Annotated in this window: 92 protein-coding genes, 1 other RNA gene and 2 pseudogenes (1 of these 95 running past the window's edge); 49 read left to right on the top strand and 46 right to left on the bottom strand. The window is 58.5% G+C overall.

Annotated elements, in window-relative coordinates; all coding sequences use genetic code 11:
- The 3 genes from AC1ROI_RS12400 to AC1ROI_RS12390 form a co-directional block, all read right to left on the bottom strand.
- On the bottom strand, positions 1 to 1,042 hold the 5' portion of the coding sequence (locus tag AC1ROI_RS12400) for a lipoprotein-releasing ABC transporter permease subunit (RefSeq protein ID WP_010456313.1). Its footprint begins 203 nt before the window's first position; only the first 1,042 of its 1,245 coding nucleotides appear in the window; it begins with the start codon at positions 1,040 to 1,042; the stop codon falls past the left edge of the window.
- Between the two features lie 64 nt (positions 1,043 to 1,106).
- Positions 1,107 to 1,790: a lipoprotein-releasing ABC transporter ATP-binding protein LolD gene (gene lolD, locus AC1ROI_RS12395; protein ID WP_167362278.1), complete on the bottom strand. Its 684-nt coding sequence runs from the start codon at positions 1,788 to 1,790 to the stop codon at positions 1,107 to 1,109.
- A 7-nt stretch (positions 1,791 to 1,797) separates the two neighbouring features.
- Positions 1,798 to 3,048, bottom strand: coding sequence for a lipoprotein-releasing ABC transporter permease subunit (locus tag AC1ROI_RS12390; protein WP_010456317.1), 1,251 nt, complete (start codon positions 3,046 to 3,048; stop codon positions 1,798 to 1,800).
- A gap of 94 nt (positions 3,049 to 3,142) precedes the next feature.
- Between AC1ROI_RS12390 and AC1ROI_RS12385 the strand changes: the two genes are divergently transcribed.
- Entirely contained in the window at positions 3,143 to 3,721 is a 579-nt protein-coding gene (locus AC1ROI_RS12385) for a PilZ domain-containing protein (protein ID WP_010456319.1), read from the top strand.
- Between the two features lie 14 nt (positions 3,722 to 3,735).
- The gene (locus AC1ROI_RS12380; RefSeq protein WP_010456321.1) at positions 3,736 to 4,458 is read left to right on the top strand and encodes a glycerophosphodiester phosphodiesterase; all 723 of its coding nucleotides are present in this window, start codon (positions 3,736 to 3,738) and stop codon (positions 4,456 to 4,458) included.
- A gap of 42 nt (positions 4,459 to 4,500) precedes the next feature.
- Here AC1ROI_RS12380 and sthA read toward each other — a convergent pair whose 3' ends face one another.
- Complete coding sequence (sthA, locus tag AC1ROI_RS12375; RefSeq protein WP_010456323.1) at positions 4,501 to 5,895, bottom strand: Si-specific NAD(P)(+) transhydrogenase; 1,395 nt, start codon at positions 5,893 to 5,895, stop codon at positions 4,501 to 4,503.
- 207 nt (positions 5,896 to 6,102) lie between these two features.
- Positions 6,103 to 7,089: an FAD:protein FMN transferase gene (locus AC1ROI_RS12370; RefSeq protein WP_077748230.1), complete on the bottom strand. Its 987-nt coding sequence runs from the start codon at positions 7,087 to 7,089 to the stop codon at positions 6,103 to 6,105.
- Between the two features lie 203 nt (positions 7,090 to 7,292).
- On the opposite strand from AC1ROI_RS12370, the gene AC1ROI_RS12365 reads away from it, so the two are divergent.
- Positions 7,293 to 8,591: an MFS transporter gene (locus AC1ROI_RS12365; protein ID WP_102594814.1), complete on the top strand. Its 1,299-nt coding sequence runs from the start codon at positions 7,293 to 7,295 to the stop codon at positions 8,589 to 8,591.
- Positions 8,592 to 8,756: 165 nt separating this feature from the next.
- On the opposite strand, the gene AC1ROI_RS12360 is transcribed toward AC1ROI_RS12365, so the two are convergent.
- Positions 8,757 to 10,220, bottom strand: coding sequence for a glyceraldehyde-3-phosphate dehydrogenase (locus tag AC1ROI_RS12360; RefSeq protein ID WP_042932690.1), 1,464 nt, complete (start codon positions 10,218 to 10,220; stop codon positions 8,757 to 8,759).
- A 363-nt stretch (positions 10,221 to 10,583) separates the two neighbouring features.
- On the opposite strand from AC1ROI_RS12360, the gene mfd reads away from it, so the two are divergent.
- Genes mfd through AC1ROI_RS12345 form a run of 3 tightly spaced genes read left to right on the top strand, consistent with a single transcriptional unit; the run spans position 10,584 to position 17,323 of the window.
- A complete protein-coding gene (mfd, locus tag AC1ROI_RS12355; RefSeq protein WP_010456331.1) occupies positions 10,584 to 14,033 on the top strand; it encodes a transcription-repair coupling factor in 3,450 nt (1,149 codons plus the stop codon).
- Between the two features lie 10 nt (positions 14,034 to 14,043).
- Complete coding sequence (locus tag AC1ROI_RS12350; RefSeq protein WP_102594815.1) at positions 14,044 to 14,619, top strand: CsiV family protein; 576 nt, start codon at positions 14,044 to 14,046, stop codon at positions 14,617 to 14,619.
- A 10-nt stretch (positions 14,620 to 14,629) separates the two neighbouring features.
- The gene (locus tag AC1ROI_RS12345; protein ID WP_010456335.1) at positions 14,630 to 17,323 is read left to right on the top strand and encodes a DEAD/DEAH box helicase; all 2,694 of its coding nucleotides are present in this window, start codon (positions 14,630 to 14,632) and stop codon (positions 17,321 to 17,323) included.
- A gap of 125 nt (positions 17,324 to 17,448) precedes the next feature.
- Here AC1ROI_RS12345 and AC1ROI_RS12340 read toward each other — a convergent pair whose 3' ends face one another.
- Positions 17,449 to 20,505, bottom strand: coding sequence for a DEAD/DEAH box helicase (locus AC1ROI_RS12340; protein ID WP_256580111.1), 3,057 nt, complete (start codon positions 20,503 to 20,505; stop codon positions 17,449 to 17,451).
- A gap of 21 nt (positions 20,506 to 20,526) precedes the next feature.
- Between AC1ROI_RS12340 and AC1ROI_RS12335 the strand changes: the two genes are divergently transcribed.
- Positions 20,527 to 20,715: a hypothetical protein gene (locus AC1ROI_RS12335; protein ID WP_256580110.1), complete on the top strand. Its 189-nt coding sequence runs from the start codon at positions 20,527 to 20,529 to the stop codon at positions 20,713 to 20,715.
- 97 nt (positions 20,716 to 20,812) lie between these two features.
- On the opposite strand, the gene AC1ROI_RS12330 is transcribed toward AC1ROI_RS12335, so the two are convergent.
- From AC1ROI_RS12330 to AC1ROI_RS12320, 3 genes are all read right to left on the bottom strand, one after another.
- Positions 20,813 to 21,550 carry an S-methyl-5'-thioinosine phosphorylase gene (locus tag AC1ROI_RS12330; protein WP_077748226.1) on the bottom strand — a complete coding sequence of 246 codons (738 nt, stop codon included), beginning with the start codon at positions 21,548 to 21,550 and terminating at the stop codon, positions 20,813 to 20,815.
- Between the two features lie 12 nt (positions 21,551 to 21,562).
- The gene (gene nagZ / locus AC1ROI_RS12325; protein WP_172962160.1) at positions 21,563 to 22,561 is read right to left on the bottom strand and encodes a beta-N-acetylhexosaminidase; all 999 of its coding nucleotides are present in this window, start codon (positions 22,559 to 22,561) and stop codon (positions 21,563 to 21,565) included.
- 170 nt (positions 22,562 to 22,731) lie between these two features.
- Complete coding sequence (locus tag AC1ROI_RS12320) at positions 22,732 to 23,439, bottom strand: TetR/AcrR family transcriptional regulator (RefSeq protein ID WP_010456345.1); 708 nt, start codon at positions 23,437 to 23,439, stop codon at positions 22,732 to 22,734.
- A 229-nt stretch (positions 23,440 to 23,668) separates the two neighbouring features.
- On the opposite strand from AC1ROI_RS12320, the gene lexA reads away from it, so the two are divergent.
- Complete coding sequence (lexA, locus tag AC1ROI_RS12315) at positions 23,669 to 24,277, top strand: transcriptional repressor LexA (protein ID WP_046026989.1); 609 nt, start codon at positions 23,669 to 23,671, stop codon at positions 24,275 to 24,277.
- Positions 24,278 to 24,287: 10 nt separating this feature from the next.
- On the top strand, positions 24,288 to 24,761 hold the full coding sequence (gene sulA / locus AC1ROI_RS12310; RefSeq protein WP_010456350.1) for an SOS-induced cell division inhibitor SulA: 474 nt from the start codon (positions 24,288 to 24,290) through the stop codon (positions 24,759 to 24,761).
- Positions 24,762 to 24,854: 93 nt separating this feature from the next.
- Here sulA and AC1ROI_RS12305 read toward each other — a convergent pair whose 3' ends face one another.
- The 7 genes from AC1ROI_RS12305 to AC1ROI_RS12275 all read right to left on the bottom strand — a co-directional run bounded on the left by AC1ROI_RS12305 (position 24,855) and on the right by AC1ROI_RS12275 (position 33,280).
- The gene (locus AC1ROI_RS12305) at positions 24,855 to 25,088 is read right to left on the bottom strand and encodes a hypothetical protein (protein WP_010456352.1); all 234 of its coding nucleotides are present in this window, start codon (positions 25,086 to 25,088) and stop codon (positions 24,855 to 24,857) included.
- A 106-nt stretch (positions 25,089 to 25,194) separates the two neighbouring features.
- Positions 25,195 to 25,719: a DUF6586 family protein gene (locus AC1ROI_RS12300; protein ID WP_102594818.1), complete on the bottom strand. Its 525-nt coding sequence runs from the start codon at positions 25,717 to 25,719 to the stop codon at positions 25,195 to 25,197.
- A gap of 141 nt (positions 25,720 to 25,860) precedes the next feature.
- Positions 25,861 to 28,494, bottom strand: coding sequence for a type I DNA topoisomerase (gene topA, locus AC1ROI_RS12295; RefSeq protein WP_010456356.1), 2,634 nt, complete (start codon positions 28,492 to 28,494; stop codon positions 25,861 to 25,863).
- Between the two features lie 114 nt (positions 28,495 to 28,608).
- Positions 28,609 to 28,845: a DUF1653 domain-containing protein gene (locus AC1ROI_RS12290; protein WP_010456358.1), complete on the bottom strand. Its 237-nt coding sequence runs from the start codon at positions 28,843 to 28,845 to the stop codon at positions 28,609 to 28,611.
- A 101-nt stretch (positions 28,846 to 28,946) separates the two neighbouring features.
- Positions 28,947 to 30,122, bottom strand: coding sequence for an acetyl-CoA C-acyltransferase FadA (gene fadA, locus AC1ROI_RS12285; protein WP_010456360.1), 1,176 nt, complete (start codon positions 30,120 to 30,122; stop codon positions 28,947 to 28,949).
- Between the two features lie 32 nt (positions 30,123 to 30,154).
- Complete coding sequence (gene fadB / locus AC1ROI_RS12280; protein ID WP_083376184.1) at positions 30,155 to 32,302, bottom strand: fatty acid oxidation complex subunit alpha FadB; 2,148 nt, start codon at positions 32,300 to 32,302, stop codon at positions 30,155 to 30,157.
- Between the two features lie 540 nt (positions 32,303 to 32,842).
- On the bottom strand, positions 32,843 to 33,280 hold the full coding sequence (locus AC1ROI_RS12275; protein WP_102594819.1) for a hypothetical protein: 438 nt from the start codon (positions 33,278 to 33,280) through the stop codon (positions 32,843 to 32,845).
- A 104-nt stretch (positions 33,281 to 33,384) separates the two neighbouring features.
- Between AC1ROI_RS12275 and AC1ROI_RS12270 the strand changes: the two genes are divergently transcribed.
- Positions 33,385 to 33,822, top strand: a complete 438-nt coding sequence (locus tag AC1ROI_RS12270; RefSeq protein ID WP_010456367.1) for a universal stress protein — start codon at positions 33,385 to 33,387, stop codon at positions 33,820 to 33,822.
- A gap of 128 nt (positions 33,823 to 33,950) precedes the next feature.
- Here AC1ROI_RS12270 and AC1ROI_RS12265 read toward each other — a convergent pair whose 3' ends face one another.
- The gene (locus AC1ROI_RS12265; protein ID WP_010456369.1) at positions 33,951 to 35,870 is read right to left on the bottom strand and encodes an ATP-binding cassette domain-containing protein; all 1,920 of its coding nucleotides are present in this window, start codon (positions 35,868 to 35,870) and stop codon (positions 33,951 to 33,953) included.
- 213 nt (positions 35,871 to 36,083) lie between these two features.
- Between AC1ROI_RS12265 and AC1ROI_RS12260 the strand changes: the two genes are divergently transcribed.
- Entirely contained in the window at positions 36,084 to 38,012 is a 1,929-nt protein-coding gene (locus tag AC1ROI_RS12260) for a transglycosylase SLT domain-containing protein (RefSeq protein WP_102594820.1), read from the top strand.
- 74 nt (positions 38,013 to 38,086) lie between these two features.
- Here AC1ROI_RS12260 and AC1ROI_RS12255 read toward each other — a convergent pair whose 3' ends face one another.
- A complete protein-coding gene (locus tag AC1ROI_RS12255) occupies positions 38,087 to 39,109 on the bottom strand; it encodes a Fic family protein (RefSeq protein WP_102594824.1) in 1,023 nt (340 codons plus the stop codon).
- Between the two features lie 68 nt (positions 39,110 to 39,177).
- A complete protein-coding gene (locus AC1ROI_RS12250) occupies positions 39,178 to 40,944 on the bottom strand; it encodes an ABC transporter transmembrane domain-containing protein (RefSeq protein WP_102594821.1) in 1,767 nt (588 codons plus the stop codon).
- A gap of 256 nt (positions 40,945 to 41,200) precedes the next feature.
- On the opposite strand from AC1ROI_RS12250, the gene AC1ROI_RS12245 reads away from it, so the two are divergent.
- Positions 41,201 to 41,380 (top strand): PA1571 family protein, encoded by a 180-nt coding sequence (locus tag AC1ROI_RS12245; protein WP_102594822.1) that lies wholly within the window; start codon positions 41,201 to 41,203, stop codon positions 41,378 to 41,380.
- Between the two features lie 184 nt (positions 41,381 to 41,564).
- Here AC1ROI_RS12245 and pdxB read toward each other — a convergent pair whose 3' ends face one another.
- Positions 41,565 to 42,707: a 4-phosphoerythronate dehydrogenase PdxB gene (pdxB, locus tag AC1ROI_RS12240; protein WP_102594823.1), complete on the bottom strand. Its 1,143-nt coding sequence runs from the start codon at positions 42,705 to 42,707 to the stop codon at positions 41,565 to 41,567.
- A 333-nt stretch (positions 42,708 to 43,040) separates the two neighbouring features.
- Between pdxB and AC1ROI_RS12235 the strand changes: the two genes are divergently transcribed.
- The gene (locus AC1ROI_RS12235; protein ID WP_077748218.1) at positions 43,041 to 44,450 is read left to right on the top strand and encodes an MATE family efflux transporter; all 1,410 of its coding nucleotides are present in this window, start codon (positions 43,041 to 43,043) and stop codon (positions 44,448 to 44,450) included.
- Here the strand turns inward: AC1ROI_RS12235 and tusA are convergent.
- Entirely contained in the window at positions 44,447 to 44,698 is a 252-nt protein-coding gene (gene tusA, locus AC1ROI_RS12230) for a sulfurtransferase TusA (RefSeq protein WP_007907805.1), read from the bottom strand. The genes AC1ROI_RS12235 and tusA overlap by 4 nt on opposite strands.
- Before the next feature lie 165 nt (positions 44,699 to 44,863).
- Positions 44,864 to 45,937, bottom strand: coding sequence for a 23S rRNA (cytidine(2498)-2'-O)-methyltransferase RlmM (rlmM, locus tag AC1ROI_RS12225; RefSeq protein ID WP_010456393.1), 1,074 nt, complete (start codon positions 45,935 to 45,937; stop codon positions 44,864 to 44,866).
- A 222-nt stretch (positions 45,938 to 46,159) separates the two neighbouring features.
- Here rlmM and acnA point away from each other — a divergent pair, with 222 nt between their 5' ends.
- The 4 genes from acnA (at position 46,160) to AC1ROI_RS12205 (ending at position 52,306) form a co-directional block, all read left to right on the top strand.
- Positions 46,160 to 48,901 carry an aconitate hydratase AcnA gene (acnA, locus tag AC1ROI_RS12220; protein ID WP_077748217.1) on the top strand — a complete coding sequence of 914 codons (2,742 nt, stop codon included), beginning with the start codon at positions 46,160 to 46,162 and terminating at the stop codon, positions 48,899 to 48,901.
- Between the two features lie 244 nt (positions 48,902 to 49,145).
- Positions 49,146 to 49,937: a CPBP family intramembrane glutamic endopeptidase gene (locus AC1ROI_RS12215; RefSeq protein WP_102594702.1), complete on the top strand. Its 792-nt coding sequence runs from the start codon at positions 49,146 to 49,148 to the stop codon at positions 49,935 to 49,937.
- A 103-nt stretch (positions 49,938 to 50,040) separates the two neighbouring features.
- Positions 50,041 to 51,606: a methyl-accepting chemotaxis protein gene (locus tag AC1ROI_RS12210; protein ID WP_010456398.1), complete on the top strand. Its 1,566-nt coding sequence runs from the start codon at positions 50,041 to 50,043 to the stop codon at positions 51,604 to 51,606.
- Positions 51,607 to 51,802: 196 nt separating this feature from the next.
- Positions 51,803 to 52,306: a hypothetical protein gene (locus AC1ROI_RS12205; protein WP_256580109.1), complete on the top strand. Its 504-nt coding sequence runs from the start codon at positions 51,803 to 51,805 to the stop codon at positions 52,304 to 52,306.
- A 134-nt stretch (positions 52,307 to 52,440) separates the two neighbouring features.
- Here AC1ROI_RS12205 and AC1ROI_RS12200 read toward each other — a convergent pair whose 3' ends face one another.
- Positions 52,441 to 53,127: an alpha/beta family hydrolase gene (locus AC1ROI_RS12200; RefSeq protein WP_010456401.1), complete on the bottom strand. Its 687-nt coding sequence runs from the start codon at positions 53,125 to 53,127 to the stop codon at positions 52,441 to 52,443.
- A gap of 95 nt (positions 53,128 to 53,222) precedes the next feature.
- On the opposite strand from AC1ROI_RS12200, the gene ccoN (AC1ROI_RS12195) reads away from it, so the two are divergent.
- The 8 genes from ccoN (AC1ROI_RS12195) to ccoP (AC1ROI_RS12160) all read left to right on the top strand — a co-directional run bounded on the left by ccoN (AC1ROI_RS12195) (position 53,223) and on the right by ccoP (AC1ROI_RS12160) (position 60,143).
- Entirely contained in the window at positions 53,223 to 54,647 is a 1,425-nt protein-coding gene (gene ccoN / locus AC1ROI_RS12195) for a cytochrome-c oxidase, cbb3-type subunit I (protein WP_010456403.1), read from the top strand.
- Between the two features lie 10 nt (positions 54,648 to 54,657).
- Positions 54,658 to 55,266, top strand: a complete 609-nt coding sequence (gene ccoO, locus AC1ROI_RS12190) for a cytochrome-c oxidase, cbb3-type subunit II (RefSeq protein ID WP_010456405.1) — start codon at positions 54,658 to 54,660, stop codon at positions 55,264 to 55,266.
- Between the two features lie 21 nt (positions 55,267 to 55,287).
- Positions 55,288 to 55,488 (top strand): cbb3-type cytochrome oxidase subunit 3, encoded by a 201-nt coding sequence (locus AC1ROI_RS12185; RefSeq protein ID WP_102594714.1) that lies wholly within the window; start codon positions 55,288 to 55,290, stop codon positions 55,486 to 55,488.
- Positions 55,485 to 56,438: a cytochrome-c oxidase, cbb3-type subunit III gene (gene ccoP / locus AC1ROI_RS12180; protein WP_102594704.1), complete on the top strand. Its 954-nt coding sequence runs from the start codon at positions 55,485 to 55,487 to the stop codon at positions 56,436 to 56,438. The genes AC1ROI_RS12185 and ccoP (AC1ROI_RS12180) overlap by 4 nt, the downstream gene beginning before the upstream one ends.
- A gap of 483 nt (positions 56,439 to 56,921) precedes the next feature.
- Positions 56,922 to 58,364 (top strand): cytochrome-c oxidase, cbb3-type subunit I, encoded by a 1,443-nt coding sequence (ccoN, locus tag AC1ROI_RS12175; RefSeq protein ID WP_010456410.1) that lies wholly within the window; start codon positions 56,922 to 56,924, stop codon positions 58,362 to 58,364.
- The gene (gene ccoO / locus AC1ROI_RS12170) at positions 58,364 to 58,972 is read left to right on the top strand and encodes a cytochrome-c oxidase, cbb3-type subunit II (RefSeq protein ID WP_010456412.1); all 609 of its coding nucleotides are present in this window, start codon (positions 58,364 to 58,366) and stop codon (positions 58,970 to 58,972) included. The genes ccoN (AC1ROI_RS12175) and ccoO (AC1ROI_RS12170) overlap by 1 nt, the downstream gene beginning before the upstream one ends.
- Before the next feature lie 5 nt (positions 58,973 to 58,977).
- Positions 58,978 to 59,163 carry a CcoQ/FixQ family Cbb3-type cytochrome c oxidase assembly chaperone gene (locus AC1ROI_RS12165; RefSeq protein ID WP_003175465.1) on the top strand — a complete coding sequence of 62 codons (186 nt, stop codon included), beginning with the start codon at positions 58,978 to 58,980 and terminating at the stop codon, positions 59,161 to 59,163.
- On the top strand, positions 59,160 to 60,143 hold the full coding sequence (gene ccoP / locus AC1ROI_RS12160; protein ID WP_010456414.1) for a cytochrome-c oxidase, cbb3-type subunit III: 984 nt from the start codon (positions 59,160 to 59,162) through the stop codon (positions 60,141 to 60,143). Before AC1ROI_RS12165 ends, ccoP (AC1ROI_RS12160) begins: the two co-directional genes overlap by 4 nt.
- A 55-nt stretch (positions 60,144 to 60,198) precedes the next feature.
- Here ccoP (AC1ROI_RS12160) and AC1ROI_RS12155 read toward each other — a convergent pair whose 3' ends face one another.
- Positions 60,199 to 61,200, bottom strand: a complete 1,002-nt coding sequence (locus AC1ROI_RS12155; protein ID WP_077748214.1) for a metallophosphoesterase family protein — start codon at positions 61,198 to 61,200, stop codon at positions 60,199 to 60,201.
- Positions 61,201 to 61,717: 517 nt separating this feature from the next.
- On the opposite strand from AC1ROI_RS12155, the gene ccoG reads away from it, so the two are divergent.
- The 8 genes from ccoG to AC1ROI_RS12115 all read left to right on the top strand — a co-directional run bounded on the left by ccoG (position 61,718) and on the right by AC1ROI_RS12115 (position 70,280).
- Entirely contained in the window at positions 61,718 to 63,133 is a 1,416-nt protein-coding gene (gene ccoG / locus AC1ROI_RS12150; protein WP_010456417.1) for a cytochrome c oxidase accessory protein CcoG, read from the top strand.
- An 11-nt stretch (positions 63,134 to 63,144) separates the two neighbouring features.
- On the top strand, positions 63,145 to 63,684 hold the full coding sequence (locus AC1ROI_RS12145; protein ID WP_010456420.1) for a FixH family protein: 540 nt from the start codon (positions 63,145 to 63,147) through the stop codon (positions 63,682 to 63,684).
- 174 nt (positions 63,685 to 63,858) lie between these two features.
- Entirely contained in the window at positions 63,859 to 66,309 is a 2,451-nt protein-coding gene (locus AC1ROI_RS12140; protein WP_102594705.1) for a heavy metal translocating P-type ATPase, read from the top strand.
- A gap of 22 nt (positions 66,310 to 66,331) precedes the next feature.
- Positions 66,332 to 66,550, top strand: coding sequence for a cbb3-type cytochrome oxidase assembly protein CcoS (gene ccoS / locus AC1ROI_RS12135; RefSeq protein WP_042932684.1), 219 nt, complete (start codon positions 66,332 to 66,334; stop codon positions 66,548 to 66,550).
- A complete protein-coding gene (locus tag AC1ROI_RS12130) occupies positions 66,543 to 67,226 on the top strand; it encodes a sulfite exporter TauE/SafE family protein (protein WP_042932683.1) in 684 nt (227 codons plus the stop codon). Before ccoS ends, AC1ROI_RS12130 begins: the two co-directional genes overlap by 8 nt.
- Positions 67,227 to 67,405: 179 nt before the next feature.
- Complete coding sequence (gene hemN / locus AC1ROI_RS12125; protein ID WP_010456429.1) at positions 67,406 to 68,788, top strand: oxygen-independent coproporphyrinogen III oxidase; 1,383 nt, start codon at positions 67,406 to 67,408, stop codon at positions 68,786 to 68,788.
- 129 nt (positions 68,789 to 68,917) lie between these two features.
- A complete protein-coding gene (gene fnr, locus AC1ROI_RS12120) occupies positions 68,918 to 69,652 on the top strand; it encodes a fumarate/nitrate reduction transcriptional regulator Fnr (RefSeq protein WP_010456431.1) in 735 nt (244 codons plus the stop codon).
- 79 nt (positions 69,653 to 69,731) lie between these two features.
- On the top strand, positions 69,732 to 70,280 hold the full coding sequence (locus AC1ROI_RS12115) for an adenine phosphoribosyltransferase (protein ID WP_102594706.1): 549 nt from the start codon (positions 69,732 to 69,734) through the stop codon (positions 70,278 to 70,280).
- Between the two features lie 120 nt (positions 70,281 to 70,400).
- On the opposite strand, the gene AC1ROI_RS12110 is transcribed toward AC1ROI_RS12115, so the two are convergent.
- The 5 genes from AC1ROI_RS12110 to dnaX form a co-directional block, all read right to left on the bottom strand.
- A complete protein-coding gene (locus AC1ROI_RS12110; RefSeq protein ID WP_102594707.1) occupies positions 70,401 to 71,549 on the bottom strand; it encodes an acyl-CoA dehydrogenase family protein in 1,149 nt (382 codons plus the stop codon).
- Between the two features lie 121 nt (positions 71,550 to 71,670).
- A complete protein-coding gene (recR, locus tag AC1ROI_RS12105; RefSeq protein WP_010456436.1) occupies positions 71,671 to 72,273 on the bottom strand; it encodes a recombination mediator RecR in 603 nt (200 codons plus the stop codon).
- 65 nt (positions 72,274 to 72,338) lie between these two features.
- Entirely contained in the window at positions 72,339 to 73,373 is a 1,035-nt protein-coding gene (gene curA, locus AC1ROI_RS12100) for an NADPH-dependent curcumin/dihydrocurcumin reductase (protein ID WP_102594708.1), read from the bottom strand.
- Positions 73,374 to 73,628: 255 nt separating this feature from the next.
- A complete protein-coding gene (locus tag AC1ROI_RS12095; protein ID WP_007933349.1) occupies positions 73,629 to 73,967 on the bottom strand; it encodes a YbaB/EbfC family nucleoid-associated protein in 339 nt (112 codons plus the stop codon).
- Between the two features lie 67 nt (positions 73,968 to 74,034).
- On the bottom strand, positions 74,035 to 76,116 hold the full coding sequence (gene dnaX, locus AC1ROI_RS12090; protein WP_077748209.1) for a DNA polymerase III subunit gamma/tau: 2,082 nt from the start codon (positions 76,114 to 76,116) through the stop codon (positions 74,035 to 74,037).
- A gap of 144 nt (positions 76,117 to 76,260) precedes the next feature.
- On the opposite strand from dnaX, the gene AC1ROI_RS12085 reads away from it, so the two are divergent.
- Entirely contained in the window at positions 76,261 to 77,010 is a 750-nt protein-coding gene (locus tag AC1ROI_RS12085; protein ID WP_102594709.1) for a substrate-binding periplasmic protein, read from the top strand.
- A gap of 141 nt (positions 77,011 to 77,151) precedes the next feature.
- On the opposite strand, the gene AC1ROI_RS12080 is transcribed toward AC1ROI_RS12085, so the two are convergent.
- Positions 77,152 to 78,852: a putative bifunctional diguanylate cyclase/phosphodiesterase gene (locus tag AC1ROI_RS12080; RefSeq protein ID WP_083376170.1), complete on the bottom strand. Its 1,701-nt coding sequence runs from the start codon at positions 78,850 to 78,852 to the stop codon at positions 77,152 to 77,154.
- Positions 78,853 to 79,155: 303 nt separating this feature from the next.
- On the opposite strand from AC1ROI_RS12080, the gene AC1ROI_RS12075 reads away from it, so the two are divergent.
- A complete protein-coding gene (locus AC1ROI_RS12075; RefSeq protein ID WP_010456454.1) occupies positions 79,156 to 79,470 on the top strand; it encodes a helix-turn-helix domain-containing protein in 315 nt (104 codons plus the stop codon).
- A 182-nt stretch (positions 79,471 to 79,652) separates the two neighbouring features.
- Here the strand turns inward: AC1ROI_RS12075 and ffs are convergent.
- The 6 genes from ffs to AC1ROI_RS12045 all read right to left on the bottom strand — a co-directional run bounded on the left by ffs (position 79,653) and on the right by AC1ROI_RS12045 (position 88,981).
- Positions 79,653 to 79,749: signal recognition particle sRNA small type (gene ffs, locus AC1ROI_RS12070), an RNA gene on the bottom strand.
- Between the two features lie 184 nt (positions 79,750 to 79,933).
- Entirely contained in the window at positions 79,934 to 81,100 is a 1,167-nt protein-coding gene (locus tag AC1ROI_RS12065) for a zinc-binding metallopeptidase family protein (protein ID WP_077748206.1), read from the bottom strand.
- 168 nt (positions 81,101 to 81,268) lie between these two features.
- Positions 81,269 to 83,626, bottom strand: coding sequence for an NAD-dependent DNA ligase LigA (ligA, locus tag AC1ROI_RS12060; RefSeq protein ID WP_102594710.1), 2,358 nt, complete (start codon positions 83,624 to 83,626; stop codon positions 81,269 to 81,271).
- A gap of 91 nt (positions 83,627 to 83,717) precedes the next feature.
- Entirely contained in the window at positions 83,718 to 84,572 is an 855-nt protein-coding gene (zipA, locus tag AC1ROI_RS12055; protein ID WP_102594711.1) for a cell division protein ZipA, read from the bottom strand.
- A gap of 258 nt (positions 84,573 to 84,830) precedes the next feature.
- The gene (smc, locus tag AC1ROI_RS12050) at positions 84,831 to 88,319 is read right to left on the bottom strand and encodes a chromosome segregation protein SMC (protein WP_102594712.1); all 3,489 of its coding nucleotides are present in this window, start codon (positions 88,317 to 88,319) and stop codon (positions 84,831 to 84,833) included.
- A gap of 2 nt (positions 88,320 to 88,321) precedes the next feature.
- A complete protein-coding gene (locus tag AC1ROI_RS12045; RefSeq protein WP_010456464.1) occupies positions 88,322 to 88,981 on the bottom strand; it encodes a GntR family transcriptional regulator in 660 nt (219 codons plus the stop codon).
- Between the two features lie 266 nt (positions 88,982 to 89,247).
- On the opposite strand from AC1ROI_RS12045, the gene xdhA reads away from it, so the two are divergent.
- The 4 genes from xdhA to guaD all read left to right on the top strand — a co-directional run bounded on the left by xdhA (position 89,248) and on the right by guaD (position 95,368).
- Positions 89,248 to 90,702, top strand: a complete 1,455-nt coding sequence (xdhA, locus tag AC1ROI_RS12040; protein WP_010456467.1) for a xanthine dehydrogenase small subunit — start codon at positions 89,248 to 89,250, stop codon at positions 90,700 to 90,702.
- On the top strand, positions 90,695 to 93,094 hold the full coding sequence (gene xdhB / locus AC1ROI_RS12035) for a xanthine dehydrogenase molybdopterin binding subunit (RefSeq protein WP_102594713.1): 2,400 nt from the start codon (positions 90,695 to 90,697) through the stop codon (positions 93,092 to 93,094). Before xdhA ends, xdhB begins: the two co-directional genes overlap by 8 nt.
- A gap of 115 nt (positions 93,095 to 93,209) precedes the next feature.
- Positions 93,210 to 94,055 (top strand): xanthine dehydrogenase accessory protein XdhC, encoded by an 846-nt coding sequence (gene xdhC, locus AC1ROI_RS12030; RefSeq protein WP_077748203.1) that lies wholly within the window; start codon positions 93,210 to 93,212, stop codon positions 94,053 to 94,055.
- A gap of 8 nt (positions 94,056 to 94,063) precedes the next feature.
- The gene (gene guaD, locus AC1ROI_RS12025) at positions 94,064 to 95,368 is read left to right on the top strand and encodes a guanine deaminase (protein WP_010456473.1); all 1,305 of its coding nucleotides are present in this window, start codon (positions 94,064 to 94,066) and stop codon (positions 95,366 to 95,368) included.
- A gap of 157 nt (positions 95,369 to 95,525) precedes the next feature.
- Here the strand turns inward: guaD and AC1ROI_RS12020 are convergent, their stop codons facing one another.
- Positions 95,526 to 96,290, bottom strand: coding sequence for a GntR family transcriptional regulator (locus AC1ROI_RS12020; RefSeq protein WP_010456474.1), 765 nt, complete (start codon positions 96,288 to 96,290; stop codon positions 95,526 to 95,528).
- A 392-nt stretch (positions 96,291 to 96,682) separates the two neighbouring features.
- On the opposite strand from AC1ROI_RS12020, the gene AC1ROI_RS12015 reads away from it, so the two are divergent.
- On the top strand, positions 96,683 to 97,873 hold the full coding sequence (locus AC1ROI_RS12015) for a benzoate/H(+) symporter BenE family transporter (protein WP_077748202.1): 1,191 nt from the start codon (positions 96,683 to 96,685) through the stop codon (positions 97,871 to 97,873).
- Between the two features lie 94 nt (positions 97,874 to 97,967).
- Here AC1ROI_RS12015 and AC1ROI_RS12010 read toward each other — a convergent pair whose 3' ends face one another.
- Positions 97,968 to 98,270, bottom strand: coding sequence for a 50S ribosome-binding protein YggL (locus AC1ROI_RS12010; RefSeq protein ID WP_083376165.1), 303 nt, complete (start codon positions 98,268 to 98,270; stop codon positions 97,968 to 97,970).
- A 74-nt stretch (positions 98,271 to 98,344) separates the two neighbouring features.
- Here AC1ROI_RS12010 and AC1ROI_RS12005 point away from each other — a divergent pair, with 74 nt between their 5' ends.
- The 5 genes from AC1ROI_RS12005 (at position 98,345) to AC1ROI_RS11985 (ending at position 105,286) form a co-directional block, all read left to right on the top strand.
- The gene (locus tag AC1ROI_RS12005) at positions 98,345 to 100,669 is read left to right on the top strand and encodes a hypothetical protein (protein ID WP_083376164.1); all 2,325 of its coding nucleotides are present in this window, start codon (positions 98,345 to 98,347) and stop codon (positions 100,667 to 100,669) included.
- Positions 100,635 to 102,713, top strand: a complete 2,079-nt coding sequence (locus AC1ROI_RS12000) for an integrase (protein WP_102595701.1) — start codon at positions 100,635 to 100,637, stop codon at positions 102,711 to 102,713. The genes AC1ROI_RS12005 and AC1ROI_RS12000 overlap by 35 nt, the downstream gene beginning before the upstream one ends.
- 8 nt (positions 102,714 to 102,721) lie before the next feature.
- Positions 102,722 to 103,336, top strand: a complete 615-nt coding sequence (locus AC1ROI_RS11995; RefSeq protein ID WP_083377289.1) for a hypothetical protein — start codon at positions 102,722 to 102,724, stop codon at positions 103,334 to 103,336.
- A 151-nt stretch (positions 103,337 to 103,487) separates the two neighbouring features.
- Entirely contained in the window at positions 103,488 to 104,750 is a 1,263-nt protein-coding gene (locus tag AC1ROI_RS11990) for a tyrosine-type recombinase/integrase (protein WP_256581639.1), read from the top strand.
- A 293-nt stretch (positions 104,751 to 105,043) separates the two neighbouring features.
- Positions 105,044 to 105,286 carry a hypothetical protein gene (locus AC1ROI_RS11985; protein ID WP_083376162.1) on the top strand — a complete coding sequence of 81 codons (243 nt, stop codon included), beginning with the start codon at positions 105,044 to 105,046 and terminating at the stop codon, positions 105,284 to 105,286.
- Positions 105,287 to 105,376: 90 nt separating this feature from the next.
- Here the strand turns inward: AC1ROI_RS11985 and AC1ROI_RS11980 are convergent, their stop codons facing one another.
- Complete coding sequence (locus tag AC1ROI_RS11980; RefSeq protein WP_083376161.1) at positions 105,377 to 105,967, bottom strand: TetR/AcrR family transcriptional regulator; 591 nt, start codon at positions 105,965 to 105,967, stop codon at positions 105,377 to 105,379.
- 194 nt (positions 105,968 to 106,161) lie between these two features.
- On the opposite strand from AC1ROI_RS11980, the gene AC1ROI_RS11975 reads away from it, so the two are divergent.
- From AC1ROI_RS11975 to AC1ROI_RS11965, 3 genes are all read left to right on the top strand, one after another.
- Complete coding sequence (locus tag AC1ROI_RS11975) at positions 106,162 to 106,875, top strand: SDR family oxidoreductase (RefSeq protein ID WP_083376160.1); 714 nt, start codon at positions 106,162 to 106,164, stop codon at positions 106,873 to 106,875.
- Between the two features lie 10 nt (positions 106,876 to 106,885).
- A complete protein-coding gene (locus AC1ROI_RS11970) occupies positions 106,886 to 107,791 on the top strand; it encodes an alpha/beta fold hydrolase (RefSeq protein ID WP_172962176.1) in 906 nt (301 codons plus the stop codon).
- A gap of 104 nt (positions 107,792 to 107,895) precedes the next feature.
- Positions 107,896 to 109,221: an epoxide hydrolase family protein gene (locus AC1ROI_RS11965; RefSeq protein ID WP_083376159.1), complete on the top strand. Its 1,326-nt coding sequence runs from the start codon at positions 107,896 to 107,898 to the stop codon at positions 109,219 to 109,221.
- A 268-nt stretch (positions 109,222 to 109,489) separates the two neighbouring features.
- Here AC1ROI_RS11965 and AC1ROI_RS11960 read toward each other — a convergent pair whose 3' ends face one another.
- The 4 genes and pseudogenes from AC1ROI_RS11960 to AC1ROI_RS11945 form a co-directional block, all read right to left on the bottom strand.
- Positions 109,490 to 110,926 (bottom strand): IS1182 family transposase, encoded by a 1,437-nt coding sequence (locus AC1ROI_RS11960; RefSeq protein ID WP_083376154.1) that lies wholly within the window; start codon positions 110,924 to 110,926, stop codon positions 109,490 to 109,492.
- Between the two features lie 153 nt (positions 110,927 to 111,079).
- Positions 111,080 to 111,220, bottom strand: a pseudogene (locus tag AC1ROI_RS11955) (integrase); the annotation flags it as partial.
- A 349-nt stretch (positions 111,221 to 111,569) separates the two neighbouring features.
- Positions 111,570 to 112,370: a hypothetical protein gene (locus tag AC1ROI_RS11950; RefSeq protein WP_102595700.1), complete on the bottom strand. Its 801-nt coding sequence runs from the start codon at positions 112,368 to 112,370 to the stop codon at positions 111,570 to 111,572.
- Positions 112,324 to 113,088: a hypothetical protein gene (locus AC1ROI_RS11945; protein ID WP_146012996.1), complete on the bottom strand. Its 765-nt coding sequence runs from the start codon at positions 113,086 to 113,088 to the stop codon at positions 112,324 to 112,326. The genes AC1ROI_RS11950 and AC1ROI_RS11945 overlap by 47 nt, the downstream gene beginning before the upstream one ends.
- A 211-nt stretch (positions 113,089 to 113,299) precedes the next feature.
- Between AC1ROI_RS11945 and AC1ROI_RS11940 the strand changes: the two are divergent.
- Positions 113,300 to 113,482 (top strand): annotated as a pseudogene (locus AC1ROI_RS11940) (transposase); the annotation flags it as partial.
- Positions 113,483 to 113,602: 120 nt separating this feature from the next.
- Here the strand turns inward: AC1ROI_RS11940 and AC1ROI_RS11935 are convergent.
- Together AC1ROI_RS11935 and AC1ROI_RS11930 are read right to left on the bottom strand one after the other, a co-directional pair.
- A complete protein-coding gene (locus AC1ROI_RS11935) occupies positions 113,603 to 114,187 on the bottom strand; it encodes a hypothetical protein (protein ID WP_144443500.1) in 585 nt (194 codons plus the stop codon).
- 123 nt (positions 114,188 to 114,310) lie between these two features.
- Positions 114,311 to 114,844 (bottom strand): hypothetical protein, encoded by a 534-nt coding sequence (locus AC1ROI_RS11930; protein WP_197678973.1) that lies wholly within the window; start codon positions 114,842 to 114,844, stop codon positions 114,311 to 114,313.
- Between the last annotated feature and the right edge of the window lie 499 nt (positions 114,845 to 115,343).

Raw genomic sequence — 115,343 nt, 5'->3', positions numbered from 1 at the left:
GCTCGCTGACGTTCAGCGCCGCTATCACGCCCAGAACGCCACCGATCAAGGTGCCGACAACCCCGATCACCGTGCCCTGCACCATGAAGATCGCCATGATCTGCCGCGGCGTGGCGCCAATGGTGCGCAGGATCGCGATGTCCGCGCCCTTGTCGTTCACCACCATGATCAACGTTGCGATGATGTTGAACGCCGCCACGGCGACGATCATCAGCAACAGCAGGCCGATCATGGTTTTTTCCATCTTCATCGCACTGAACAGACTGCCCTGGGTGTGGGTCCAGTCATCAGCCTTGTAAGCGGTGCCCAGCCCGCCAGCGATATCGCTGGAGACCTTCGGCGCCGCGTACAAATCCTTCACCGCCAATCGCACGCTCTGCACCTGGTTCGGTTCCCAGTGCTGCATCTGCGCGGCATCGGCGACGTGGATCAGCGCCATCGAGCCATCCAGCTCGGCACCGACCTTGAACACGCCCACTACGTTCAGCCGCTGCATGCGCGGGGTAATGCCGCCCGGTGCGTTGCTGACTTCCGGCACGATCAGGGTGATCTTGTCGCCGACATTCAAGCGGAAACGCCGCGCGGTGATTTCGCCGATCACCACGCCGAACTCGCCCGGTTTCAACGCATCGAGACGGCCCTGAACGATGTGCTGGGCAACGATCGACACCTTGCCTTCCAGCGCGGGATCTACACCGCTGACCTGAATTGGCTGCATCGTGCCTTTATAGGAGAGCATGCCTTCCATCTCGGTGAACGGCACGGCGGCAGTGACTTCCGGGTTTTTCATCGCGGCGGCGGCCACGGGCTGCCAATCGTCGATCGGCTTCACGCCGACGATGGTCGCGTGCGGCACCATACCGAGGATGCGCGAGCTCATTTCGCGCTGGAAGCCGTTCATCACCGACAGCACCACGATCATCGCCAGCACGCCTAGGGCGAGGCCGATCATCGAGGTCATCGAGATGAAGGAAACAAAGCGATTGCGGCGCTTGGCGCGGGTATAGCGCGTGCCGATAAAGATCGATAACGGTCTGAACATTCGCTGGGACACCGTATAAAAACAAAAAGACCCGACGTCTTTTCAGACATCGGGTTTCGACCAATCAGATGGGCGTCAGGCAACCTTCCTGCAAATGCAGGACGCGATCCATCTGGCGAGCCAGGTTCATGTCGTGAGTCACCACCAGGAACGCCGTGCGCATCGAGGTGCTGAGTTCCAGCATCAAATCCTGAATGCCCTGGGCGGTGTGGGAGTCGAGGTTGCCGGTCGGCTCGTCGAGCATCACCAGGCCTGGCTTGTTCACCAGGGCGCGGGCGATGGCAACGCGCTGACGTTCGCCGCCGGACAGTTCAGACGGTTTGTGCTCCAGACGATGGCCAAGCCCTACCCGCTCCAGCAACGCAGTCGCACGCTGGCGCGCTTCCGGAATCGCAGTCTTGCCGATCAGCAGCGGCATGCAGACGTTTTCCAGCGCGGTGAACTCAGGCAGCAAATGGTGGAACTGGTAGACGAAACCCAGCGACCGGTTGCGCAGCAGGCCGCGTTTCTTCTCGCTCAGGGCCGACAGCTCTTCGCCATCGAGCCAGACGCTGCCCTTGGTCGGCGTGTCGAGACCGCCCAACAGGTTGAGCAAGGTACTTTTGCCCGAACCCGAGGTGCCGACAATCGCCACGCGCTCACCCGGATGCAACTCCAGTTGCAGACCGGCCAGCACTTCTACCGACTCCGGGCCTTCCTCGTAGGACTTGCCCAGGTTGCGGCAGCTCAAGATTGCTTTATCACTCATACCCAACTCACTCATAACGTAGCGCCTCCGCAGGCTGGGTGCGCGCGGCACGCCAGGCTGGATACAGGGTGGCGAGGAAACTCAGGACCAACGCGGCGGCGCAGACCATCAACACGTCCTGGCTCTGCACTTGCGACGGCAGGTAATCGATGAAATACACGTCGGCGTTCAGGAATTTGTGGCCGATCAACCCTTCGAGGGCCGAGATCGCAGCGCTGACGTTCAACGCGGCGAAGATCCCGACCACGGCGCCGATCAGCGTGCCGATCACGCCAATGACCGTGCCCTGGACCATGAAGATCGCCATGATCTGCCCCGGCGTGGAGCCCAGGGTTCGCAGAATCGCGATGTCACCCTTCTTGTCGTTCACCACCATCACCAGCGTGGAAATGATGTTGAAGGCCGCAACGGCGACGATCAGCAGCAACAGCAGGCCGATCATGGCTTTTTCCATGCGGATCGCCTGATACAGATTGCCGTGGGTACGGGTCCAGTCGCGGGCGTAGAAATGGTCCTCACCGAGTTGCTGGGCGATATTCCACGCCGTGCGCGGGGCCTGGAACAGGTCATCGAACTTCAGGCGGATGCCCTGGACCTGATCCGGCTTCCAGCGATGCATTTTCGCCAGATCCTGCAGGTTGGTGACACCCAGGTACCCGTCGATCTCACCGGCGCCGACATGGAAAATGCCGACCACGGTAAAGCGTTTCATGCGCGGGAACATCCCGGCCGGGGTCACCGTGACTTCCGGTGCCACGAATGTCAGCTTGTCGCCAACCGCGGCGCCAAGCTTGGCGGCCGCCTTGTCACCGATGACAATGCCGAAGCTGCCCGGCGTGAGGTCGTCGAGTTTGCCCTGCTGCATGAAGTTATCAATGATCGAGACCTGGCGTTCCAGCGCAGGGTCGATGGCATTGAGCAGGACTTTGGAGACCTTGCCGTTGTTGGTCAGCAAACCCTGCATCTGGGTGAACGGCGCAACGGCCGTCACCTGCGGGTTCTGCTTGACCTTGGCGGCCAGGCTTTGCCAGTCGCTGATCGGTTCACCGGACTCGATGGTCGCGTGGGGCACCATGCCCAGCACGCGGGTGCGCATCTCATGATCGAAGCCGTTCATGACCGAAAGCACGACGATCATCACGACCACGCCGAGGGCGAGTCCGATCATCGAGGTCAGGGAAATGAATGACACAAAATGATTGCGGCGCTTTGCACGGGTATAACGCGTGCCAATAAATACGAAGAGAGGTCTGAACATGTCGGGGCTTGTTCGGAGGGAAAAGGAACGTCCTTGTGGCGGGGGTCGATAACCAGCTTTACACTCAGACCACCGCCGCTACCATGGGTTCGCCATGTCGACATTAGATGAAGAAGATCGCCGCGAATACTACCGTATCGAGGACACGATCGCACTGGAAATTCGGCCCCTGTCCGCTCCCGAAGCCGCAGGCCAGGAAGTGTTGCAGGATGCTTCCCCACTGTTCAACTTGCTCAGCGAACTGCACCTGAGCGAATTCGAGTCGCAACACCTGCTGCGCCAGATCAGTGAGCGCGACCGCAACCTCGCTGCCTTCCTGAAATCCCAGAACAAACGCATCGATCTGCTGAGCCAGGTGATCGCCATCACCGTACTCGGGCAGATCGGCGAGCCGCAGCCGGTGATCATTTCCGAAGGCGGTATCGACTTCCAGCACCCGACGCCCATCGCCGTGGGCGCGCACCTGTCGGTCAAACTGGTGCTGATGCCGCAAGCCCTCGGCCTGTTGCTGCGGGCCAAGGTCACGCATTGCGATCGCAAGGCTGGCGCCTACGACGTTGGCACCGAGTTCGAATACCCGACCGACGCCCAGCGCCAATTGCTGGCCCGCTACATTTTGCAGAAGCAGGCCCAGGAACGACGTCTGGCCCGCGAAAACGAATCAGGCATTTAATTTAAGGAAGAACCGTGACCCTCATCTACGGCCATCGCGGCGCCAAGGGCGAAGCACCGGAAAACACGCTGACCAGTTTCCAGCAATGCCTCAAGCATGGCGTGCGCCGCTGTGAACTGGACCTGCACCTGTCCATGGACAACGAGTTGATGGTCATCCACGACCCGACACTCAAGCGCACCACCGACCGACGCGGCAAGGTCGTCGAGCACACGGCGGCCGAGCTGGTGACCTACGACGCACGCAAGGGCGGGCCGGGCTGGATCAAGCCTTGCCCGATCCCCACGCTGGAAGAGTTGTTCGAGAAATGCGATTTCGAGCATTGGCAGCTGGAAGTCAAAAGCGCATCTCGCACCCGTGCCGCGACGACCGTGCTGGCGATACGCGAAATGGCTCAGCGTTTCGGCCTGCTCGACAAGGTCACGATCACATCGAGTTCACGCGAAGTGCTGAAAGCCGCGCTGGACCTGGTGCCGGACGTGTCTCGTGGATTGGTGGCTGAATATGCATGGCTCGACCCGTTGAAAGTCGCCCAGAGTTACGGCTGTGAGATTCTGGCGCTGAACTGGACCCTGTGTACGCCGGAACGCCTGCAGAAGGCGCAGCGTCAGGGGCTGCATGTGTCGGTATGGACAGTCAACGAGCCCGCGCTGATGCGCAGACTCGCCGACTTCGGCGTTGACAGCCTGATTACAGACTTTCCCGGTTTGGCCAGCGCCACCCTCGAGAATTGCTGAAATCGGTCTCCCCGGCCGGCTCAGGCCACCGGCCGGAGCCACTCAAAAAAGCCGGTTGAGGCCATCGTAAGCCGCTACCCGATAGGCTTCGGCCATGGTCGGGTAGTTGAACGTCGTGTTGACGAAGTACTTCAGGGTGTTCAGTTCGCCCGGCTGGCTCATGATCGCCTGACCGATGTGAACGATCTCCGACGCCTGATAACCGAAGCAGTGAACGCCCAGCACTTCCAGGGTCTCGCGGTGGAACAGGATTTTCAGCATGCCCTGGGGCTCGCCGGCAATCTGTGCACGCGCCATGCCCTTGAAGAACGCCTTGCCCACTTCGTAGGGCACCTTGGCCTGAGTCAGCTCCTGCTCGTTCTTGCCGATCGAGCTGATCTCCGGAATGGTGTAGATACCGGTCGGCACGTCGTTGACGAAGCGCCAGCTGTTGTTATCGACGATGCTGCCAGCGGCCGAACGACCCTGGTCGTGGGCGGCACTGGCCAGGCTCGGCCAGCCGATCACGTCACCGGCACCGTAAATGTTCGGTACGCAGGTGCGATAGGCTTCGTCGACTTCGATCTGGCCACGGCTGTTGACCTTCACGCCGATGTTTTCCAGACCCAGCTGGTCGGTGTTGCCGGTACGACCGTTGCACCAGAGCAAGGCATCGGCCTTGATCTTCTTGCCGGACTTGAGGTGCAGGATCACGCCGCTGTCCACGCCTTCGACGCGGTCGTAGTCTTCGTTGTGGCGAACCGTGATGTTGTTGTTGCTGAAGTGGTAGCTCAGGGCCTGGGAAATTTCCGAGTCCAGGAAACTCAGCAACTGACCGCGGTTGTCCACCAGTTCAACCAGCACACCCAGGCCACTGAAGATCGACGCGTATTCGCAACCGATCACGCCAGCGCCGTAAACGATGAGTTTGCGCGGGGTGTGGCCGAGGCTGAGGATGGTGTCGCTATCGTAGATGCGCGGGTGATGGAAATCGATGTCCGCCGGGCGATAGGGACGCGAGCCGGTGGCGATGATGATGTGCTTGGCCACCAGTTTTTCGACCACACCGTTGGCGCAGACCACTTCGATGGTTTGCTCGTCGGCGAAGCTGCCGGTGCCAAAGAACACGTCGACGCGATTACGGGCGTAGTAGCCAGTGCGCGAGGCGACTTGTTTGGAAATGACTTTTTCGGCGCTTTTCAGCACGTCCGGAAACGAGAACCAGCGCGGCTCACCAATGGCCCGGAACATCGGGTTGGTGTTGAACTGCATGATCTGCCGGACCGAGTGACGCAGTGCCTTGGACGGGATGGTACCCAGGTGGGTGCAGTTGCCGCCGACCTGGCGACGGCTATCGACCATCGCCACCTTGCGCCCTGCTTTGGCGGCGTTCATTGCCGCGCCTTCTCCCGCCGGGCCGGAACCCAGTACCACCACGTCGTAGTTGTAGACAGCCATGCGTACTCCTCAGAACAGGCCGCAGTGCCCTCGGCACCTGCGGCTAAATCACGCCGATCTGTGGCGTGAAGGAACAATTTGGGGCCAATGCAGAACCCGGACACAGTCTATAGAAGCGTCAACGCCGGGCACATTAACCCTTGGTCGCGTCGTAGGCTAGTTTTGCCTGCACTACAACGCCAGTCTTCGATGCGCGAACCGTCGCAATCATTCAGTTTTGCCGCCACTGAGGCGCTCAAAAGCCTGATTGGTTCGTGTGACGAAACCTGTATCGGCACGGATCACAAAAAATGCGCCGATATCGTGTTTTTCTGCGTAGTCCCACCCGCGCTCCGGTCCGAGAATCAGCAACAGCGTCGATAAACCATCGGCCATTAACGCTGAAGGATTAATCACTGTGACCGACGCCAGGGTGTGTGAGACCGGCGCACCGGTGCGGGCATCGAAGGTGTGGGAATAGCGCCGACCGTCCTGCTCAAAATAGTTACGGTAGTCGCCGGAAGTGGACACTCCGTAGCCGTCGACAACAATCACACGTTCGGCCACTTGCCGATCATCCCGAGGCTCTTCCAGAGCGATGCGCCATGGCGAGCCATCGTGTTTCTTGCCGGCCGCCTTGAGTTCGCCGGTGACCTCGACCAGGTAGCTGCGGATGCCCATCGCTTCGAGTTTTTCGGCAATGGTATCGACGGCGTAACCGGCGGCGATGCTGTTGAAGTCGACTTCGACGGCTGCGTCCTTGCACAGCTGATCGCGATCGATGCGCAGGTGTTGGTAGCCAACCCTCTGCCTTACTTCGGCGAGCGACTGGGCGGTGGGGACTTTTTCCTCACGGGCTTGCGGGCCGAACCCCCAGAGATTGAGCAGCGGTTCCACAGTCAGGTCGTAGGAGCCTTCGCTTTGTTCCGACAGCAGCTGAGCAACGCGGATCAGTTTGAGGATCGGCGCGGGCATTTTCTGACAGCGATTGGCGGGGAGATCGTTGAAGCGCTCGATGTCCGAATCGCTGCGGTAGGTCGAGAATTGTCGATCCACTTCAGCAAGGATATTTTCTACTTCAGCCTGCACCGCTTTCGGCCCGAGCGTGTAGGAATGCCTCACGTATTGAATGGAATAACGACTGCCCATGGCTGGGCCGTCGAAGCGTTCCAGACTGTCGCCGTTGCCACAACCGGACAAAACACCGACCAGCATCACAATCCCAGTCCACCGTCCAGTTAACAAATCTTCATCTCCCCCCAAAACCGCGCCCGCCATTATGGGCTTCAGAGCGCATGGGAGCCAGACCTGCCTCATCTGCCTGTCAGACGCAAAACCTGTGGGAGCCTCACTTCGCCACACAGGCTCGTGCAGGTGCAGCGCGTTCAAACAAGACTTACCAGAGTGAGTATCTACAAATGTCCTCCAACACGAGCAAAGGCAAGGCGATTTTTCGCGTTGTCAGCGGTAACTTTCTCGAAATGTTCGACTTTATGGTCTACGGCTTTTACGCCACGGCCATCGCAAAAACTTTCTTTCCTGCCGACAGCGCTTTCGCCTCCCTGATGTTGTCGCTGGCCACTTTCGGTGCTGGATTCCTGATGCGCCCTCTGGGCGCGATTTTCCTCGGCGCCTACATCGACCGTCATGGCCGCCGCAAAGGCTTGATCATCACCCTGGCGATGATGGCTGCCGGCACGGTGCTGATTGCCTGCGTGCCGGGTTACGCCACCCTCGGCGTGGCCGCGCCGCTGCTCGTGCTGTTCGGCCGCCTGCTGCAAGGCTTCTCGGCCGGCGTGGAACTGGGCGGCGTGTCGGTGTACCTGGCAGAGATTTCCACGCCGGGTCGCAAGGGCTTCTTTGTCAGTTGGCAATCCGCCAGTCAGCAAGCCGCGGTAGTGTTCGCCGGTCTGCTGGGAGTCGGTTTGAACCATTGGCTCAGCCCCGAAGAAATGGGTGACTGGGGCTGGCGTGTTCCATTCCTGATCGGCTGCATGATTGTGCCGGTGATTTTCGTGATTCGTCGTTCGCTTGAAGAAACCCCGGAATTCCAGGCGCGCAAACACCGCCCTACCCTGCGGGACGTCGTCCGCTCGATCAGTCAGAACTTTGGCATCGTCATCGCCGGCATGGCATTGGTGGTGATGACCACCGTGTCGTTCTACCTGATCACCGCCTACACCCCGACCTTCGGCAAAGCCGAATTGCATCTGTCGGATCTGGATGCGTTGCTGGTGACGGTCTGTATCGGTCTGTCGAATTTTTTCTGGCTGCCTGTCATGGGTGCCGTGTCCGACAAGATCGGGCGCAAACCCCTACTCCTGGCGGCGACCGTTCTGGCGATCCTTACGGCCTACCCTGCCCTGTCATGGCTGGTGGCGAATCCGAGCTTCAGCCATTTGCTGATCGTCGAGTTGTGGCTGTCGTTCCTGTACGGCTCGTACAACGGCGCCATGGTAGTGGCGCTGACCGAGATTATGCCGGTGGAAGTTCGTACCACCGGCTTCTCCCTGGCCTACAGCCTGGCGACTGCAACGTTCGGCGGGTTTACACCCGCGGCGTGTACGTACTTGATCCATGTGCTGGACAACAAGGCAGCGCCGGGGATCTGGCTCACTGGCGCGGCGGTGCTGGGGTTGATTGCGACGCTGGTGTTGTTCAAAGGCAATCGGCATGAACTGCGGACTGCGCAAGCCGCGGTGGTCGGCGGCGCCTGACAAATCGCTTTCGCGGGCAAGCCTCGCTCCTACAGGTCATTCGCCAGTTTTGAGCGGGCGCATGCCCGCGAAAAGGCCGGCACAAACCACACCTCTGGAAACTGACAAATTGCACAAACAAAAACGCCCCGACCAAAGTCGGGGCGTTTCATGTGCAGCTAAGGCTTAGCGCGGGAACGCTGGCGGGTTTACACCGGCCATGTCTTCCATCACGCGAACCACCTGGCAGCTGTAACCGAACTCGTTGTCGTACCAGACGTACAGAACAACGCGGTTGTCTTGGGTGATGGTCGCTTCAGCGTCCACAACGCCTGCGTGGCGCGAGCCAACGAAGTCGGTGGAAACCACTTCCTGCGAATTGACGTAGTCAATTTGCTTATGCAGATCGGAGTGCATGGCCATCTGGCGCAGGTACTCGTTGATCTCTTCACGAGTGGTGGCTTTCTCAAGGTTCAGGTTGAGAATGGCCATCGACACGTTTGGCGTCGGAACGCGGATCGCGTTACCGGTCAGCTTGCCGGCCAGCTCAGGCAGTGCCTTGGCAGCAGCCGTGGCAGCACCGGTCTCGGTGATCACCATGTTCAGCGCGGCACTACGGCCACGGCGATCGCCTTTGTGGAAGTTGTCGATCAGGTTCTGGTCGTTGGTGTACGAGTGAACAGTTTCAACGTGACCATTTACGATGCCGAACTTGTCGTTCACAGCTTTGAGCACCGGCACGATGGCGTTGGTGGTGCAGGAAGCGGCGGAAACGATCTTGTCGTCAGCAGTGATATCACCGTGGTTGATGCCGTGAACGATGTTCTTCAGCTTGCCTTTACCCGGCGCGGTCAGAACAACGCGGTCGATACCTGGGCAAGCCAGGTGTTGACCCAGGCCCTCGGCGTCGCGCCATACACCGGTGTTGTCCACCAGCAGCGCGTCTTTGATGCCGTACTGGGTGTAATCCACTTCAGTCGGGTTCTTCGCGTAGATCACCTGGATCAGGTTGCCGTTGGCGGTGATGGTGTTGTTGGCTTCATCAATAGTGATGGTGCCATCGAACGGACCATGAACCGAGTCACGACGCAGCAGGCTTGCACGCTTGACCAGATCGTTCTCGGCGCCCTTGCGGACAACGATGGCGCGCAGACGCAGGCCGTCACCACCACCGGTTTTCTCGATCAGGATGCGCGCCAGCAGACGGCCGATACGACCGAAGCCGTACAGGACAACGTCGGTGCCTTTGCGAGCGGAAACGTTCTGCTGACCAACGACATCAGCCAGTTCTTCGCGGACGAACTGCTCGGCAGTGCGGCCATTGCCTTCGGCTTTGAACTTGACCGCAAGCTTGCCCAGGTCAACCGAAGCGGCGCCGAGCTTGAGCTCGCTCATCGCCTTGAGCAGCGGGAATGTTTCGTGGACGGACAATTCGCTGTCATCGGACTGACGATGACGAGCAAAGCGGTGAGCTTTGAGAATCGCAATGACTGAACGATTGATCAGGCTGCGGCCATAGATCGAGCTCACCACGTTGTTATTGCGGTAGAGCTGACCGATAAGCGGAATCATCGCTTCTGCGAGTGCTTCACGGTCGATCCATTCACCAAGACACTGGTCGGGCTTCTGAGTCACGGGAACCTTCCACATGTAGGGGCAGAAAAAAGGGGCTACATTATGCCGCCGAGTGCCTCCCGTAGCAATGCGCGCCTGTCGTGCGATCCGTAACAAAATCAGGTTCAAAAAAATCACGCAGCGATGCAGCCCAGTAAAACCGGGGCTTTCAGCGCAGTCAATTTTTTGGAGATACCGCTGTCTTATCCGTAACCCTCCGTAACACTCGGTCGTTTTGCCACTACATAATCATCAATTTCCGGTAAAAAACCGGCGAATTTTGTCTTTACCACTACATTTCGCCAAACCTGCGTAATAGACACAGTCTGCAACTGACAGGCGGCACCCGGGGCCGCTACAATTACCGACTTTGTCGCAACGCTTGGAGCTCAACCTTCCGTGCCCGTTCTGCGTCTACCGCTTCTCCCTGCCGCGGCAGGTAAACAGCACTGGGGCAATCTGCCCGGTGCCGCCCTTAGCCTGGCCATCGCCGAGGCTGCCAGCGCTGCCAAGCGCTTTACCCTGCTGCTGACCGCCGACAGCCAAAGTGCCGAACGGCTGGAACAGGAGCTGAGTTTCTTCGCCCCGGATTTGCCTGTGCTGCATTTCCCGGACTGGGAAACCCTGCCTTACGATCTTTTTTCACCCCACCAGGACATCATTTCCCAGCGCATCGCGGCCTTATATAGGTTGCCGGAGCTGAGCCATGGCGTATTGGTCGTGCCGATCACCACCGCGCTGCACCGCCTCGCGCCGACCAAATTCCTGCTCGGCAGCAGCCTGGTGCTGGACGTTGGCCAGAAGCTCGACGTCGAGCAAATGCGCACCCGGCTTGAAGCCAGTGGCTATCGCTACGTCGACACGGTGTACGAGCACGGCGAGTTCACGGTGCGCGGCTCGCTGATCGACCTGTTCCCGATGGGCAGCAAACTGCCCTTCCGTATCGACTTGTTCGACGACGAAATCGAAACGCTGCGTACCTTCGACCCGGAAAACCAGCGCTCCATCGATAAAGTCGACACCGTTCGCCTGTTGCCCGCGCGGGAATTCCCGCTGCAGAAAGATGCGGTCACCCGCTTCAAGGCACGCTTTCGCGAGCGTTTCGATGTCGACTTCCGTCGCTGCCCGATCTTTCAAGACCTGAGCAGCGGGATTACACCGGCCGGTATCGAGTACTACCTGCCGCTGTTCTTCGACGAAACCTCGACGCTGTTCGATTACCTGCCCCAGGACACACAAGTGTTTTCTCTGCCGGGCATCGAGCAGGCAGCGGAAAACTTCTGGAACGACGTGCGCAATCGCTACGAAGAACGCCGCGTCGATCCGTCCCGTCCTTTATTACCTCCGGCCGAACTGTTCCTGCCGGTGGAAGACTGCTTTGCGCGCCTGAAGAACTGGCCGCGGGTAGTGGCCAGTCAACAGGACGTGGAAACCGGCGTCGGTCGCGAGCGCTTCCCGGCGCGCGAACTGCCGAACCTGGCCATCGAAGCCAAGGCCACCCAGCCGTTGGCGGCGCTGGCCGGCTTCCTCGACGAGTTTCCCGGGCGCGTGCTGTTTACCGCCGAGTCCGCGGGTCGTCGTGAAGTGCTGCTGGAATTGCTCGAACGCCTGAAGCTGCGACCGAAAACCGTCGACAGCTGGCCGGACTTTGTCGCAAGCAAGGAGCGGCTGGCGATCACCATCGCGCCGCTCGACGAAGGCCTGGTACTCGACGACCCGGCCCTGGCGCTGGTGGCCGAAAGCCCGTTGTTCGGTCAGCGGGTGATGCAACGTCGTCGCCGCGAAAAACGCGCCGATGCCAACAACGATGCAGTCATCAAGAACCTTACCGAGTTGCGCGAAGGCGCGCCGGTGGTGCATATCGATCACGGCGTCGGTCGCTACCTGGGTCTGGCGACCCTGGAAATCGACGATCAGGCTGCCGAGTTCTTGACCCTGCAATACGCAGAGGGCGCCAAGCTCTATGTGCCAGTGGCCAACCTGCACCTGATTGCTCGCTACACCGGTAGCGACGATGCCCTGGCCCCGCTGCACCGCCTCGGCTCGGAAACCTGGCAGAAAGCCAAACGCAAAGCCGCCGAGCAAGTGCGCGACGTCGCGGCCGAGCTGCTAGACATCTATGCCCGTCGCGCCGCTCGCGAGGGTTATGCCTTCGAAGACCCGAAAGCCGACTACGCAACCTTCAGTGCCGGTTTCCCGTTCGAAGAAACCCCGGATCAGCAAACCACCATCGACGCCGTCCGCGCCGACATGCTGGCACCGAAGCCGATGGACCGCCTGGTCTGCGGCGACGTGGGCTTCGGCAAGACCGAAGTGGCGATGCGCGCGGCGTTCATTGCGGTGCATGGCGGTCGCCAGGTGGCGATCCTGGTGCCGACTACCCTGCTCGCCCAGCAGCATTACAACAGCTTCCGCGACCGCTTCGCCGACTGGCCGGTGAGCGTGGAAGTGATGAGCCGCTTCAAGTCGACCAAGGAAGTCAACGCTGCAGTGGCGGACCTCGCCGAAGGCAAGATCGACATCGTCATCGGCACGCACAAGTTGCTGCAGGACGACGTGAAAATCAAAAACCTCGGGTTGGTCATCATCGACGAAGAGCATCGTTTTGGTGTCCGTCAAAAAGAGCAGCTCAAGGCCCTGCGCAGTGAAGTCGACATTCTTACCCTGACCGCCACGCCGATTCCGCGCACGCTGAACATGGCGGTGTCGGGCATGCGCGACCTGTCGATCATTGCCACGCCGCCAGCCCGTCGCCTGTCGGTGCGGACTTTCGTCATGGAGCAGAACAAGAGCACGGTCAAAGAGGCCCTGCTACGTGAGTTGCTGCGCGGCGGTCAGGTCTATTACCTGCACAACGACGTCAAGACCATCGAGAAGTGTGCCGCCGACCTCGCCGAACTGGTGCCGGAAGCGCGGATCGGCATCGGCCATGGGCAGATGCGCGAACGCGATCTCGAACAGGTGATGAGCGACTTTTATCACAAGCGCTTCAACGTGCTGATTGCCTCGACCATCATCGAGACCGGCATCGACGTGCCGAGCGCCAACACCATCATCATCGAGCGTGCCGACAAATTTGGCCTGGCGCAGCTGCACCAATTGCGCGGCCGCGTCGGTCGCAGTCACCACCAGGCTTACGCTTATTTGCTGACCCCGCCACGCCAGCAGATCACTCCCGACGCCGAAAAACGTCTGGAAGCGATCGCCAACACCCAGGACCTCGGCGCAGGCTTCGTGCTCGCCACCAACGACCTGGAGATCCGTGGCGCCGGCGAACTGCTGGGCGACGGTCAGAGCGGTCAGATCCAGGCGGTCGGTTTCACCCTGTACATGGAAATGCTCGAACGCGCGGTGAAGTCGATCCGCAAGGGCGAACAACCGAACCTTGATCAACCGCTGGGCGGTGGTCCGGAAGTCAATCTGCGCGTCCCGGCGTTGATTCCCGAAGCCTACTTGCCGGACGTGCATGCCCGACTGATTCTCTACAAACGCATTGCCTCGGCCACCGATGAGGAAGGCCTCAAAGACCTGCAAGTGGAGATGATCGACCGTTTCGGCCTGCTGCCGGAACCGACGAAGAACCTGATGCGCATCACGGCATTGAAGCTGCAAGCCGAACTGCTGGGCATCAAGAAAGTCGACGGTGGCCCGCAAGGCGGCCGGATCGAGTTCGCCGCGCAGACGCCGGTCGACCCGCTGACCCTGATCAAACTGATCCAGGGCCAGCCCAAACGCTACAAATTCGAAGGTGCCACGATGTTTAAATTCATGGTCCCGATGGAGCGCCCGGAAGAGCGCTTTAATACTGTAGAGGCGCTGCTTGAGTGCCTCATTCCGAAAACTGCTTGAAGGACGCCGCATGCGCCTGTTTTGTTTACTGACCTTGCTGACCTTGCTGACCACCCTGGTCGCTCCTACGGCGTTTGCCGATGACCTGTACCAGGTTGAAATGATCCTGGTGCGGCAAAACGCCGTGCCAGCCATTGTCAGCAAAGCCGCACCGGAAGACTGGGCTGCCGGTGCAAAAAGTATCAGCAAGGACAACCTGCGCACGCCAAGCCTGAATAATGAAGTGCAAAAACTCAGCGCCAGCAGCGATTACACGGTGTTACTGCACAAGGCCTGGCAACAGAACCTGGGCGAAGATGCCCGCAAGATCGCCATCAGTGAGGGCAAGGAACAGTTCGGCCAGTTCCCGATCGAGGGCACGTTGAGCTTAAAACTGGGACGTTTTACCGACGTCGACGCGGATTTCTGGGTCAACCAGATCGACGCCAATGGTTTGGTCACCGCCAGCGAACGCCTGAAGCAGGAAAGCCACACCAAGAACGGCCAGCTGAACTTCCTCGACAACGGCCACCTCGGCCTGCTGATCAAGATCACCTCGCTCACCGCCCCTGCGCCTCGGCCAGTCCCCGATGAAATTCCGGACTGATTGAGTCCCTATGTCAGCGACCCTGAGCAAACCCCTGGCACCTTCCTGGGTCAGCCGATTCAAGGAACAGAGCCTGGAGCGTGGCCGTCGCTACGCGCTGGAGAACCGCGTCAGGATCGTCGAGGCTGGCGATGCCACGATCGTCGCCGCTTGCGAAGGCTCTGGCGGTAACGTGTACCGCCAGACCATTCGCCTGCGCGAGTCGGCCAAAGCGACCTTGCTGATGGTCGACGCCACGTGCACGTGCCCGGTTCACGTCAACTGCAAACATTGCGCGGCGGTGCTGCTGAAGGTGCAGGAAACCCTCGCCTACCCCGCCGCAGCACAAGACGCCGAACTGCTGGAAAAACTTCAGGCGGTATTGGAGAACCGCAGCCCAAAGGCGCCACCCCAAGTCCTTGTGGACAACGTGCAACCGATACCGCGCCTGTGGCTGGCGAGCATCGAGTTCAGCGCCTTCGAACCACGCAACGGCAAGATGCAGCGCTACATCCAGCATCGGGCGGCGCTGTCGTTCAGCTATCTGGATGAGTACGTTTCCGGGCAGAAGAACGCCGATGTACTGATTCGCCAGGAAACCCAGACGCTACGGATAAAACGCCACCCGGAAGTCGAACAGGCCTACCGGGAGCAGCTGCGAATTCTCGGTTTCAAGATCGCCACCCGACAAAGCAAGGCCTTGCCGGAAAGCGCTGGCGAACTCTATGAAATGGTCAACGACAGCGCCTGGCTGACCTTCACCCTCAATGAATTGCCGAAACTGCGCACTCAAGGTTGGGAGCTGCAGATCGACGAAGATTTCGGCTTCGACCTGACCGCCGTGGACGATTGGTACGCCACCGTCGAGCAGGCACCGGAGCGCGACTGGTTTGATCTGGAGCTGGGGATCATCGTCAACGGCGAGCGCTTGAGCTTGCTGCCGATCCTGCTGAACCTGATGCGCTCCCACACCGAAATCCTCAATCCGGAACGCCTCGCCCGCCGACGCGACGACGAACTGATTCTGGTGAACATTCCCAACCGCCCGAATTCCCAGCACGGCCCCTTGCAGGTCGCCCTGCCCTTCGGCCGCTTGAAACCGGTGCTGGCGACGCTTGGCGAGTTCTACCTGCAAGAGCCCGGCGAAACCACGCTACGCCTGAGCAAGGCCGACGCCACGCGCCTGAATCCGCTGGAAGGCATGCCGCTGCTTTGGGAAGGTGGCGAGCAGATCCGCACGTTTGCCCAGCGCCTGCGGGACATCAAGGATTACACCGCAACAGCCCCCGAAGGCTTGAACGCGACCTTGCGCCCATATCAACTGGAAGGCTTGAGCTGGATGCAGTCGCTGCGGCAACTGGAAGTCGGCGGAATTCTCGCGGACGACATGGGCCTGGGTAAAACCCTACAGACGCTGGCGCATATTCTTAGTGAGAAGAACGCCGGACGCCTCGACCGGCCGTGCATGGTGGTGATGCCCACCAGCCTGATCCCGAACTGGCTCGATGAAGCCGCGCACTTCACGCCACAGCTCAAAGTGCTGGCGCTGTACGGCGCCAGTCGCAAAAAACACTTTGATCACCTGGTCGATTACGACCTGATCCTCACCACCTATGCACTGCTGCCAAAGGACGTCGAACGCCTGGCCGCGCAGCCGCTGCACGTGCTGGTACTGGACGAAGCGCAATACATCAAGAACCCCAACAGCAAGGCCGCCCACGCCGCCCGCGAGCTGAATGCGCGCCAGCGCCTGTGCCTGAGTGGCACGCCGCTGGAAAACCACCTCGGCGAGCTGTGGTCGCTGTTCCACTTCCTCTTGCCTGGCTGGCTTGGCGACGTGAAAAGCTTCAACCGCGATTACCGCGTACCGATTGAAAAACGCGCCAGTGAAGTCAGACTTCAGCACCTCAACGGTCGGATCAAACCGTTCCTGCTGCGCAGGACCAAGGAGCAGGTCGCGACGGAATTGCCGCCGAAGACCGAGATCATCCATTGGGTGGAGCTCAACGAAGCCCAGCGCGATGTGTATGAAACCATGCGCCTGGCGATGGACAAGAAAGTCCGCGACGAGATCACTCGCAAAGGCGTGGCGCGCAGCCAAATCATCATTCTTGAAGCGCTGCTGAAACTGCGCCAGGTGTGCTGCGACTTGCGCCTGGTCAACGATGCCGTGCCGCCGACTCGCGGCAGCACCTCGGGCAAGCTCGACAGCCTGATGGAAATGCTGGATGAGCTGTTTGAGGAAGGTCGGCGAATTTTGCTGTTTTCGCAATTCACCTCGATGCTGGCGTTGATCGAGGTCGAACTGAAGAAACGCGGTGTTGAATACGCGTTGCTGACGGGACAGACCCGTGACCGCCGCGCCCCCGTGAAGGACTTTCAGAGCGGCAAGCGTCAGATCTTTCTGATCAGCTTGAAGGCAGGCGGTGTCGGTTTGAACCTGACGGAAGCGGATACGGTGATCCACTACGATCCTTGGTGGAACCCGGCGACGGAAAATCAGGCGACAGATCGGGCGTATCGCATCGGCCAGGAGAAGCCGGTGTTCGTCTACAAGATGATTGCCCGCGGCACGGTGGAAGAGAAGATTCAGCACCTGCAAAAGGAAAAATCCGACCTGGCGGCCGGTGTGCTGGATGGGCGCAAGACTGGCGACTGGAAGTTGCAGAGCGATGATATTGAAGCGTTGTTTGCGCCGTTGCCGGATAAGCTGGAGAAGCGCTGAGGTCTGCGGCGCCCGGCAGATCGATTTCGCGGGCAAGCCACGCGCCCACAGGTTCAGCGATCATCCTGTGGAAGCGTGTCTTGCCCGCCATAGGGTCAACTCGTTTTCAGTCAAGAGATCGGAAATCAGGACTTGAGATTTGGCAACGGCGCAAACAGCGCTTCAATGTCACTCTGCTCAAGCTTCCAGCCACCCGTCGCTCCACCTTCAAGCACCGCCCCGGCCAGCGCGGCCTTCTCCAACTGCAATGCCTGAATTTTTTCTTCTACGGTGCCACGGGCTATCAGCTTGTAGACGAACACAGGTTTGTTTTGCCCGATCCTGTAGGCCCGATCAGTCGCCTGGTTTTCGACCGCAGGGTTCCACCAGGGATCAAAATGGATGACTGTATCCGCAGCTGTCAGGTTCAGACCTGTGCCGCCAGCCTTCAAACTGATCAGAAACAGCGGCACTTTACCGCTCTGAAAGTCCTTGACCGGTGTGCGCCGATCCGTTGTCTCACCCGTCAACAACGAGTAACCCTGACCACGTTGCTGCAACTCGTCCTCAATCAAGGCGAGCATCGAAGTGAACTGTGAAAACAGCAGCACCTTGCGGCCTTCGCTGAGCAACTCTTCCAGCATCTCCATCAGGCTGACCAGTTTCCCGCTGCCAGAACGAAGGGCTTTGGCGGTGAGCGGCGTTTTGATCAACCGTAGATCGCAGCACACCTGACGCAGCTTGAGCAATGCATCGAGGATGATGATTTGACTGCGCCCGACACCACTGCGGGCAATTTCGTCACGCACCTTCTTATCCATTGCTACGCGCACGGTTTCATACACATCCCGCTGCCCATCGCTGAGATCAACCCAATGCACAATCTCGGTTTTCGGTGGTAATTCGGTTGCCACCTGATCTTTCTTGCGACGTAGCAAAAAGGGCTTTATCCGGGCCGTCAGATGTTGCATCCGTTCGTTATTGCCATGCTTCTCGATCGGCGTGCGGTAGTCGCGATTGAAGGTTTTGCTGTCGCCAAGCCAGCCAGGCAGCAAAAAGTGAAATTGCGACCACAACTCGCCGAGATGATTTTCCAGCGGGGTGCCGGACAGACACAATCGCTGGCGGGCCTGCAGGTCTCGGGCTGCTTGAGCCGCTTTGCTGACCGGATTCTTGATGTTCTGCGCCTCATCGAGAATCAGCACACTCCAGACCTGAGGCTGTAAAACCTCCAGATCGCGCGGCAACAGCGCGTAGGTGGTCAATACCAAGTCGTATTCGGCAAGGCTGGCAAAGTCTTTTTGCCGCGCCGCACCATGCAGTGCCAAGACCTTCAACTGCGGGGTAAAGCGCTGCGATTCGTCGAGCCAGTTGGGGATCAGACTGGTGGGCATCACAGCCAGTGCCGGACGATCAAGCCGCCCGGCCTGTTTTTCTGTCAGCAGATGAGCCAGGGTTTGCAGGGTTTTCCCCAGGCCCATGTCGTCGCCGAGAATACCGCCGACCTCCAGTTCTCGAAGGGTTTGCATCCAGTTCAGCCCTTCCAGCTGATAAGGTCGTAGCGTCGCGTTCAGGCCCTCGGGCGCCGGGACATGAGCATGGATCGACTCCCGTAAACGCTTTGCAAAACTGCGCAGTCGTTCACCGCCCTGCCAGACCAGCGGAATGCCTTCCAGCGCACTCAGCCGCGCCGCATCCGGAGCACTCAAACGCAACGAGTCGCCCAGATGTTTACCCAGGTACAACTCGCCAAGGGTCGCCATCAGCGGTTTTATCCGGCCAAAAGGGAGTGCGACTTTGCCATGGGATTTACCACCGAAACGCCCATCGCCAAGTTCAATCAGTAGCTGTTCGTCATCATTGCGCTGGGCCAAGCTCGCAGGTTCCATCAACTGTGGCTGGCTACGTAGCAAATGCAGCAGGATGGGCAACAGGCTATGACGCTCGCCGTTGACGACGATGCCCAGCTGCAAATCGAACCACTGGCGCCCCGACTCCTCCTCGACTTCTGCATACCACTGTTCGACGGGGTGCACGTTGAAGTCAAAGTTATCGCTGATATCGATCAGCCAATTTTTCTCCCGCAGCGCCGGGATGCCATGGTGCACAAAAGCAAGCCAGGCCGCGTCATCCGGCAGGGCGAACATTTCGCCTGGACGATCCAGGTTGCTTTTGCGTGTGGCCTTTTTAAAACCATGTTTTTGCAGGGCTTGGCGCAAGGCTTTTTCGGCGACAGGGTTGCGCTGGATGCGCTGGATTTCGGTACCCGAAAGGATCAGCACCTCCGGGTTTCGGTCCGACGTCGGATGGCCGTTGTAGGTAAACGCCAATGCAGCCCGGTGCTCTGGCTCGTACTGCCAGCGGACGTAACGCTTGCCGCTGGCGAGCGTCAGGTGAGCCTGAGGAAAAATGCCTTCGACGACCCGTTCCGTCAGGGCGTACGGAGGTGGTGCTGCCCGGGTCGCAGCGGTCATCCGCTGGCTGAACTGCATCGCCTGACCTGCAGGAATATCGGGAGCCAATGACAAGTGACGGGCCAGCTTTTCGTCCAGCTCGCTGAGCAGCGGTCCGACTTGCAGCCGCTCGCGATCCAGATAATACAAGGGTTCCAGGGCCAGGATCGTTTCCACTGGCGCTTCGTCGCTGCTCCATTGAGGGCGAAAACTGCCATTGGATAGTTCGGCCCAGGAAAATTGACCTGTTCTTCTCATTCCCGGCGTCAGGGGTTGTGGCTGTTCGAGGTCAAGGAAAAGGCGCGAGGTTCGCAACAGCATTTCGATAAGTTCCACCCCACTGCTGCCTTCCAAGGGGTAGCCGGCGTAATGGGCGTGGTGGGAGTGAACGGCGACCAACAATCTGGCGATCCGCAGATCCAGTTCGGTCAGGTAACCGGGTTGCCGAATCAGCGTATCCGACAGCGAGTACACCGGCTTGATGTCTTGCAGGCGGCCGTCCTTGAGCTGATGGGCCTTGAAAATTTCCAGCGTCCATTTCCCGGCAGAGGGTGTTGCCCTGAGTTTGTAAAACAGGCGCGTGCCTGCTCCCTGCGCCGACTCGTCAGGGGGATTGCTTGCAGAAGGAATACCGTCGATCCAGCGCTCCAGTTCACGATTCAAGTGAACCTGGACGGCACTTTGAGGCGCGTTAACGGGGTGTTCTTGCAGGTGATAGATGACGGCGGCGCAGTGCTTGCAATTGAACATGACAGGACAGGAGCAAACGCATTGAAGCTGCGCTTGCCCACGCCGATCTTCAGTGAGCTCAATGACCTGCTCGTATGCCTGCGCCTGGGAGCCGATGCACGTAGCGATAACCATAAGGTCATCAATTTGACGGATCGTTATCCGATCCTCATCCGCGTACCTGCGAGCTTTTTCCAGAGCACGATGGCTGAACACCTCCGCCCAGGGTAGCGCATGAAGTTGCTCAGTTATTGTGGTCACGACATCAACACCGCTTGAAACTCATTGAATCGTAAAGCAGCCAGGCAACTAATCCGACCGCTGATACTCAACCCGCCAACACCCGCGCCAACGTGGACTTGACCTTGCCCATCCCGTCCTGCAACGCCTGCTCGATCTCGGCCATGGTGATCACCGCCGTGGACTTGCCGGCTGCCGGGTTCACCACCAGCGCCAGACACGCATAATCCAGTTCCAGCTCACGGGCCAACGCCGCTTCCGGCATGCCGGTCATGCCGACGATGTCGCAGCCGTCGCGTTCCAGTTTTGCGATTTCAGCGACGGTCTCCAGACGTGGGCCCTGGGTGCAGGCGTAGACGCCCTGACTGCTGTAATCGACGCCTTCAGCCGCCAATGCCGCGATCAATTGCTGGCGCAGTGGTTCGCTGTAGGGGTAGCTGAAATCGATGTGGGTGACGTGATCCAGGTCGCCAGCGAAATAGGTGTGCTCGCGACCGCTGGTGTAGTCGATCAACTGATGAGGCACACAAAAGTGCCCAGTACCCATTGCAGCATGAATTCCGCCCACAGCGTTGACCGCGAGGATCGCCTCTGCACCCGCCTGTTTCAGCGCCCAAAGGTTGGCGCGGTAATTCACCTGATGCGGCGGAAATCGGTGCGGGTGACCGTGGCGGGCGAGGAACAGCACTTCCTTGCCGGCGTATTCACCAATCTGCACGTCGGCCGAAGGCGCGCCATAGGGCGTGTCCACCGCCAGCGACTGACGAATGTTCAGGCCTTCGAGTTGGGTCAGGCCGGTGCCACCGATAATCGCGTAAACCGTCATAACGAAAAGTCCTTATTCAATCAGTTGAGCTACTTTAAGCGCGCCTATGGCAGTCAGCCAGCGCGGGTTCTGACGGTATTCAGTGTTGGCATACGACTGGCCACGCATCCGCGCAATGCGCTCGGATGGCTTGACCTTCAAGCGCTGGGCAGCGCTCAAGGCCAGCTCCGCTGCAGCGCGGTCGTTACACACCAGGCCCATGTCGCAGCCAGCGGTCAGCGCGGCCTCGATACGGCTGGCGGCATCGCCTACCACGTGGGCACCGGCCATGGACAGGTCGTCACTGAAGATCACACCATCGAATTGCAGCTCACCGCGCAAAATGTCCTGCAACCAGCGGCGGGAAAACCCGGCCGGCTGGGAATCGACTTGCGGGTAAATAACGTGGGCTGGCATGACGGCGGCCAGTTGTTTGCTCAATCTGGCGAACGGCACCAGGTCGTTGGCGCGGATTTCATCGAGGCTGCGTTCGTCGTTCGGGATCGCGACGTGGGAATCCGCCTCGGCCCAGCCGTGACCGGGAAAATGCTTGCCGGTGGCAGCCATGCCGGCGCTGTTCATGCCGCGAATGAATGCACCCGCCAGCAGCGCTGCGCGCTCCGGGTCACCTTCAAACGAACGGGTGCCGACGACGGCGCTGCGCTGGTAATCCAGGTCCAGCACCGGGGCGAAACTCAGATCGAGGCCAACGGCCAGCACTTCGGTGGCCATGATCCAGCCGCACTGCTCGGCCAGGTAATCGGCGTTCGGATTGTCGGCGATGGCGCGCATGGCCGGCAGCCGCACAAAGCCTTGGCGCAGACGCTGAACGCGACCGCCTTCCTGATCCACCGCCAGCAGCAGGTCGGGACGAATGGCGCGGATCGCAGCGCTCAACTCGCGCACCTGACGCGGATTTTCGATGTTACGGGCGAAAATGATCAGGCCACCCACTTCGGGCTGACGCAACAATTGGCGATCTTCGGCCGTCAGCCAGGTACCGGCGACGTCCACCATCAACGAGCCTTGCAGGCCAGCAGTCATAGAGATTCCTTGATAACGAAAAACCCGGCGCGCACGCGCTCGCCGCCTTGGGCTGTGCCCGGCAGGTCGGCGACATCAATGGGAAGCGGGTTCAGAACGAGAGTCGGCATGGGCGGCTAGCTTAGCGGATGTCAGTCGCCGCGCCCACCCGTGCGCGGCTAAACCTTGGCGGCAGCCGGGGCCGACTTGCTGCGCGGACGCAGTTGTGCGGTGGCCATGGCCACATCGGTGACGCCGGTTTCGGCACGCATGCCTGCGGCCAGGAACGGCACCATCAGACGCATCACTTGCTCAATGGAGGTGTTAACGCCGAAATCGGTCTCGGCAATGGCGCGCAACGCCTTGATACCGGACATGCTGAACGCAGCAGCGCCGAGCATGAAGTGCACGCGCCAGAACAGTTCGATCGGCGGAATACGCGGCGCGGCTTCGTTGACCAGCATCATGTAGCGGCGGAACACCTTGCCGTACATGTCTTCCAGATAACGACGCAGGTGGCCCTGGCTTTGACTGAACGCCAACCCCAGCAAGCGCATGAAGATAGACAGATCGTTGCCGCTGCGCGGCTGTACGACGAGGGCTTGCTCAACGAGAATCTCGAGCAACTCTTCGAGTGTCGGCTTGTTTTCAGGCTTGGACTGACGCCGCTCCAGCTCTTTATCAAGGCTCAGGCAAAACGGCCCGAGAAAGCGCGAGAAGACAGCCTGGATCAGCGCCTTCTTCGAACCGAAGTGATAATTCACCGCCGCCAGATTGACACCGGCTTTGCTGGTGATCAGACGCAACGAGGTTTCGGCGAAACCTTTTTCCGCGAACAACTGCTCGGCAGCATCAAGAATGCGTTCAACGGTTTCCGACTGGGCCATGGCTACTCCGCCTGACAAACACTTGTTTGAAACATACGTTTCAGCCTGTGCATTGTCAAGCCTGCCGGTTCGTTTTGGGAACGGTCGGTCAGCTATTTAACCATACAACGGCGAGGCTTTAATCAGCTGGCTGATCGACCGTCCAGCGGCCGGCGAAAAAAGGGGCATTGCCAAGACCGTTCCACTGTATATAATCCCAGTCACTGTATAAAAAGACAGAGCGATCAATATGCTAAAGCTGACGCCACGCCAAGCAGAGATTCTGGCCTTCATCAAACGCTGCCTCGAAGACAACGGCTACCCGCCGACCCGTGCGGAAATCGCTCAGGAACTGGGTTTCAAGTCGCCTAACGCGGCGGAAGAACACCTCAAGGCGCTGGCCCGCAAGGGTGCAATCGAGATGACCCCGGGCGCTTCCCGTGGCATCCGCATTCCGGGCTTCGAAGCCAAGGCCGACGACTCTACTCTGCCGATCATTGGCCGAGTGGCTGCCGGTGCGCCGATTCTGGCCCAGCAGCACATCGAGGAGTCCTGCAACATCAACCCTGCCTTCTTCCATCCGCGTGCTGACTATCTGCTGCGCGTTCATGGCATGAGCATGAAGGACGTCGGCATTTTCGACGGCGACCTGTTGGCCGTCCACACCACCCGGGAAGCCCGCAATGGCCAGATCGTCGTGGCGCGGATCGGTGACGAAGTGACCGTCAAGCGCTTCAAGCGAGATGGCAGCAAGGTCTGGTTAATTGCCGAAAACCCTGAATTCGCCCCTATCGAAGTCAACCTGAAAGATCAGGAACTGGTGATTGAAGGCTTGAGTGTCGGCGTCATTCGCCGCTAAAGGAGGCTTTATGCAGTTCCCACACACATCGCAGCAAGCACAACTGCCGTTGTTCGAGGCATTCATGGTGCAGCCGTTGGCCCCGATCCTGAAAGACGTGGTCGAGTCGCCCTGGAACGCCGAACCCGAAGTCTTCAGCGAGCTTTCACTACGTGGTGCGGCCGGGAATTGCTTGAACCTTTTGGCGCCGATTCTTCGTGAATTGAGTCAGGATCAAGACGCGCGGTGGCTGACACTGATCGCCCCGCCCGCCAGCCTGACTCAGACGTGGTTGCGGGACGCCGGTCTTAACCGCGAACGCATCCTGCTGCTGCAACCTCGCGGCACTCAGAGCGCTCAGCAGTTGACCTGCGAAGCCTTGCGCCTGGGCCGCAGCCATACGGTTGTCAGTTGGCTCAACCCATTGAACGCAAACTCACGGCAACAGTTGATCAGCGCAGCCCGTACCGGAGATGCGCAGAGCCTGAATATTCGCTTGGGTTAATGCATCAATAATGCGCGCAACGCAAAGCGCGGGGCTTCTCAAAGGATAGAGAAGCCGGTTCGTAACCGTATTAACAGAAAGCGACGAATGGGATCAGTGGAGGACCCGCGAACTCTCATCCGTATTAAATTCGCCTTCAACCAGGCGTCCTGCCATCTGAACACCGACGCTCAACATCGCCTTGGCGACTTCCACGTGCTGGCCCTGCAGGAAAGCCTTGGCATCCTCGGAGAAATCCAAAGTAACCAGAGAACCCTCGTCCTCGGCCCTGCGCAGCTCAATCCGGCCGTCTGGTAACTCGACAATTTCTAGAAAGGACGTTGGCATAAAGGTCTGTTCTCCACGAAAGGCGGGGATTATATAGGCATCGGCCAGGCTTCGCTCGGTAACTTGACCAGCAGCGCTTTTAATCGCGCCGCCGGCTCTCAGTCGATCAGCACTCGTTCAAACCTTCGCGAAACCGGATCGCCAGCCCTTTGAGGTTCTGACGCCAGCTCTCCAGCTCTTCGCGACTCAATTCCTCAGGCGCGTCTTCTTCATCCAGGTTAACGGCCAGGATGAGCGGCTGAGTCACGTCGCCCTTGGGCTTATGCGGAGCGCGAGGCGGTTGAAACATCGCCGCGTGAGCCGCCAGCAGCTTCGCCAGCCAGGTTTCCGGATTCTGGGCCAGCTCGAACATCTCAGCCATCTCGGGAATGGCGACGGCTTCCAGCACTTCGCGGGTCAGCAACATTTCTGCCCGAGGTGCATTGGCCTGAGGCAAGCGGTAGAAGCCGGCGATTTCATGGCACAGCCCCAGCAACGCACCGTACAGGTGAAACAACGTCGACTCGCGCCCAGCCTGAATCAGCGCCAGGGAGTTCATCGCCCGCCCCTCTTCGGCCTTGGCTAGCGCTTCCAGCGACAGGCCGGCGAAATAAATCTTCTGGTTGGTACGGGTATAGAGTTCGTGGGCCATGACGGCAGCCTCCACAACGAAATAATTGCTTCACGCAGGTCAGACAGTGTCGTGGATCCGCCGATCCCACCGCAAGCACAAAACAAAAAGGCCGCATGAAAACCAGTAGGTTGTCATGCGGCCTTTTCAGTACAGCACCTGTTAAGCCTTAGCGACCTTCGCTGGACGCTTATCTTCGACCGTCCATTTGCCGCCGTCGTAGTACGCCTTCCAGCCAGTCGGCTTACCGTCGACTTCAGTCTGCACGTACTGCTCTTTGGTCTTGCGGCTGTAGCGGATCACCGCAGGCAGGCCGTCCGGATCTTTCTTCGGTGCTTCGCAGAGGAAGTGGTACTTCGGATCGATCTCATCCTTGTGCGGCACAATTTCCATGACCAGCGGAGCACGTGTCTCGCGGTTTTTCGGGAATTGACTGGCCGCCAGGAACAGGCCGGAAGCACCGTCGCGCAGGATGTAGGTGTCGTTGACCTTTTCGCATTTCAGCTCAGGCATCTTCACCGGATCCATCTTCGGCGGCGCCGCATCACCGCTTTTCAGCAGTTTGCGGGTGTTCTTGCACGTCGCGTTGGTGCAACCGAAGAACTTGCCGAAACGGCCGGTCTTGAGCTGCATCTCGCTGCCGCACTTGTCGCATTCCAGGCTCGGACCTTCGTAGCCCTTGATGCGATAGGTGCCCTCTTCGATTTCATAACCAGCGCAATCCGGGTTGTTACCGCAGATGTGCAGCTTGCGCTTCTCATCTAGCAGGTAGGCGTCCATCGCCGTGCTGCAGATCGGGCAACGGTGCTTGCCGCGCAGTACCAGGGATTCCGATTCACCCTCGTCGTCCGCCGCAATTTCATCGCCCGGCACCAGGTTGACGGTGGCCTTGCAGCGTTCTTTCGGCGGCAGGCTGTAACCCGAGCAACCCAGGAACACGCCGGTCGATGCGGTACGAATCTGCATCGGACGCCCGCACAACACGCACGGGATATCAGTCATCACCGGCTGGTTGGCGCGCATGCCGCCTTCGGCGCTTTCGGCTACTTCGAGTTTCTTCTTGAAGTCGCCGTAGAATTCGTCGAGCACGTTTTTCCAGTCGCGTTCGCCCTGGGCCACGTCATCGAGGTTCTCTTCCATGCCGGCGGTGAAGCCGTAGTCCATGAGATTGGAGAAGCTCTCGGCCAGACGCTCGGTCACGATGTCGCCCATCTTTTCCGAGTAGAAACGACGGTTGTGCAGCGCAACGTAGCCACGGTCCTGGATGGTGGAAATGATCGCGGCGTAGGTCGAAGGACGACCGATGCCGCGTTTTTCCATCTCCTTGACCAGGCTCGCTTCCGAGTAACGCGCCGGCGGCTTGGTGAAGTGCTGGGTCGGATCAAGCTTGATCAGCTTCATCGCGTCGCCCTGGGCCATGTCCGGCAGCACGTCGTCATCGCCAGGCTTGGCAATTTGCGGCATGACCCGGGTGTAGCCGTCGAACTTCAGGATGCGACCCTTGGCGCGCAGCTCGAAATCGCCGGCACCGACGGTGACCGTGGTTGACAGGTATTGGGCTGGCAGCATCTGGCACGCGAGGAACTGGCGCCAGATCAGCTCGTAGAGCCGCTCTGCATCACGCTCCATGCCCGACAGCTTGCTTGGCTCGGTATTGGCGTCAGACGGACGAATCGCTTCGTGAGCCTCTTGTGCGCCTTCCTTGCTGCTGTAGACATTCGGGTTTTCCGGCAGGTACTTCTTGCCGAACTCGCCTTCAATATAGGTGCGCGCCATCGTCACGGCATCGGCCGAGAGGTTGGTGGAATCGGTACGCATATACGTGATGTAGCCGGCTTCATACAGACGCTGGGCCATCATCATGGTTTTCTTCACGCCGAAGCCCAGGCGGTTACTCGCAGCCTGTTGCAGGGTGGACGTAATGAACGGCGCCGACGGCTTGCTGCTGGTCGGCTTGTCTTCGCGCTTGACGATGCTGTAGCTGGAAGCCTTGAGCTTCTCCAGCGCGGCCATGGCCTGGGCTTCGTTGAGCGGCTTGAAGGCTTCGCCTTTCTCGCGAGCCACGTCGAAGCGCACGGTGGCGCCCTTGGCGGTGCCGAGGTCGGCGTGGACTTCCCAGTATTCTTCGGGGTTGAACGCGCGGATTTCACGCTCACGCTCGACCACCAGCTTCACGGCAACCGATTGCACGCGACCGGCGGACAGGCCACGGGCGACTTTGGCCCACAGCAGTGGCGAAACCATGTAACCCACCACGCGGTCGAGGAAACGACGCGCCTGTTGTGCGTTGACACGGTCAATGTCCAGCTCGCCCGGTTTGGAGAAGGCTTCCTGAATCGCTTTCTTGGTGATTTCGTTGAACACCACGCGCTTATAGCGGCTGTCATCACCACCGATGGCTTCGCGCAGGTGCCAGGCAATGGCTTCCCCCTCGCGATCCAAGTCGGTTGCGAGATAGATGGTGTCAGCATCTTTGGCGAGCCGGCGCAGCTCTTCGATGACCTTTTCCTTGCCCGGGAGGATCTCGTACTTGGCTTTCCAGCCATGATCGGGATCGACACCCATGCGCGAGACCAGCTGCTTGCGCGCCTTCTCTTTCGGCGTGAGCACCGGACCTTCACCCGCGGCGGCCTTGCCGCGCTTGGCGGCAGGCTCTTTGCTGGCGCTAGCCGAACCGCTGGTGGGCAGGTCTCGGATATGGCCGATACTCGACTTCACCACGTATTGGTTACCCAGATACTTGTTGATGGTCTTGGCCTTAGCCGGGGATTCCACAATGACCAGCGATTTGCCCATGGATCAGAAAATTCCTGAATTCTAGAAGTGAAAGGCGGTTGGCGCCTGACGCGGCACCGCTATATATAGTGGCTACAAGGTGAGGTCAAGCGCAGGGTCCTGCGCGCACTCAGCTTATGCCTTCGAAAAAAGGCTCGGTTCGGCTTCCACCAAAGCAAAGCGTGGCACCTGTTCGCCGTCAACCTCGACCGACTCCAGGAACATGCTCAAGGGACGCACCCAAAAGCCGTAATCGCCATACAGGGCTTGGTAGAAGACCACTTCTTCCTCGGTTTCCGAATGCCGCGCGATACTGAATACGCGGTACTGCGGACCTTTGTAATGCTGGTAGAGCCCAGGTTGTATCGGCATGGTTTGGCCCTCACTCAAATCTTTTAAAAATAAAAACAAAAAATAAATTCAGAAAAACAAAAAACCGGGGCACTTGGCCCCGGCTTCCGTCAACGAAACGCTTAAACGCGTTCGAAGACGGTGGAGATGCCTTGGCCGAGACCAATGCACATGGTGGCAACCCCGAAGGTGCCGCCATTCTGCTTCATCACGTTCAGCAGGGTGCCGGAAATACGGGCACCGGAGCAACCGAACGGGTGACCCAGGGCGATCGCGCCGCCGTGCAGGTTAACCTTCTCGTTCATCTTGTCGAGCACTTTAAGATCTTTCAGCACTGGCAGGGCCTGTGCAGCGAAAGCTTCGTTGAGCTCGAAGAAGTCGATATCGTTAATGCCAAGGCCCGCACGTTTCAGTGCTTTCTGAGTGGCCGGTACTGGACCATAGCCCATGATTGCCGGATCCACACCTGCCACCGCCATCGAGCGGATAACCGCCAGCGGCTGGATGCCCAGGTCCTGTGCACGTTGTGCCGACATCACGATCATGCACGAAGCACCATCGGTGATCTGCGACGAAGTACCGGCTGTCACGGTGCCGCCCTTGGGGTTAAACGCTGGCTTCAGAGCCGCCAGGCTTTCCAGGGTAGTTTCCGGACGAATGGTTTCGTCGTAGTCGAACAGTTTCAGGAAACCGTTCTCGTCGTAGCCTTGCATCGGGATGATTTCGTCTTTGAACTTGCCTTCCAGGGTCGCCTTGTGAGCGAGCTGGTGGGAGCGCACGCCGAAAGCGTCCTGTTGTTCGCGAGTGATGCCGTGCATTTTACCCAGCATTTCAGCGGTCAGGCCCATCATGCCCGAGGCTTTTGCCGCGTACAGCGACATGTGCGGGTTCGGATCGACACCGTGCATCATGCTCACGTGGCCCATGTGCTCGACGCCGCCGACGACGAACACGTCACCGTTGCCGGTCATGATCGCTTGTGCGGCAGTGTGCAGCGCGCTCATCGAAGAACCACACAGACGGCTGACGGTCTGGCCGGCAGCAGTGTGCGGGATCTGCGTCATCAGGGACGCCATGCGAGCGATGTTCCAGCCCTGCTCCAGGGTCTGGTTTACGCAGCCCCAGATCACGTCTTCGACTTCGTTCGGATCAACCTTGACGTTGCGTTCCAGCAATTTGCTGATCAGGTGCGCCGACATGTCTTCGGCGCGGGTGTTGCGGTGCATGCCGCCCTTGGAGCGGCCCATCGGAGTACGACCGAAGTCGACAATCACGACGTCTCTTGGATTCAAGCTCATAAAATTTCACTCTCGCTCAAGTGTTGGGACGCTTAACCGAAGAACCGTTGGCCGGTTTTGGCCATTTCACGCAGTTTTGCGGTCGGGTGGTACAGCGCGCCCAAATCAGCGTACTGGTCAGCCAGGGCAACGAACTCGGCAACACCGATCGAATCGATGTAGCGCAGCGCACCGCCACGGAATGGAGGGAAACCAATACCGTAGACCAGGCCCATGTCGGCTTCGGCGGCGGTTTCGACAATGCCGTCTTCCAGGCAACGCACGGTTTCCAGGCACAGCGGGATCATCATCCAGTTGATGATGTCTTCGTCAGTGACTTCGCGCTGCTCGTAAACGATCGGCTTGAGCACTTCCAGCACCGACGGATCGGCCACTTTCTTTTGCTTGCCTTTCTTGTCGGTCTCGTAAGCGTAGAAACCCTTGCCATTCTTCTGGCCCAGGCGCTTGGCTTCGTAGAGCACATCGACAGCCGAGCGACGGTCGTCTTTCATGCGGTCCGGGAAACCTTCAGCCATCACGTCACGACCGTGGTGACCGGTGTCGATGCCGACCACGTCCATCAGGTACGCCGGGCCCATTGGCCAGCCGAATTTTTCCATGATCTTGTCGATACGGACGAAGTCCACACCGGCGCTGACCAGCTTGGCGAAACCGCCGAAATACGGGAACAGGACACGGTTGACCAGGAAGCCCGGGCAGTCATTGACGACGATCGGGTTCTTGCCCATTTTCTTGGCGTAGGCAACGGTGGTGGCCACGGCCAGCTCGCTGGACTTCTCGCCACGAATCACTTCAACCAGCGGCATCATGTGCACAGGGTTGAAGAAGTGCATGCCGACGAAGTTTTCCGGACGCTTGAGGGCTTTGGCCAGCAAGGTAATGGAAATGGTCGAGGTGTTGGACGCGAGGATGGTGTCCTCTTTGACCTTGTCTTCGACTTCGGCCAGAACGGCTTGCTTGACCTTCGGGTTTTCGACGACTGCCTCGACGACCAGGTCAACGTGACCGAAATCACCGTAGGACAGGGTCGGACGGATGCCGTTGAGCACTTCAGCCATTTTCGCCGGGGTCATGCGACCTTTATCAACGCGGCCGACCAGCAGCTTGGCGGCTTCAGCCAGGCCTTGCTCGATACCGTGCTCGTTGATGTCCTTCATCAGGATCGGCGTACCTTTGGAGGCCGACTGATAAGCGATACCGCCACCCATGATGCCGGCGCCCAATACGGCGGCCTGCTTCACATCCTTGGCGATTTCATCGTAGGCCTTGGCCTTTTTCTTCAGCTCCTGATCATTCAGGAACAGACCGATCAAGCTCTGCGCGGCAGAGGTCTTGGCCAGTTTGACGAAACCGGCGGCTTCGATTTCCAGCGCCTTGTCACGACCGAAGTTCGCGGCTTTCTGGATGGTCTTGATCGCTTCGACCGGTGCCGGGTAGTTCGGACCGGCTTGACCGGCCACGAAACCCTTGGCGGTTTCGAAGGCCATCATTTGTTCGATGGCGTTCAACTTCAGCTTTTCCAGCTTCGGCTGACGCTTGGCCTTGTAGTCAAACTCGCCAGAGATGGCGCGCTTGATCAGCTCCAGGGCCGCTTCCTGCAATTTCTCAGGAGCAACCACGGCATCGACGGCGCCTACTTTCAGCGCGTCTTCAGGACGGTTTTCCTTGCCGGCGGCAATCCACTCGATAGCGTTGTCGGCACCGATCAGGCGCGGCAGACGCACGGTACCGCCGAAGCCCGGGTAGATGCCCAGCTTGACTTCCGGCAGACCGATCTTGGCCTTGGTGGACATGACGCGGTAGTCCGCCGCCAGGCACATTTCCAGACCGCCACCCAGAGCGATGCCGTTGATCGCGGCGACAGTCGGGACGTTGAGGTCTTCGAAATCGCTGAAAATCTTGTTGGCTTCCAGGTTGCCAGCAACAAGCTCTGCATCAGGCAGCTTGAAGTTCTCGACAAATTCGGTGATGTCGGCGCCGACGATGAAGACGTCCTTGCCACTGCTGACGATCACACCCTTGATCGAAGCATCTGCCTTGATGGTGTCTACGGCCTGACGCAGTTCGTTCAGGGTTAGACGGTTGAACTTGTTGACGGACTCACCCTTGAGGTCGAATTTCAATTCGACGATGCCACTTTCAAGAGCCTTAACCGTGATGGCTTTACCTTCGTAAATCATCAACTGATCTCCACGATATGGAAGCTGAACAGTACACGTCGGACGCAGGCAAATGGCTTGGCAGGGACGCTTAACGTCAATGCTACGCCCATCTACCCGGCACACCCGCCAACGCGATAGTCGGGATTCTGTAGGAGCGATGTTAAATACAAACGCTCAATTCATACGCCCGTTTGATTTGGGTACGCCACCTTCACGGAATTTCCGGCAATTGTCAATCGCCCAAAATGCGGGTTCAAACGCGACTTTGCGGTCACTTCCGTACTACGAAGATCTTCAACACGCCCCTGCATGTGAAGCCATTCATAGAATCAATAGTTAGAAAAGTCGCCCTAATTCTCTGCAGCCTTTGTTTAACAGACTACGCTGGCGGGACCTTGAGAAAAAAAATTGAACACTTTTGGCGAACGCCAAGCGTAAGATCGGCGGCGCAAAGAATTACCGGCCTGCCTGGCCAACCCCAGCCCGATGATGATGTCGGGCTTTTTATTGCCTGTCTGTCGGAGGTTTCGCGCCATTGCAGCGCGAAATGTCCGTGAGTCACGCCAGTGCTTTCAGCACCGCATCGATGTCTTGCAAAACCGTCGCTTCGCCCTTTTCGCCCCAATACAGAGTGATCATCTGTTTGTCCGCTTCAACCTTGTAGACGTTGGCTGGCAATTTTTCGAAATGATTGAGCAGCGCTCGATCTTCGCAAATCTCCTGCCACTGGTTCACCCACACACCCGGCGACTTTTGCCAGTAACTCCAGCACGCCGATTGATTGCCACGACGTGGCCGATGGTACTGGGCGCAAGGGCTCGGCGGCTCCTGGCTCAGCCAGTGCGGCCACTCCTGGGGCGCAAGCTGCATGGCGAGGCCGATACGCCGCGCTTCCATGCGCAGAGCCATGCGCCCGCTCTGTCCACGGGACGGTCGCAACCATGCCAGCGGACTCAGCACCACCAGCAGGATTGACACCACTATCCAGACCGTCATATCTGTACTCCCGATTCTTGATGAGCGCTTTGAGTCACTTTGGAACCATTGCGCTTGAAACCAGCCATACTTACCAATATTGCAATCCTCAGGAGGAGCACCTCATGCCCTACCACCATATTCTGGTCGCTGTAGATCTAACCGAAGAGTGCGACCCTGTAATCCACCGTGCTCGCGAGCTTTCAGTGAGCAATGGCGCGAAACTGTCCCTGGTCCATATCGTCGAACCGATGGCCATGGCCTTTGGCGGCGACGTCCCCATGGACCTGTCACAACTGCAACAGCAGCAGTTCGATCAGGCCAAGGAACGCCTGGACCGACTGATCGTGAAGTATCCGGAACTCTCCAAAGAATACAGCCACCTGACCTACGGCCAGCCACGCCAGGAGATTCACCACCTGGCCAAGGAACAGACCTGCGACCTGATCGTGGTGGGCAGCCATGGCCGACACGGCCTGGCATTGCTGCTGGGCTCGACGGCCAACGACGTGCTGCACGGCGCTCCGTGTGATGTGCTCGCGGTGCGCCTGATCAAAAGCTGAAAACCCGTACCCTGTGGGAGCGACCCTGCTCGCTCCTACAGGGGATCTATAGCAACGTGTAGATCGCATTCCATACGAAAAGCCCGGCGCTCATCACTGAACGCCGGGCTTTTTTGTTACAGCATCAATCAGGCATCCAGCTCAGCCCAACGCTCGACCATCACGTCGAGTTCAGCCTGCAACTGCTCAAGCTGAGCGATCACGGCAGCGGTCTCGACCGCAGGACGCTGATAGAAACCGGCATCGGCCATCTGGGCCTCGACGGCAGCGATCTGCTGTTCCATGGCTTCGATCTGGGCCGGCAACATTTCCAGCTCACGCTGCAATTTGTAGCTGAGCTTCTTCTTCGCCACCGGAGCTTCGACTGCCGCAGCAACCGGGGCCGCTTCCGCCGTCACGACCGCAGAGGTCAGGTCGGCCTTGCCGGATTTGCTCTCGGTCACGCCCAGCAGGCGCGGCGAGCCGCCCTGACGTAGCCAGTCCTGATAACCACCGACGTACTCGCGCACCTTGCCTTCACCTTCGAAGACCAGGGTGCTGGTGACCACGTTGTCGAGGAATGCCCGGTCGTGGCTGACCATCAGCACGGTGCCGTTGAAGGTCAGCAAGACCTCTTCCAGCAGCTCGAGGGTTTCGACGTCGAGGTCGTTGGTCGGTTCGTCGAGAACCAGCAGGTTCGCTGGTTTGCTGAACAGTTTCGCCAGCAACAGACGCGCACGTTCACCACCCGACAGCGCCTTGACTGGCGTGCGGGCACGCTGAGGGCTGAACAGGAAGTCGCCGAGGTAGCTCAGCACGTGACGGCTCTGGCCATCGATATCGATGAAGTCGCGACCTTCGGCCACGTTGTCGATCACGGTCTTTTCCAGGTCCAGCTGATGGCGCAACTGGTCGAAGTAGGCCACGTCGATGCGCGTCCCCTCTTCCACTGTGCCGCTGGTTGGTTGCAGACCGCTGAGCATCAGCTTCAGCAGCGTGGTTTTGCCGGTACCGTTGGCGCCGAGCAGACCGATACGGTCGCCCCGCGTCAGGACCATCGAGAAATCCTTGATCAGGAACGGACCGCCCGGGTGAGCAAAGCTCACGTTCTCGAGGACCATCACCTGTTTGCCGGACTTGTCAGCGGTGTCCAACTGAATGTTGGCCTTGCCGGTGCGCTCACGACGCTCACTACGCTCGACACGCAGGGCTTTCAATGCGCGGACGCGGCCTTCGTTACGGGTACGACGGGCCTTGATGCCCTGGCGGATCCAGACTTCTTCCTGGGCCAGCTTCTTGTCGAACAGCGCGTTGGCGGTTTCTTCAGCGGCCAGGGAGGCTTCTTTGTGCACCAGGAAACTGGCGTAGTCGCCGTTCCAGTCGATCAGGCCGCCGCGATCCAGTTCCAGAATGCGGGTCGCGAGGTTTTGCAGGAATGAACGGTCGTGCGTGATGAACAGCACGGCGCCCTGGAAATCCTTCAGCGCTTCTTCGAGCCAGGCGATTGCACCGATGTCCAGGTGGTTGGTCGGTTCGTCGAGCAGCAGCAGGTCCGGTTCGGAAACCAGGGCCTGGGCCAGCAGGACGCGACGACGCCAGCCGCCGGACAATTCGGCGAGAGTCTTGTCGGCCGGCAACTGCAGACGGCTCAAGGTGCTGTCGACCAGTTGCTGCAAACGCCAGCCATCGCGGGCTTCGAGGTCGTGCTGGACGTGCATCAGCTTGTCCAGGTCGGCGTCGGTGACGATGTTCTGGCTCAGGTGGTGATACTGCGCGAGCAGCTCGCCGACACCGTCCAGGCCTTCAGCCACTACGTCGAACACGGTCCGCTCGTCGGCTACCGGCAGTTCTTGCGGCAATTCGCCAATCTTGAGGCCGGGCGCGCGCCAAACGGAGCCTTCGTCGGGCTTCTGGTCGCCCTTGACGAGCTTCATCATGCTGGACTTGCCAGTGCCGTTGCGGCCGATGATGCACACCCGCTCACCACGGGCGATCTGCCAGGACACCTTGTCCAACAACGGCATAGCGCCGAAAGCAAGGGACACATCGCTGAATTTGAGCAGGGTCATGAGCTTCTCCAAAAACCGGGCGCGCATTCTACCTGACTTGAGGCTTCAGAAGGCCGGCAATTTCAATGTCGAAGCACTCTGCATGACAATTGTTGCGAACTTGTGCCGAGAGGCCCGCAAAGCTTTCGCCCGTTGCTGGCAAAAGGCTAAGCTACAGATAATTCGGTGCAGGTTAAGTCTGCACTTGTCGTGATTTCTATGCCCGGACGTCTCATGCGCAGCCGCCTCTTCAGTTTTTTATCTTGCTTGCTTCTTTCTGCCGCTGCCGCTCAAACCGCCCAGGCGGTGGACCTGTCCACCCAGCGCCAATATTACGATGAGGCCAAGCGAGCCTTGGCCAAGGGCGATACCGGCCCATATTTTCGCTACAGCCAGGCCCTTCGTGATTATCCGCTGGAGCCGTACCTGGCCTACGACGAACTGACCGCTCGGCTGAAAACGGCCAGCAATGCCGAAATCGAAAAATTCCTCGCCGAACACGGTGACCTGCCCCAGGCCAACTGGATGAAATTGCGCTGGTTGCGCTGGCTGGCCGAACGCGGCGACTGGGCGACCTTCGTCAAATACTACGACCCCAAGCTCAATTTCACCGAACTGGACTGCCTGAACGCGCAGTACCAGATTGGTCACAACCAGAAAACCGCAGGCTACGCCAACGCCAATAAACTCTGGCTGACCGGCAAATCCCAGCCTGCCGCCTGCGACGCGCTGTTCGGGCAATGGGCCGCCGAAGGTCAACTGACCGAACAGAAACGCTGGGAGCGCACGAAGCTTGCCGCCCAGGCGCGCAACTATCCGCTGGCCAACAGCCTGGTCAATGGCCTGACCACCCTCGCCCCTCGCGGTCGTTTGCTGGTGGATGTGGCGCAAAAACCTGAACTGCTGAATCAGCCGTCGCGCTTCACCCCGGCCGACGAACCGATGTCCGACGTGGTCAGTCTCGGTCTGCGCCGCCTGGCCCGCCAGGACCCGGACAAAGCCATGAACCTGCTCGACGGCTATGCCAGCAGCATGCACTTCTCCCGCGACGAAAAAGTGGCGATCGCCCGTGAAATCGGGTTGACCCTCGCCAAACGTTTCGACCCTCGCGCACTGGAAATGATGACCAGGTACGACCCGGAACTGCGCGACAACACCGTGTCCGAATGGCGCATGCGCCTGCTGTTGCGTCTGGCCCGCTGGGACGATGCCTATCAGCTGACTCGGCGCTTGCCGCAGGACCTGGCGACCACCAACCGCTGGCGCTACTGGCAGGCCCGCAGCCTTGAACTGGCGCAGCCGCAGAACCCGGAAGTACAAAACCTGTACAAGAACCTGGCCCGTGAGCGCGACTTCTACGGTTTCCTTGCCGCTGACCGTTCACAATCGCCCTACTCGCTAAACAACAAACCGCTGGTACTGAGCCAGGCGCTGATCAACAAGGTGCGCAACACGCCAGGCATTCGTCGCGCCCTCGAGTTCCACGCCCGCGGGCAGATCGTCGACGGTCGTCGCGAGTGGTACCACGTCAGCCGTCACTTAAACCGTGACGAAATGGTCGCCCAGGCAAAACTGGCCTACGACCTGAAATGGTATTTCCCGGCGATTCGCACCATCAGTCAGGCGCAATACTGGGACGATCTGGACATCCGCTTCCCGATGGCCCACCGCGAAACCCTGGTGCGTGAAGCCAAGGTCCGTGGCTTGCACTCGAGCTGGGTGTTCGCCATTACCCGCCAAGAAAGCGCCTTCATGGCCGACGCCCGTTCCGGCGTCGGCGCCAGCGGCCTGATGCAGCTGATGCCCGGCACCGCCAAGGAAACCGCACGCAAGTTCAGCATTCCGCTGGCCTCGCCGCAGCAAGTGCTCGACCCGGACAAGAACATCCAGCTCGGCGCCGCGTACCTGAGCCAGGTCCACAGCCAGTTCAACGGCAACCGCGTCCTCGCCTCCGCCGCCTACAACGCCGGCCCCGGCCGTGTACGCCAGTGGCTGCGCGGTGCGGATCACCTGAGCTTCGACGTGTGGGTGGAAAGCATCCCGTTCGACGAAACCCGCCAGTATGTGCAAAACGTATTGTCGTACTCGGTGATCTACGGCCAGAAACTCAACTCGCCACAGCCGCTGGTGGATTGGCATGAGCGGTACTTTGACGATCAGTGATCCTGATGTTGAAGTCCGAATAAAAATGCCCGCATCGATTGATGCGGGCATTTTTTTTGGCGTATCCAGAAGGCCTATGCAGACTTGAATCGTGCGGCAGTCTGTTTGCCATGCCGGGTCAGACGATATTTTTGAGCCGGACTGCTTGGTGTCTCGGGGCTGGTCATTTCAATCAAATCGGCAGCCAATGCGGGCCTGAGGTAGTTAGCCCGAAAGGTCGCCTTGTGAGCCAAACCGACCTCAGCCATCAAGTCGCTGATTTTAAGCGGACCATTAACCTGGAGTGCTGAAAGCAATCTCCCTACTGGGTCGGTTACTGGGTCGATTATTGATTCGGTATTGCCTGCCTCCTCAAGCGCAATACTCAACGCTTGCAGCATGAACTCGACAAAAGGCGTCGACTCAGCCAACTGGTCCGCAGCCGACAACGCCGCGTAATGAGCGTCTTGCTGCTCTCGAATCACCGCTTCGACTGGCAGATAAGCCAACACCGGCCGCCACTGACTGAGTATCAAGGTTTGCCAGAGTCGCCCCATCCGCCCATTTCCATCGGAGAAAGGATGAATAAACTCGAACTCGTAGTGGAAGACGCAGCTGACGATCAATGGGTGCCAATCCGATTGACTGAGCCACGCCAGCAAATCGTCCATCAAATGCCCAACACGACTCGGCGGCGGTGCCATGTGGACTAATTTTTCACCACGATAAATACCGACACCGGCTTGGCGAAACCGCCCACAGTCGTCAATCAATCCACCCATCAGCAACTCATGCGCCCGTAGCAGGTCGGCCCGGGCGCTCGACCGCCACTCAGGCATGGCTTCATACGCCGCAAAAGCGTTACGCACTTCCTGGATTTCTCGCGGCAGGCCAAGTACTCGTCGCCCAGCCAGGACTGCGGTCACCTGCTCGATGCTGAGCGTGTTGTTCTCGATCGCCAAGGAAGCCTGAATCGTGCGAATTCGATTACTACGACGCAGTTGAGGCGTCTGCAGGCGTTCGTCCACAGCCGTCAGCTGACCGATTTGTTCGCTGATCCCGGCGATCAACGCCAGCATTCTGGTGGTCAGGGTCAACGGTGGTTGATAACGGCTCATATCCTCATCCAGGCTCGCAACTGAGGCCGACATAATGCCCGAACCTCGCAGTGTTCAGCAGCTCTCATTCATGCCGCGTCGTGCCCGTCACTGAATTGCAACGCCGCCAACCGCGCATACAGCGCATTGCTCGCAATCAATTCCTGATGCGTCCCTATTGCCACCAGTTTCCCATGATCCATCACCGCGATCCGGTCGGCATTTTTTACCGTGGCCAAGCGGTGGGCGATGACCAGGGTGGTGCGGTTTTTCATCAAGCTCGGCAGGGCTTGCTGGATCAGGTGTTCGCTTTGGGCGTCGAGGGCGCTGGTAGCTTCGTCCAGCAACAGGATCGGCGCGTCCACCAGCAGCGCCCGTGCGATGGCCAGGCGTTGGCGCTGGCCGCCGGACAAACCGAGGCCACCGTCGCCAAGGTGGGTCTGATAGCCGTTAGGCATCTGCTCGATAAAGTCGTGGGCGTAGGCGATTTTCGCCGCTTCCTGAACCTGGGCCAGGGTCGCCGACGGGTTGCCGTAGCGGATGTTCTCTTCGATGCTGCCGAAGAACAGGGCCGGGTTTTGCGAGACCAGGGCGAAGCAGCGACGCAGGTCGAGCGGATCGAGTTGGGTCAGTGGCACGCCATCCAGCAGGATCTGCCCCGAGGCAGGATCGTAAAAACGCAGCAGCAGGTCATACACGGTGGATTTCCCGGCACCGGACGGGCCGACCAGGGCGAGGGTTTCGCCTGCATTGATGGTCAGATTCAAGCCATCGACGGCGTAACTTTCTGGACGTGAAGGGTAGGAAAAGCGCACGTCTTGCAGCGTCAGATTGCCCTTCACCCGATCAGGCAAGGTCACCAGCCCTGTGGTGGGCGGCTGGATGATGTTCTCGGAGCGCAGCAATTCGGCAATCCGCTCGGCCGCACCCGCCGCTCGCTGCAATTCGCCGATCACCTCACTCAAGGTGCCAAAGGCGCTGCCGACGATCAAGCTGTAGAAGACGAAGGCTGCCAGTTCGCCCGCCGAGATCCGTCCGGCGATCACGTCCATGCCGCCGACCCACAGCATCACGCCCACCGCGCCCAGCACGAGCACGATCACCAGCGTAATCAGCCAGGCGCGCTGGAAAATGCGTTTGCGCGCCGTGTCGAACGCCTCCTCCACGGTCGCGGCGAAGCGTTGCTCGTCCTGGACCTGATGGTTGTAGGCCTGCACGGTTTTGATCTGGCCGAGGGTTTCGGAGACGTAGCTGCCGATGTCGGCAATCCGGTCCTGACTCAGGCGCGACAGACTGCGTACCCGACGGCCGAAAACAAGGATCGGCGCGATCACCAGCGGCAACGCCACGACCACGATGCTGGTGAGTTTGGGGTTGGTGATAAACAGCAAGACGATCCCGCCGATGACCATCAGCAAATTGCGCAAGAACAGCGACAACGAAGAGCCGATCACTGATTGCAGCAACGTGGTGTCGGCGGTCAGCCGTGACTGGATCTCGGAGCTGCGATTGTCTTCATAGAAACCCGGATGCAGATAAACCAGGTGGTTGAATACTTGCTTGCGGATGTCCGCGACCACACGTTCGCCGATCCACGACACCAGATAGAAGCGCGCAAAGGTGCCGATCGCCAGCCCGACCACCAGCACCATGAACAAGCCGATGGTCTGGTTGAGCAAATGCGCCGATTGGGTCATGAACCCTTGATCCACCAGCAAGCGAATGCCCTGCCCCATCGACAAGGTGATGCCGGCGGTGATGATCAGCGCGAGCAATGCGCCAAGGGCCGGCCAGCGATAAGGTGCAAGAAAACGGCTGGTCAGGCGAATCGCGCGGCGGTGACGGGCAGAGAGCATCGGGTTATCCAGTACGCAAATGATGGGACCAGCTATACCGCTTAAATGGGGTGGAACTCTGTAAATCACAATGAGTCAGGTTAATTATGACCACAAAGACTAGCCGCTAGACGCTATTGGTCTAATGTCCGGGTGGCAACACTGCGGTATTTCTGGTGGACTGATGTTGCCGCCTTGGAGAGATCGCAGGGAGTTGTCACAGCCTGGTCACCTGGCGGTTTTAAAGTAGGCACACAACCTGATGAGGAGACAGGCCATGTCCTTGCAAAACAGCAGCGAATACAAGATTCAAGTGATCCGCACACAACCAGACCAGTCTCTGGGTTGCTCAATTATTGATAAGGATGGGCGCGAAGTACCGATCACTGAAGACATGATCCAGCAAGCCTGCAGCGAACTGGAAAAGCGATTGGTCAAGCCTGCCGAACAAGAGTGATATAGCCACCGTCTTCTTGACCCGGCCCTGATGGCCGGGTTTTTTGTGGGTGCTTATCCGGGAAATGCGGTGCAGCCATTCGCGGGCAAGCCTCGCTCCTACAGATTTTGCGTCGTCAACCTACTTAGCGAACACCCAAATCCTGTAGTAGCGAGGCTTGCCCGCGAAAGGGTCAACCCGGTCTCTAGACCGCCGTTGCGCCCAGTGCCGCCACTATCTTCAGCAACTCAGGCGAATCCCCCTCAATCCGCACCTGCAACCCGTCAATCTCCCTGCGCGCAGGATAGTTCTTGCGCAACGCATCAAACGCCGCACGCTGCTCGCTCACATTGCCTACAAGGCTGCGACGGAAATCCGCATCGTCACGACGCGGGTCGTACACGCCGCGGCACAGCATCGCCAGCGCCCAGGCCGGATCGCTCTTCGCGTGAAGGGTCACGTGCGACAACCACGGCGCCGGCAGCAGATCGCTCAAGCTGACCTGGGCCGGTTGCCCGATGAATTCGCAATACGCCTGATAGATCTGCGCCGTCCCCCGTTGTTTGCCATCCAGGCTATAACCGGCAATGTGCGGCGTCGCCAGCACGCAGAGTTCGGCCAGCGCCACATCGACTTCAGGTTCGCCTTCCCACACGTCGAGCACCGCTTGCAGGTCTTCGCGCTGCAACAACACCTGGCGCAGGGCGGCGTTGTCCACCACCGGGCCACGGCTGGCGTTGATCAGCCAGGTGCCAGGCTTGAGTTGGTTCAGGCGTTGTTTATCGAACAGATGCCAGGTCGACTGTGAGCCGTGTTTCTTCAAAGGGGTGTGCAGACTGATGACATCGCACTGCTCGATGATCTGCTCGAGGCTGACGTAATCGCCACCTTCGGCCGCTTGCCGTGGCGGATCACACACCCGCACGTTCCAGCCCAGCCCCTTCAAGACCTTGACCAGGCGACCGCCCACTTCGCCGGCACCCACGATGCCGTAAGTGCGCTGAGTCAGGTCGACGCCTTCGATTTCGGCCAGGGTCAGCAAACTGCCGAGCACATAATCGACCACGCCCCGGGCATTGCAGCCGGGCGCGCTCGACCAGGTGATGCCGGCCTGCTGAAAATAATCCAGATCCAGGTGATCCGTGCCGATGGTGCAAGTGCCGACAAAGCGCACCTTGCTGCCTTCGAGCAACGCGCGATTGACGTTGGTCACCGAGCGCACCAGCAGCACATCGGCCTGCTCGACGGTGGCGCGGTCGATGGAACGTCCCGGCACCCGGCGAATTTCGCCGAAACTTTCGAAGAAGGCATCGAGCAGCGGGATATTTTCGTCGGCAACAATCAACATGGCAGGCTCCTTTGGCGGGTTGGCAGTGTAGGCGGAGATGACTGTAGTGGGCCAGCGGGCATTAAGGTCACTCCATACCCTGTGGCGAGGGAGCTTGCTCCCGCTGGGTCGCGCAGCGGCCCCAACCCTAGCGATCCGGTTTTGACAGGCTTATCACTTGCAAGGCTATGGAACTGCTGCGCAGTCCAGCGGGAGCAAGCTCCCTCGCCACACAGTGTTCAGCATTAACCCGGATCGGTGATTACAAATAGCTAACACAGGATTTTTCCTGACCACTGCGTCAGGGCGTAGAATGCGCCGCCTTGCGCATCAACATCTCTGGACGTTTCGCCCTTGAATTCCGTGACTGACCGCCCCGCCGCTACTTCCCTCACCCGCCCGGCCCGGGTTCGCCTGGAGCTGAAAAACCTGCTTGGCCTGGCGCTGCCGATCATGATCGCGCAACTGGCGACCACCGCCATGGGCTTCGTCGATGCGGTGATGGCGGGACGGGTCGGCCCGCGCGACTTGGCGGCCGTGGCGCTCGGCAACTCAATCTGGGTTCCAGTGTTTCTGTTGATGACCGGCACCTTGCTGGCCACTACTCCGAAAGTCGCCCAGCGCTTCGGTGCCGGCACCCACAGCGAAATCGGCCCGATTGTGCGTCAGGCACTGTGGCTGGCCTTGGTGGTGGGTTTGATGGCGACCGGCATGCTGCTCAGCGCCGAACCGATCCTGCACATGATGAAGGTCGATCCCGAGCTGATCGGCCCGTGCATGCAGTATCTGCACGGCATCGCCAGCGGTCTGCCCGCCGTCGCCTTCTATCATGTGTTGCGTTGCTTCAGTGACGGCCTGGGACGCACACGTCCAGCGATGGTGCTGGGCCTCTGCGGATTGGCGTTGAACATTCCGCTGAACTACATCTTCATCTATGGCCACTTCGGCGTGCCGGCCATGGGCGGGGTCGGGTGCGGCTGGGCCACGGCGATCGTGATGTGGGTGATGGCGCTGGGCATGGCCGGTTGGGAGCGCTGGGCACCGGCGTACCAGTCGAGTCAGTTGTTCAACCGTTTCGACTGGCCGCAATGGTCGGTAATCAAACGTCTGCTCGGTATCGGCCTGCCGATCGGCATCGCGGTGTTCGCCGAGTCGAGCATCTTCGCCGTAATCGCCCTGCTGATCGGCAGCCTCGGCGCCACCGTGGTGGCCGGACATCAGATCGCCCTGAACTTCAGCTCGCTGGTGTTCATGATCCCTTACTCCCTCGGCATGGCCGTCACGGTGCGGGTCGGCCAGGCACTCGGTCGCCAGGAACCCCGTGAGGCGCGCTTCGCTGCCGGGGTAGGCATGGGCACCGCGCTGGCGTATGCCTGTGTTTCGGCGAGCATGATGCTCTTGCTGCGCGAGCACATCGCTACGATCTACACCGCCGACCCGACGGTCATACGCGTGGCAGCGATGCTGATTGTGTATTCGGCGCTGTTCCAGTTCTCCGACGCGATCCAGGTCACGGCGGCCGGCGCACTGCGCGGTTACCAGGACACTCGGGTGACGATGATCCTGACCTTGTTCGCCTATTGGGGCATCGGTTTGCCGGTGGGCTACGCCTTGGGCCTGACCGACTGGCTCGGCACGCCGAGCGGCCCGAGCGGGCTGTGGCAGGGTTTGATCGTGGGCTTGAGTTGCGCGGCGCTGATGCTGTCGATCCGCCTGACGCGCAGTGCACGCAAGCGAATCCGCATCAGTCATTCGGCGGGTTAAGCGAGTTTCTTGCGGATCCAGTAGAGGTAGGTGCCGGCCTCTTCGTGCTGCGCGACCAGTTCGTGGTCGAGGAATACGCAGAACTTGGGAATATCGCGACGGGTCGAGGGATCGGTCGCGATTACCTTGAGCAGGCCGCCGGGCACCAGGTCACGGATGTGCTGGTGCAGCATCATCACCGGTTCCGGGCAGTTGAGGCCGGTGGCGTCGAGGGTGCCGTCTACCGGCGTATCAATCATTTCACTCATGATTCACTCCTGAAGCTGGCCGGCATTGTCGCGCATTGCCGGGGTTCGGTCATCTGTGTCGTACACCGCCCTCCCTGTAGGAGCGAGGCTTGCCCGCGAAGAGGCCCTTGAGGACGCCAAAAGCTTCGCGGGCAAGCCTCGCTCCTACAAGGGGTGCGGTGTGTATCAGCGGGATTTCGGTTTCTTCACGTCGATCCGGCGCAAGTGGCACGTCACTTCTTCACGGTCGTGATACAGCTGCTTGCAGCCGATCTCGACCCGGATGCCGCGCTCCTTGAAGCCCTCGGCAATGCGTTCCAGCAAGCGTTTCACTTCGGCGTAACGCTGTTTCATCGGCAACTTCAGGTTGACCACCGCTTCGCGGCAATGTCCCTCGCCAATCCATTCTTCCAGCATCGCGGCGTTGCGCGCCGGTTTCTCGACGATGTCGCAGACCATCCAGTCCACCGGTTGCTTGGGCTTGAAGGTGAAACCGTCGGCCATCAGGTGCTGCACTAAACCAGTGTCCATCAAGCTTTCGGCCATCGGACCGTTGTCAATCGCCGTCACCAGCATACCGCGGTTGACCAGTTGCCAGGTCCAGCCGCCGGGGGCGGCACCGAGGTCGACGCCGGTCATGTCGCTGTGCAGGCGCTCATCCCACTGATCGCGGGGGATAAAGTGGTGCCACGCCTCTTCCAGCTTCAACGTCGAACGGCTCGGCGCCTCACGAGGAAACTTCAGGCGCGGAATGCCCATCGGCCACATCGCCGAGTTGTTGGACTCGGCCAGCCCCATAAACACTTCGCGGCCGCTTTTGAAGGTCAGCAGCAGGCGCGGCTTGTGCGCATCCTCGACCAACTTGCCGGCCGCCATCAGCGCCTTGCGCAGGTGCCCTTCGAATTTCTTGCAGAAGTTCGACAGTTCCTTGCCATCGTTGGTGTCGACCATTTCCAGCCACAGGCTGCCGCACAGCGGGAAGTCCGCCATGTGCGCAAGGATCACGCTGATGCGGTCGGTTTCCGGCAGGTCGATGAAAATTCCGCGCGCCCATTGGCGCGGGAAGATCAGCTCGGCGAAACGCTGGCCACGCATCAGCCGCTCGGCGCCGTCTTCTTCGGTGCAGATGAATTCGGCGCAGGCGCTGGCGGTCTTGGCTTTGGCATAACCGGCCACGTTCAGCCGCGCGGCGTGTTCGGAAATCTCGGAACAGACTTCGCCTTCGAAGCCCGGCCGGCAATGCATAAAGAGGGTGTTCATTCTTACTCCTGGGCAGTTGGCGAAGAATTCAGCCACTGCGCGATGCCCAGGCTTGCGTTGAAGCAAAGCCTGTCACGAAAACCGGCGCATGATAGCCGAGTTCGGAACCTTGGACTTGGCCATAGAGTCCAGTTATTAGCTTTAACGTTCAAACAGGGCTAGGTTGAAAGCTCTGTCCGTCCCCTCAGTCCGTAGCCGTGCGGACTCAAAGGAGTGATCGCAATGCCGTCCCTCGATAGCCTGAACACCCTTAAAACCCTGCAAGTCGACGACAAGACCTATCACTATTTCAGCTTGCCGGATGCCGCCAAAAGTCTGGGCGACCTGGACAAGCTGCCGATGTCGTTGAAAGTGCTGCTGGAAAACCTGCTGCGCTGGGAAGATGAAAAAACCGTCACCGGCGCCGACCTCCGGGCGATTGCCGCCTGGCTCAAGGAGCGTCGCTCCGACCGAGAAATTCAATACCGCCCCGCACGAGTATTGATGCAGGACTTTACCGGCGTGCCTGCCGTGGTCGACCTGGCCGCCATGCGCGCCGCCATGGCCAAGGCCGGTGGCGACCCGCAGCGGATCAATCCGCTCTCCCCTGTGGATCTGGTGATCGACCACTCGGTGATGGTCGACAAATTCGGCAGTTCCAGCGCCTTCGAACAGAACGTCGACATCGAAATGCAGCGCAACGGTGAACGTTACGCGTTCCTGCGCTGGGGCCAGAGCGCCTTCGACAACTTCAGCGTGGTGCCACCGGGCACGGGCATTTGCCACCAGGTCAACCTGGAATACCTCGGTCGCACGGTCTGGACCAAAGACGAGGATGGCCGCACCTACGCCTTCCCCGACACCCTGGTCGGCACCGACTCCCACACCACCATGATCAACGGTCTCGGCGTACTCGGCTGGGGCGTCGGCGGGATCGAAGCGGAAGCGGCGATGCTCGGCCAGCCGGTATCGATGCTGATTCCGGAAGTGATCGGCTTCAAACTCACCGGCAAGCTCAAGGAAGGCATCACCGCCACCGACCTGGTGCTGACCGTCACGCAGATGCTGCGCAAGAAAGGCGTCGTCGGCAAGTTCGTCGAATTCTATGGCGACGGCCTTGCCGACCTGCCGCTGGCCGACCGCGCGACCATCGCCAACATGGCCCCGGAATACGGCGCCACCTGCGGCTTCTTCCCGGTCGACGACATCACGCTGGAGTATCTGCGGCTCTCGGGTCGCCCACTGGCCACCGTGAAACTGGTCGAGGCCTACAGCAAAGCTCAGGGCCTGTGGCGACTGCCGGGCCAGGAACCGGTGTTCACCGACACCCTGGCACTGGACATGGCCAGCGTCGAAGCCAGCCTGGCCGGGCCGAAACGCCCACAGGACAGGGTTTCGCTGCCAAATGTCGCGCAAGCGTTCAGTGACTTCATCGACCTGCAATTCAAACCCACCAGCAAGGAAGTCGGTCGCCTCGAAAGTGAAGGCGGCGGTGGCGTCGCGGTGGGCAATGCCGATCTGGCGGGCGAAGCCGACTACGAATACGACGGCCAGACCTATCGGTTGAAAAACGGCGCGGTGGTGATCGCCGCGATCACCTCTTGCACCAACACCTCCAACCCGAGCGTGATGATGGCCGCCGGTCTGGTGGCGAAAAAAGCCGTGGAAAAAGGCCTCAAGCGCAAACCGTGGGTCAAGAGTTCGTTGGCCCCTGGCTCGAAAGTGGTCACCGACTACTACAAGGCTGCCGGCCTGACCCCGTATCTGGATGAGCTGGGTTTTGACTTGGTCGGCTATGGCTGCACCACTTGCATCGGCAACTCCGGCCCCTTGCCGGAGCCGATTGAAAAAGCCATCCAGGCCGCAGACCTGACCGTTGCCTCGGTGCTGTCGGGCAACCGCAACTTCGAAGGCCGCGTGCATCCGCTGGTGAAAACCAACTGGCTGGCCTCTCCGCCGCTGGTCGTCGCCTATGCGTTGGCCGGCACGGTGCGGACCGACATCAGCAGCGAACCGCTGGGTAACGACAAGGATGGCAATCCGGTGTACCTGCGGGACATCTGGCCGAGCACCCAAGAGATTGCCGACGCCGTGAGTCAGGTCAACACCGCCATGTTCCACAAGGAATACGCCGAGGTGTTTGCCGGCGACGAGCAATGGCAAGCGATTGAAGTGCCGCAGGCAGCGACGTATGTCTGGCAGGACGATTCGACTTACATCCAGCATCCACCGTTCTTCGATGACATCGGCGGTCCACCGCCGGTGGTCAAGGACGTTTCCGGCGCCAGGGTCCTTGCGCTGCTGGGCGACTCGGTGACCACCGACCACATCTCCCCCGCCGGCAACATCAAGGCGGACAGTCCGGCCGGTCAATACCTGCGCGATAAAGGCGTGGAGCCGCGGGACTTCAACTCCTATGGTTCCCGTCGCGGCAATCACGAAGTGATGATGCGCGGCACTTTCGCCAACATCCGCATTCGCAACGAAATGCTCAGCGGTGAAGAAGGCGGCAACACGATCTACATCCCGACCGGGGAAAGGATGCCAATCTACGACGCGGCCATGCGCTATCAAGCGTCGGGCACGCCGCTGGTGGTGATCGCAGGGCAAGAATACGGCACCGGTTCGAGCCGCGACTGGGCGGCCAAGGGCACTAATCTGCTGGGCGTGAAAGCGGTCATCGCCGAAAGCTTCGAGCGGATTCACCGTTCCAACCTGGTGGGCATGGGCGTGCTGCCGTTGCAGTTCAAGCTGGATCAGAACCGCAAGAGCCTGAACCTGACCGGCAAGGAGACGCTGGATATCCTTGGGTTGACCGGCGTCGAGTTGACGCCGCGAATGAACCTGACACTCATCATCACCCGCGAGAACGGCAGCCGCGAGAAAGTCGAGGTGCTGTGCCGGATCGATACGCTCAATGAAGTGGAATACTTCAAGTCAGGGGGGATTTTGCATTACGTGTTGCGGCAGTTGATTGCGTCGTAACCGCCTGCCGACACAGACACCGCCTTCGGGCGGTGTTTTTGTTTGGGCCTGTTTATAATCGCGCCCCGCAAACAGTGCACACTTTGTGGCGAGGGCGCTTGCTCCCGCTCGACTGCGAAGCAGTCGTAAAACAGCCGATGCGATCTGATTGAAGTATCGAGTCACCGGGTTTGGGGCTGCTTCGCACCCCAGCGGGAGCAAGCTCCCTCGCCACAAAAGCTCTTCAGCCTCAAAGGACTAACTTATGCTCGCCCTGCCATGGACATACCTGGCCCTTCTCTCCCTCGGCTACACCCTCGCCCTGACCTACGGCCACCTCGGCTGGCTGGCCGGCATCTCCGTCGCATTGCTGCTCGTCGCTGGTTTCGCGGTCCGTCAGCAAAAAATCCCCATCGCTCGCTTCCTCGGTCACGGCGTGTTCATCATCCTCGCCATGGCCCTGGCGATGCATTGGCTGCCCGGTTTCTACAACGGTCGTGGCATCGACCCGCATCGCATCACCGACGATGCCGCGCCGTTTACCATGTACCTGAATCAGGACAAGCCCCTGATCGGCTTTTGGCTGTTACTGGTGTGTCCGTGGATTGTCGGCCGGCGCTCTTTGCGCCTTTCGGTTTATGCCACCGCACTCGCCCTGCCCCTGAGCGCCGTCCTGGCCTTGGGTGGCGCACTCTTGCTGGGGATGATCAGTTGGGCGCCGAAGTGGCCGGACCAAGCCGGGCTGTGGGTGTTGAACAATCTGCTGCTGGTGACGCTGGTGGAGGAAGCGCTGTTTCGCGGTTACGTCCAGGGTGGGCTGAGCCGGCACTTCAAACACCTGCCTTACGGTGAAAACCTGGCATTGCTGCTCGCCTCGCTGTTGTTCGGCGTGGCGCATGCGGGCGCGGGTTGGCAATGGGTGCTGCTGGCGGGTCTGGCAGGTGTCGGCTATGGTCTGGCCTACCGTTTCGGCGGATTGGGGGCGGCCATCGCCACCCATTTCGGCTTGAACCTGCTGCATTTCGCACTGTTCACGTACCCGATGCTCGCCGGCTGATGCAATGGCCGTTTTGCGACGCGCCACTGATTATTGAAAAATATTTTCAATAAATTCCTGACGCCGCCGACAACCTCTCAAAGCCTTGCGGATTGAAAAAGCCATGCGTAACAACCAGCCCACCACACAACGCGAACGGACCTTTCCGGCTCAGCAACGGTTGATTTCCACCACCGATGCCAAGGGCGTGATCACCTACTGCAACGACGCCTTCGTCGAAATCAGCGGATTTTCTCGTGAAGAACTGATCCGTGCGCCGCATAACCTGGTCCGTCACCCCGACGTTCCGGCGGCGGTGTTCGCGCACATGTGGGGCACACTGAAACAAGGCTTGCCATGGATGGGCATTGTCAAGAATCGCTGCAAGACCGGTGACCACTACTGGGTTAACGCCTATGTCACACCGGTGTTCGAAGGCAATCAGGTGATCGGCTACGAATCGGTGCGGATCAAACCCACCGCCGAGCAGATCCGCCGTGCCGAGGCGCTCTACCAACGCATCAACCAGGGCAAGTCGGCCATTCCTTCGACAGACAAATGGCTGCCGGTCCTTCAGGACTGGGTGCCGTTCATTCTGGTCAGTCAACTGAGCTTCATGATCGGTGCGTCGCTCAACTCCCACTGGGGTTTCGCCCTGGCCGCCGGCCTGTCGGTGCCGCTGGGCTTGCTGGGCTTGAGCTGGCAACAGCGCGGCCTCAAGCGCTTGCTGGTGCTGGCAGGGCAAACCACCTCCGACCCGTTGATCGCGCAGATGTACACCGACAGCCGTGGCGCCCAGGCACGTCTGGAGATGTCGATTCTCAGCCAGGAAGCACGTCTGAAAACCTGCCTGACCCGCCTGCAGGACACCGCCGAGCACCTGACCGAACAAGCCAGGCAGTCCGACACCCTGGCCCACAACAGTTCCACGGGCCTGGAACGTCAACGCGTCGAAACCGAGCAAGTGGCCACCGCCGTCAATCAGATGGCCGCCACCACGCAGGAAGTCGCCAGCCACGTGCAGCGCACCGCCGATGCGACTCAGGAAGCCAATCGCCTGACCGGTCGCGGTCGCGACATCGCCGGGGAAACCCGCGAAGCCATCCAGCGCTTGTCGGTGGTGGTCGGTGAAACCGGGATGACCGTAACCCAGCTGGCCAAGGACAGCGACGAAATCGGTGGCGTGGTCGATGTCATCAAGGGCATCGCCGACCAGACCAACCTGCTGGCCCTGAACGCCGCCATCGAAGCGGCCCGTGCCGGCGAGATGGGCCGTGGTTTTGCCGTGGTGGCTGACGAAGTGCGTCAACTGGCGCAACGCACCAGCGAATCCACCGGACAGATTCACGCCCTGATCGCCAAGCTGCAACAAACCGCCAGCACCGCAGTGCAAACCATGGAAGCCGGGCATCGTCAGGCTGAAGAAGGCGTGGCGCGGGTACTGGAAGCGGATCAGGCGCTGGTAGGGATCAGCGAAGCGGTGGCCAACATCACCGACATGACCACCCAGATTGCGGCGGCGACCGAAGAGCAAAGTGCGGTGGCTGAAGAGATCAGCCGCAACATCAGCAACATCTCGCAGCTGGCTGACCAGACGTCGGAACAGGCACAGCACTCGGCGCTGTTGAGTGAAGAGCTGACCAAGACGGCGAATACCCAGTATTCGTTGGTGGAGCGGTTTAACCGCTGACAGTCACTGGAAAGACAAAAACCCGGACGGTGAAAACCTCCGGGTTTTTTTATTTTTGCAAATCGTGAAATGTTTTCAAGGAGGCACCTGTCAGTTCTGACAGTAGTCGAAAAAACCCAGGAGGCTTATCAAGGAGACAGTCGCTTTGTCCATCGGACAATGGCTACCGAACTCTTACCAGCAAAAGGATTTCATCATGACAACCCACGCGACCTTTATCCCTAAAAAATGCACAACGATCGCAAACGAAAACATCTTTCAGTGGAAATACGGAACCATCAAGAAAACTGCAGAATTCAGTGATTTTTACCAAGGTGAATTTTTCGGTGAGTTTTATTGGTCTATTGGTGGAGGAATGGGTACGGCTGCGGAGGAAAACACGTTTGTTTTCAGTATGACGCTACCCTACAACGGTGACGATGCACTGCCAGGTGTCTATACGCTAGATAACGGGCTGAGCTTTCTCCATGGCCACTGGATTCCCGCGCCTCCCGGCTTCAATGGCTTTCGAACGGTGGATGCAGACTCTGCCACGCTGAACATTATCAACTACGATCCCGTGACAGACATCGTCGAAGGCACATTCGAAGCCCTGTTCAAAAGCCATGGTTATCGTCTGAATCCAAAAGGCACATTCACCATGAAAAGACTGCGGCCTTCAACGCAAATGCCAGACGCACAACGGAAAAGCACTCCGTGACTTTTAAACACTCAAAATAATCAGACACAACCCCGCCCCCCATAAGTTTTCGGTGTTGAAGATCTCACTCACAACACAATAAAAAGTGGGGAGCGGGTTTGCCCGCGAAGCGGCCCAAACGGGCACCACCTCTTTCACTGAAGAAATGCAGCCACCCGACTCGCCGCCGAAGCCAAATGCTGCTCATGGGTCAACCCGGAAGCCTTCAACGGCTTCAAGTCATGATCCCCTGCCACCAGCCAGAACACCTCGATGCCCGGCGCCAACGCATAACCTTCGACTGCCTCGCGATTGCCCAGGGCATCGCGCTCGCCCTGTACGATCAACGTCCGGGTCTTGAGCCCGGCCAAATGCTCGACCCGAGGTTTCTCCGGTTTACCCACCGCATAAAACGGATAACCCAGGCACACCAACGCATCCGCCCCCAACTCATCCGCCAAAAGACTGGCCATCCGCCCGCCCATGGACTTGCCGCCAATCGCCAGACGCCCAGCGGCATGGCGTCGCACCTCGGCGTACACCTCACGCCAGCACTCCAGTAGTTTCGGCGCCGGATTCGGTGGGCGCTTGCCCCCGTCGACACGCCGCTGCGCCATGTACGGAAACTCGAAGCGCAACACGTTGACGCCTTGATCGGCGAGGCGTGCAGCCATGTCGTTCATCCAGACGCTGTCCATTGGCGCACCGGCGCCATGGGCGAGAATCAGCGTCACAGGATCCGCCGAAGCCTTTGAAGCCGCTTCATTCCACAACCATCCATGTTCCCGCACACACCGCGCCCATTGATCCCCGTCAATACTGGCCTTGTGCTCTTTGTCCATGCTTGCCTCGCTTTTAGTCTGCCTATAACTCCAGGCGAAGGGAGCGTTGCCTTGCGCAAACGCCTTCACTTCGGCTGAACCGTGGATGGGGAACCATGAACACTTCTATCAGTACCGCCTACAACTACAAGGTGGTCCGCCAATTCGCCATTATGACGGTGGTGTGGGGCATCGTCGGCATGGGGCTCGGGGTTTTTCTCGCAGCCCAATTGGTCTGGCCTGAACTCAACTTCGATTTGCCGTGGACCAGTTTCGGCCGGTTGCGCCCTCTGCACACCAACGCGGTGATCTTCGCCTTCGGCGGTTGCGCCCTGTTCGCCAGTTCGTTCTATTCGGTGCAACGCACCTGCCAGACCCAGTTGTTCGCGCCGAAAATCGCCGCGTTCTGCTTCTGGGGCTGGCAACTGGTGATCCTGCTGGCGGCCATCAGCCTGCCGCTGGGTTACACCAGCTCCAAGGAATACGCCGAGCTGGAATGGCCGATCGACATCCTGATCACCATCGTCTGGGTCGCCTACGCCATTGTGTTCTTCGGTACGCTGGCCAAGCGCAAGACCAAGCACATCTACGTCGGCAACTGGTTCTTCGGTGCGTTCATCATCACCGTGGCGATTCTGCACATCGTCAACAACGTTGAGCTGCCGGTGAGTTTCACCAAGTCCTACTCGGTCTATGCCGGTGCCACCGATGCCATGGTCCAGTGGTGGTACGGCCACAACGCCGTGGGCTTTTTCCTCACCGCCGGTTTCCTCGGGATGATGTACTACTTCGTGCCGAAACAGGCTGAGCGCCCGGTGTACTCCTATCGCTTGTCGATCGTGCACTTCTGGGCGCTGATCACCCTGTACATCTGGGCCGGTCCGCACCACTTGCACTACACCGCGCTGCCAGACTGGGCACAGTCGCTGGGCATGGTGATGTCGCTGATCCTGCTGGCACCAAGCTGGGGCGGGATGATCAACGGGATGATGACGCTCTCGGGCGCCTGGCATAAATTGCGCAGCGACCCGATCCTGCGCTTCCTTGTCGTGTCGCTGGCGTTCTACGGCATGTCGACCTTTGAAGGGCCGATGATGGCCATCAAAACGGTCAACGCCCTCTCCCACTACACCGACTGGACCATCGGCCACGTTCACGCCGGCGCCCTCGGTTGGGTGGCGATGATTTCCATCGGCGCGCTGTACCACATGATCCCGAAAATCTTCGGTCGCCCGCAGATGTACAGCATCGGCCTGATCAATGCGCACTTCTGGCTCGCGACCATCGGCACCGTGCTCTACATCGCTTCGATGTGGGTCAACGGCATCGCCCAGGGCCTCATGTGGCGCGCAGTCAACGAAGACGGCACGCTGACCTACTCCTTCGTCGAAACCCTGGTGGCCAGCCACCCAGGCTTCGTCGTGCGACTGGTGGGCGGTGCGATCTTCCTCAGCGGGATGTTCCTGATGGCTTACAACACCTGGCGCACCGTGCGGGCCTCGCAGCCTGCCGAAGTCGCCGCTGCCGCGCAGATGGCCTGAGGAGTCCGCCATGAAACACGAAACAATCGAGAAAAACGTCGGCCTGCTGATGCTGCTGATGGTTCTGGCTGTGAGCATCGGCGGTCTGACCCAGATCGTCCCGCTGTTCTTCCAGGACGTGACCAACAAACCGGTGGAAGGCATGAAGCCCTACACCGCCCTGCAACTGGAAGGTCGCGACATTTACATCCGCGAAGGCTGTGTCGGTTGCCACTCGCAGATGATCCGGCCGTTCCGTGCCGAGACCGAACGCTACGGGCACTACTCGGTGGCAGGGGAAAGCGTGTGGGATCACCCGTTCCTCTGGGGTTCCAAGCGTACCGGTCCGGACCTGGCCCGGGTCGGTGCACGCTACTCGGATGACTGGCACCGTGCGCACTTGTACAACCCGCGCAACGTGGTGCCGGAGTCGAAAATGCCTGGCTACCCATGGCTGGTCACGCAAGCGGTCGACAGCAGCCACACCGAAACCAAGATCCGCACCATGCGCACCCTCGGTGTGCCATACAGCGATGACGACATCAGCGGCGCGGTCGCCAGCCTCAAGGGCAAGACCGAAATGGACGCACTCGTTTCTTATCTGCAAGTGCTCGGCACTGCCATCAAGAGCAAGAGGTGAGCCATGACCATGCCCTTCGAAATAGTGAGCGAGATTAGCAGTGGAATGATCCGCGGCCTGGGCACGGTCGTGGTGTTCGTGGCTTTCGTCGGCCTGACGCTATGGGTGTTCAACAGCAAGCGCAACCCGGAATTTGCCGAAGCGCGTTTGCTGCCGTTCGCCGATGAACCCCTGGCCGACGACGCCACCCAAGAACCTGAAACAAGGAGTACCCGGCCATGACCACCTTCTGGAGTACGTGGATCTGCGTACTGACTATCGGCAGCCTGATCGGCCTGACCTGGCTGCTGGTCGGCACCCGCAAGGGTGAAACCAAGGGCAGTGTCGACCAGACCATGGGCCACAGCTTCGACGGCATCGAGGAGTACGACAATCCGCTGCCGCAGTGGTGGTTCATGCTGTTCGCCGGCACGCTGGTGTTTGCCGTGGGCTACCTGATTCTTTATCCGGGCCTGGGCAACTGGAAAGGCGTCCTGCCGGGTTACGAGGACGGCTGGACCGGCGTCCACGAATGGGAAAAGGAGATGAACAAGGCAGACGCCAAGTTTGGGCCGATCTTCGCCAAATTCGCGGCCATGCCCGTTGAAGAAGTGGCGAAGGACCCGCAAGCGCTGAAAATGGGCGGTCGTCTGTTCGCGTCCAACTGCTCGGTGTGCCACGGCTCGGATGCCAAGGGCGCTTTCGGCTTCCCGAACCTGGCCGACAGCACCTGGCGCTGGGGCGGTGACGCCGAGATGATCAAGACCACGATCATGGGCGGTCGCATGGCGGCAATGCCGGCCTGGGGGGAAATCCTCGGTGAGGCCGGTGTGAAGAACGTGGCCGCGTATGTACGTCATGAACTGGCGGGCCTGCCATTGCCGGCTGGCGACACCGCCGACCTGCAAGCCGGACAGCAAGCGTTCAGCACCACGTGCGTAGCCTGTCATGGTGCAAACGGCAAAGGTACTGAAGCCATGGGCGCGCCGAACCTGACGCAACCGGCCGGGTTCATCTACGGTACAAGCCTGGCGCAACTTCAGCAGACCATCCGCCATGGCCGCCAGGGCCATATGCCGGCGCAGAACGAACTGCTCGGCAACGACAAGGTGCAACTGCTGGCCGCTTACGTTTACAGCCTGTCCCACGGTCTGAGCACCGAGCGTTTGCAAGCAGAAGGCAAACGCGAATAAATCTCGACCGCTCTACTGCCGCATTCGCCCGGATGCGGCAGTTCCCTGCCTCTTTGCGACCAAGTGTCGCACCCCTCCGTTGGTCCTCCTTTCGGTTCACCAGATTCGGGTCTAAGCTTGCTCCGATGCGGACTGGCATGAGCCGGTTCCAGGTCGACCTTGCCCGATGTGTTCAACGAATCTGCTCGATGACAGGCCGCAAAGGCTGGTAGATACCGGCTGTCGTGCCAATTGCCGTCGGTCACCCGATCGTTGTGTTTGAACACACCCCGTAACAACTGACCTGCCCCCCTCACCCTTTTCGTTCGCAGCGACATTTTGTCCGAGGTCAATTTTGTCCTTACGCGGCGCATGGAAAGGCCGCAGAATCAGCTTTTGAAAGCATTGACCCAGGTCATGGCGCGTTGCAATGACCCCCCGCTTTCTACATACTTGCGGCCGATTTTTACTCCTAATAAAACACCCAAACCGTGGAACCTTAGAATGAGCACAGCAATCAGTCCGACTGCTTATAACTATAAGGTAGTCCGCCAGTTCGCCATCATGACGGTGGTCTGGGGGATCCTTGGCATGGGGCTTGGTGTCTTCATCGCCTCACAGCTTGTATGGCCGGAATTGAACTTCGGTCTGCCGTGGACGACTTTTGGACGCTTACGCCCGTTGCACACCAACCTGGTGATTTTCGCCTTCGGTGGTTGTGCTCTGTTTGCCACTTCTTATTACGTCGTGCAGCGAACCTGCCAAACGCGACTGATTTCCGACAGCCTCGCGGCCTTCACCTTCTGGGGTTGGCAAGCGGTGATCGTCGGCGCGATTATTACCTTGCCGCTGGGTTACACCACCACCAAGGAATACGCGGAACTGGAATGGCCCCTGGCTATTCTGCTGGCCATCGTCTGGGTGTCCTACGGTCTGGTGTTCTTCGGCACCATCACCAAGCGCAATACCAAGCACATCTATGTGGGTAACTGGTTCTACGGTGCCTTCATCGTCGTGACGGCGATGCTGCACATCGTCAACCACGCGTCCCTGCCGGTCAGTTTCTTCAAGTCCTACTCGGCCTACGCCGGTGCGACTGACGCAATGATCCAGTGGTGGTACGGCCACAACGCGGTCGGTTTCTTCCTGACCACCGGCTTCCTGGGGATGATGTACTACTTCGTTCCGAAGCAGGCCGAGCGTCCGATCTACTCCTATCGCCTGTCGATCGTGCACTTCTGGGCGCTGATCACCCTGTACATCTGGGCCGGTCCACACCACCTGCACTACACCGCGCTGCCGGACTGGGCTCAGTCGCTGGGCATGGCGATGTCGATCATCCTGCTGGCGCCAAGCTGGGGCGGCATGATCAACGGCATGATGACCCTGTCGGGCGCCTGGCATAAGCTGCGCACCGACCCGATCCTGCGCTTCCTGGTGGTGTCGCTGGCCTTCTACGGCATGTCGACCTTTGAAGGCCCGATGATGGCCATCAAGACCGTGAACTCGCTGTCGCACTACACCGACTGGACCATCGGCCACGTACACGCCGGTGCCTTGGGCTGGGTTGCGATGATCTCGATCGGCGCCATCTACCACATGATCCCGAAACTGTTCGGTCGCGCGCAGATGCACAGCATTGGCCTGATCAACACGCATTTCTGGCTCGCGACCATCGGTACCGTTCTGTACATCGCTTCGATGTGGGTCAACGGCATCACCCAAGGTCTGATGTGGCGTGCAATCAACGACGACGGCACCCTCACCTACTCGTTCGTCGAAGCCCTGCAAGCCAGCCATCCTGGTTTCATCGTTCGCGCCCTGGGCGGTGCGTTCTTCGCCAGCGGCATGCTGTTCATGGCCTACAACGTATGGCGTACCGTACGTGCCTCGAACCCGGCTGAAGCCAAAGCTGCTGAACAGATTGCTGTAGTTGGAGCTCACTGATGAAGCATGAAGCAGTCGAGAAGAATATTGGCCTGCTGGCCTTCTTCATGGTTATCGCCGTCAGCGTCGGCGGCCTGACCCAGATCGTTCCGCTGTTTTTCCAGGACGTCACCAACAAGCCGGTCGAAGGCATGAAGCCTCGCACCGCCCTTGAACTGGAAGGCCGCGACATTTACATCGCCAACGGTTGTGTCGGCTGCCACTCGCAGATGATCCGCCCGTTCCGTGCTGAAACCGAACGTTACGGCCACTACTCGGTTGCCGGTGAAAGCGTCTGGGACCATCCGTTCCTGTGGGGTTCCAAGCGTACCGGTCCGGACCTGGCCCGTGTCGGCGGTCGTTACTCCGATGACTGGCAGCGTGCGCATTTGTACAACCCGCGCAACGTGGTGCCCGAGTCGAAAATGCCGGCCTACCCGTTCCTCGTGGAAAACAAGCTCGACGGCAAAGACACCGCCAAGAAAATGGAAGTCTTGCGCACGCTCGGCGTCCCTTACACCGACGAAGACATCGCCGGCGCCAAGGATGCTGTGAAGGGCAAAACCGAAATGGACGCGCTGGTGGCCTATCTGCAAGGCCTGGGCACCATCATCAAAAGCAAACGGTGATTTAGATGGATATCGGGATGATTCGTGGCCTGGGCACCGTTGTTGTGATGGTGGCCTTCATCGGTCTGGCGTTGTGGGTATTCAGCCCCAAGCGCAAGTCGGAGTTTGAAGACGCGACCTTGCTGCCTTTCGCGGATGATCCCGAAGCCATCAAGCACGTCGAGCAAGCTTCTAGGAGTAACAAAGAATGACTACGTTCTGGAGTCTGTACGTCACAGTCCTCAGTCTCGGCACGATCTTCGCCCTGACCTGGCTGCTGCTGTCCACCCGCAAGGGCCAGCGCAGCGAAGCCACCGAAGAAACGGTTGGCCACTCCTTCGACGGGATCGAGGAGTACGACAACCCACTGCCGAAATGGTGGTTCATGCTGTTCGTGGGCACCATCATCTTCGCCCTGGGCTATCTGGTGCTGTACCCGGGCCTGGGTAACTGGAAAGGCCTGCTGCCGGGTTACAACTACCTGGATAACGAGAAGCAGACCGCGTTCGCCAACGGCCAGACCGGCTGGACCGGCGTTCACGAGTGGGAAAAGGAAATGGCCAAGTCGGACGCCAAGTTCGGCCCGATCTTCGCCAAGTTCGCTTCGATGCCGATTGAAGAAGTCGCCAAAGACCCGCAAGCCCTGAAGATGGGTGGCCGCCTGTTCGCCTCCAACTGCTCGGTCTGCCACGGCTCCGACGCCAAGGGCGCTTATGGCTTCCCTAACCTGACCGACGCCGACTGGCGCTGGGGCGGTGAGGCAGAAACCATCAAGACCACCATCATGGGTGGCCGCCACGCGGTCATGCCGGCATGGGCTGACGTGATCGGCGAGCAAGGCGTTGCGGACGTTGCTTCGTTCGTACTGATCAACCTCGATGGCCGCAAGCTGCCGGAAGGCACCAAGGCCGATCCGGTTGCCGGTCAGAAGCTGTTCGCCGCCAACTGCGCGGTGTGCCACGGTCCGGAAGGCAAAGGTACGCCAGCCATGGGCGCGCCGAACCTGACTCACCCGGCTGCGTTCATCTACGGTTCGAGCTTCGCTCAACTGCAGCAGACCATCCGTTACGGCCGTCAGGGCCAGATGCCTGCGCAAGAACAGCTGCAAGGCAACGACAAGGTTCACTTGCTGGCCGCTTACGTCTACAGCCTTTCTCACGGTGAGAAAGCGCCGGCGGAAGACGCTCAGTAAGGCCAACGCCTGACGCAACAAACAAGGCCCCGCCAGTGATCTGGCGGGGCCTTTTTCATGGGCGACTGGCCCAGATCGATTTTACCGGTACCGTATCCAACAGCTTTCGGCTCTGCCATTGGTTGTCCTTCACCAGGTTGATCTGCAACTGCTTGCGATCCTCCGAGAAACTGGCAACCAGGTAGGTTTGCTGAGAAGTGGCACCGCTCAGGTACATCGGCACGCCATTTACTTCATAGGCATCACCACCTTGATCATGGAGATGGCCGGCGAAGATGGCAGTGACCTCATACTTCCTGATCATCTGATAAAAGCGCCACTCTTGCTCACTATTACCCATCATTTCGAGTGGCTTGTGCATGTTGATAATGATGGCGTAACCCTGAGTCCGAGCGACTCTCAAATCGTTTTCAAGCCAATCCAGGGTACTGGTGATGTCGAACGTCGTCGGGTTTAACGCATGAGCAATCCTGGTGGCATAGGTCGGCTCATTATTGAGTTGCACCATATGGACGTCCCCTATGTTCTTGGAATAGGCGAGACTGCCGGAATACAGCCGACTCAGAAAATTGCCGGTAATTTTCAAATCAAAATTATCAACCTTATTTTCATGATGCTCTTTAAACTCCACGATACTGCCGGCCGCACAGTTATTGCTGAAGCAATCATCCACGTTGTTCTCATAGTCGTGGTTACCCAGGCCATACAAGAAATCGCCATTGAAGTATTTTTTCAACATCGAGTTCATGTAAGAGCGCTGCCAGCCGTGGCCGAAAGCGGTGATGTCGCCATTGATCATCAGCGGCACGTGGGATTGCGCATGGTTCTTGCGGAAGTCGGCAATACTCGCAAACTGAGTCTCCACCAGCCATTTTGAACGTGTCTTGAAATCCGCATCGGACTCGGGTTCCCTGCGGTCGAGTTTGTCCGTCCACGGGTACTGCGTATCCGAAGCGAAGATCATATGACGTGGGGCACCTTCGATTGAATAGGCCAAAGGCGCCATAGACAGCAGGCACACGCCCAGCACAAACCGCTTAACTTTCTTAGAAATCATAGAATTCCGTTTCCATTAGTATTAGATAAAGTGTGCAACTAACAAACCACACCCAACCAACTTATTGGAAACAGACAAAAACTTCAAACAACTCATAAAGACCAATTAAATAAATATATTTCCGCTGCACGTCGTAAAACAACAACTTACCCAACCTCAAGTTGGTTAGTTCAACGCATTGCAAGTTTCAAAACGGCGCCTGAAATGACGGCGGCCATGGCGTAAAGTGCTGCGGCAGGCTTGTGGCATGACTGAGGTCAGCAGTTCTGCTCCCGTCGGCCACGCACCGGCCAGGAATCGCCCCATCCTCTGACTCTACATCACGAAAAACCGTCCATAATCCACAAGTCAATTGATTCAAGTCACTACACCATCAATTGAATTTGCCCAACGCGACCAAAGGTCGCACCCTTGAGCCAGAGCGACAGGCGTATCATTGCGCCACTGCAACACCTCTTTTTGACCGCGGTCGGCATGTACTGACCGAGGCATTTTTCCACTGCCGTGGGATGCAATGATGAGCAATCAGATTCCGGTACACGACGTCACACCGCCTGCCAAAGACGCAAACAACAGCGTCGATCTTTACGCCTCTCGAGAAAAAATCTACACCCGTGCCTTCACCGGCCTGTTCCGCAACCTGCGGATGATGGGCGGTGCCGGGTTGTTTCTGCTGTATTTCGGTACGGTCTGGCTGAACTGGGGCGGTCATCAAGCCGTCTGGTGGAACCTGCCGGAACGCAAATTCTTCATCTTCGGCGCGACCTTCTGGCCCCAGGATTTCATCCTGCTCTCCGGGATCCTGATCGTCAGCGCCTTCGGCCTGTTCTTCATTACCGTGTACGCCGGTCGGGTGTGGTGCGGTTATACCTGCCCGCAAAGCGTCTGGACGTGGATTTTCATGTGGTGCGAAAAGGTCACCGAAGGCGACCGCAACCAGCGCATCAAGCTCGACAAGGCGCCGATGAGCGCCAACAAATTCCTGCGCAAACTCAGCAAGCACTCGATGTGGTTGTTGATCGGCTTCGTCACCGGCATGACCTTCGTCGGGTACTTCTCGCCCATTCGCGAACTGACCATCGACTTCTTCACCGGCGAAGCGGATGGCTGGTCGTATTTCTGGGTCGGTTTCTTCACCCTCGCCACCTACGGCAACGCCGGCTGGTTGCGTGAGCAAGTGTGCATTTACATGTGCCCGTATGCGCGCTTCCAGAGCGTGATGTTCGACAAGGACACGCTGATCGTGTCCTACGATCCTCGCCGTGGTGAAAGCCGCGGCCCGCGCAAGAAAGGCGTCGACTACAAGGCTATGGGCCTGGGCGATTGCATCGATTGCACCATGTGCGTCCAGGTCTGCCCGACCGGCATCGACATTCGCGACGGTCTGCAGATCGAATGCATCGGCTGCGCGGCGTGCATCGATGCCTGCGACAGCATCATGGACAAGATGGACTACCCGCGCGGGTTGATCAGCTACACCACCGAGCACAACCTGTCCGGGCAAAAAACCCATAAACTGCGCCCGCGGCTGATTGGCTATGCCCTGGTGTTGCTGGCCATGATGGGCTTGCTGGCGGGCGCGTTCTTCATGCGTTCACTGGTCGGTTTCGACGTCAGCAAGGACCGCGTGCTGTATCGCGAGAACGCCGAAGGCCGGATCGAGAACGTCTACAGCCTGAAGATCATGAACAAAGACCAGCGCGACCATACCTACGTACTGGAAGCCTCCGGTCTGCCGGACCTCAAGCTGCAAGGCAAGCGCGAGATCAAAGTCGCCGCCGGGGAGATTTTCAGCCAGCCAGTGGAACTGTCCATGGCACCGGAAAAACTGCCGTCGAGCACCAACGAGGTGAAATTCATCCTCAAGGATGCCGACGACGACAGCATCCACGTTGAAGCCAAGAGCCGATTCATCGGCCCACAAATTCGTTGAGAGAAGTAATCATGCCCGCAGCAAACGCCGCAAGCCCTTGGTACAAGCATCTTTGGCCATGGATCATCATCGCCATCCTGGCTTGTTCCGTGACGTTGACCCTGTCCATGGTGACCATCGCGGTGAACAACCCGGACAACCTGGTCAACGACAACTACTACGAGGCCGGCAAAGGCATCAACCGCTCCCTTGATCGTGAGCTGCTGGCCCAGACCCTGCTGCTGCGGGCCAGCGTTCACCTGGATGACGTAACCGGCGAAGTCGACCTGCGCCTGAGCGGCAACAGCCAACCTGAAACCCTTGAGCTGAACCTGATCTCGCCGACCCAGCCGGAAAAGGATCGCAAGATCACCTTGGCCCGCAGTGAAACAGAGCAGGGTCGCTACATCGGTCAATTGAGCGACAAGATTGAAGGCCGTCGTTTTGTCGAATTGCTGGGCACTCAGGACGACCACATCTGGCGCATGTTCGAAGAAGAGCTGGTCAGCCATGATAAGGACCTGCTGCTCGGGGATGAGCCGCTGCAAGGCGCGGAAGACCTGAAGAAGTAAGTTCCAGTGAACACGGTCAACTGTGGCGAGGGAGCTTGCTCCCGCTGGGTGCGAAGCGCCCCCTGAAACCAGCAAACCGATTCTTTCAGTCATAGCGCGTTCGCAGGTTTACGACTGCTGCGCAGCCGAGCGGGAGCAAGCTCCCTCGCCACAATGGTTTCCATGGCAGCACAGATGACCACGCCAACCCCCTGCTACCACTGCGCCCTGCCCGTCCCGGCCGGCAGCCGCTTCACCGCTGCGGTCCTCGGTGAAACCCGCGAGTTCTGCTGCCCGGGGTGCCAGGCCGTGGCTGAGGCGATCGTGGCCGGCGGACTGGAAAGCTATTACCAGCACCGCAGCGAGTCATCGGCCAACCCCGAAGCCTTGCCGGTGCAGTTGGTGGATGAGTTGGCGCTCTACGACCGCGCCGATGTGCAGAAGCCTTTCGTGCGCCACGACGGCGAACTCGCCGAAACCACCCTGTTGATGGAAGGCATCAGCTGCGCCGCCTGCGGCTGGCTGATCGAAAAACACCTGCGCGCCTTGCCGGCGGTGGCAGAGGCGCGACTGAACCTGTCCAACCATCGTCTTCACGTGCGCTGGGCCGACGCGCAATTGCCATTGAGTCAGGTGCTCAGCGAACTGCGCCACATCGGCTACGCCGCGCACCCGTACCAAGCCGACCGCGCCAGCGAACAACTGGCCAACGAAAACCGCCTGGCCTTGCGCCAACTGGGCGTCGCCGGGTTGCTGTGGTTCCAGGCGATGATGGCGACCATGGCCACTTGGCCGGAATTCAACATCGATTTGAGTCCCGAGCTGCACACCATCCTGCGCTGGGTCGCACTGTTCCTCACCACGCCGATCGTGTTCTACAGCTGTGCGCCGTTCTTCAAAGGGGCGATGCGCGATTTGCGCACCCGACATCTGACCATGGACGTGTCGGTGTCGCTCGCCATCGGCAGTGCCTACATCGCCGGAATCTGGACCTCGATCACCGGCGTCGGCGAGTTGTATTTCGACGCGGTGGGGATGTTCGCGCTGTTCCTGCTGGCCGGTCGATACCTGGAACGCCGCGCCCGGGAGCGCACCGCCGCCGCCACCGCACAGCTTGTCAACCTGTTACCGGCCTCGTGCCTGCGCCTGAGTGCCGACGGCCAGAGCGAACGAATCCTGCTCAGCGAACTGCGTGTCGGCGATCAGGTGCTGGTGCATCCGGGCGCCATTCTGCCGGCCGACGGCAAGATCCTCGATGGCCAGTCGAGCATCGACGAATCGCTGCTGACCGGCGAATACCTGCCGCAACCGCGCACCCAGGGCGACGCGGTCACCGCCGGCACCCTGAACGTCGAAGGCGCGTTGACCGTGCAAGTGCTGGCGCTGGGTCAGGACACGCGGCTGTCGGCCATCGTCCGCCTGCTGGACCGCGCCCAGGCCGAAAAGCCGCGACTGGCGGAAATCGCTGACCGCGCTGCGCAATGGTTCCTGTTGCTGTCATTGATCGCAGCAGCGGCAATCGGCCTGTTGTGGTGGGAGCTGGATTCGTCGCGAGCCTTCTGGATTGTCCTGGCGATGCTGGTTGCGACGTGCCCGTGCGCCTTGTCGCTGGCCACGCCCACCGCCCTCACGGCCGCCACCGGCACGTTGCACAAACTCGGTTTACTGCTGACCCGTGGCCATGTGCTGGAAGGCCTGAACCAGATCGACACGGTGATTTTCGACAAGACCGGCACGTTGACCGAGGGTCGATTGGCCTTGCGTTCGATCCGCCCGCTCGGCGCGCTCGACAGCGATCAATGCCTGAGTCTCGCCGCTGCCCTGGAAAACCGTTCCGAACACCCGATTGCCCGGGCATTTGGCCGAGCGCCGCTGGCGGCCGAAGAAGTCCTCAGCACGCCGGGGCTTGGTCTCGAGGGCCTGGTCGGCACGCAACGCCTGCGCATCGGCCAGCCGGGTTTTGTCTGCGAACTCAGTGGCGCGGCGACACCGGTCATGCCCGATGAAGCCGGGCAATGGCTGCTGCTCGGCGACAGCCAGGGGCCGCTGGCGTGGTTTGTCCTCGATGACCGTTTGCGTGCCGACGCCCCGGCACTATTGGAAGCCTGCAAGGCCCGTGGCTGGCGCACCTTGCTGCTGTCGGGCGATACCTCACCGATGGTCGCCAGCGTGGCCGCCGAACTGGGCATCGACGAAGCCCGGGGCGGTTTACGTCCGGATGACAAATTGCAGGTCCTGCAACAGTTGCACAAGGAAGGCCGCAAGGTGTTGATGCTCGGTGACGGCGTCAATGACGTGCCAGTGCTGGCCGCAGCCGACATCAGCGTGGCGATGGGTTCAGCCACCGACCTGGCGAAAACCAGCGCCGATGCGGTGTTGCTGTCCAACCGCCTCGATGCGCTGGTGCAGGCCTTCAGCCTCGCGCGGCGCACCCGTCGGGTAATCATCGAGAACCTGCTGTGGGCCGGGCTGTACAATGGCCTCATGTTGCCGTTCGCCGCCCTCGGCTGGATCACACCGGTATGGGCCGCGGTCGGCATGTCCATCAGTTCGTTGACCGTGGTGCTGAACGCCCTGCGCCTGACTCGCCTGCCGAGCGCGCCTGGCGTCCGGCCCACGCCAGAAACCCGCCCGCTGCCGGCCTGAGCCGCGCGGGCATGGAGTCCAGATGCCAGCTCTCTACGTGATGATCCCGGCCGCGCTGCTGATCGTGGCCATCGCTATCTATATCTTCTTCTGGGCGGTCGACAGCGGTCAGTACGATGACCTCGACGGCCCGGCCCACAGCATTCTGTTCGACGACCAGGACCCGAACCACCAAGCCGCAGTCGACGAAGCCAGCGGCCATCCGGCCAAACCGGACGACAAGGCGCCTCCGCATGCTTGAGTTGGCGCCACTGCTGGTGTCTGCGGTGATTCTCGGCCTGCTCGGCGGTGGGCATTGCCTGGGCATGTGCGGCGGCTTGATGGGCGCGCTCACCCTGGCGATTCCCAAGGAACAGCGCAGCCGCCGTTTTCGCCTGCTGCTGGCTTACAACCTGGGGCGAATTCTCAGCTATGCAACGGCCGGTCTTTTGATCGGCCTGGCGGGTTGGGCAGTGGCCAACAGCCCGGCCGCCATGTTCATGCGCGTGATCGCCGGATTGTTGCTGATCGCCATGGGGCTGTACCTCGCCGGCTGGTGGAGCGGCCTGACCCGCATCGAGAGCCTTGGCCGCGGCCTGTGGCGGCATATCCAGCCGGTTGCCAACAAACTGCTGCCGGTGTCGAGCCTGCCCCGCGCCTTATTGCTGGGCGCGCTGTGGGGCTGGTTGCCGTGCGGGTTGGTTTACAGCACGTTGCTGTGGGCGGCGAGCCAGGGCAATGCGCTGGACAGTGCGCTGCTGATGCTCGCGTTCGGGCTCGGCACCTGGCCGGTGCTGCTGGCCACGGGGTTGGCGGCTGAGCGGGTCACGGCGTTGTTGCGCAAGCGCAGTGTGCGAATGACCGGTGGGTTGCTGGTGATCCTGTTTGGCATCTGGACTTTGCCGGGGCCGCATCAGCATTGGCTCATGGGGCATTAGATCGGTGGTGCGGCCTTCGCGGGCAAGCCTCGCTCCTACATTGAAATGCATTCCCCTGCTCGCGAAGAGGCCCTGACTGGCCACACATATCCTGACCGTTGATGCAAATCAAGATGCCCCGGCGTCGCCCCCCATAGACTTGCGAACACTGCCAGCCTATCCGGGGGAATGCCCGCATGATGCTCGACGCCATTCGTTGGGATACCGATCTGATCCGCCGTTACGACCTGGCGGGGCCGCGCTACACCTCTTACCCCACTGCCGTGCAATTCGACGGGCAGGTCGGCACGTTTGACCTGTTCCACGCCCTGCGCGACAGCCGTAAGGCCCAGCGCCCATTGTCGCTGTACGTGCATGTGCCGTTCTGCGCGAACATTTGTTACTACTGCGCGTGCAACAAAGTCATCACCAAGGACCGAGGCCGCGCCCTGCCCTATTTGCAGCGTCTTGAGCAGGAAATCCAGCTGATCGCCTGCCACCTCGACCCGGCACAAAAAGTCGAACAACTGCACTTTGGCGGCGGCACCCCGACCTTTCTCAGCCACGACGAACTGCGCCAGTTGATGGCTCAATTACGCAAGCACTTCAACCTGCTGGACGACGATTCCGGCGACTACGGCATCGAGATCGACCCTCGCGAAGCCGACTGGTCGACCATGGGACTGCTGCGTGAACTGGGTTTCAACCGGGTCAGCATTGGCCTGCAAGACCTCGACCCGGCGGTGCAACGGGCGGTCAATCGCCTGCAAAGCCTGGAAGAAACCCGCGCCGTGATCGACGCCGCCCGGACCCTGCAATTCCGCTCGATCAACATCGACCTGATCTACGGCTTGCCGAAGCAAACCCCGGAAAACTTCGCGCGCACGGTCGACGAAGTCATTGCGCTGCAACCGGATCGGCTTTCGGTGTTCAACTACGCGCACCTGCCGGAACGCTTCATGCCGCAGCGGCGAATCAACAGCAACGAGTTGCCGACACCGGCGCAGAAGCTGGAAATGCTGCAGCGCACCATCGAACAACTGACCGCTGCCGGTTACCGCTACATCGGCATGGACCACTTCGCCTTGCCCGACGATGAGCTGGCGATTGCCCAAGAAGAATCGACCCTGCAGCGTAACTTTCAGGGCTACACCACTCACGGTCATTGCGACCTGATCGGGCTGGGGGTCTCGGCCATCAGTCAGATCGGCGACCTCTACTGCCAGAACAACAGCGATTTGAACCAGTACCAGAACACCTTGGCCACCGCGCAACTGGCAACCAGCCGGGGCCTGATATGCAATGCTGATGACCGTGTGCGACGGGCGGTAATTCAGCAGTTGATCTGCACGTTCAATCTGGAGTTCGCGCAGATCGAACAGGCCTTCAACATCGATTTTCGCGGTTACTTCGGTGACCTGTGGCCTCAGCTACAGACCATGGCCGAGGACGGCTTGATCAGCCTCGATAATGAGCGGATCAGCGTACTGCCCGCCGGTCGCTTGCTGGTGCGCTCGGTGTGCATGGTGTTCGATGCCTATTTGCAACAGCACAATCACCAGCGATTTTCGCGAGTGATTTAGTCATCCGTTCACTTGTCGGTTAACAAAATGCTGGCTTTATGACCCTGCGGCAAAATCGCCGCGTGCCTGAATGTCCTCCCGTGAGTTACCCTTACGGCTTATGTGTGTTTTCCCACAAGGATTGAAGAAATGTCCGAGCCAGTAAAACTGCGCGCTAACGGCCAGGCCCATTGCAAGGATTGCAGCCTGGCCCCCCTCTGCTTGCCACTTTCTCTGAATCTGGAAGACATGGAAGCGTTGGACGAGATCGTCAAACGGGGTCGCCCGTTGAAAAAAGGCGAGTTCCTGTTCCGCCAAGGCGATACTTTCGATTCCGTTTATGCCGTGCGCTCCGGCGCCCTCAAGACCTTCAGCCTCAGCGATGGCGGTGAAGAACAGCTCACCGGCTTCCACTTGCCGAGCGAACTGGTTGGCCTGTCGGGCATGGACACTGAAAAGCACCCGGTTTCGGCGCAAGCCCTGGAAACCACGTCGGTGTGCGAAATCCCCTTCGAACGCCTCGACGAACTGGCCCTGCAACTGCCACAACTGCGCCGTCAGTTGATGCGGGTGATGAGCCGCGAGATTCGCGACGATCAGCAAATGATGTTGCTGCTGTCGAAAAAAACCGCCGACGAGCGCATCGCCACGTTCCTGGTCAACCTCTCGGCACGTTTCCGCGCCCGGGGCTTCTCGGCCAACCAGTTCCGCCTGAGCATGTCGCGTAACGAAATCGGCAATTACCTGGGCCTGGCGGTGGAAACCGTGTCCCGGGTGTTCACACGCTTCCAGCAAAACGAACTGATCGCCGCCGAGGGCAAGGAAATCCACATCCTCGACCCGATCCAGCTCTGCGCCCTGGCCGGTGGCTCGCTCGAAGGCTGACGGAGATAATTGCGGCTGAGCGAAACGGTTCAGCCGCCGTTATACTGCGACGTTTGCAGCCTGCCAGGACACCTCGACGATGCTCATCGAATCCTTCGACATCAAATCCCTGATCCGCCCCGTGATCGACTTCCCCAAGCCGGGCGTGATCTTTCGTGACATCACCCCGTTGTTCCAGTCGCCTACGGCCCTGCGCCTGGTGATGGACAGCTTTGCCCACCGTTATGTCGAGGCGGACTTCACGCACATCGGTGCGATGGATGCGCGCGGCTTCCTGATCGGCTCGGTCCTGGCCTATCAGCTGAACAAGCCGTTGGTGCTGTTCCGCAAGCAAGGCAAACTGCCGGCCGACGTGTTGGCTGAAGGTTATGCGACCGAATACGGCGAAGCCTTTCTCGAAGTGCACGCCGACAGCTTGTGCGAAGGCGACTCGGTGGTGATGTTTGATGATTTGATCGCCACCGGCGGTACGCTGATTGCGGCGGCGAACCTGATTCGGCGCATGGGCGCGCGGATTCATGAAGCGGCGGCAATCATTGACCTGCCGGAGCTGGGTGGGTCGCAGCGGCTGCAAGAGCAGGGAATTCCTACGTTTTGCCTGACGCAGTTTGCGTTGAGCGAGAAGTAAGGCGGCGCCTTCACTGACGCCTTCGCGGGCAAGCCTCGCTCCTACATTGGATTTGCGGCGTTCACAAGTCCCCTGTGGGAGCGAGCCTGCTCGCGATGGCGTCAGCCGCTACATCGCCGATTAAAGCTCCATCTGCTTGCTGATGATCTCGTTCATCACTTCCCGCGTCCCGCCGCCGATCGACAGAATCCGGTTATCCCGATACAGCCGCTCCACCAGGCTCTCGCGCATATACCCCAAACCGCCCAAAATCTGCACCGCATCCGTGGTAATTCGGTCTGCCGTGTCGGTCGCGAAGTTCTTGGCCATGGAAATCTCCTTGATCACGCTCTGCCCCGCTGCCATCTTCGCCGCCTGACGGTAAGTGAACTCGCGCGACACCTCCAACGCCGTGGCCATTTCCGCAAGGCGATGCTTGAGTACCTGGAACTTGCCGATGGGTTTGCCAAAGGCTTCGCGCTGACGCGCCCATTTCAGGCTTTCCTCCAGCGCCAGCTGCGCCGTCATGTTGGCCATCAGCGCCAAGGCCAGGCGTTCGCTCTGGAAGTTGCCCATGATGCAGGCGAAGCCCATGTTCTCGGCGCCAATCAGATTTCCCACAGGCACCCGGCAATCATCGAAGAACAATTCGGCCGTGTCCGACGCCCACCAGCCCATCTTCTTCAACTGCCGGCCGACGGTGAAACCGGGTGTACCTTTTTCGATCAGCAGCAGACTGATGCCAGCAAAACCCGGCTCACCGGTGCGCACCGCCACGGTGTAGAAATCCGCGCGCACACCACTGGTGATAAAGGTCTTGCTGCCGCTGACCCGGTAAAAGTCGCCGTCACGCACAGCGCGGGTTTGCAGGTTGGCCACATCGGAGCCGCCGCTGGGCTCGGTGACCGCCAGCGCGCTGATCTTCTCGCCGGCCAGCACTTGCGGCACCACACGATCACGAATTTCGGGGCGGGCCCACTTGAGAATCGGCGGCAGTCCGATGTCCAGCGAACCGAGGCCGGCCACCAGACCACCGGAGCCACAACGCATCAACTCTTCGCTGGCGGCGACCTTGGCAAACAGATCGCCTTCGTGACTGCCGCCCAGGGAGTCGGGATAGCCGATCCCGAGGATGCCCGCCGCACCGGCCTTGAGATAGAGTTCGCGGGGAAAGCTCTCCGCTTCTTCCCACTGATCAATGTCGGGAAGGATCTCGCGCTCGACGAAACGTCTGACGCTGTCGCGGACCAATTGGTGGCTGGGATCGAAGTATTCCTGAAAGGCAGGCATCGGCGAACTCCACTGAAGGTTCAGCGAAGTTAACCGAGCGCTTGCTTGGTTTTCAACAGGATTGTTGTGAATCTGATGGACCGAGGCGCTTGGCTTGCTGGCGATGGCGTCGGTTCATACGCTACAAAGCGATCGGCTTACGCCCGGCAAACGAATGCGCCAACGTCCCGCCATCCACCAGCTCCAGCTCACCCCCCAACGGCACGCCGTGGGCAATACGCGAAGCGACCAGGCCTTTGTTACTCAACAACTGCGCGATGTAATGCGCCGTCGCCTCACCTTCCACGGTCGGGTTGGTGGCCAGGATGACTTCAGTAAAGGAGCCCGCCTCTTCAATCCGCGCCAACAGCTGCGGAATGCCAATGGCCTCCGGCCCCAGGCCGTCGAGCGGCGAGAGATGGCCCTTGAGCACAAAGTAGCGACCCCGGAACCCGGTCTGCTCCACGGCGTAGACGTCCATCGGACCCTCCACCACGCAGAGCAAGGTGTCGTCCCGGCGCGTATCGGCACATTGCGGGCACAGGTCGTCTTCGGTCAGCGTGCGGCATAACCGGCAATGGCCCACCCCTTCCATGGCCTGGCTCAGTGCCGACGCCAGTCGCGAACCACCGCTGCGATCACGCTCAAGCAGTTGCAGCGCCATGCGCTGAGCGGTTTTCTGACCGACACCCGGCAAAATGCGCAGGGCGTCGATCAGTTGGCGAATCAAAGGGCTGAAGCTCATGGGGAAACGTCCGACAAAACAACGAGACGCGGTTTATACCCGCGCCTCTGATTAGCGTCAATTATTCAGTCCTGGGCAACCCGCACCACCAGTTTGCCGAAGTTGCGTCCTTCCAGCAGACCGATGAAGGCCTCAGGCGCATTCTCAAGGCCATCGACCACGTCTTCGCGGAACTTGACCTTGCCATCGCGCACCCACGGCGCCATGGCACTGACGAACTCCGGCTGGCGATCACCGTAGTCGTCGAACACGATAAAGCCCTGAATGCGCACGCGCTTGGTCAGTAAGGTGCGTTGCAATTGCGGCAGGCGATCCGGGCCGGTCGGCGCTTCGTGGGCGTTGTAGGAAGCGATGAGGCCGCACAATGGAACCCGCGCCTTGGCATTGAGCAACGGCACCACCGCGTCGAACACCTTGCCACCGACGTTCTCGTAGTAAATATCGATACCCTCGGGGCACGCCTGGGCCAGTTCATCGGCGAAGTTCGGGCTCTTGTGGTCAACGCAAGCGTCGAACCCCAATTCCTCCACCACGTAGCGGCATTTTTCCGCACCGCCCGCCACGCCCACGACGCGCAGGCCTTTGATCTTCGCCACCTGGCCGACCACCGAACCCACCGCGCCCGAGGCGGCCGCGACCACCAGGGTTTCGCCGGCCTTGGGCTGACCGATGTCCATCAGGCCCATGTACGCAGTCATGCCCGGCATGCCCAGCACTCCCAGGGCCATGGACGGGGACGGCAAACCGCTTGGCACCGGAATGATGTTGCGACCGTCGCTGATGCTGTGGCTCTGCCAACCGGTGGCGCCCACCACCAGATCGCCTTCGTGGAATTTTGGATTCAGCGAGCGCTCGACGCGGCTGACAGCGCCTCCGGTCATGACCTCGCCGATTTCCACCGGTGCGGCGTAGGAAGGCGCGTCACTCATGCGGCCGCGCATGTAGGGGTCCAGCGAGAGGTATTGAGTCTTGAGCAGGACCTGGCCATCGGCAAGTTCCGGCAGTGCTTCCCGTTCCAGGCGGAAATTCTCCGGTGTCGGCGCGCCTACGGGGCGGGACGCCAGGACGATACGTTGGTTGAGGGTCAATGCGTCTGGCATGTGAGCGTCTCCTGTGATCGATGAATTTCGGCGGTATAGGGAGCAGACCGTTGTGGAGGTGTGGCGTTCGATGTTTCGTCCGTTGGACCGAGGTGACTTCTTCGCGGCACCTGCAAGGTCAGCGATGCTTCTGTAGGAGCGAGGCTTGCCCGCGAAGGCTGCCTCACAGGCACCACGTTTCCAACGGGCAGAAACAAAAATGCCAGGCGCGATGCCTGGCATTTTTTTGTAGCTCATCCGACGCGCTTTGGCGAATCAGAACGGCAGTTTCATACCCGGTGGCAGTTGCATGCCAGCGGTCATGCTGCCCATTTTGTCCTGGCTGTTGGCTTCGATCTTGCGCACGGCGTCGTTGACGGCGGCGGCGAACACGGCTTCGAGCATCTCTTTGTCGTCTTCACTCAGGCCTTCAACCAGGCTCGGGTCGATGGTCACGCGCTTGACGTCGTGACGACCGGTCATCACCACGGTGACCATATCGCCGCCGGCTTTACCGGTGACTTCAGCGTTAGCCAGTTCTTCCTGCATCTTGGCCATTTTTTCCTGCATCTGCTGTGCCTGCTTCATCAGGCCGGCCATGCCACCTTTCATCATGGGAATCACCTCAAAAGTACTTGGATTTAAACAGCGCCCGGCCCTTGGGGCCAAACGCCTTCAGTTATTAGCCCTGACTGACCAGGGCTTCGACAGGTTCAATAGTATCGTTGCGAACCACCGCACCGAACTGCTGCATCATTTGCTGGATGAACGGATCACCGTGAATCGACTCCTCGGCCTCGCGCTGACGATTCGCACGACGACGGGAAGCGGCCTGGGCCGGGGTTTCCTGCTCCGGCTTGATCAGCTCCATGCTCAGGGTCAGCGTGCGCCCGTGAAACTGGTTCAACGCATCGTTGAGACGCCGTTGCTGGGTGGCGTTGAACAAGGCGCTGTGGGCCGGGTCCAGATGCATCAGCCAGTGGTCACCATCGACGGCGATCAGCGTGCAGTTGGCGGCGATGCTGCCGGTCATGCCAGAGATCGGCAGTTTCGGGAACAGCTCCAGCCATTGCAGGGCCAGGCCGGTGGCGGGCATGGCGGCCGGCTCAGGCTCGGGTTCCGGTGCTGGCTCGGCAGCATGTTCACTGGCCAGTTCATCGAGGTAGCTGTAGGCCGAATCCATGTCCGGCTCGATGTAGTCTTCGTCCAGCGGCGGCTCGTCATCCAGGTCCACGCCCGGGGTGGCGGCATCGACGTCGGCCACCGACGGTTCCGGGATCGGCGCTGCGGCCCACTCCGGCGCGTCCGGCACCACGCTGTCCGGCGTCGGCAACGGCATGGGCGGCAGATCAGGTTGTTCGCTGGCGGTTTCCAGGACCGGCTCGACGGCGGGTTGCTGGACGGGTTCCGGCTCGACCGGGTCATTCCACGGCAAGTCGACTGCCGCCTCGACCGCGACCGGCTCAACCACAGGCTCGGCCACCACAACGGGCGCCACCGGCTCAGGCGCTGGGGCAGGAATCGCCGCCGCGACGGGCTCAGGCGCTGGCGCAACGGGTGCAACTGCCGCAGCGACTACCGGTGCCACCACCGGCGCGGCAGCCACTGAATTTGCGGAATCAACTGTGGCCTGGCTGATCCCCACTGGCTTTAGCGGTTGCCTCGGGGCGTCCGCGGTGTCCGCCGGTCGGAATGCGAGCATTCGCAGCAGGACCATTTCGAAGCCACCACGAGGGTCCGGCGCCAGCGGCAAGTCGCGGCGGCCGATCAGACCCATCTGGTAATAGAACTGCACATCTTCGGCCGGCAAGGCCTGGGCCAGTGCCAGCACCCGATCGCGGTCGCCATGACCGTTGTCGACGCCTTCAGGCAACGCCTGGGCGATGGCGACACGGTGCAGAACGTTGAGAATTTCCGAGAGCACGCCATTCCAGTCCGGGCCTTGTTCCGCCAGATGGCGGACACCTTCGAGCAAGGCCTTGGCGTCGCCTTCGATCAGCGCATGCAGAACGTCGTAGACCTGACCATGATCGAGCGTGCCCAGCATCGCCCGCACGTCGGCAGCCATGACCTTGCCTTCACCGAAGGCGATGGCCTGGTCGGTCAGACTCATGGCGTCACGCATCGAGCCGTCGGCGGCGCGGCCCAGCAGCCACAGTGCGTCGTCTTCGAACGGCACGTTCTCGACGCCCAGGACGTGGGTCAAATGCTCGACCACACGCTCCGGGGTCATGTTCTTGAGGGAGAACTGCAGGCACCGCGACAGAATGGTTGCAGGAAGTTTCTGCGGGTCGGTCGTCGCCAGGATGAACTTGACGTAGGGCGGCGGCTCTTCAAGGGTTTTCAACAGCGCATTGAAGGAATGGCTGGAGAGCATGTGCACTTCGTCGATCAGATAGACCTTGAAGCGGCCACGGCTCGGCGCGTATTGCACGTTATCGAGCAACTCGCGGGTGTCCTCGACCTTGGTCCGGCTCGCGGCGTCGATCTCGATCAGGTCGACAAAACGCCCCTCATCGATTTCGCGGCACACCGAACACTCGCCGCACGGCGTCGAAGTGATACCTGTTTCACAGTTCAGGCATTTGGCGATGATCCGTGCGATCGTGGTCTTGCCGACCCCGCGCGTACCGGTGAACAGGTAGGCGTGGTGCAGCCGCTGGCTGTCCAAGGCATTGATCAGAGCCTTGAGCACATGGGTCTGGCCGACCATTTCGCGGAACGAGCGCGGACGCCATTTACGTGCAAGAACCTGATAACTCATCGAAAACCGTCGCAACGAAGGAACAGAAGCGGCTAATGCTAGCGGAGCAAGGCCAAAATTGCATCCGGTGCGCTCGTCTAATCTGGCTAAGATGCACTTTGGGGGGCTTTTATCGGCTCAGGTTTGCGACGTACCGGAGCGTTTATGCGTTTTGCCTTGGGGGCACTGCTGTGGATAAGTCTGAGCGTCGCCGCCGCCGAAGCGCCGCTGCGTTTTGTGGTGCCCGACAGTTGGGCGATGCCGATGGTGCAACTGGAACGCGGACAAGTGACCCAGGGCATCCTGTATGACGTGATGCTCAGCCTGGCGACCCAGGTCGGCGTGCCGGCCGAATTTCATGTGTTGCCCCGGGCGCGGGTGCAAAGCGCCATGGAACACGGCGAGGTCGATATCCGCTGCTATGCCGCGCAGTCCTGGCTGCCGAATCAGTCCGGCGACTACCTCTGGAGCATTCCCCTCTGGTTTCAGCGCGACATGCTGATCAGCCGGCAGGATCCGCTGCCTTTGGTGGTGCCTGCGAACTTGTCGCGGCAAGCCATCGGTACCGTGCTCGGCTACTCCTATCCCACCTTGCAACCGCTGTTCAATGCCGACCGTTTGCACCGCGAAGACGCGCGCAACCAGGAACAAGTGCTGGAAAAACTCCACGCCGGGCGCTATCGCTATGCCGTGAGCAATCAATGGGCACTGGACTGGTTCAATCAGCGCCTGTTACCCGACAAGCAACTCAAAGGCGTGGCGGTGCTGGAGGAACAGAGCGTCGGCTGCTACGTGCGCAACGACCCCAAGGTGCCGGTGCAACGCATACTGCGCACGTTGCTGCGGATGAAAATGTCGGGGGAGATTGATGACATTATCCGGCTTTATATCGGTTCGGGGCCTGGCACACTTTAAGCAAATCCTCTGATCAACACGAAACCTATGGGAGCGAGCCTGCTCGCGATAGCGGTTTGCCATTCAACACTGATGGCGACTGCCAGATTGCTATCGCGAGCAGGCTCGCTCCTACAGGGGATAAGTGTCGATTACAGAACTTCAGCCAACCTGATCCAGCGCTTGCCATTGCGGCGGCGCGACGAACCCCGCGACCCAACCAGGCACGTCGGCGGGCGGCATTGGCCGGGCGATGAAATAGCCTTGAGCCACTTCACACCCCAGTCGCAACAGCAACTCACCGTGCTCGATACTTTGCAGTCCTTCAGCAATCACCTGCCGGCCAAACGCCCGGGCCAGACCGATCACCGCCGTGGCCAGCGCCAGATCATCGCGATCGTCCAGAATGTCACGCACAAACGACTTATCGATCTTGATGGTTTGGGTGCGCAATCGCTTGAGGTAGCTCAGCGACGAATAGCCAGTGCCGAAGTCGCCCAGTGAAAACTGCACCCCCAGCGCCTGACAGGCCTGCAAACAGTCGCTCACGTGCTGGATGTTCTCGACCGCCACCGACTCGACGATTTCCAGGTCGAGCATCTGCGGCGCAATGTCGGCATGCCGGGCGAGGACGTGCCTGAGCCGGTCGACGAAATCCGCGCGCTGAAAATGCCGTGCCGCGATATTAATGCTGATCGGCCAGCCCTGCCCCGCCTGCTGCCAGTGGTGCAACTGCGTCAGCACCTGATCCATCACCCATTCACCGATGTCGACGATCAGGTCCGTCTCTTCCACAAACGGCAAAAACTCCCGGGCCGGCACCATGCCGTTTTGCGGGTGCTCCCAGCGCAACAGCGCCTCGAAGCCGACCACCACGCCAAGGCGCATGTTGACCTTGGGCTGGAAATGCAGACGCAACTCATCGGCGGCCAGCGCCTGGCGCACGCGCTCGACCGTCTGGTGAGTGGCCTTGACCTCCTGATCCCTGGACACGTCGAACAGATGGAATCGGTTGCGCCCGCGCTGCTTGGCCACGTACATGGCTTGATCGGCGTGACGCAGCAGGGTTTCGGCATCTTCATGGTCGAGTGGGAACAGCGTAACGCCGATGCTGGCGAACACATTGATGTCCTTGCCGTGCAAGGTATACGGCGCCGAAATCGCCCCCAGCACCCGGTTCAGCGCCGCGCGCAACTCCGGCAGATCCCGCACGTAACGCAACACCAGCACGAACTCGTCGCCGGCCAACCGCGCCACGACATCTTCGCCGCGCACGATGTGGCGCAAACGCTTGGCCACTTCAACCAATAATTGATCGCCACTGGCGTGACCGTAGCCGTCGTTGACCGCCTTGAACCCGTCAAGGTCGAGCATGCACACGGCGAGCGGGATGTTTTCCTTTCGGGAGAACTCCAGCGCCTGATCCAGCAGATCCGAGAGGAACGCGCGATTGGGCAGCCCGGTCAGCACGTCGTGCCCGACCCGCCATTGCAGGGAATGCAACAACTGGCGTTTTTCGCTGATGTCGAAACGAATCGACAGGTATCGGTCGACCCGTCCGGTGTCGTCATTGAGCACGGGCACCATGGTGCTTTCGACCCAGTACAGGCTGCCATCCTTGGCGCGATTGCAGATTTCGCCCTTCCAGACGTTGCCCAGCGCGATGGTGCGCCACATACCGGCGAAGAAATCAGCGGTGTGCACGCCGGAGTTGAGGAGACGGTGGTTCTGCCCGAGCAACTCGTCGCGGCTATAACCGGACACGGCGCAGAACTGATCATTGACGTGGGTGATCCGGCCGCTCAGGTCCGTCTCGGAAAAAATGGCGGCGGCATCCACGGCCCTGCGGTATTTCTCATCCATGAATCAGGCTCGCTGTCGCTAGCGGTGGGACTGCGCAAACACGTGTTCACTCCATGACCCGCATTTGATGACCGCGCAGAACCGAAGATCGGCTAGTCTCAAAAACCTCGTGCAAGGCCGGCAAAGGAGCGCAATGCTGGCGGTTTGGCGTTGCCCATTTTCTGGAAACAGATCACCAATCACCCCTTATTGGCGGCGATTCTACGAAACGCATCACATTTTGCAAAGCAAGGTGATGGATCATGCGGTTGTCTAATGCGAAAATCTATCGTTAAGTTCTTGATTCTAAATGGGAATTGAGCGATGCAAATTTCAAGTTTGGGTCCGGCCATCCGACGCTACCGCAAGGTCGCGGGGCTTACTCAGGCTGAACTCGGCGAAAAAACCGGTTTTGACCCCAAAACCATCAGCCGCTTTGAAACCGGAACCTATACCCCCAGCGTCGAAGCCTTGTTCTTGCTTGCCGACGTGCTGGACGTAAAGCTGAAAGCCTTTTTCGCCGATATGGGTGATGAAGATGAACAGCGGGCGTATCTGTTCGGTGTCATCCATAAAGCCACCCCGAAGGATCTGGGAAAGCTGATCGCAGCGGTTGACCAGGCCTTGTCCAAGCCTTAGTGGCGGAAATGAAAAAGGAGGCCGACGTGTCTGATACGACACATCGGCCTCCTTTTTTATATTCATTCTAAAAATCAGGAACGACAAAAAACCGCCTGGATCAAGGGCCATGGCAGCAACACACACTAAGTATTTTCAGACAGAAAACGCGAGAGAGGGCTCGCGGTGCGTTATGGAGGCAACCCCACCAGCCACACCCCGGCACACAATGTTCCCGCTGTGGCTGCTTCCTTCCGGATCTGACCAGGTTCACGGGTAATCGTTGCGGGGGGACCGATGGGGTCACCATAACGACGCTCACCTGACGGCGAGCCGCGCCATTGTACCTATCTGGGACGAAGTTACAACCGTTCGGGGGGATTAAAAAATATGTGCTGGTTCAAGGACATGCAAAGTCTGCAGAACACCGTAGTCATGTAGCAGCTGCCGAGCTTGCGAGGCTGCTGCAAGTGAATGCAGGCGGCTACAGGTCTTGCAACACCTCATCCGCCCTGCCGCCCTCCTGCTGGATCACCAGATGGATGAAGTGCAGTTTGGCGATAACCGCTGGTGGCAGGACGAACGGATAGAAATCCGGCTGACCCATGCTGCGCGACAGTTCATTGAGCATGCCGGCCAGTTCGATCCATGCGTTGACGAACGACAGGAACGCCGCGCCGCCGGGATGCTGTGGATCGTAGAGCGTGTCGAGCGGGAATGGCTGGTAGTCGAAATCCATCTCGCGCGCGCTCATGCCAAACCCCAGCGCCGTGTCCACCGCGTCCATCATGTGCAGGTAATGCGCCCAGGTTTCCGCCCAGTCTTCCCATGGATGCATGGTGGCGTAGGCGCTGACACATTGCTGCTGCCAGTCGAGCGGTGCGCCTTGCTGATAATGGCGTTCGAGGGCGTCGGCGTAGCTGAGACGCTCGTCGCCGAACAGGTTGCGGAACGGTTCCAGCCAATGACTGTTGGCGATCAGCCGGTCCCAGTAGTAATGCCCGACTTCATGACGAAAATGCCCGAGCAGCGTGCGATAAGGCTCGTGCATTTGCACCCGGACCTTTTCGCGGTGGGCGTCATCGGCTTCCTTGATATCGAGGGTGATCAGGCCATTGGCGTGCCCCGTGGTCGGCGGTTTGCCTTCCAGGTCAACACCGATGAAATCGAAGGCGAGACCGGTCTGTTCGTCGACGCTTTTGGGAATCACCTGCAATCCCAGGCTGATCAACTGCGCGACCAGACGCCGCTTGGCGGTTTCGACCTGACGCCAGCGTTCGTGGTTTTCGGCAATTGAGAGGTCAGGGATGGTGCGATTCAGGCTACAGGCGATGCACAGCGCATCATGGTCATTGGCGGCCAGCAGCCAATTACACGCAGCCGGGGAATCGAGGTTGGCGCAGCGCCGGAACAGGCCGGCTTCGGGGTCGGCGTCAAGCAACCAGGTATCCGCCAGCACACCCGGCTGCAGCGAGGACAGGCGACTCTGCTCCGGCTGATAGCCCAAGGCTGCCGAACAGGCCAGGCACTGGCTGTTGCGAAAGAAAAGCGACTGCCCGCAGCGGCACTGCCAGACCTTGCTGTTGCGCGAACTTCCACCCATGAAGGGCGCGGCGATGCGTGAGCTGAGCTGTTCGAAGAAGCGGTACATGGCGATCTCTCCCTGGGGCTTGCCAAGACTAGATCATTCCCCAGCGAGGATCGTTCCGTTTTCTGTGGCGAGGGAGCTTGCTCCCGCTGGGCTGCGAAGCGGTCCCCGAAGTCTTGGCGACTGCTGCGCAGTCGAACGGGAGCAAGCTCCCTCGCCACAGGTTGAGTGTCAGATCGGTATACCGTGTTTTTTCAGGAAATCGACAAACGCCTCTTCATCTAGCACTTTCAGTCCCAATTCATTGGCCTTGGCCAACTTCGAACCGGCACCCGGCCCGGCCACCACGCAATGGGTCTTGGCCGACACCGAACCGGCCACCTTGGCCCCGAGGCTTTCGAGTTTGTCTTTGGCAATATCACGGCTCATCAATTCCAGCGAACCGGTCAGCACCCAGGTCTGCCCAGCCAGCGGCAGGCCTTCGACGACTTTTTTCTCGCTCTGCCAATGCATGCCGAAATCACGCAACTGCTGTTCAGCCGCCTCAGCTATCTGACGGTTTTCAGCAACCGCGAAAAACGCTCGAACCGAATTCGCCTGCTTCTCCGGCAGGGCCTGGCGCATGTCCAGCCAATCGGCGTTCATGACCGACTCCAGCGAACCAAACTTGTCCGCCAGCTTCTGCGCCCCGCCCGGCCCGACCGACGGAATGTTCAGCTTGTCGAGGAAACCGCCCAGCGTCGTGCTGGCGGCAAATTCGGCCCCCAGCTCGCCCTGATCCTGAATCTGCAGGCCGTGCTCGAGCAACTTCGCAATAACCTGCTGGTTATGCGCATCTTCAAAGAAGCTGTGAATCTCGTGAGCCACTTCCAGGCCGACATCCGGCAAGTACGTGAGCACTTGCGGCAACGCCTGCTGAACCCGCTCCAGCGAGCCGAGAGAGCGCGCCAGGACCTTGGCCGTCTCTTCGCCGACGTCAGGAATCCCGAGGGCATAGATGAACCGTGCCAGGCTCGGTGTCTTGCTGTCCTTGATCGCGGCGAGCAGTTTATTGCTCGACAGCTCGGCAAAGCCTTCGAGATCGACAATGTCCTCGAACTTCAAGGCATACAGATCGGCGGGAGAACTCACCAGCCCCTCATCGACCAATTGCTCGACGCTCTTGTCGCCCAGGCCTTCAATGTCCATCGCACGACGGGAGACGAAGTGAATGATCGCCTGCTTGAGTTGCGCACCGCAGGCCAGACGACCGACACAGCGGTAAACCGCCCCTTCGCTGACGGTCTCGCGACCCTTGCTGCGCTTGACCAGTTGCGTGCGCTCGACATGCGAGCCGCACACCGGGCACTGCTGCGGAATCTGTACCGGACGCGCGTCGTCCGGGCGGCGATCCATGATCACTTGCACCACTTGCGGAATCACGTCGCCCGCGCGGCGGATGATCACGGTGTCGCCGATCATCAGGCCCAGGCGAGCCACTTCGTCCATGTTGTGCAACGTCGCATTGGCCACGGTGACACCGGCGACCTTGACCGGCCTCAAGCGCGCCACGGGCGTCACGGCACCGGTGCGGCCGACCTGGAATTCGACGTCGAGCAGTTCGGTGAGCTCTTCCATGGCCGGGAATTTGTGGGCAATTGCCCAACGCGGTTCGCGCGCGCGAAAACCGAGCTCACGCTGGGACGCGATGCTGTTGACCTTGAACACCACGCCATCGATTTCATAGGCCAGGCCGTTGCGGCGCTCACCGATGTCGCGGTAGTAATCCAGGCATTCATCAATGCCGTGCGCCAGTTTCAGCTCGCGACTGATCGGCAGGCCCCAGGTCTGCAGCTGCTTGAGATTACCGATGTGCGTATCGGCGATATCCGCCGAAATCTGGCCGATACCGTAGCAGCAGAACTCCAGCGGACGGTTGGCGGTGATCTTCGAATCCAGCTGCCGCAAGCTGCCCGCCGCCGCGTTGCGCGGGTTGGCGAAGGTCTTGCCGCCGACCTCCAGCTGCGTGGCGTTCAGGCGCTCGAAACCGGCCTTGGACATGAACACTTCGCCACGCACTTCCAGGGTCGCCGGCCAGCCGGTTCCCTGTAGTTTCAGCGGGATGTTGCGCACGGTGCGCACGTTGACGCTGATGTCTTCGCCGGTGGTGCCGTCGCCGCGCGTCGCACCGCGCACCAACACGCCGTCCTGATAAAGCAGGCTGACCGCCAGGCCATCGAGCTTGGGTTCGCAGCTGTATTCCACCGCCGCGCCGCCGCCAAACAGGTCGCCGGCCGGCAAGTCGAGACCTTCCGTTACCCGGCGATCGAACTCGCGCATGTCGCTTTCTTCGAAGGCGTTGCCGAGGCTGAGCATCGGCACTTCGTGGCGTACCTGGGTGAACGCCGACAGCGCCGCGCTGCCGACGCGCTGGGTCGGCGAGTCGCTGGTGACCAGCTCGGGATGGGCGGCTTCAAGGGCCTTGAGTTCATGGAACAAACGATCGTATTCGACGTCCGGAACGCTCGGCTCGTCCAGCACGTGGTAACGGTAGTTGTGCTGATCCAGCTCAGCGCGCAGCTCGAGAATGCGGGTTTTGGCGGCGGTCATGGGTGTTCTCTCATAAAGCAAAAGAGCAGCCGAGGCTGCTCAATCTATTTTGCTGATCGTCCCGCGCACGGCGCGGGGACAACCTTTTGAATCAACGCTTCTGAGTCAGGGCGCGACGTTCGAATTCGACGATGCGCTGACGGTAATGCTCGATCGTCTGGGCGGTCAGCACGCTGCGCTGGTCGTCTTTCAGTTCGCCGTTCAGCTCCTGGGACAATTTGCGCGCCGCCGCCACCATCACGTCGAAGGCTTGCTTCGGATGACGCGGGCCTGGCAGGCCGAGGAAGAAGCTCACCGCCGGCGTGCTGAAGTGGTCGATGTCGTCCAGATCGAAGACGCCCGGCTTGACCGCATTGGCCATGGAGAACAACACCTCACCGTTGCCGGCCATGCTCTCGTGACGGTGGAAAATATCCATTTCGCCGAAACGCAGACCGCTCTCCAGAATGTTCTGCAACAGCGCCGGGCCCTTGAAGCCGGCAGCGTCACGGCAGATCACGCTGATCACCAGCACTTCTTCGGCTTGCGGTTGTTCCTTGTCGCTGACCGACGGCGAGGACTTGGTGTCATCCGGGAAGTCGTCGTCACGGCTGCTGAAGCTCGGGCCGCCGTCCAGGTCCAGGCTGAGGTTCATGTCGCCCTGGGAAGGCTCGGCATGGCCACGCTTGCCGCGCTTGGAACCCGATTCACGCGGTTCACGGGCAGGCATGCTCACCGACGGCAGATCATGCTCGTCCAGTTGCGGTTCCTTATGCGTGTCCAGCACGCGGGGCGGGCCCAACAGCTCGGCGCTGGTGTCCTCGTCCGGCAGGTTGGACAAACTTCGGTCAAGACGGAATTTCAGTTTTCCCTTGCCGCCGCGCATGCGACGCCAGCCATCGAAAAGAATACCGGCAATGACAATAATGCCGATGACGATCAGCCACTCGCGCAGACCGATTTCCATGTAATCCCGTGCCTCTATAAAAAATGCTGAAAAATAAGGGGTTTACAACTCGTAAACCGCTTTAAAACGTGGCGCCAACTCTATGTTCTGACAGGCGTTTTGCCCACGTATACGAAAAATTGACATTAAACTAGCACGACCAAAGGCAACTTTACACCGTCTGTCACAATGGCTCGCGCGAATATGTCGATTGGCCAGCAAGTCAAGACAGGTAAAAAAGTCCTACAGACCAAAAATACTTGCCCTACAAGCACCGGCTCAGGCCTCCACCATCGCCATCGCCTCCTCGACATCCACTGCCACCAGACGCGAACAACCCGGTTCGTGCATCGTTACCCCCATCAGTTGATCGGCCATTTCCATGGCGATCTTGTTGTGGGTGATGTAGATGAACTGAACCGTCTGCGACATCTCTTTGACCAACCGTGCGTAGCGTCCAACGTTCGCGTCGTCCAGCGGCGCGTCAACTTCATCGAGCATGCAGAACGGTGCCGGATTCAACTTGAAGATCGCAAAAACCAGGGCCAATGCGGTCAGGGCTTTTTCGCCACCGGAGAGCAAATGGATGGTGCTGTTCTTCTTTCCTGGCGGCTGCGCCATGATCGTTACCCCTGTATCGAGTAGATCTTCGCCCGTCAGTTCCAAATACGCGCGCCCTCCACCGAAAACTTTTGGGAAAAGGGCCTGTAATCCGCCATTGATCTGATCAAAGGTATCTTTGAAGCGGTTTCGGGTTTCCTTGTCGATCTTGCGAATCACGTTTTCCAGAGTGTCCAGCGCTTCCACCAGATCGTCGTTCTGCGCATCCAGATAACGTTTACGCTCGGATTGTTGCTGGTATTCGTCGATGGCCGCCAGGTTGATCGCACCGAGGCGCTGAATGCGCGCGGCAATGCGTTCGAGTTCTTCTTCAGCGTCTTTCTCGCTGGCCTCGGCGGTCAGCGTGGCGAGCACGCCATGCAGGTCGTAGCCATCCTCAAGCAACTGATCTTCGAGGGTCTTGCGTCGCACAGTCAGGGCTTGCCATTCCATGCGCTGGGTTTCCATCTGACCACGGATCAACTGCGATTGCTGCTCGGCCTGGTTGCGTCGTTTTTCCGCATCACGCAATTCACGGTCAGCGTCTTCCAGAGCGATCTGAGCCGACTTCATTTCTTCGTCGACCGTCATGCGCTTATCGAGCAACTCTTCGAGTTTCAGGCGCAGCTCTTCCAGCGGTGCCTCGCCCTCCTCCAGATTGAGGCTCAGCTGTTCGCGTTTCTCGGTCAGGCGCTCGGACTGCATCTCCAGGCGTTCCAGCGCCTGACGCGTCGAGTCATGTTGCGCCTTGAGCGAGCCGAGGCGTACCGCCAACTGATGGGCGTGATCCTTGTGTTGCCGGGCTTCCTGACGCACGCGATCGAGTCGCTCGCGCAGGCTGTCGCGCTGGGCCAGCAGCAACTCGCGCTGCTCGGTGTCCAGCGCCATGGCGTCGAGGGCTTCCTGCAATTGCAGGCGCGCTTCGCCGATGTTTTCGTGCTCCAGTGCCCGTTGCTCAGCCAGCTCGGTGAGTTCTTCATCAAGGCGGGTTCGACGCAACGTCAGCTGCTCAACCTTGGCCTTGCCGGCCGACAACTGAGCTTTCAATTCGCCTTGCTGACGCGCTTCGTCTTGCAGCAAACGGCGCAAATGTTCGCGACCGTTTTCCTGCTGGCGCTGCTGCGCCCTGAGCGTCTGAAGTTGGGTTTCCAGGGTTTCGACCGTGGCCTCGCGCTCTTCGCGCTCGATGCTCAGACGCTGGATTTCCTGACCACGGGCGAGCACGCCGCTTTCCGCTTCGCTGGCCCGGCGAACACGTAGAAAGTGTCGGCCAACCCAATAGCCGTCGCGACTGATCAAGCTCTGGCCGACACTCAGCTGACTGCGCAGGGCCAACGCTTGCTCAAGATTCTCAACCGGTTTGACCTGTCCCAGCCAGGGCGACAGATCGATCTGCGCTTCAACCTTGTCAAGCAGGCTGCCCGGTACGCGCACGCCATCACTGGCCGGGCTGAGCAAACGCAGATCGCCTTGGGCAAAACCGGCCAGATCGAAATCGCCGAAGTCGTCCACCAGCACCGCTTGCAGGTCGGCACCGAGCACGGTTTCCACCGCCAGCTCCCAACCCGCCTCGACTTTCAGTCCTTCGGCTAGACGCGGGCGGTCCGCCAGGTGCTGTTCGCGCAGCCATTGCGCGGTGCCGGTGCCCGGATCGAGCGCGGCTTGCTGCAAGGCTTCAAGGGACGCAAGGCGACCGTTGAGGCGCTGCAAATCACCCTGAGCCTGCTGCTGATTTTGCAGCGCTAATTGCAATTCCTGACGCAGTTGCTCAAGGCGTTCGACCTGGGCCTCTTCGCTGGCCTGTAAATCTTCAAGCGTCGCCTCGCTCGCGGCCAGTTGCTCACTGAGCTCCATGATCGCCGCATCTTCCGGGTCCGCCGAGAGCAATGCGCGCTCTTCGCCAAGTCGCTTCTGGCGATCGGCCAGACGCTCCATGCTAGTTTCGAGTTGCTGAATGCGTGACTGCTGGACCTCGGACTGGCGACGCGGCTCGGCGGCCGTGAGGTTGAAGGTGTCCCACTGCTCCTGCCAGCCGTGCATGGTGGTTTCGGATTCTTCCAGCGCAGCGGCGGCTTCTTCGGCGGCGGCGCTGGTGACTTCCTGCTCCGGCGTGAGCATGTCCAGCTCTTCACCCAGGGTCAGCAGCAAGGTGCGGTCGTGGCCGAGGTGAGATTCGGTTTCCAGTCGCGCGCGCTCGGCTTCTTTAAGATCATCCTGCAACTGTCGCAAACGCTGCTGACCGTGCTGGATGCTCTGCTCGACCCGGGCGATGTCGCCGCCGACCGAATAGAAGCGTCCCTGCACCAGATTGAAGCGCTCGGACAGATCATGGTGCCCGTCACGCAAGCGCTCGATGGCCGCATCGGCGTTGCGCTGTTCAGCGACCAACGCTTCGAACGTGACTTCCTGATTGCCAATGACTGCTTCGCGCTGCCCGACCTGTTCGTTCAAAGCCTGCCAGCGCAGGGCCGACAGCTGGGCCTTGAGCTGACGCTCCTCGCCTTTGTATTCCTGATACTTCTTGGCGGCCTCGGCCTGGCGATGCAAACGCTCAAGCTGACGCTCGAGTTCTTCACGCAAATCGGTCAGGCGGGCCAGGTTTTCATGGGTGCGACGGATACGGTTTTCGGTCTCGCGCCGACGCTCCTTGTACTTGGAGATGCCCGCCGCTTCTTCGATGAAGTTGCGCAGGTCTTCGGGCTTGGACTCGATCAGCTTGGAGATCATCCCCTGCTCGATGATCGAATAGCTGCGAGGGCCCAGGCCTGTGCCCAGAAAGATGTCGGTGATATCACGACGACGGCATTTGGTGCCGTTGAGGTAGTAGGTGGTCTGGCTGTCGCGGGTCACTTTGCGGCGAATGGAAATTTCCGCATAGGCGGCGTATTCGCCAAGCAGCGTGCCGTCGGAGTTATCGAACACCAGCTCGATACTCGCCTGACTCACGGGCTTACGGCTGGTCGAACCGTTGAAGATGACGTCGGTCATCGACTCGCCACGGAGGTTCTTCGCCGAACTTTCGCCCATCACCCAGCGAACGGCGTCGATGATGTTCGACTTGCCGCAGCCATTGGGCCCTACCACGGCCGCCATGTTGCTGGGGAAGTTCACGGTGGTCGGATCGACGAAGGATTTGAACCCGGCCAGTTTTATGCACTTGAGCCGCACGCTTAAGCGTCCGTCAGGGCAGAAACCACCAGATCGCAACTGCGCTGGGCATAGGCCGTCAGCACTTCGCGGATCAGCGGAAAGTCACGGGCCAGCACGGCGGCCAGCAAACGTTCGAACAACTCCAGGAACTCGCTCATCGACGCCTTGCGCTGGTCCAGGGCGAGGAAGTACGCACGGCTCATCGCCGGTTGCAGGTTCTCGACGGTTTCCTGCAAGTACGGATTGTTGGCAAACGGGTACGCGGCGCGCATCACATTGAAGCTGTCGTCGACGAAGGTGCGGATGTCCTGACGCTCATAGCTGGCGGCGAGGCGCTGCTGGATCTGCACGAACGGCGCCATGTCAGACTGGACCTGCCAGCCTTTGGCCACGGCGTTGCCGAGCAAGATGTACAGCTCGCTCATCAGCGTGCACAGGCTCTGCACCTTGTGTGCGGTGAGTTCGGTAACGTGGGCACCGCGGCGCGGCAGGATCGCGATCAGGTGGCGGCGCTCGAGGATCAGCAAGGCTTCGCGGACCGAACCGCGGCTGACATTGAGGGCCAGCGTGACCTTCTGTTCCTGGATGCGCTCCCCGGGCTTCATTTCGCCACGAATGATGCGTTCGGCGAGGTGGTGAGCAATTTGCTCGGCGAGGCTGTCCGGCGCCTTGAACGTCATGGTTGTCCTTCAAACTCTTCGATCTGCACAAGCGGCGCAGTGTAGCGCACATGAAGGGTCATGGCGGAGTGCCCACTCAGCGGTTTTTGGCACGAATCAAGCAAAAAGCAGGCTAACCCGCGAGGGTCAATAATGAAGGAACGAGTCGTTGATCGACAAAATGGCGTTTCCTGACCTTTAAGTCAGAAAATCATTGACCGCAAAGTCAGACCTGATAAATTCGGTCCAAGTCGGTTAACAACAATAATGAGTCTGCGAGGCCTTCCGTGATCCAGTTTTTACTTAACCAGGAACTCCGTAGCGAGCACGCCCTGGACCCAAACCTGACCGTGCTCAATTATCTGCGCGACCATGTGGGCAAACCCGGCACCAAAGAAGGCTGCGCCAGCGGTGACTGCGGCGCCTGTACGGTGGTGGTCGGCGAGCTGCAAACGGATGACGACGGCCGCGAATACATTCGCTATCGCAGCCTCAACTCGTGCCTGACGTTCGTGTCGTCATTGCACGGTAAACAACTGATCAGCGTCGAAGACCTCAAGCACCAGGGCGAACTGCACAGCGTGCAGAAAGCCATGGTCGAGTGCCACGGCTCGCAATGCGGCTTCTGCACCCCGGGCTTCGTGATGTCGCTGTTCGCGCTGCAAAAGAACAGCGATCAGCCCGACGCCCACAAGGCCCACGAAGCGCTGGCCGGCAACCTCTGCCGCTGCACCGGCTATCGGCCGATTCTGGCCGCCGCCGAACAATCCTGCTGCGGCAAGCAAGCGGATCAGTTCGATGCGCGCGAAGCCGATACCATCGCCCGCCTGAAAGCCATCGCCCCTACCGACATCGGCGAACTCAACAGTGGCGACAAGCGCTGCCTGGTGCCGCTGACCGTGGCCGATCTGGCCGACCTCTACGATGCTTATCCACAGGCCCGGCTACTGGCCGGCGGTACGGATCTGGCATTGGAAGTCACCCAATTCCATCGCACGTTGCCAGTGATGATCTACGTCGGCAACGTCGCCGAAATGAAGCGCATCGAGCGCTTCGATGATCGTCTGGAAATCGGCGCCGCCACCGCCCTCTCCGATTGCTACGAAGCCTTGAAAGCCGAATACCCGGACTTCGGCGAATTGCTGCAACGCTTCGCCTCCTTGCAGATCCGCAACCAGGGCACCCTCGGCGGCAACATCGGCAACGCCTCGCCGATTGGAGACTCGCCACCGCTGCTGATTGCCTTGGGGGCGCAGATCGTTTTGTGCAAAGGCGAAACCCGTCGCACCCTGGCGCTGGAAGATTACTTCATCGATTACCGCGTCACCGCGCGCCAGGAAAGCGAGTTCATCGAGAAGATCATCGTGCCGCGTGCCAGCGCCGAACAATTGTTCCGCGCCTACAAAGTGTCGAAACGTCTGGACGATGATATTTCCGCTGTTTGCGCCGCGTTCAACCTGCGCATCGACAACGGCGTGATCGCCGACGCCCGCGTGGCGTTCGGCGGCATGGCCGCGATTCCGAAACGTGCGAATAACTGCGAAACCGTGTTGCTCGGCGCGCCGTTCAATCACGCCACCGTCGAACGCGCCTGCGCCGCACTGGCCGAAGATTTCACGCCGCTCTCGGACTTCCGCGCCAGCAAGGAATATCGCCTGCTCAGCGCGCAGAACCTGCTGCGCAAATACTTCATCGAACTGCAAACACCGCACATCGAGACTCGGGTGACCGCTTATGTCTAACCATCACGCCGTAGAGAAGACCCAGGCCGAACTGGCTGAACTGTTCGCCAAGGACCTGACCACCGGTGTCGGCCGCAGCGTCAAGCACGACAGCGCCGCCAAACATGTGTCCGGGGAAGCGCAGTACATCGACGACCGTCTGGAATTTCCGAACCAGCTGCACGTTTACGCACGCCTCTCGGACCGCGCCCACGCGAAAATCATCAGCATCGACACCACGCCCTGCTACGCCTTCGAAGGCGTGCGCATCGCCATCACCCACAAAGACGTGCCAGGCCTGAAAGACATCGGCCCATTGCTGCCGGGCGATCCATTGCTGGCCATCGACGATGTGCAATTCGTCGGTCAACCCGTACTGGCCGTTGCCGCAAAAGACCTGGAAACCGCACGCAAAGCCGCCATGGCGGCGATCATCGAATACGAAGATCTCGAGCCGGTGCTGGACGTGGTCGAAGCCCTGCGCAAACGCCACTTTGTGCTCGACAGCCACACCCATCAGCGCGGCGATTCGGCCGGCGCATTGGCGACTGCCGAACACCGCATTCAAGGCACGCTGCACATCGGCGGCCAGGAACACTTCTACCTCGAAACCCAGATCTCGTCGGTGATGCCGACCGAAGACGGCGGGATGATCGTCTACTGCTCGACCCAGAACCCCACCGAAGTGCAGAAACTGGTGGCTGAAGTGCTGGACGTGTCGATGAACAAAATCGTCGTCGACATGCGCCGCATGGGCGGTGGTTTCGGCGGCAAGGAAACCCAGGCTGCGAGCCCGGCGTGCCTGTGCGCAGTCATCGCCCACCTCACCGGCCAGCCGACCAAGATGCGCCTGCCGCGGGTCGAAGACATGTTGATGACCGGCAAGCGTCACCCGTTCTACGTCGAGTACGACGTCGGCTTCGACAGCACCGGTCGCCTGCACGGCATCGCCCTTGAACTCGCCGGCAACTGCGGTTGCTCGCCGGACCTCTCTGCATCGATTGTCGACCGCGCGATGTTCCATGCCGACAACTCGTACTACCTGGGCGATGCGACCATCAACGGTCACCGCTGCAAAACCAACACCGCGTCGAACACCGCATACCGTGGCTTCGGTGGCCCGCAAGGCATGGTCGCCATCGAAGAAGTGATGGACGCGATTGCCCGCCATCTGGGCCTCGATCCGCTGGCGGTGCGCAAGGCCAACTACTACGGCAAGACTGAGCGCAACGTCACCCATTACTACCAGACCGTCGAGCACAATATGCTCGAGGAAATGACCGCCGAACTGGAAGAAAGCAGCCAGTACGCCGAACGCCGCGAAGCGATTCGTCGCTACAACGCCAACAGCCCGATCCTGAAAAAAGGCCTGGCGCTGACCCCGGTGAAATTCGGTATTTCCTTCACCGCCAGCTTCCTCAACCAGGCCGGTGCGCTGATCCACGTCTACACCGATGGCAGCATCCACCTGAACCATGGCGGCACGGAAATGGGCCAGGGTTTGAACACCAAGGTGGCGCAAGTCGTAGCCGAAGTGTTCCAGGTGGAAATGGACCGCGTGCAGATCACCGCGACCAACACCGACAAGGTGCCGAACACCTCGCCGACCGCTGCCTCCAGCGGTGCCGACCTCAACGGTAAAGCCGCACAGAACGCCGCGGAAATCATCAAGAAACGCCTGATCGAATTTGCCGCCCGGCAGTACAAGGTCAGCGAAGAAGACGTGGAGTTCCACAACGGTCACGTGCGGGTTCGCGATCACATCCTGACCTTCGAAGCGCTGATCCAGCAGGCGTATTTCGCCCAGGTGTCGCTGTCGAGCACCGGCTTCTACAAGACCCCGAAAATCTTCTACGACCGCAGTCAGGCCCGTGGTCGACCGTTCTATTACTACGCCTTCGGTGCAGCCTGTTGCGAGGTGATCATCGACACCCTGACCGGCGAGTACAAAATGCTGCGCACCGACATCCTCCACGACGTCGGCGACTCGCTGAACCCGGCCATCGACATCGGCCAGGTCGAGGGCGGTTTCATCCAGGGCATGGGCTGGCTGACCATGGAAGAACTGGTGTGGAACAACAAAGGCAAACTGATGACCAACGGCCCGGCCAGCTACAAGATCCCGGCCGTGGCCGACATGCCGCTGGACCTTCGGGTGAAGCTGGTGGAAAACCGCAAGAACCCGGAAGACACGGTGTTCCATTCCAAGGCTGTGGGTGAGCCGCCGTTCATGTTGGGTATCGCATCGTGGTGTGCGATCAAGGACGCCGTGGCCAGTCTGGGCGACTACAAGCATCAACCGAAAATCGACGCGCCGGCGACTCCGGAGCGGGTGTTGTGGGGCTGTGAACAGATGCGGCAGTTGAAGGCGGCGAAGGCCGTCGAGGCAGAGCCGGCGTTGGCTTCGCTCTAGACCGAGGCGCGCCCTTCGCGAGCAGGCTCGCTCCCACAGTTGATCGCATTCCCCTGTGGGAGCCGGCTTGCCCGCGAAGAGTCCCGAACAGACAACAGAGATGTCGAGGTGAAACATGTACAACTGGATCGACGCCCTCGCCGACCTGCAATCCCAGGGTGAACCCTGCGTGCTGGTGACCATCATCGAAGAGCTCGGCTCGACGCCGCGCAATGCCGGATCGAAGATGGTCATCAGCGCCACCCAGGCCTACGACACCATCGGTGGCGGGCACCTGGAATACAAAGCCATGCAGATCGGCCGCGAGATGCTCGCCAGCGGCAAGCAGGACACGCACCTGGAGCGCTTCAGCCTCGGCGCCAGCCTCGGCCAGTGCTGCGGCGGCGTGACCGTGCTGCTGTTCGAACCGATGGGCCAGGTCCAGGCGCAAATCGCTGTGTTCGGCGCTGGCCATGTCGGCCGGGCGCTGGTGCCGCTGCTCGCCAGCCTGCCCTGCCGGGTGCGCTGGATCGATTCGCGGGAAGCGGAATTCCCCGAGCAGATCCCCCACGGCGTGCGCAAAATCGTCGCCGAAGAACCGGTGGATGAAATCGACAATCTGCCCGCCGGCAGCTACTGCATCGTCATGACCCACAACCACCAGCTCGATCTCGAACTCACCGCCGCGATCCTCAAGCGCAACGACTTCGCCTACTTCGGCCTGATCGGTTCGAAGACCAAACGGGTGAAGTTCGAACACCGCCTGCGGGACCGTGGTTTCGACAGCGCCGTGCTGCAACGCATGCGCTGCCCGATGGGCATCGGCGAAGTCAAAGGCAAGTTGCCTGTGGAAATCGCCATCTCCATCGCCGGCGAAATCATCGCCACCTATAACGCCAGTTTCGGCCAGCAAACTGCCAGCGCCGGATCATCGATCGCCAAACTGCTGCCTGCATCACGCCGCAGCCAAGCCTCCCACTGAGAAAGCTCATGCCTCTGACTCGCAAAGCCTACCGCGCCGCCATCCTGCACAGCATCGCCGACCCCGCCGAAGTGGGCATCGAAGCCTCGTATGAGTATTTCGAAGACGGCCTGCTGGTGGTCGATAACGGCCAGATAAGCGCCCTTGGTCACGCCAGCGACTTGCTGCCGACCCTGCCCGCCGATATCGAGATCACTCATTACCAGGACGCGCTGATCACCCCGGGTTTCATCGACACTCACATTCATTTACCGCAAACCGGCATGGTCGGCGCTTACGGCGAGCAGCTGCTGGACTGGCTCAACACCTACACCTTCCCGTGTGAAAGCCAGTTTGCTGACAAGACTCACGCTGATGAAGTCGCGGACATTTTCATCAAGGAACTGCTGCGTAACGGCACCACCACGGCGCTGGTGTTCGGCAGCGTTCACCCGCAATCGGTGAACTCGTTTTTTGAAGCCGCCGAGCAGCTGGACCTGCGGATGATCGCCGGCAAGGTGATGATGGACCGCAACGCCCCGGACTACCTGACCGATACCGCCGAATCCAGCTACGTGGAAAGCAAGGCGCTGATTGAGCGCTGGCACGGCAAGGGCCGCCTGCATTACGCGGTGACCCCGCGCTTCGCCCCCACCAGCACCCCGGAACAACTGACCCTCGCCGGCCAGTTGCTCAGCGAGTACCCCGACCTGTACATGCAGACCCACATCAGCGAAAACCTCAAGGAAATCGAGTGGGTCAAGGAACTGTTCCCCGAGCGCAAGGGCTACCTCGACGTTTACGACCACTACCAATTGCTCGGCGAGCGCTCGGTATTCGCCCACGGCGTGCACCTGTGCGATGACGAGTGCGCGCGGCTGGCGCAGACGGGTTCGGCGATTGCTTTCTGCCCGACCTCGAACTTCTTCCTCGGCAGCGGCCTGTTCAATTTGCCGATGGCCGAGAAGCACAAACTCAATGTCGGCCTGGGCACCGACGTGGGCGGCGGTACCAGTTTCTCGCTGCTGCAAACGTTGAACGAAGCCTACAAGGTCATGCAGCTGCAAGGTGCGCGCCTGAGTCCGTTCAAATCGCTGTACCTGGCGACCCTGGGCGGTGCGCGTGCGCTGCGCCTGGAAGACAAGATCGGTACGCTGAATCCGGGCACCGACGCGGACTTCCTGGTGCTGGACTACAACGCCACGCCGCTGCTGAGCTATCGCTTGAAGCAGGCCAATAACATTGCCGAGACGTTGTTTGTATTGATGACGCTGGGGGATGACCGGACTGTGCTGCAGACCTATGCGGCGGGGAATCAGGTGCATCAGCGCTAAGCTATTCCGGGCATAAAAAATCCCCCGCAATCGATGGTTGCGGGGGATTTTTTTATTGCTTTTGAAGCCGCCTTCGCGGGCAAGCCTCGCTCCTACAAGGGCTTAACGTTAAACCTGTAGGAGCGAGGCTTGCCCGCGAAGGCCGCACCTCGATCTTTCAGAGCTTGACCGCTGGCCGCCCTGGCTTTTTGGTCTGCAATAAATGCGAGAACACCGCATGCAAATCATCCGACGCGCTTTCCTCGTCGAGGTTGAGTTTGCTGTCGATGTGATCCATGTGATGCATCATCAGGTTCACCGCCAACTCGCCGTTGCGCGCTTCGATGGCGTCGATCAGTTGGGTGTGCTCGTCGTAGGAACAGTGGGAGCGGTTGCCGCTTTCGTACTGGGCGATGATCAACGACGTCTGGGACACCAGGCTGCGCTGGAAGCTGATCAGCGGCGCATTCTTCGCCGCTTCCGCCAGCTTCAGGTGGAATTCGCCCGACAGGCGGATGCCGGCACCGCGATCGCCACGGGAGAAGCTGTCGCGCTCATCGTTGACCATTTGCCGCAACTCGGCAATCTGCTCGGCAGTCGCGTGTTGAACCGCCAGTTCAGTGATCGCCCGCTCCACCAGACGCCGCGCCAGGAACACCTGACGGGCCTCTTCAACACTGGGGCTGGCAACCACGGCGCCACGGTTCGGACGCAGCAGCACGACGCCTTCATGAGCCAGGCGCGACAGCGCGCGGCGAATGATGGTGCGACTGACCCCGAAAATTTCCCCCAGCGCTTCTTCGCTCAACTTGGTGCCGGGCGCCAGACGCTGTTCGAGGATGGCCTCGAAGATATGCGCGTAGACAATATCGTCCTGGGTACCGCTGCGGCCGGCTTTGCCTGCTCGCGGTTGTTTCTTTAGGGGCTGCAACTGTTCGTTCATGGGCACTCGAGTCGGGAGAACTGCGGCGAATTGACCGTGACTGTAATACGGCACAGTGGGTCGCTGGCAAGTATCGCGTAATAAACAGCGCGATTGTACACAATGGATGGTGGCAACACGACTGTACGGCTGTTTGTCGCTTCTGCTGTATCGCAACGGTTGGTTACTTTTGAGTTTAGGCTTGAATCCATAAATTTGAGATCCGTACAAACTCAGTGGCGAGGGAGCTTGCTCCCGCTGGGCTGCGAAGCGGCCCCAAAACCAACCTGATCGCAGCTTCAATCAAAACGTGTCAGCAGGGTTTACGACGGCTTCGCCGCCGAGCGGGAGCAAGCTCCCTCGCCACAAAAGCCACGCTGAAGTCACCGTTAGCCATAAGGAACACCGCTGTCATGAACGACGCCACGCACACGCAGCTTCGCCCCTTGGCCGATACATCACCGTCGGCGATTGTCGCCGGCTTCATCGCGATGATGACCGGCTACACCAGCTCCCTGGTCCTGATGTTTCAAGCCGGACAAGCGGCGGGCCTGACCAGCGGGCAGATTTCGTCGTGGATCTGGGCGATCTCGATTGGCATGGCGGTGTGCTCGATCGGCCTGTCCCTGCGTTATCGCACGCCGATCACCATCGCCTGGTCGACCCCTGGCGCGGCGTTGCTGATCACCAGCCTGGGCGGCGTGAGTTACGGCGAGGCCATCGGTGCCTACATCACGTGCGCGGTGCTGGTGACGATTTGCGGCCTGACCGGCAGCTTCGAACGGCTGGTGAGAAAGATTCCGGCATCATTGGCCGCCGCCCTGCTGGCGGGGATTCTGTTCAAGATTGGCAGTGAAATCTTCGTCGCCGCGCAGCATCGCACCGGGCTGGTGCTGGGGATGTTCTTCACTTATCTGCTGGTCAAGCGCCTGTCGCCTCGCTACGCGGTGCTCGCAGCGTTGCTGATCGGCACGGCGCTGTCCGGGTTCATGGGGCTGCTGGACTTCAGCGGTTTCCATCTGGAAGTGGCAACGCCGGTCTGGACCACGCCGCACTTCTCCCTGGCCGCGACCATCAGCATCGGTATTCCGTTGTTTGTGGTGGCGATGACTTCGCAGAACATGCCCGGCATCGCGGTATTGCGCGCCGACGGCTACACCGTGCCCGCCTCGCCATTGATCACCACCACCGGCATCGCCTCGCTGCTGCTGGCGCCTTTCGGCTCCCACGGGATCAACCTGGCAGCCATCAGCGCGGCGATCTGCACCGGGCCGCATGCCCATGAGGATCGCAACAAGCGCTACACGGCGGCGGTCTGGTGCGGGATTTTCTACGGGATTGCCGGGGTGTTCGGCGCAACGCTGGCAGCGTTGTTCGCGGCGCTGCCTAAAGAGCTGGTGCTGTCGATTGCGGCGCTGGCACTGTTCGGCTCGATCATCAATGGCCTGAGCATTGCCATGACCGAAGTGAAAGAGCGGGAGGCGGCGTTGATTACCTTTATGGTCACGGCGTCGGGGCTGACGCTGTTTTCCATTGGGTCGGCGTTCTGGGGGATTGTCGCGGGGGTGTTGACGCTGGTGATTCTGAATTGGCGCAAGGGCTGAGGGACCCGACATCGACATCGCAGGCCAAGCCATGCACCTGCAAAAAAGCAGGCATAAAAAAACGGCGACCCTTGGGTCGCCGTTTTTCATGACATCAAGCTACCGGATTGATCGGCTTTTCCGGGTACCAGACGTCGATCAGCGGGCTGACGGTTGCTTCGGTCAGTTCGCTGCGGCCCTTGAGCCAGGCTTCAACAGCAGCGCGCTGCTCTTCGGACACCGAGCCACGCTTCTGCAGGCAAACCAGACCGAAGTCGTCGCCGCCAACATAACCCAGACCGTTGGCTTCCATGGCTTCTTTCAGGAACGCGTCGAGGAAAGCATCAATGGCTTCATCAGCCAAATCTTCTTTGAAATCCAGGTTCAGTTCGAAACCCAGCTCTTTTGTTTTACTAATTAGCGTCTATCGTCAAATAACCCTAAGAAGCAGTAAACCTTGACGAAGGATAAGCTAACCCGCGGAGAAAAAAAATGACAATTGTCAAAGACTCGCTGGCCATCCGCTTCCACGCGTTCTCCGCAATCGATCAGGACGTAGGTGACCTGATAGCCCAAACAGAATTTGCCCGTGGTGGGGCAGGTGCGAGATCCAACATCCTGATGGCTTTTAAATTTTTGGAAGCTTACTGCGACGTGTCCGCCCATCGGATTTCGATGACGACAGTCAGGCGTCCGGCGATCGAAAAAATTCTTCAAGGTTTTACGGCCGCCATGGCAGGAAAGGAGCTAGTAGACCTTTCGAAGCCGATCGCGAGCCGATACTGCCGAGACATCTATAAGGCGTTTAATTTTGCGAAAATTTTAGATCCGACCCTCCACGCCGTCGATTGGCAGCCAATCTTATTCAAGCCCGACGAGAACGTGTGCGAAAAGGTGTCATCTGCAACCGAATTCAAGAGGTGGTATTGGGCAGGGTGGCCCATGAGCTCGCCACGCCAACCTACTATCTACCTTCGGCTGAGCCAGCTAGTGGAGCCTTACGGACAAAAGCTTGTTGAGCTAATCCACACTTCTCTTGAGCAATTTTTCCGTAACCGCACAAACACTTACCCACCCGAAATCAATCTAATGTTTGATTACATTAGTGCTAACCATGTCTTATGGCCTCTGCGAGAGTTCAAAAATGAAGCAGGCCTGAAGCGTTTCATGAACGACTTCACAATTGCACACTTCACAAGCGCAAAAGAAGAAAATAGAGATGCGAAAGCAAGGATAAAAAGCTGGAATAAATTTCTTAATGCAATCCAACATTGCCTTTGTAAACCAGAAATATGGTCAAGTATTTCATCACCGTTCAAAAGACCCCCTCCGTCAACCAAACATGGTTCAGAGACTCAGGTAAAACAGCGGACCGATGGACTTCTCGTGCAAGAAAAAGCGCTAACCAGCATCCCACTCCATTGCACAGACTCAGAAGCAATCAATGTTATTTTTTTCCACATTAAAAAAGATATAGCGACTGTTCGCGGTTGGGCAACAGCTCAACTAGAAAAATTAAAATCTCGTTACTCGAATCGAGTTCTACTTGCACAGCAAGGCATCCCGATACCCAAATATGAAGGCGGCTCGGGTCGTTCAAAAATGTACAGCCTAGCCGACATTTGCGCCACCTTGGAGAACACGGAGGCCACATATAGGATACCTCCATCATTCCTTTGTAAAGTGTACGAACATAACACGGGTGAAATTTGTGACGCCTTACACCTCGCAAATATTTTTGGTTTTCCTGTAGCAAGGAGCCTTTTCCCCCTCCAATGCCTACTTGTACTAGAGCACCCTGAAATTACAACGGATTTTCTGATTAGTCTCGAGCTGTACGATAACCACGGGCAACTTATCGGCTTCGATGAGGAAAAACGCCTTCTCATTGGCTATAAAAATCGTAAGCAGCCTAATGTTCGGGAGCAGATTGTAGAATTAAGCGACAAATCATATAGCGTAGTAAAGGATATTATTGAGATTACTGATCTAGCTCGAAGGAGCCTTAAAGCTGCAAATAACGACGACCATCGTTTTCTATTTATCACCTCAGGAAAAGCGCTCATGCCTTTTAAAAAGGCAACTGCCACCACGTGGAACGGTGGGAAATTTCGTGTTTATAAAAATTTGCGCGATGAGCTACTTGAGGAGTTCAATCCTCATAGTGATCTTCCTGAGGATGAGCTTGTAGAATTTATAAAGCGAGTACGCTTAACGAAAATTAGGGCATCTAGAGCTATTGAAATATTCATACAAAGCAGAAGTACGGAAGCCATGTCAAAAGCTCTTGGTCATGAGCACTATTATCCAGACTTATTAAGCCACTACCTCCCAGATCCGCTACTCGCATTCATCAAGGCACGGTGGATCCGAATTTTTCAAAAGGCGCTCGTATGCGAAGCAATGAAAGACAGCCCATATCTTTTTCGAGCCACACAATTTAATAGTATCGCGGAGCTACACAGCTTCCTTGAAAACCACCGAATTAAAGAAATCCCCTCGCAGGCATCAGACCCCGAACGCAAAGCGGAGCTAAACGAAGTCGAAACATCGGAGGCTGTTTTTTCAATTAGCGTCCCGTTTCTAGCTTCACTTCTCTCAGTCGAAGCCGCGGTGATTAACTCCACGGACAGAGCTCGAGTCTGTGGCATCGCCGAATATTGGTCGTCGCTGGCAGAGAAGATAAAATCAGAAATTTCTAGCGGGTATAACCGATCTTTAAAAAGACATTTACAATCAGCACTGAAGCTAGTTGACGCAAAAAAAATGGAGACTCTAATCTATGTCCCAGCTCACTGGTCTGACGCCAGGGTATGAATTCCTTAATGACTTCGGCATTTCCGAAGCATTACCGTATACTCTCGCCCCTTGGCTGTTAAATGATTTTTGTGAAAACCAGTGGTTGGTTAAAACGATACAGCAAACTCCTTATACACTCGACTGGAGTGTTCGGCTAGCGGATGGAAGCTTATTAACAGATACGCAACATTGCCAATTGCTGCGTTCCCTGAAGCATTTATTGATCATCAGTACAACTGGCATTAATGGAGAGTTCACAACACTAGGACTCCGCAGTATGCAAGTGCGGCTAGCGCATTCAAAAAAAATAATAGATTATATTTTGATCAATGCTGGTAGTTACGACTTAATACAATATGGTCTTGCAGGAATAAACGGCGATGATCTAAAAGCTATATTGAACAAACTGGCATCGTCACCTTTTGCAGAAGAAACCGTTTACGCATGGCGCGCCCGCGTTTCTAATTTTTGCATTCAAGAAATGAATAGAATCAGCGACCTAGACGTCCAAGAAATACACGCAAGATATCCTAGCATGTTGGAGGTTAGTGATGAAGCACCTGAGAAATTTATGCTAAGCTTCGGCACGTCCGACATCCCAAGAGCTCGGGCAGCACTGATGAAAGCAGGACTATACTACGGTGGCAATCATCAAGGCTACTTCCTCAACACTCGAGCACTCTCGGATATGCTCTATCCGGACACGTTATGGGGTGGTCAATCATCAAAATCACCTTTACAGATTCTTAATTTTTACCCTAACGCACCAACTTATAGAAAAGAGTACGATCCTGTTAGCGTTACAACCACCAATTTAACAGCATTACAAAAGTCGCGATATTTCTATTACAGATATGCACTACTCAGCACTGCAGCGCTAAGCACCTTAGGCCTTCCAACGCCTATCGAATTAGACTCGATAGCCGATTATTTACCTGAACTTAAAACACCATCTCGATTTAAAAGCGTACCATCTACCAATCTGCTTAGACTATTCCGTAGCAGTATTGAATTTCACCTACAATATGGTAGAAAACTACTAAATTGCTTTATCAGGATAGCTTCATTCTGCAAGACTCAAAAAATCGGTATGACTCAATTATCAAATTCTGCTTTTATTGACATCATTGGACCTGAACTGGCTAACCTTGGAATTAAGAAGCTAGGCATCGCTAGCAATCGGCGAATCAAAAGTGGAAAATCACGAAAAGGAAGTAGAAAAGACTATTACAACAATCTTCGGGCTAATCATGGCTTGTTAGAACTGATCTGTGTTTACTTTGGCAGCGCTCAACTCGTGATCGGTATGATCATGGCGCGTCGTGTCGACGAATTAGTCAGTTTGAATGCATCAACCTGTTTAGACGCCAGCAAATCATGGCTAATTTTTGGTCTCGCCAAATCAACAAGAAAAGCTTTCGGGATGCGACAACGTGAGTCGCGCCCGATTGATGCCATTGCAGTCGAAATGATTACTGAGCTTCAACGTTTTCAAAAACTACTAAAAAGACTCAAAGTCATTGACGATCTATCTGATCTATTTTCCAGCCCGTCAGTCTTGGGTACCATTTTTTTCCAGGGCTGCTCACTTTATAACTATAATCGCCACCTAGACTTTGCCTGCGACTACTTCGAAAGCGATCTGAACGAACATGGCGAGCGCTATTATGTACGTCAGCACCAGCTACGACGCTTCTTCGCAATCATGTTTTTTTACACCAATAGTTTCGGCGAATTGGACACCTTGCGTTGGATGCTCGGCCATCGAGATGTTGAACATGTCTGGCACTACTTGACTGAATCTCTAGATGCAAAGGAAATCCGCGGTGCGGGAGTCCGTTACTTTGCAGAACTGGTAAAGAAAGATCGACTTGAAAATTATAAAAATCTGCAGCAACTGCTAGCTGAGAGATTCGGCACTACAACATTCAAACTGGTTGATGAGCAACAAATCGAAGATTATCTCTCCGCTCTTGTTGAGGAGGGCAAGGCCCGGATTGAACCACATTTCTTTAACGACGAGAATGGAAAATCCTTAAAAGTCCTTTTCATTATTAGCTGAGCAATATGATGACAACTGAAACCAAGCGCGAGCTGATTGATAGATCCATCTGTAATATTTTCAGATTACTCAATGATATTATAAATCACCCTGGCTCGTATGCTGAAGATCAACAGGTCATCATTGCGCTAAGGAGCCAGGGCCGTCTCTGCTCCTTGGCGTTCGAATTTACAATAAATAAAGAGCGCTTGACGATCAACCCCATTAGCTTAAATACGCTGAAGAAGAGGCTTACGGCAAGCGCGCCCCCTAATAACTTTGAATGTCTTAACCAGTTAAGAAATCACGCACAGATTACACTTTCAAGGTATGGGAAAGAAAAACCCAGACCTCCAAAAAGGTCCTTAGCCGCGTTACTTGACCAAGTTTCAAACCTGAAATCATCAATATCGTCGTTACAGGCTGTAAATATGGTATTGCTTCAGGTGTTAGAAGTTAACCGAAGAGACCTGCTCACCATTTCTGATACTGCTAATGCAAGTCTGAGGCAAAAGCGCATTGATGATGCTCTCAGCCGGATGATTAGTATCCTAGGTCTGAATCCACCACCTTTTTCTCAACTGAAAACTGTCTCCCCCACAAGCCCACTGAAGTTGGCGTCCGATTATGAAGCGAATCGTTGATTTTCCGGGAACGTCTCAACTATTCACTCCCATCCTTGAGCTCCGACTCTACGATTATGTATCGCGGTGCAAGATACAAACGATTGATGGAAATAATATACCTTTCATGACTTGGCCCGATGGATCCCCTTGTCTACCCGCAAATAGCTATATGATCAAATTGCGGACTCAGCCCGGCCGAGGTGGTCATGGCCCCTCAAGAAGCGGCACAAAAGGAGGGACATTTGGACAATATGCCAGTCAAATCAGCCACTTAATAAGGTTTTGCTATTATAATAATTTAGGATTAACGTCAATTTCTGACGATGACTTTTGTTGCTTTATAGATGGATTAAGAAAAGAAAAAAAACCTGACCAACCTAACCAGCTTAAAAGAACCGAGCGAACCATAACAGGAATCGGCAGACGGTGTTTAAGCTTTCTTACATTTGTTGGCAATCTAAGCGGCACTCCTAATTTTGTTGGCATTGGCGGCACCATCCCTATAGAGATGATAGATGCTTTTCTATATCGAAATGGCAAGGCGTTCAAATGCTCTAGTGTTCACCACAGGTCCTTTAGAACAGCAAACGCCCTTAGAACACGCAGACCTATCAACGAAAAGACCATTGCAGAATTGCGCAATGCAATCGATGAAATCTCTACATCAGAGTTTATCTGCACTCGACGACACATAATGATTTCACTCTTCGAAGAACTAGGTGCCAGGAGAGCAGAAGTTCAATCTATCACTGTCGCCTCTGTGATTTCCGCCGCCAAAGTCGAAAGACCCATGATCACTATTAACACACTAAAGCAAGGCAGGACCGGTGTCACACGAGCTATTGAATTAAGCCCCGCCCTTGTTGACGAACTTATAAACTACATTCGAGGTGAACGCCGCCTGGTGATGAAGCGTTTCAAAGATATTTCAGATCACGGCTTCCTCTTTGTCACTGAGCGTGGGGGACGCCCTTTGGGAATTGACACTATTACGACAGAGTTTTCAATCATTCGACGCGCGGCTGGAATCGAAGAGCAGGCCTGCGCGCACCTATTCAGGCATGCGTTTTGTACCAATATAGCTGCACAACTCATTGCCGAAACCCAAGCGCTAAGCCCCGAATCTTTTAGACAAACACTATTAACCAACAAGATGCTGGCAGAGCGTGCTTTATCCATGAGTGGTCATGCCGTTTTAGAAAGCTTTCTGCAGTACGTCGACAATGCATTTAAGATCAAATCTAAATACGAGCAGATTGTTCATAATGTTCAATTTGCTCGAACGTATGAAGCCTATGAAAAGCGTAGAAAACGGCTATTAGAAGCTTTGAAAAAAGACAGAATATCTAAAGTTAAATTTATTGAACGAGAGGAATTTCTGTCCAAAACAATGCAGCGCGCACTAGAAAATGCCGATCAACCTTTTCGATAAAAAATAGCAAAATGTCTGGTATATGAAATCTGGAAATCCTTTTCTAATAATCAATGGCCAATACCACACTGACCCAACCAATCCGCAAAAATCCAGCACTGGTAATGGTATACAAGGTAGGAGCCTGGGTCAGTAATTTAGGTAGCTGGGGCAATCTGCTCTGGCGATAACATTCTATGGGTCGACTACTGCCCTTCAAGCGGGTAGATGCGACATTTACCTATGACGACATACCGGGGGAATATTGCCACCTGAGCGCCCTGCTACGCGGACCTTAAAACAGAGGATTCGTGATGCTAAACTCACACCTGCTCCCCTCCCTGCTGTTCATGATCAACGATAACCAGCTCGCCCTCGAAGCGGCCATTCTGGAACTGTCCAACTGGATCGAACAGCGTGGCGCTGCCGACGTCGCCGATAATGTACGTGGCGCTCTGGAAGCGCTCGACCGGAATGAAGAATTCATCAAGATGACGCTTGCGGTGATGATGGCGCCGGAGCGACTGCTAACGGCCAAAAGCAGACATTCAAACTAGGGCCGCCAACGCCAATAAGGTGATAGTGGCGAACCTCGATTCATCTATTTAGCTCATTGCATCAACCTTTTTTATCGCATGTCTTTCCAATCAAACCGATTTGCAGAGCGCGGCGTCGATCATGTGACGCACGCCTCGCAGCACCTCGGCCGACACCTCCGGCCTAGCCTTCGCCGTGGCGCGCGCAACCGAAAGGGCGCCGACCATGGCCGCAACGATGCCCATGGCGGTGGCCAGTGCGTTGACGTCAGGGTTGTTAGCGGCGACCCTGCGCTCGAACGCCCGCACCAGCACCATGTAACCCTCGGTGAACTTCGCGCTGATCGCAACATCCTGACGACCGATTTCGCTGGCGGACGCGGCCATTGCGCAATGCTCGGCGTAGTTGTCTAGGCTGTCCACCGCCAGATAGTCGGACAGGAAACGCTCCAGGTCCGGCTCGCCATCGACTGTGCCCGTATAAAGCTTGGCATTGCCCTGCTCCAGGCTCCACGCCAGTGCCTCGGCGGCGAGCGCTTCCTTGGAGGGGAAGTGCGCATACAGCGCGCCGTGGGTCAGGCCGGCCGACTTGCTGATTTCAGCGACGCCCACACCATCGATCCCTTTCTCGCGAAACAGACGGCTGGCGGTCTCCACCAGCGCGGCGCGATTGGCTTCTGATTTTTCTTTCGAGATTTTCATGATGGGGCTCCTCTGCGCTCATCCTTGCACACTATGATTGCGATCACAATTAACCACAACCACTGCTTTACCATGCTTTATTACGTACAGAATATTTATGTTGACTTTAATAAATGCGACCACCATTATTAATTCAATGATTGCGAGCGCAATCTTACAGGGCGATAACCGCTCATCCAACCGGAGTACATCTCATGAAAATAAAAAATTCCGTAGCCTTCGTTACCGGCGCCAACCGTGGTCTGGGCCTCGCGTTCGCAAAAGAGCTCGTGGCCCGCGGTGCGAGCAAGGTCTACGCCGGAGTGCGCAACCCTGAAGGTGTCAACATTCCGGGGGTGATCGCCATTCGCCTTGACGTCAGCGACCCGGCATCAGTAGCCGCGGCGGTGGCCCAGGCAGGTGATGTGACGTTGCTGGTGAACAATGCCGGCATTGCCCGCCTTCTGCCATCGATGCTCGATCCTGGCCTGGTGGAAGCCGCTCGTGAAATCTTCGAAACCAACTATTACGGCGTCATGCACGTCAGCCTGGCCTTCGCCCCTGTACTTAAAGCCAACGGCGGCGGCGCGATCGTCAACGTATTGTCGGATGCGGCCTGGGTTGCCGCGCCGTTCCTGTCCGCCTACGCGGCATCGAAAGCGGCTGCATGGAGCTTCACCAACTCGCTGCGCATTGAACTCCAAGGTCAGGGCACCAGCGTGCAAGGCCTGCACGTCGGCTTTATCGACACCGACCTGACCCACGGTTTTGACGTACCGAAAGTCCAGCCATCCGACGTCGTGATCCAGTCGCTGGACGGCGTGGAAGCCGGCGTGAAAGAAGTGCTCGCAGACACAGGCACACGCGCCATAAAGGCCAGCCTGTCGACTGAGCAAGCGGCTTACCTGAATCCCGAAACCGTCGCGTAAGGAGCCCACCATGCACCTCTTCCAGCGACTGGCCCTCGGGGCTGTCTTAGCCATCTCGGTCAGCGGCGCCATCGCCGCGCCGGCGGCCACCCATAACAGCGCACCCAATCAATTCGTTGAAGCTGACGGTGTGCGGTATGCCTATCGCCAGTTCGGCGCGCAGACGGGCGTGCCTGTCATCTTGCTCCAGCACTTTCGCGGCAACATGGATTACTGGGACCCGGCTGTGACTGATGGCCTGGCGCAGCAACGGCCCGTCTACCTGTTCGACAATGCCGGCGTGGGCCTCAGCAGCGGTGAAACACCCGATTCGTTCGAAGCCATGGCTGATCACGTCGCTGCCTTTGCTCGCGCCCGCGGGTTGACGCAGGTCGACGTGCTTGGCTTCTCAATCGGCGGCATGGTGGCGCAGGAAGTAGCGTTGCGTCATCCGCAACTGGTGCGCCGGCTGATCCTGGCGGGAACGTCGCCGCGTGGCGGGGTCTCGGGACATGATCCCCGGGTTCCGGGGATTGCGTTGCGCGAATCGATCGCCACGCAGGAAGAGACCGCTTATCTGTTCTTCGATCCGGCACCCGCAAGCCAGCAGGCCGCACGGGAATTCTGGGAAAGGCGTCACCAGCGCACGGAAGGCCTCGACAAGCTCAGTTCGATGAAGGTCATCGCGGCCCAAGGCGCGGCGCTGGGAAAATGGAGCGCTCCCGGTGACGGCACTTTTTCGCAATTGAGCCAGATTACCCAGCCGACTTTGGTGGTTAACGGCAGCAAGGACGTGATGGTGCCCACCGAGAACTCCTACACGCTGCAACAGCATATTCCGAAGGCCAAGTTGCTGATCTATCCAAGTTCGGGGCACGGCGCATTGTTCCAGTACGCCAACGATTTCGTGCAGCAAACCAATGCCTTCCTGGACTAGGCCGAATCCCATCGCTTTCGAAAACCCTTTGAGCGACACGCCGTCGCCGTAAGGAAATCCAATGTAGTCCCTGTTTTATCGCCCCAATCCCCTGGAGTACGACCATGTCAGCACTATCGTTTGCGGCGTTTCGTCGCTGCCTGTTAGCTGTTTCAGTAACCGCTGGTGCCTTGGCACTGGTCGCCCTCGTCTCGCCCTCTTACGCCCGGGCCGCTACAACGCCCGAGGCCGCCGCCATCGTCGAGAAGGACAGCGCCATTCGTCCTTTCAAGGTCAACATTCCTGAGGACGCGGTGGCCGATCTGCGCAAACGCGTCCTGGCGACCCGTTGGCCCGACCGCGAAACGGTCAGCGACCAATCCCAGGGCGTGCAGCTTGAGAAACTGCAGGCACTCGTCGGTTACTGGGGGACGCAATACGACTGGCGCAAAGTTGAAGCCCAACTCAATGCCTTGCCGATGTTCGTAACCAACATTGACGGCCTCGACATCCAGTTCATCCACGTCAAATCGAAACATCCCAACGCCCTGCCGCTGCTGCTCACCCATGGCTGGCCCGGTTCGATTCTGGAGCTGACCAAGGCCATCGGCCCGCTGACCGACCCGACGGCCTACGGCGGTCGTGCCGAAGATGCCTTTGACGTGATCATTCCGTCGATGCCCGGCTACGGTTTCTCGCAGAGACCCATCGACGGCGGCTGGGGGCCTGACCGTATCGGCATGGCGTGGGATGTGTTGGTCAAGCGTCTGGGCTACCAGCGTTACGTGTCGCAAGGTGGCGACTGGGGCTCGGTGATCGCCGACGCCATGGGACGCCAGGCACCGCCCGGCTTGCTGGGGATTCACGTGAACATGCCCGCCACCGTGCCTGCCGATGTCGCCAAGGCCATCAACGACGGCACCCCGCCGCCCGCCGGTCTGTCGGCCAAGGAGACCGCAGCCTATGAGTCGCTGAAAACCTTCTTCGGCAAAAATGCGGCTTACGGCGCCATGATGAGCACCCGGCCACAAACCGTCGGCTACGGTTTGTCGGATTCACCCGCCGGCCTGGCCGCGTGGATGTTCGATAAATTCAACCAGTGGACCTACAGTGGCGGCGATGCAGAAAAATCCCTGACCAAAGACGAAATACTCGATGGCATTTCGCTCTATTGGCTGACCAACAGCGCCATCTCCTCCGCTCGCCTGTACTGGGAAAACAACACCAACAACTTCAATGCCGTGGAACAGAAGACCCGGGATATCAAGATCCCTGTCGCGGTGACCGTGTTCCCTGGCGAAATCTATCAGGCGCCGAAATCCTGGACCGAGCGCGCCTATCCCAACCTGATCTATTTCAACGAAGTGGATAAGGGCGGCCATTTCGCGGCCTGGGAACAGCCTGAATTGTTCGCCAAAGAACTGCGCGCAGCCTTCCGCACCTTGCGGTAAGCATTGCGTTGCATTGGTCTGCCCGTTGAACTACCGGGTAGGCCATACACCGATGTCCATCTGGCTGCTGACGCTGACCGGCTGCTTTGGGTCCAGGCCGTGTGAAAACGCACTGAATACGTCGAAAGTTGAGAGCTACGGGCGTTGCCTGCGAAACCAGCAGACTGAAGCGCGAATTGCCCTCGTCAGCTACATAGGCGTTCGTAAATGCTGTTTGGGCCGCGTCAGCGGCCCAAACAGCCACTCACGGACGATCAAACGGCTGGATTCACGCCCTGATCGCCTCAAGCAGTCCTGCGATGCCGAAAATGCTCATCATTCGTTTGAGGTTGTAGGCGAGCACATGAAGGCTCATTTCGGTGCTTACCCTTGGTAGGGTTTTGGTCAGGAAGTGGGTGGCTCCCATCCAATATTTGAGCGTTCCAAAAGGATGTTCAACGGTCTGTCGGCGACGCCTCATCATCGTTGGATCATTTTCCAGCCGTACCTGCATCGCATCGATTACGGCTTCATGTTCCCAGCGCTTTACCCGGCGCTCCTTACCCGTCGTACATTGCTTGTGCATTGCGCAGGACTGGCAGCCCGAGAACCAATAACAGTGCAGTAGCATGCCGTCTTCCACCGAAGAATGCCGCCGGGTCAGTAACTGTCCCGCAGGGCATCGATACTCGTCCGATGCAGCAAGGTAGATGAAGTCCTGCTTACCAAATCGGCCTTCGGCTTTGCTGCCCGATGTGAGGGGTTTCGGTACGAAGGTAGTGATGCCGGCTTGCTCGCAAGCAAGGATTTCCAGACCTTTGTAATAGCCTCGGTCGGCCACCACCGTTAGCGATTCAGCCTTGATTTCTTCACGCGCCTGGTTCGCCATATTGCTCAGTTGCCCACGATCATTACCAACGTTGGTCACCTCATGGGCAACGATCAGATGGTGTTTGTCGTCGATCGCTGTTTGTACGTTGTAGCCCACCGTTCCGGTGCCTCGGCCGCTTGTGGCCATTGAGCGTGCATCTGGGTCTGTGAGGGAGATCTGCTGGTCTGGACTTTCGTGGAGCTGCGCCTCGATGTCCTTGAGTTTCTGCATCTGCTTTTTCAGTGTTTCTATCTTTTCTTTAAGCCGCTCTGCTTTGGCCTCGGCGACTTCGGGTGTTGCCCGATCCGCCGAATCCATCGCCGCCAGATATCGATCAATACTCTGCTCGATCTGCTGCATGCGTGCCTTCACTTTGCCCTGAGTGAAGTTGCGGTCGCGATTATTGACGGCTTTGAATTTGCTGCCGTCGATGGCGATGATCGACTGGGAGAAGAGATTGAGGTTGCGGCAAAGAACTACGAACTGGCGGCATACGCTGCGAATGGCTTTGCCGTTGTCCTTGCGAAAGTCGGCAATGGTTTTGAAGTCCGGGGCCAAACGCCCCGTTAACCACATCAACTCGACGTTGCGCTCGGCCTCACGCTCAAGCCGACGGCTGGACTGAATCCGATTGAGATAGCCGTAGATATAGATCTTCAGCAACACCGCTGGGTGATAGGCCGGACGACCCGTTGCGGCAGGATCGACGCCCCCAAAACCAAGTGTGCTCAGGTCGAGTTCATCGACGAAAACATCGACCACGCGCACTGGATTTTCTTCGGCTACGTAATCGTCCAGACACTCCGGCAGCAAGGTGACTTGCGTCCGAGCCTCACCTTCAATAAATCGCTTCATGATCGCCCCCGATACGATCTAGACGATCAGAAGGTTAGACAATCACTGGCGTTTTCACACAGCCTGGGTCGTTTGCTGACCCTCACCACAGGCAACAACCGGCCACAAGCGGATGGATTAATCCTGGTCTGAGTTCGCCGATACTTCAGGTCTGAGAGCCAGATCCCGTGCATTCTCTGCGAGCTGAAGCCTGACCCGAATAGACCAGATATTTTTGACTCGGAGGGGAGCTTTCTACCCTGCAAGTTTTCCCTTGTTCCAAGGTCGATGGCGATTTAAAGCAATAGTGTTCATGGCTTGTCCTCCAGGTTGAGGGAGGACAAGGGTGGATCAGTCGCAATGCGTGGTGGTCGCTAATCGACACAAAGCAATCGTTGGTGAAAGCCGGAAAGGGGGACTTTCCGCTCCAGAGTCGTCCTGATGTGAAAAATCAGAGATCGTTGAGTTGCGCCATACTCTTCCGCGCTCCAGCCTTTCGTTGTCAGTGCCCTCGTGGGACACACTCTGGCCCGGAAACGGAAGGCTTAGCTAGACCAAGTGGCTAATAAGTCCGGTTCGCCGAAAGAGATCACGGTTGCGTCAGACGAAAGATGGGTTAATGGTCAGTTTAATCGGATCCTCAAAAAGAGCTGCGTTCCCAGCCTCAGACTGAAATCTGCGGCCACTTAACACCCTTTAGGTGTAAAACTGAGTCATAAAACTCTGACCGCAAAAATAAAATATCTTCCTTCCAAGCTTTTGACAGCAAATCAACCGATGCATCATTCTTCTTCATTATATGAATACCATTTATCAGTGCTTCAGCAATCGCTGCCGCTCTTCGGGGAGAGCCAGGATCGTCCAAGAGGTAAGATTGTGCATTGGAGGTTTCTTTAAACATGGTCTCTCGAAGGGCAATACGTCTACGTTTTTTTTTAGCCTGACTTCCGTACTGGTGATATCCAATCGAACCGAACTCGTGGGGAAGTAGATCCTTGGCTATGATTTCCGCAAGCTTAGGCGACTCGGAGATGAATTTGAAAATCGAAACTGTGGGCTTTTGTTTTAGGTTTATGTTATTTAAAATGTCTGAAAGACTTAACCCTATCAGATAGTTGCAGTTAGCTTGTTTTACCTTACCTTGAGAGAATACAAACTGATCACAATTCAATCTGTATGGAAGATAAAAATCTACGTATTTTAACAATGCCTCTTTTTCTTTGCCATTGAGCAGCCAATAAAAAACATTTAGGAGGGTTTTAGCGTCATCCCCCCCGGAGAAAATTTTGCCATGGGCGCCAGCCAAAACTTCTTCAACGACCCCAAAAGGGTCTGCTACGGACTCAGCTCTCATCATTAGCTGCAACAACTCAACGATCGTACTTATCGGGCAGTTTTTGTACTGATCCTTAACAGCATCAAAGTTTCGGCCAAGCTTCAAGCGCTGATTCTTTGACTTTTTCATAATGATTTTCCTTAAGGTAGGTCAAGTCCTCGGTCCAATTTTCTACAGCTTGCAGGTAATCCGCCTTGGATCGTTTTGCATTTCGACAGAGGGCAGCGATAGTCTTGGCTAGTTTCATCAATCTAGAAACAGAGTTAGGCCCCCCCCACGATAAGACATAAGAAACACTTAAATCCAAAGTTCGCAAGTCGCCCTTTAAAATATCTTCGAGCACATTGATTCTTTCATTCTTGGTTTTACCATTTTTCCCTACACTATATCCACAGGCAGACAACACACCTACATCATCTATGAACGGGGTCAGAATTTTTTTTAGTGACTCAGGTGCATCAGTAGTCGGCCAACGCAAATAATCGGATAAAACCTGCCTCCAGGGAGTACTGGTGTGAGCCTCTATAGAAGATCTAATATTTTCGATCACATCATTGGTCAAAGCTCGCCGCTTGGTCATCAGCACGTAATCAGAATAGCTTAAAATTATATCCAACTGCTTCGCTGGCGCTGCACCGGAATAGAATGCTGTCACATAAGCTTCGACTTTTCCAAGGCCAGATGAACTTAGAGAAGAAATTTTTTTTAAGATCTTATCCCTTTCTTTTTTATTATAAGAAAAAAAATGCGATCGCTGCTCAAAAAGAATACTTCCAGCCAGTACATCCTGATTTTTCACAAACTTCTGTGATTCAAAGCGACTTAATAGGTTAATAAGATCTTCCATACGCCCAGTCCTTATTGGATGCTCCCGCCAGCCTCAGTATATTAGCGAAAGCGGCACAGAAAGATTAAAAATTTTCTGACGAGGACTAACGCCCTGACCGCAAGGAGTCTCGACAGTCAAAAACGGCTGGTGCACAGTAGTTTTCTGGTAGCAAACCTATCCCAAAGAGAAAGAGCGTTGAGGGCTTAGCCCTCTGAGCGGCTCTTGCATTTGCCCCGCTGGAAAGGCGTTGATCTGGCAATATTCCTACGTTGAAAAATGCCTGAAGTTGCACCGTTATTGGAGTTCGACATGCTAGGGCTGCGTGCTGAAAGCACAGTGCACACCGAGCACGGAACGACGAATTCGGCGCTGGGAACATGAAGCTGTATTGGAGGAAATGCAGCTTCGGCTGGTCTCGTCCAGAAAATGATGAGGCGTAAGGCAGTTATGGATTATAGTGGGCAATATGGGCTCGGGTCTTCGGGGGTGCCAGTAAATTGGATGGTGTTCTGTTATTGTCCCCTCTTTTGATTTATGGCTCATAAAGGCACCCGCCTAGTGGGTCAGTCCAGACCAGATCCCCAGTAGTGGGTCGCCTCATAATATTGTCAATCTTGGCATCGACGTTACCTTCATGGCGCTCCGCAAATTCCGCTGACTTGGCGAGAGTTATCAATATTCCTGCCAAATCTGGATGCTCGTCGGCTAAGGCCCGGCATTGTTCAGAAAGCTCGCAGTTGGCTGGTAAATCATCGTTGTCGTCGAGCAACCCCGACAATATGCAAGCAAGTAAAGTTTCACTGGTCTCATCTACGCTCACTAACCTTTCCACTTCGGCTAACCAATAGAACTCATTTGCGCTTCCTGGGAGTGAAGAATCAGAGGGCCCGACCGCGCCGTAATCGTAAATGATCTCGACAACATTACGGTTGCCTTCGGCCGACTGCTGGGCGAGAAAATTGTGACCGCATCCTTCGAGAGTAAGGCGATAGAGTCTGTTGTCGCGCTCAAACAACATGCTGTTCGATCCTTGGCAAAAAATAGTTGCTTCCTTCAGCGGCTCTTTTGTAAGTATCGTCTGAAAATGAGCACCTTCAAACAACGGTTGATCAGTCATACGTATTCCCCGAACCTGATTTTTGCCAATGGGGTGTAGCTGAGTAAGAATGAGCACGAGAGCCCATTAGAATTAATGTCAATTAGGCTAAACTAGCTTAGGACCTTCAGCTTGGATGAGTTGTTAGATACTGACTCCTGATGCTTCGACCGCAGCTCTTGAGAGGAGGCCAAGGTTACTTCTCGGGTGAGCATTTACCCCTAACCAGTTAGGAATCAAAGCGCCTTGAGCTGCAAAATGCTCAACATGAACCACTGTGATTTTTCCGTCCGTATAAGCAACTGAGCTGATCATTTTCCACACGCCAGGGCGAGCGCGGCGAAATAGGTCATAAGCGGACGCTACATAATTCAGTCCCGTACCCAGACCAAACATGACAACGAGCCGAGTCTCTTCCGGCAGGTCACGGAGGAAGGTAGTTGTGCAGTTAGTTGCGACCGATGCGCCGAACTGGGTAGCAATGAACTTGTCCAGCATGCCGCCACCCGATCCTTTCCAGGATACAGACCTGCGATCGTAGCGCTCTACAGTGCAACGAATGAGTGATGCGAAATGAAAGCGCCCGGACTTATCCGCGATAAGACGGTCTATATGTTTCTTCAGCTTATCGGGTTCGTCGGTGGGGATGAGCCCGACGTGTGCCAGAATCTTGCCCACGTTGAGGCGACTCCCCTTGTACGCAATTTCGTCGTGAGCTGTGGAAGCGAGCGCTCCAGCTTGAGTCGGGCCCTTGGAGAAGCCAAGTACAACGACCTCGGGCTTAGTGCTACCCCATGCCAGAGGGTTGGCTGTAATTCGCCAATCTCCCTCCGAGCGCATGGATACATCGAATTGTGGAGCGATACTACAATGGCAACGTGAGCAGGAGACTCTGCCATGACTCGGTAAGCAACTCATCAATCCTCCTGGAACTGCAAAAGTCAGGAGTCGCCGGCCCCCCATTGGACGGACTCCATAAGCACCTAACTATTACGAGGAAAATGCCTAGCAGTGTCGTTGACGTTACCCATTTGCCATCACAGTGTCCACTGTCCGCTCTTGGCCGAATGCTGCCTGTGGTGAACAGCCGCTCGCGACCTAAAGCAATGGGATGGACTCCTCCTCACCTCGGCATCTTGAGTGCCAGACTGAAGGTACGAACCGCAGTCAACCGTGA

This window comes from Pseudomonas sp. GW823-FHT02C02, from assembly GCF_058797635.1.
The sequence above is the reverse complement of the archived record's forward strand: the minus strand, read 5'-3'. Positions and strand labels throughout refer to the sequence as shown.

Excerpts from the sequence above, each read along its gene's own strand:
- AC1ROI_RS11975 (WP_083376160.1), top strand. The coding sequence starts at position 106,162 with ATGAAAATAAAAAATTCCGTAGCCTTCGTTACCGGCGCCAACCGTGGT.
- AC1ROI_RS12320 (WP_010456345.1), bottom strand. The coding sequence starts at position 23,439 with ATGGCCCAGTCGGAAACCGTTGAACGCATTCTTGATGCTGCCGAGCAG.
- AC1ROI_RS12270 (WP_010456367.1), top strand. The coding sequence starts at position 33,385 with ATGCCCTACCACCATATTCTGGTCGCTGTAGATCTAACCGAAGAGTGC.
- ccoP (WP_010456414.1), top strand. The coding sequence starts at position 59,160 with ATGACTACGTTCTGGAGTCTGTACGTCACAGTCCTCAGTCTCGGCACG.
- AC1ROI_RS12155 (WP_077748214.1), bottom strand. The coding sequence starts at position 61,200 with ATGATTTCTAAGAAAGTTAAGCGGTTTGTGCTGGGCGTGTGCCTGCTG.
- rlmM (WP_010456393.1), bottom strand. The coding sequence starts at position 45,937 with ATGAACACCCTCTTTATGCATTGCCGGCCGGGCTTCGAAGGCGAAGTC.
- AC1ROI_RS12330 (WP_077748226.1), bottom strand. The coding sequence starts at position 21,550 with ATGACGGTTTACGCGATTATCGGTGGCACCGGCCTGACCCAACTCGAA.
- ccoN (WP_010456410.1), top strand. The coding sequence starts at position 56,922 with ATGAGCACAGCAATCAGTCCGACTGCTTATAACTATAAGGTAGTCCGC.
- AC1ROI_RS12080 (WP_083376170.1), bottom strand. The coding sequence starts at position 78,852 with ATGGATGAGAAATACCGCAGGGCCGTGGATGCCGCCGCCATTTTTTCC.
- AC1ROI_RS12095 (WP_007933349.1), bottom strand. The coding sequence starts at position 73,967 with ATGATGAAAGGTGGCATGGCCGGCCTGATGAAGCAGGCACAGCAGATG.
- AC1ROI_RS11935 (WP_144443500.1), bottom strand. The coding sequence starts at position 114,187 with ATGACTGATCAACCGTTGTTTGAAGGTGCTCATTTTCAGACGATACTT.
- AC1ROI_RS12200 (WP_010456401.1), bottom strand. The coding sequence starts at position 53,127 with ATGGACAAAGAGCACAAGGCCAGTATTGACGGGGATCAATGGGCGCGG.
- AC1ROI_RS12275 (WP_102594819.1), bottom strand. The coding sequence starts at position 33,280 with ATGACGGTCTGGATAGTGGTGTCAATCCTGCTGGTGGTGCTGAGTCCG.
- xdhB (WP_102594713.1), top strand. The coding sequence starts at position 90,695 with ATGTCTAACCATCACGCCGTAGAGAAGACCCAGGCCGAACTGGCTGAA.
- ccoN (WP_010456403.1), top strand. The coding sequence starts at position 53,223 with ATGAACACTTCTATCAGTACCGCCTACAACTACAAGGTGGTCCGCCAA.
- AC1ROI_RS12250 (WP_102594821.1), bottom strand. The coding sequence starts at position 40,944 with ATGCTCTCTGCCCGTCACCGCCGCGCGATTCGCCTGACCAGCCGTTTT.
- AC1ROI_RS12210 (WP_010456398.1), top strand. The coding sequence starts at position 50,041 with ATGCGTAACAACCAGCCCACCACACAACGCGAACGGACCTTTCCGGCT.
- sthA (WP_010456323.1), bottom strand. The coding sequence starts at position 5,895 with ATGGCTGTCTACAACTACGACGTGGTGGTACTGGGTTCCGGCCCGGCG.
- AC1ROI_RS12365 (WP_102594814.1), top strand. The coding sequence starts at position 7,293 with ATGTCCTCCAACACGAGCAAAGGCAAGGCGATTTTTCGCGTTGTCAGC.
- AC1ROI_RS12165 (WP_003175465.1), top strand. The coding sequence starts at position 58,978 with ATGGATATCGGGATGATTCGTGGCCTGGGCACCGTTGTTGTGATGGTG.
- AC1ROI_RS12265 (WP_010456369.1), bottom strand. The coding sequence starts at position 35,870 with ATGACCCTGCTCAAATTCAGCGATGTGTCCCTTGCTTTCGGCGCTATG.
- AC1ROI_RS12370 (WP_077748230.1), bottom strand. The coding sequence starts at position 7,089 with ATGCTGGTCGGTGTTTTGTCCGGTTGTGGCAACGGCGACAGTCTGGAA.
- AC1ROI_RS12385 (WP_010456319.1), top strand. The coding sequence starts at position 3,143 with ATGTCGACATTAGATGAAGAAGATCGCCGCGAATACTACCGTATCGAG.
- ccoS (WP_042932684.1), top strand. The coding sequence starts at position 66,332 with ATGCCAGCTCTCTACGTGATGATCCCGGCCGCGCTGCTGATCGTGGCC.
- ccoG (WP_010456417.1), top strand. The coding sequence starts at position 61,718 with ATGAGCAATCAGATTCCGGTACACGACGTCACACCGCCTGCCAAAGAC.
- acnA (WP_077748217.1), top strand. The coding sequence starts at position 46,160 with ATGCCGTCCCTCGATAGCCTGAACACCCTTAAAACCCTGCAAGTCGAC.
- AC1ROI_RS12075 (WP_010456454.1), top strand. The coding sequence starts at position 79,156 with ATGCAAATTTCAAGTTTGGGTCCGGCCATCCGACGCTACCGCAAGGTC.
- fadB (WP_083376184.1), bottom strand. The coding sequence starts at position 32,302 with ATGATTTACGAAGGTAAAGCCATCACGGTTAAGGCTCTTGAAAGTGGC.
- fnr (WP_010456431.1), top strand. The coding sequence starts at position 68,918 with ATGTCCGAGCCAGTAAAACTGCGCGCTAACGGCCAGGCCCATTGCAAG.
- AC1ROI_RS12140 (WP_102594705.1), top strand. The coding sequence starts at position 63,859 with ATGACCACGCCAACCCCCTGCTACCACTGCGCCCTGCCCGTCCCGGCC.
- AC1ROI_RS12360 (WP_042932690.1), bottom strand. The coding sequence starts at position 10,220 with ATGTGGAAGGTTCCCGTGACTCAGAAGCCCGACCAGTGTCTTGGTGAA.
- AC1ROI_RS11960 (WP_083376154.1), bottom strand. The coding sequence starts at position 110,926 with ATGAAGCGATTTATTGAAGGTGAGGCTCGGACGCAAGTCACCTTGCTG.
- recR (WP_010456436.1), bottom strand. The coding sequence starts at position 72,273 with ATGAGCTTCAGCCCTTTGATTCGCCAACTGATCGACGCCCTGCGCATT.
- AC1ROI_RS11970 (WP_172962176.1), top strand. The coding sequence starts at position 106,886 with ATGCACCTCTTCCAGCGACTGGCCCTCGGGGCTGTCTTAGCCATCTCG.
- topA (WP_010456356.1), bottom strand. The coding sequence starts at position 28,494 with ATGGGCAAATCGCTGGTCATTGTGGAATCCCCGGCTAAGGCCAAGACC.
- lolD (WP_167362278.1), bottom strand. The coding sequence starts at position 1,790 with ATGAGTGATAAAGCAATCTTGAGCTGCCGCAACCTGGGCAAGTCCTAC.
- AC1ROI_RS12205 (WP_256580109.1), top strand. The coding sequence starts at position 51,803 with ATGACAACCCACGCGACCTTTATCCCTAAAAAATGCACAACGATCGCA.
- AC1ROI_RS11965 (WP_083376159.1), top strand. The coding sequence starts at position 107,896 with ATGTCAGCACTATCGTTTGCGGCGTTTCGTCGCTGCCTGTTAGCTGTT.
- xdhC (WP_077748203.1), top strand. The coding sequence starts at position 93,210 with ATGTACAACTGGATCGACGCCCTCGCCGACCTGCAATCCCAGGGTGAA.
- AC1ROI_RS12300 (WP_102594818.1), bottom strand. The coding sequence starts at position 25,719 with ATGGCCCACGAACTCTATACCCGTACCAACCAGAAGATTTATTTCGCC.
- zipA (WP_102594711.1), bottom strand. The coding sequence starts at position 84,572 with ATGGAAATCGGTCTGCGCGAGTGGCTGATCGTCATCGGCATTATTGTC.
- tusA (WP_007907805.1), bottom strand. The coding sequence starts at position 44,698 with ATGAGTGAAATGATTGATACGCCGGTAGACGGCACCCTCGACGCCACC.
- AC1ROI_RS12215 (WP_102594702.1), top strand. The coding sequence starts at position 49,146 with ATGCTCGCCCTGCCATGGACATACCTGGCCCTTCTCTCCCTCGGCTAC.
- ccoP (WP_102594704.1), top strand. The coding sequence starts at position 55,485 with ATGACCACCTTCTGGAGTACGTGGATCTGCGTACTGACTATCGGCAGC.
- hemN (WP_010456429.1), top strand. The coding sequence starts at position 67,406 with ATGCTCGACGCCATTCGTTGGGATACCGATCTGATCCGCCGTTACGAC.
- fadA (WP_010456360.1), bottom strand. The coding sequence starts at position 30,122 with ATGAGCTTGAATCCAAGAGACGTCGTGATTGTCGACTTCGGTCGTACT.
- AC1ROI_RS12005 (WP_083376164.1), top strand. The coding sequence starts at position 98,345 with ATGACAATTGTCAAAGACTCGCTGGCCATCCGCTTCCACGCGTTCTCC.
- dnaX (WP_077748209.1), bottom strand. The coding sequence starts at position 76,116 with ATGAGTTATCAGGTTCTTGCACGTAAATGGCGTCCGCGCTCGTTCCGC.
- AC1ROI_RS12115 (WP_102594706.1), top strand. The coding sequence starts at position 69,732 with ATGCTCATCGAATCCTTCGACATCAAATCCCTGATCCGCCCCGTGATC.
- curA (WP_102594708.1), bottom strand. The coding sequence starts at position 73,373 with ATGCCAGACGCATTGACCCTCAACCAACGTATCGTCCTGGCGTCCCGC.
- AC1ROI_RS12020 (WP_010456474.1), bottom strand. The coding sequence starts at position 96,290 with ATGAACGAACAGTTGCAGCCCCTAAAGAAACAACCGCGAGCAGGCAAA.
- AC1ROI_RS11990 (WP_256581639.1), top strand. The coding sequence starts at position 103,488 with ATGATCAAATTGCGGACTCAGCCCGGCCGAGGTGGTCATGGCCCCTCA.
- ccoO (WP_010456405.1), top strand. The coding sequence starts at position 54,658 with ATGAAACACGAAACAATCGAGAAAAACGTCGGCCTGCTGATGCTGCTG.
- AC1ROI_RS12255 (WP_102594824.1), bottom strand. The coding sequence starts at position 39,109 with ATGAGCCGTTATCAACCACCGTTGACCCTGACCACCAGAATGCTGGCG.
- AC1ROI_RS12130 (WP_042932683.1), top strand. The coding sequence starts at position 66,543 with ATGCTTGAGTTGGCGCCACTGCTGGTGTCTGCGGTGATTCTCGGCCTG.
- AC1ROI_RS12350 (WP_102594815.1), top strand. The coding sequence starts at position 14,044 with ATGCGCCTGTTTTGTTTACTGACCTTGCTGACCTTGCTGACCACCCTG.
- AC1ROI_RS12045 (WP_010456464.1), bottom strand. The coding sequence starts at position 88,981 with ATGACGTTCAAGGCGCCGGACAGCCTCGCCGAGCAAATTGCTCACCAC.
- ligA (WP_102594710.1), bottom strand. The coding sequence starts at position 83,626 with ATGACCGCCGCCAAAACCCGCATTCTCGAGCTGCGCGCTGAGCTGGAT.
- AC1ROI_RS12015 (WP_077748202.1), top strand. The coding sequence starts at position 96,683 with ATGAACGACGCCACGCACACGCAGCTTCGCCCCTTGGCCGATACATCA.
- AC1ROI_RS12085 (WP_102594709.1), top strand. The coding sequence starts at position 76,261 with ATGCGTTTTGCCTTGGGGGCACTGCTGTGGATAAGTCTGAGCGTCGCC.
- guaD (WP_010456473.1), top strand. The coding sequence starts at position 94,064 with ATGCCTCTGACTCGCAAAGCCTACCGCGCCGCCATCCTGCACAGCATC.
- AC1ROI_RS12245 (WP_102594822.1), top strand. The coding sequence starts at position 41,201 with ATGTCCTTGCAAAACAGCAGCGAATACAAGATTCAAGTGATCCGCACA.
- AC1ROI_RS12305 (WP_010456352.1), bottom strand. The coding sequence starts at position 25,088 with ATGCCAACGTCCTTTCTAGAAATTGTCGAGTTACCAGACGGCCGGATT.
- AC1ROI_RS12390 (WP_010456317.1), bottom strand. The coding sequence starts at position 3,048 with ATGTTCAGACCTCTCTTCGTATTTATTGGCACGCGTTATACCCGTGCA.
- pdxB (WP_102594823.1), bottom strand. The coding sequence starts at position 42,707 with ATGTTGATTGTTGCCGACGAAAATATCCCGCTGCTCGATGCCTTCTTC.
- AC1ROI_RS11980 (WP_083376161.1), bottom strand. The coding sequence starts at position 105,967 with ATGAAAATCTCGAAAGAAAAATCAGAAGCCAATCGCGCCGCGCTGGTG.
- AC1ROI_RS11945 (WP_146012996.1), bottom strand. The coding sequence starts at position 113,088 with ATGGAAGATCTTATTAACCTATTAAGTCGCTTTGAATCACAGAAGTTT.
- sulA (WP_010456350.1), top strand. The coding sequence starts at position 24,288 with ATGCAGTTCCCACACACATCGCAGCAAGCACAACTGCCGTTGTTCGAG.
- AC1ROI_RS11950 (WP_102595700.1), bottom strand. The coding sequence starts at position 112,370 with ATGAAAAAGTCAAAGAATCAGCGCTTGAAGCTTGGCCGAAACTTTGAT.
- AC1ROI_RS12110 (WP_102594707.1), bottom strand. The coding sequence starts at position 71,549 with ATGCCTGCCTTTCAGGAATACTTCGATCCCAGCCACCAATTGGTCCGC.
- AC1ROI_RS12345 (WP_010456335.1), top strand. The coding sequence starts at position 14,630 with ATGTCAGCGACCCTGAGCAAACCCCTGGCACCTTCCTGGGTCAGCCGA.
- AC1ROI_RS12145 (WP_010456420.1), top strand. The coding sequence starts at position 63,145 with ATGCCCGCAGCAAACGCCGCAAGCCCTTGGTACAAGCATCTTTGGCCA.
- AC1ROI_RS12340 (WP_256580111.1), bottom strand. The coding sequence starts at position 20,505 with ATGTTCAATTGCAAGCACTGCGCCGCCGTCATCTATCACCTGCAAGAA.
- AC1ROI_RS12260 (WP_102594820.1), top strand. The coding sequence starts at position 36,084 with ATGCGCAGCCGCCTCTTCAGTTTTTTATCTTGCTTGCTTCTTTCTGCC.
- AC1ROI_RS11985 (WP_083376162.1), top strand. The coding sequence starts at position 105,044 with ATGCTAAACTCACACCTGCTCCCCTCCCTGCTGTTCATGATCAACGAT.
- AC1ROI_RS12065 (WP_077748206.1), bottom strand. The coding sequence starts at position 81,100 with ATGTACCGCTTCTTCGAACAGCTCAGCTCACGCATCGCCGCGCCCTTC.
- AC1ROI_RS12290 (WP_010456358.1), bottom strand. The coding sequence starts at position 28,845 with ATGCCGATACAACCTGGGCTCTACCAGCATTACAAAGGTCCGCAGTAC.
- ccoO (WP_010456412.1), top strand. The coding sequence starts at position 58,364 with ATGAAGCATGAAGCAGTCGAGAAGAATATTGGCCTGCTGGCCTTCTTC.
- AC1ROI_RS12000 (WP_102595701.1), top strand. The coding sequence starts at position 100,635 with ATGTCCCAGCTCACTGGTCTGACGCCAGGGTATGAATTCCTTAATGAC.
- lexA (WP_046026989.1), top strand. The coding sequence starts at position 23,669 with ATGCTAAAGCTGACGCCACGCCAAGCAGAGATTCTGGCCTTCATCAAA.
- AC1ROI_RS11995 (WP_083377289.1), top strand. The coding sequence starts at position 102,722 with ATGACAACTGAAACCAAGCGCGAGCTGATTGATAGATCCATCTGTAAT.